Origin of the sequence: Paenibacillus qinlingensis (genome assembly GCF_013204845.1) — a bacterium.
Lineage (GTDB): Bacteria > Bacillota > Bacilli > Paenibacillales > NBRC-103111 > Paenibacillus_E > Paenibacillus_E qinlingensis.
The window spans coordinates 1-115343 of record NZ_JABMKY010000011.1 but is presented as its reverse complement, the minus strand read 5'-3'; the positions used below and the strand labels follow the sequence as shown (position 1 = coordinate 115343).

The following is a 115343-nucleotide window of genomic DNA, read 5'->3' as shown; positions in this document are numbered from 1 at the left end:
AATGAAATCGTCAACTGCTGTGTCGCTCGATCGGCAATATCGTCAACATATCTCGCCGTCACTTGGTCAGCTTCTTCCAATAACGTTATTTGAGGATGTACCCCCTCCAAGTCGCCAATGGATAGAGAGAAAAGAAATGCTGCTTTGTTCAAAGCCATAAAGTCTATTGTACGTTTCTCTCCACGATGAATGATCAAGTCTAACCCGTATATGTCACCTTCTTTGCTTATTTCCCAATCCCAACCTGCCAATGAGCTGAACAACTCTTCTTCACATGGTGATTGCGTTTCTTCCGACTCCTCAAAGACGGCATACACACTTTCGAATCGCAATACCATTCCATCAATTATCACATGCGCTTTAGTACCTTGTTTCTCTAGCCTTACTCGTTCCAAGCAACCGCCAAATTCCATGCGAATCCGGAAATCAGTCGCTGCTATCTTCCCTTGGATACGATCCAAATTGGGATGTGTATCCCCGCCATTCGTTAGAAAATTCACTCCGAGCAGTAGTTGACTGCTGCTTGCTGCCGTTTGGAGTACTGCTGAGCAGTAATCATATCCGTCATGCAAACAACGCATTTGCAGATAAGTGCTATGTTCCCCATTATCGAAATACGCCACCATCCCTCTTGTTTGATTCCACATAATTTCATGACGAAACACGCCGATTGTATACGTTGGAGTAAGAAAAGTGTCTGCCCACTTCACAAAGCCAGTCTCCTCATTTCGATAATACAATTGACTGAGATCACTTTTCTTATTCGCAGTAAATAGCCCCACATAAGCTTCTGGGCATTGAATTCCGCTGCCAAACCATTCTGAATCATATTCTAAATCCCATTGGTTTAAGAAAACAATTTGGTTGCTTGTAGCTATCTGCAAGAATGAAAGCGCTCTATTATTTAGCAATGTGCTATAACTGCGGCTATGTGGACCTGCCCATTGCCTAGAGCTTGGATGATAGTGCTCTGCAACCATTCGCCATACCAAATCCAATAATTCAGTGGCAATGGACTTTGCGCGAGAATGGGTAGAATATGTATGAATTTTTGACAGCTCTACAATGGCAATAATGGAATACGCTGGACTGTTGAATTCTTGAAATGTCCCTAACTTTGCTGTATAGCGTTGAAGCTTTTCCAATCGATCCAGCCCATAATCGGCATAATCCTTCCGTTCATACAACTCACCCGCGATTAAAGTCACAAATGCTCCCATGATGGCAATATTCGTATAATGAGGACCCACGTTCCGTTTGATAATGGCGTCAGAGGCACAACAGACCGCTTCATGGATTCGTCTCTTCAACGATTCAGGCAGCTTATGACCATGGCGCAGCATCGCTAACAGCAGTTCTTTTCCGCAAAAGTCAGCCCAATTCCAATCAGGCGGAGCCATCTGTGCCAGTGGTTCTTCGTAAAACCAAGGCCAGATTCCGTAGGTATCATGACTCTGCTCACGATCTTGTAAGGTTAACACGCGACCTATAATATCGCAGGCCCTCTCCTCGTATTCCGCTATTTCCGTATTTAACAAGCCAACCGCATAGAGCAATGAAGGATAAGTCGGATGAATCGTGGGGTAATCCTGAGCTGTTAATGAGGTATGATACCCTGGACTATGAAAGGGGCGACGAAGCATACATATCTGGGGATCATAATCACTTTCTTTTGCTCTAATGGCTTTTATTAATAACTCTTTATAATCAGAATTCTGTACATGTACGTTCATGTTGGGAAGTCCCTCCTTTAAAAGAATAATAATGGGAAGGTCAACCTGTATAAGCAGGCAGCCTTCCCAAAGATTCATTTTTACACGTGTATTATTTCAAAAACTCTTTGTTCTTCTCATACCATTCTTGGGCCAGCTTCTCCACATTTTCCCCGCCAAGTCGCTTCCATTCTTTGCGCACTTCTTCCATCGCAGTTTCTGGGGTTGAAGCACTGCCGCCTGTTACAGCTTTCACCTCAATTTGCGTTGCAATCGGATGGAAGGTTGCGATTAATTGACTGACTTCAGGAAGATCCGGATTAAAGGCAATGTCTCTGCGATATTTATTTTTGAGGGCCGTATTCAAAGATTGCGTTTTTATTTTGGCATATTCTTGGGATACAGCATCTTGTGCAGCCATAACCGGGAACCACTCAGGAACTAAGCTGAAATCGGATACGATTGCGTACTCATATGCATAAGATACTTCCTTACGGGATTTATCAGCGTTCAGAACTTGAGGAATCTTCCCATCCAACAGTTTGTAATGAACGTTTTCCTCGCCGTACTTCAGTGACATATCCCCTTTTTCCATCATCCAATCTAGGAATTTAACAGCTGTTTCAATTTTATCTTCCTTCATCTTGCTGTTAAACGCGACAAGAATATTCGCTGGCAGCTCCTGATACAAGCCATTTTTTCCATATTTACTAGTTACCGGTTCTAACGGAACCATCTTCGCATCCGGCACGTTTTTCTTTAGATCTATAAATTCATTTTGCATATTCCAAGAACTCATATAAATACCTGATTTGCCCGTCGTCCACAATTGGCGCGCTCGCTGAAAGTTGCTATCCGTAATATATTCTTTATCCAATAAACCTTGATCGAATAACGATTTCTGATATGCAATGGAATCCTTGTAGCGATCCAACGTTCTACCAAATTTCATTTTGCCGTCTTCCAAATACCATTGATTCTCATTCACCGAAAAGAACGCTCTGATAATTTGCACAGCATTACCATTGAACGCAATCGGTACGGTATCTGCTTTACCATTGCCGTCAGGGTCCTCATCTTTAAATTTTTTAGCCACTTCAATCAATTCTTCCGTTGTCGTTGGTGCCTTTAATCCGAGTTTATCCAACCAATCCTGACGAATCCACATGGCATGGTTGGCAATACCATCAATACTTCTGCTGCTGGTAATTGCATACATTTTACCATTAATCGTCATGGCAGATTTCAGCTCAGGATGTTCTTGCAGATACTTTTTCAATGTCGTACTGTACTTCTCAATATAGCTGTCAATGGGCTGAATGGCACCTTGGTTGGCTAATTGCGCAATATAGTTGCGATCATACTCCCAGATGAGATCTGGCGCACTGCCAGAAGCAACCAGGGTGCTTAACTTCTGTTGGGCCTGCGCTCGGGGAACTGGCACCCAATTCACTTTCGCAGGGGAATTTTCATTGATCCATTTCGTCCAGCGGTTATCCTCATAGCTGCCTTCTTCTGCGGCTACTGTACCTCGATCAAACGTGGAAATGCTGATTTCTTTCTTCGGTCCTGCCGGTGTTGCCGCAGCTGATGTACTGCCTTGTGGCGCAGTCGAGCTGCTTTCGGTCGTTCCCGTATTCGAACTACAGGCAGCCAGTACCGCCAAAGACAAGCTTGCAGCAAGAACTGGTTTCCAAACATGGTTAGACTTGTTCAATGAATTCATCCCCTTATAGTTTAGTATCTATACCAAGGGCTATTTGCCCCATGATATCAGCCTTTAACCGATCCAATCAAGACTCCTTTGACGAAATGTTTCTGAAGGAACGGATAGACTACCAGAATTGGCGTAACTGCGATGACGATGGCAGCCGCTTTGATGCCTTCTGGCGTCAGGACTACATTAGCCACACCCTCACTTCCAGAGGTATTGTCGAGCAAACTCTGATCCACCTGCAGAATCATTTGGTAGAGCTTGAGCGTCAGCGTCTGCATGGTCGTCTTGGTCACATAAAGCAATACGTTGAAATACGAGTTCCACCAGCCCACCGCATAGAACAGGGAAAGAGCAGCTAAAATCGGCTTGCATAATGGTACGATGATCCCCACCAAAATTCGCCAATCGCCTGCGCCGTCGATAGCTGCAGACTCCTCAAGTTCCTCTGGTAAGCCCTCCATGAACGTTTTCATCACGAACATGTTATACGTACTTATTAAAGCAGGCAGCCATAATGCCCAGTACGTATCCATAAGACCTAAGGATTTTACGAGTATAAAATTCGGAATTACACCCGAAACGAACAACATCGTAAATGTGATGAACATGAGGATGGACGTGCGTCCCATCAGTCTTCGTCTAGAAAGCGGATACGCGGCCAATAAAGTAAGTACCATATTGAGCGCTGTTCCCACAACAGTTACCAGTACGGTGTTGCGCATGGCTACGAAGAGCTGCCCATCCTGGAAAAGCCGCTGGTAGGCTTCCGTATTGAATTCTATTGGCCATAAGGACACCTCCCCCGCTGTAATGGCTCTACTACTGCTGAACGAAGCTGCGATCTCATACCAAAAAGGGTATAAAGCAATTAGTGAACACATAGCAAGCACTGTGTAATTCGCCACTGTTCCCAAACGAGTAAATAATGGTTGATTTCTTTTGTAGGTTTTCATGGATTACCAAAGCCCCCGTTCTCCAAAAACTCGGGTTAATCGATTCACGCCCACGACTAGTATCAAACCAACCGCGGACTGGAACAAGCCTAATGCTGTCGTATAGCTATAGTTCATATTTTGTAAGCCCACACGATACACGTAGGTGCTAATGACATCCGCTACATCCAATACAGACATATTCTGGAGAACCAGCGTCTGCTCGAGACCCACATCCATCATGTGCCCCATCCGAAGGACGAGCAAAATAGCAATTGTGCTGCGAATTCCTGGTAACGTAATGTGCCATATCTGGCGTAGTTTCGATGCACCGTCCATCTTCGCTGCTTCATACTGCTGAGGATCAATGGATGCCATAGCTGCTAGGTATAAAATAGTGCCCCAACCCGCTTCGCGCCAAATACCGGATAATGTATAAGCGATTGGCCACCAGCCGGAGCTAGCCATGAAGTAGATGGGCTCGATGCCAAACACTTTCGTCAGCACCAAATTCACAACCCCTGTGCTGGGGGAAAGCATCGCTATAAAGATACCCCCTAGAACAACCCATGAGATAAAATGAGGTAGATAAAGCAGATTCTGCACAGTCCGTTTATACCACTCTTTGCGTACTTCATTAAGGAGAAGCGCAAGGAGAATAGGTATTGGGAATCCTAAAACAAGACTGTAGACATTAAGCAGTAAAGTATTCCTGAGAACTCTCCAAAAATCAATACTTTGGAATAAGCTAGTGAAGTGTTTAAACCCCACCCAGTTACTCCCAAAAATACCATCTGCAAATCGATAATCCTTAAAGGCAATAATTTCACCAACCATCGGAGCGTACTTAAATAACAGATAAAATCCGATCACAGGCAGTAGCATCAGATACAGATGTCGATCCCGTATCAGTCGGTTTCTGAATGTGGATTGTTTTGGTTTGATCCATATTGGCTTCCGTTGGTTTCTACCTGTATGGAAACCGGTCGCTCTTTCCTCCATGTTGTGTTCACCCTTTCGAAATTGAGCCTGCTGTTGTGCTGGCAATTCGATCGTATCCTGCGGTGAAGAGATTGGAAATAGACATGTTTTGCCCAGTTGACCTTTCTTACAAAACATCCTGTCACCTTTCTTACACATTGTTCATTTTGTTAAGGTGACAATAGACATTCCCTGTCTCTATGGGGGTTCTCACTTGGTATACAAATAGCAGCCTCCCCAGAATGGAGAGACTGCTGATTATTCGATCTCGTTCACAGAGGACTAGCAAACCATGCTTTCTCATTGAAGAGAAGCGGCTTTTCGTTCATTTCTTATTTCGCGGCTTTCCAAGCATCGATTTGTTTCTGCATTTCCGCCAAAATGTTGTCCAAGCCTGCTTTTTTCAGCTTCGCATTCATAGCTGGCAGTGTTGTGTCTGGGTCAGCGATTCCCGTGATTAATCCCGCATAGAATTCATCCACGACGGATGCGGTTTGTGCCAATTCACTCTTCACGTTACTTGGGTCAAAAGAGAAGCCAAGAATCTTGGAAGGAATCGCTGCTGCATTCTTATCAGGACCTGCCGGGAACCATTTCGGCTGCGTTGCACTAGTTCGGAACGAATTAAACATGTTGCCGTACTCCCAACCGGAATCTACCCAGTAACCGGCATTGTCCATCTTTTTGATCAAACCATCTGAAACCTTCGTATAATGCTTACCTTCGATCCCATAGCTCATCAGATTAAACAGTTCCGCATTCGAGTACATCAAGTTGTAGAACATCATCGCTCTGGCAGGATCTTTGGATGTGCGAGAAATGGCTGTCATGGTAGCGATGATCGAGCCTGTGCTCATATATGGTTTAGAAAATTCAATCGCTGCTACATTCGCTGCGTCTCCACCACCAAAGCGTTGTGCTTGGTTCGCCGCCGTATCCGGATTGATAACTGTGAATGTGGAGGATACGTATTTGCCTGCTAATTCATCCGAGTTCGTATCTTTAATCGTTGCTGCGTCTTTACGTATGATTCCTTTGGAATACCATTCACGCATTTGCTTCAAAAAGGCCGTAAACTCCTTCGTCTCATACAAATTCACAACTTTGGAGGAAGCATCGTCGATGCGAACAACCCCTGGGTTCTTTTGTGAAAAGTACTCAAGACCAATGGCGCTGCCGTAGTTCCCCATGACATCCGTATCACCCTTCAGGCTGAATGGATATTTATCAGGCTCCGACGCTTTTACTTTTTCAAAAAATGGGGTCAAATCCGCCAATGTCTTGAACTGATCCGCTTTAAATCCATATTTGTCCAAAGAAGTTTTGTTAATGAGCACGCCTGGTGTACGAGCCAAAACTTGCGTGTTTATGATACCGTACAGCTTGCCTTTCACTTTCGCAGCATCCCAAGCAGCTGGAGGAACCTGCTTCAGAATATCTGGTCCGTATTTGGGCAACAGATCAGTGATATCCAAGAATGCCCCTTTGTTTACATTTTGCAGGTAATCATTGGTCCAATTGGATGTGAAAATAAGATCTGCTTTCTCGCCAGAAGCTGCAATCGCTTGCATTTTCTGATCGTACGTCCCCCAATCGACCAATTGAATGTTCAATGTTGCGTTGATTTTCTCTTTGGTAATTTTGCTCATCGCATCTTGAACCAACTTCGCATCAGGGAATACGCTCTGCGGCAAATACCAGGTAATCTCATATGGTTTTAACTCCGTTGTTGCTGGTACTGATGACGCAGTCGTTGCCGCTGGTGATGCAGGTGCTGCGCTGGTTGCTGGGGACGGAGAAGAGCTATTCGTGCTAGAACCGCAAGCGCTGAGCAGCATGGATAGGGACACACAGCTTACAATAACGGGAGATAACGCTTTGATTGATCTATTTTTCATATCATCGAACCCTCCTGATCTTATGGTCAAAATGGTACTAAGAAAGAGTACTTAGAAAGAGTACTTAGAAAGAGTACTTAGAAAGAGTACTTAGAAAGAGTACTTAGAAAGAGTACTAAGGAAGACATGTATTATCATCCGATCCGGATTCGGATTGACAAACGTTTTGAAGCCATACACTCAGTTAGCCTTTAACGGCACCAACTGTCAATCCTTTGATCAAGTATTTCTGAAAGAATGGGAAGGCGAATAACATCGGGCCTGCTGCCAGAATGGCAATCCCCATACGGGAAGATTCAGCTGGAATCGCGCTCATATCAATGCTGATGCCTGCTTGCATATTTTTCGTCAAAAACTCGATATTAGACATGATTCGCTGCAAGTAGTATTGAAGCGGAATCAGATTCTCATTTTGAATGTACAGCATCGCAAGCCACCAATCATTCCAGTAAGCCAGAGCATAGAACAAACCTACAGTAGCTAGTGCTGGTTTCGAAAGTGGAAGAACAATTCGCACGAAGGTGCTCAGTTCGGAAGATCCATCGATTTTGGCCGACTCAATAATTTCAAAAGGTAACCCATCCATAAAGCCTTTCATAAGCATCGTAAACCACGCGCTGACCCCATACGGAAGAATTAAGGCCCAAATCGTATCCTGCAGGTGCAATACACTAGTCATAACGATATACGAAGGAACTAATCCGGCATTGAAGAGCAACGTGAAGAAGACGAAGTAGCCTGTGATACGGCTATACCGGTAATCCTTCCGCGTCATGATATAGGCTAGGGAAGAAGTGAGTATCAAGCTTAACACGGTTCCTACGACTGTCACAAAAATCGTCACCATGTAGGATTGAAGCAGTGCCTTCGGCGTTTGAAAAATATACGAATACGCGACAAACGTAATGCGTTCCGGAATCAGCTGGTAGCCAAATTTGGCGATGTCCCCATCGAAGGAGAGTGAGACCGAAATAACGTACAGCATCGGATAGATGAACAGGATGGATAAAACCATAAAGAATAGAATGATCAGCCAGTTATTTTCCGGCTTTTTCTTGATAGATGAACGCACCGCCACCCTCCTCCCTAGAATAAAGCGTTTTCTTTATTAAATTTCCTTACGAGTACGTTCGTCGTTACGACTAGCACTAGACCAACAACCGCTTGGTACAAGCTAGCTGCGGAGGCCATGCCCAAGTCACCAACAACCCGTAATGAGCGAAACACATACGTATCTACGACATCTGTCGTTGGGTATAGCATCCCTGCATCTCGGGGCACGAAGTAGAATAATCCGAAGTCCGAGTAGAAAATACGGCCCACATTAAGCATGAACAACATCGTTATCAGTGGCAAAATGAGCGGGATCGAGATCTTCCGAATTTGCTGTAATCGTGAAGCGCCATCTATAGAAGCAGCCTCATAATAGCTATTGTCGATGGACAGCAATCCGGTGAAGAAGATGATGGCGGTGTAGCCGACATTTTTCCATAAATACGTTAGGGTTAAAATGAGGGGCCAATAGCCCGGCTTACTGTACCAGTCGATCGGGGCAACATGGAACTGTTCCAATACCTTATTGATCACCCCGAAGGATGGATTCAACAGAATGTAACTGACGAAACCGACGACAACCCACGAAAGAAAATACGGAAAGAACAAGATCGTCTGAAACAGCTTCACCCATCTCCGGCCTAATTCAGCCAGTAATAATCCAATGACTAAAGCGCAGGACATCCCCACTACGATAAACAATCCATTTAATAGCAGCGTGTTACGTGTAATCCTTAGTGCATCTTGTGAGTTGAAGAAGAACTTAAAGTTATGCAGCCCAACCCAATCGCTTCCCCAAATGCCTTTGGCGTAGTTGATATCTTTGAATGCGATCACGATACCGTACATAGGTAAGTAGTAAAAGATAAACACCACAATGACGGCCGGCAATCCGATCAAAAACAAACTTCTTGCCTTCCAAAAATGCTTCGATTCTTTGCGTATTGCTGAGAAGATTCCCAAGTATGCTGCCTCCTTCTGTCTGGGTTACCATGCGTCCTCTTTGCGATTTCATCATACGAAATTGGGTGAGAAATTGGATACTGCTCATTTTTGCTGTGGTTAAAATAGACTGTACGATTTGAAAATCGCAGGGATTTTCACTGTACTTTTTCGTGATGGGAGTGGATAAAACCCTTATATACTGCGGGTTTTCGCGGGATGAAGGTGGGGTATGAGGGAGAGTGAATGAGACGCACGACCGAGTGCAATATCGGTCTTGAGAACGATCATAAATAACTGAGTATGCAATACACTGTTTATATGATCCACAATTCAAAGAACGGGGAGATAACGAATGAATACGAATTCGATTGAAGTAAGCGGCTTGCGCAAAAGCTTTGGCAAACAAACCGTACTGGATGGCATTGATTTACAGGTGGGGAAAGGCACGATATTCGCACTGCTTGGTCCTAACGGTGCTGGAAAAACGACACTGATTAACATTCTGTCCTCGTTATCCGAGCCGGACGGCGGGGTTGCACGAATCGAGGGGTATGACGTAATCGTTGACCGCAAGATCGTGCGAGGATTGATCTCGCTCACAGGACAATTTGCTGCGGTGGATGAGGTGCTAACAGGCCTCGAAAATATCGTCATGATGTGCCGGCTAGCTGGCTTATCTGCGGGTGAATCTCGCGTCCGTGCAGCGGAGCTGCTGAAGCAATTTGATCTGGAAGCCGCGGCTGCCAAGCGCGTGAAATCCTACTCTGGCGGCATGCGGCGCAGATTGGATCTGGCGGTCAGCCTTGTCGTTAGTCGTCCGGTACTCTTCCTTGACGAACCAACGACAGGTCTGGATACGGTCAGCCGCCGATCCCTGTGGGAGACTATCCTCCAGTTAAAGCAGCAAGGCATGACGATCCTGTTGACGACGCAATATTTGGAAGAAGCGGATCAGCTTGCAGACGAAATCGCAGTGTTGAATCATGGGCGCATCGTTGCATCCGGTTCTGCGGAGTCCTTGAAAGCTCGTGTCGGCGGCGAAGTCATCGAGCTCCGGAATGCGTTGGACGAAGTCATTCTGTCCATTCCGACGAGCGGCACTGTTCATGATGTTAGCCAAACGTTGAACGAGATCGCGGGCTCGTGCCCGCCAGGTACACGCATCTTCATTCGCAAGCCAAGCATGGACGACGTCTTCTTAGCTTTGACGACACCTAATCACAAGGAGGCTTCCCTCGTATGAATGATTTCCAAGCGCTGAAGAACGTACAGCCGATGAATCCGAACAACCATCGACCAAACATGAATAATCTTGCTATGCCAAAGCCCCCTTCATTCGCAGCAACCAACGCCGTCTTCGTCGGACGCAGCATCCGTCACAGCTTGCGCAACATCGAGTCGCTGATGATGGCAATCATGCTCCCCATTATGCTGATGCTCCTGTTTACCTATATATTCGGAGGTGCGCTTGATCCGAGCGGCAATTATGTTAACTATGTCGTGCCAGGCATCATCCTCTTGTGCGCAGGATTCGGCTCATCCAGCACGGCAGTTGACGTGGCATCCGACATGACCAATGGCATTATTAACCGTTTCCGAACGATGCCGATTAGCAGCATCAGCGTCATTACGGGACATGTCGCCGCAAGCCTTGCTCGCAACTTACTTGCTACTTGTATGGTCATCGGCGTTGCCCTACTCGTTGGCTTCCGCCCGAACGCTACTTTCATCGAATGGCTTGGAGCCATTGGCGTCATCATCTTGTTCATTCTGACCTTTACCTGGCTATTCGCCGCGATTGGCCTCGTTACGGGCAGCCCTTCAGCTGCCAGCGGCTACGGCTTTGCCCTGCTGTTCCTCCCTTATCTGTCCAGCGCATTCGTCCCAACGAATACCATGCCTTCTTGGATGCAAGGTTTTGCGAATCATCAGCCAATTACGCCGGTTATCGAGACGATTCGCGGACTTTTGACTGGAACCCCAGTGCTTCATAACGGTTGGTGGGCTATTGGCTGGTGCTCGGCCTTGCTGGTGATTGCCATTGGTTGGTGTATTCTGGCGTTCCGTAGGAATGGCGGGAAGTAAGGTTTTCTACTGAAAAGTTGGAATAGCGTTATGCCATCATCCTATTTTTATCTAAAGTGATCTATTAACCCCAATAAAGGTTGCATGTTTGCATTATTAGCAGCGACACAAGCTGCTTATAGTACTCTCTCGACCTCTGATTGAGCGGCATTTTGCGCAATAATCCAAAATAACGAAGGGATACGATGCTCCGATGAAGAATGAGTATGTAAATCATTTGAAAATAAGGAGTATGATACCTTTACATGGTTATTCAGTCTAAGATTTTAGTCAAAACGGCATTAGCGTTAGGCTTAATGTTGAGTTTCGCCATTACGTCTTCTATTCCAAAGACCCACGCTGAAGAAACTCAAGTTGGTTGGAAGGATATCGCTGTTGGAGGGCGAGTTAGCCTAGGAATCAAAAACGATGGCAGTGTCTGGGCTTGGGGAGAAACAAACCGAAATGGTGTTTTTGGCAATGGAGAAAAGGGTCCAAGTGCTACGAATACGAAATTTCCTACTCAGGTGAAAGAATTGAATGATGTCATCTCCATCGCCGCTGGTTCCGAGCACGCTCTCGCCGTTAAAAAGGATGGTACAGTGTGGGTATGGGGTGATAATTTAGGCGGGCAAGTCGGTGACGGTATGCAGACGATACTTGAGACAGGTTCAGGAAAAATGGTTACAGATAATAACCGTGCTCTCCCACATCAGGTCGAAGGATTAACACATGTCGTTTCCGTTTGGGGAGCTTGGGGGAAAAGCTATGCAATTAAAGATGATGGAACACTATGGGCCTGGGGAGGCATCTACTATAAGAAACCCGATGGATCTACGGGTACCTACACGTACCCTGTCCAATTAAGATTTCAAAATGTGAGCAGCATATCTACGGGATTTGGCGACAACCTGTTAGTTCTGGATAAAGACGGAACGGTATGGACAATAGACCGAGGAGCCATCGTTAAAATTGGCGGACTCAGTGATATTACAGCTGTCGCGGCAGGTGGAGTCAACTCCTATGCCCTACAAAAGGACGGTACCGTCTGGGCATTTGGGTCAAATGGTCAAGGTGCTATCGATGGACAGAACCTCGCTACTAGTAAATCCGCTCCCCAGAAGATACAAGGCATCAAGGACATTGTCGATATCCGTGCTACCGCTGGCGGTCCCCTTTATTTGAAGAAAGATGGTACTGTTTGGGCTAGCGGTAATAACCACGGTGGTCAATTAGGGATTGGATCTTATGAGAATAGTGATGTTCCTGTACAAGTAAAAAACTTGATGAAAGTCACTAAAATCGGAGCACATGGGACTGGGTTTCGTTCCATGGCAGTTAGAGAAGATGGCACACTTTGGTCGTGGGGAAGCGGTTATTCAGGTGATGGTACGGAGTGGTATCGGACTGAACCGGTTTGGATTAAAAGTACTGATGATGAAGTAGCACCTCAAACTACGTTGATCTCTGTACGTCTAGATGGGACATTGCTCTCGTTCGACCAGCAGCCTACGATCATTAATGGCAGTACACTGGTTCCCTTACGTAAAATCTTTGAAACATTTGGAACCGTCGTTACCTGGGATGCTACTACCTCAACCATTTCAGCAACGAAGGGTAACAGCACCCTGACCTTGATCGTCGGAAACCCCACGGGCATCTTGAATGGGAAGTCGATTACGCTTGACGCTCCTCCTACCATTGTGAATGGGAGCACGCTAGTGCCTGTCCGTTTTATAACCGAGTCGTTAGGTACCAAGGTTGCTTGGGTTCCTGAAACGCAGACCGTTAACATCCTCACGAAATGAAAAAAGGCCATTCCTTCTTAAAGAAGGATGGCCTTTTTCGCGTACTCGCAAGGTTAGTCCAGTGTGATGAAATCGAAATCGATGTACCGATCCTGCTGCAGTTTCATTTTCTCTTCCGCCTTTAATGCTATCACCATAACCTCTTCATCATCATTCTCCACCACAGCGAACTGATATCCACTTGGCTTAATCATGTCATTTATTTCCTTGAGTAAACCATAGGTATTCAAATAACTACCCTCATGCTCAGGATGAATGACTCGCTCTTGACCATTCAACTTAAAGCTAACAGTAATTGGCCCTTCTTCTGCGTCCCAGATTTCCTTTATATCGGTTGGCTGAAATGCCCCACGGGAAATCTTGCTCCACTGTTCTAATGTAGTTAAGTAAGCATTTTTCCCCTTACTGACATCTAAATCCCAATCCTCTACCCAAACACGGTCTTCGTCTGCTATTAAAAGTGAGAGTTCTGCTAAATCATTGTAATACTTGCTAGAATCGAAAGGATTCCAATCTGTAAACTTCTTTTCTAATTCCAGCATTTTGTTATCAAACTCTTGACTTGTCAGTCCCTTAACACTTTCAAAAAAACCTAATTTCCGATAATAGCGCGCTGCTTCTAATAATCGTTCAGTAGGTTTAAGCTGACCAAACTTCTCCTTACTTAACTGATAGGGTGTTTTTATTTCTTCTAAAGTTTGTAAGATATTTTGATAGTCTTTGTTAATTTCCGAGTAAACGAGTTCTCCCGAGAAAAGAAACACATTAAAATAGCTGTATTTCCCGTCTATTATTGTATGGGTGACTGTAAGATCTTCACCATTCGTTCCATTGACTGAATAGGAAAATTGAACGGCATCCAAACCATTAATCCGTAACGATTTCCCTGCGGAAAACTTGGTAATTTTCTTTGGTTCCAATGATTTTTTTATAGCCACTTCATATTCCTCAAGGGTCAGAATTTTATCAAATAGTGACTTCGATTCTGAAGTAGATATCAAAGCGTTATTTCCGCTCGTAGCAAATATTTGGTAATTCAAGTTAGCCGGAGGCTCTTTACTCAGCCAATTACCTCCCAATGTCACTTTTAACTTTTCATCAGGAGTAACAATAGTTCGCGTAGATTGAAGATAAATCGTTTTCGAACTGCTTTCCCAAGTCACTACAAATTTGGACGCTTCTCCGACAAACCGGATGGGCACAAAAATACTGCCTTCGATATTTCTCGGCGCAACGGTTAGCGCATTGGAATCGCCGTTTAAGGTAGCTTTTGGATTATCCACCTGTAGAGTAATCTTCGCTCCTTGCTTCTCTGCTTGGATCGTTCGTGTTGTCTCATCCCACTGAATAACAAAACCTAACTTTTCAAAAAGAGGTCGGAACTGTACCAACGTCGTCCCCGCATCTACCAATGGAGCAAGATCAAACAGAACGCGGTCGTCGTTCACTAATACAGATATGCCTGAAACCTTGTCGGATGAAGCAGAAGCCCGATTTACCGCAACCCCTGATTGTTCCAACTGGTCCAACAGCGCGTTAGACTTTTCATTAAGAGAATCTTTGGTAACATAGATTTGGCGTAGTTTATTCATTACTCCGATCGATGAGATATCTGTAACCGGGTTATTTGAGACATCCAGCCATCCAAGCTTAAGTTTGGTAAGTGGTTGAATATCCTTAATTTTATTGTTACTTGCCAGTAAGTCTGTCAGACCAGTCAGACGAGAAAAACACCCAATTTCCTCAATTTGATTATTGGAAATGACTAACTTTCGTAAGTCAGACAGATTCGCGATCGGACAAGCATTTTGAATTTGATTATTATTAATAGCAAGAAACGTTAAATTATACAAACTACCTAGGGGACTGATATCGGTAATTTCTTGATTAGGCAAGTATAATTGTTCCAGATTACGTGCCATATTCAGACCTTTTACACTCTTAATTTTCTCTTTTCCCTTCGGATATAGGGACGTTAGTTTTTGTAAATTTGTATAATCCAGTACTGTACCCTCTTCTAATTTCAGCTCTGCCCGAATTTCTTTTTCGAGAACTGCATCCTCGATCTTCACTTCTGGCGAAGCACCATATGTGTGAGTTGGGACCAAGCCGCTCCATGATAATATTCCGATGAAAACAATGGCGAGAATTTTGTATTTCATTTTTCATACCTCCATTTCAATTTACTTGCTTACAATTACAACCGTTTGATTCATCTCATCCCACTCTACCTTAGCGCCGAGCGTTTCGCTGACAAATCGGACGGGCACAAACGTCGTTCCATTCTGTATCTTAGGTGTAATGTCTAACTGAATGACACTGCCATTCACGAATGCTTCTTTCGAATCAATCGTTAATTGGACCTCCTTATCTCCTTTCGTCGCTTTGACCGTACGCGTTTGCTCGTCCCACGTCACACTTGCGCCTAGAGCGTTGAAAATTCGACGCATCGGAAGTAAGACACTCCCCTCTTCACGCAGAGGTTTCTCATCATTAGAAAAGATTTGAATATCATTATTGATCTTCACTGTAAGCTCATTGCTATACGAAATGACTACACCGCTGTTCTTAGCAGTCTCTATAAATTCTAGCGATCTATCATCAAGTGGATTGTTCCCAACGTGAATCTCCCACAGTTTTGGATGGTCATTTAGTGCTTCAATATTGGTGATCTGATTGTTAGCCAGAATTACCTTTGTTAACTTCACAAGCGTAGTTAAAGCCGAAATATCCTTAATCTGATTGAAACTCACATCTAGATCCCATAAGGTTGAAAATCCCTTGATTCCCGAAATATCAGTGACATTACTATTGGATACACTTAAACTCACTAATCGACGAAGGTCTTTTATTGGAGTTAGATCCTGGATGTTATTTCCGTTAAGAGAAAGGTAATTTAATCGCTCCAGGTTAGATAAATATGAGATATCAGAGAGATCATTGTATCCCAATGTTAAAAAAGAAAGAGATGTCATTTGCCCAAGCCTTGTAAAGTCTTGCACCGGAACCCTATCCAGAAATAGCGTTGATAGTTTATGTAATTGCACTAATGGCGTAATATCGGTAATTGGATTATAGCTGAGTTGTAAATCGGACAAGTTCGTCATAAGTAACAACGGATTCAATTCAGTGATTTGGTTATTCATTACGTTCAGATGTTCTAAAGAAGTCAACTTCGTTAGCGGTCTAAGGTCTCGGATCTGATTTTTAGAAAGGTCGAGTCGAGTCAAACTATGCATGTCCTGCAAGAAAGTCAGATCTTCGATACCAAAGTTGGAAAGATCGAGCCAATACAGTTTTTTTAGTTTTTGAATAACTGAAAAGTCCTTAATTGGGTTGTCATCAAAACTTAGGATGGTAAGCCCCGGCATGTTTTGGATAACTTGGATATCTGAAATGTGATTGCGGTTGATTGACAGTGATGTTAGCTTCGTCAATTTGTTCAGCATGCTAATATCTTCGATTTCATTACTGCCTATGTATAGTGAGGTTAAATTAGTCAAGCTTGAGAGTGGGGAAACATCTTTAACATGATTAAAAGAAACTTGCAATGAAGTTAGGTTCACCAACCCATGTAACGGCGATATGTCGTAAATTTCGTTACCATAAAGAGTTAATACTTCGAGTTTAGTTAATCCACTTAGAGGCTCCAGATTTCGTATTTTATTATCGTACAAGCTTATATCTTTTAAATTAATCAATCTGCTTAAAGCGCTAATATCGGTTAATTCATTATGATTAAAATCAAGAGATACAAGATGTGTTAAATTAGCAATCGGCGTTAAATCAGATATTTTATTTTCCCCCATACGAATAGAGGTTAGATTTTTAGCATATTCCAGGCCTTGTAAGCTTTTAATTCCTAACCAGCTTGCTTCTGAAATTGACTGCAGTGTCAACATATCCTTCTCTGTTATCGGCGCATCTGAAAGTTTCAACTGTTTCCGAATTAACGCATCTAAAGCGGGATCTTCGATCGTCACCACAGTTGTCGATTCCGCATGGACTGTACGCGAACCCCCTATGAATTGCCCTATGGATAAAAGAAGTAGAACAACTGCAACAAGCCACATATATTTCTTAATTAATCTCAAGATCTTATCCTCCTATTAAAATTCACCTTAAAGCCTCTCCCCATTATAGTAGAGCGAAACCCCATGAGTATACTAAATATTACAAATTATCCTATCTATGAAATGTAGACACTTCAACAGCCGTTCCGGTAGATAACGTTATGCTATCACCTTATCTCGTAGCAAATAGCTAAATATACCCATTTAACGTTATCGCATAACGCTATTCGCAGGAACAGCCTTCACCCCAAAAAAACAGCGCTTCGGCTATGCCAAGGCGCTGCTTTTTTGTATCAAGGTACCTATTACCAAAGTCGCTAAAGACGGGGGCTGTTGGGTTGGGGGTGGTGCTGGTGTTCTCGTTCGTGTTGGTGCTGGTGTTGGTGTTGGTGGTGTTGGTGTTGGTGTTGGTGTTGGTGTTGGTGTTGGTGCTAGTGCTGGTGTTGGTGTTGGTGCTAGTGCTGGTGTTGGTGTTGGTGTTGGTGTTGGTGCTGGTGCTGGTGCTGGTGCTGGTGTTGGTGTTGGTGTTGGTGTTGGTGTTTAACTGGAAATTGTACAGCTATTTCAGAGCAATCCACCTGAAAAATCGTATTAGATGGAAAACATGCAGCTAATTCTACCCAAACAACGAGCATTAGCCAATTTTCATGAAATTAGCTGTACAAAATCCATCTATTCTTCATTTGTATCGATTTTACGAAGAATTAACTACAGGAAATACATCTATTCACATAAAAGAGCAACCAAACAGGCTTGGGGGTTGGGGCTGGATAGGGGTGGTGGGGTGGTGGGGTGGTGGTGAGGTGAGGGGTGAGGTGGGATGGGGGAGGCTCCAGGGTCGGGGACTATTCCCCCTGCCCCACACTTTTCTCCCGCAAATAACACTCAATCCCATCCAATATCCGCTCGAGTCCGAAGGCCAGATCGTTGCCGATCGGATTCTCTGCCTCATCCGTGTAAGCCCCCGCCATTAAAATCGGATGCAGATTCGGGAAACGGTCTGGCTTCACCAACTGTTTTAGTGCTGCCCCATAATTAACGCCGCTAAATGTCTCTGGGCTCGCACCATCGCGGATAGCCTTATCCATGTCCCGTGCGATCAGACCGCAGGCCCGCGAATAGCTGCTAACGAGCAATAGAAATGACATTTTCTCAAAATCATTCAGCGGAAAATCCCGCATGATTCTCAACATCCAGTCGATCACCTGCAGATTGTTTGGTGCGAGGGGAACGCTCGTAATATGAATATCGCCGTACCACGCATGTTGGCGGAACACATCTACGCATGCCCAGACGTATTCCCCCATTTCTTCGCGCCAAGGTTTGCCGGGCACCTCCGGTGGTATCGGAATGTCGCACACCGCATCCTGCATCAGCACGAGCAAGTCTTCTTTGCTTGTGATGTAGCGATAGAGCGACATCGTCGTGTACCCCAACGATTGTGCTACTCTGCTCATCGACACCGCCGCAAGTCCATCGTTGTCAGCAATGGCAATCGCCGCGTCTACGATTTTTTTGATGCTTAACTCGCCTTTTGGCCCTCTGCGGGAAGGTTTAATAATTCCCCAGCTAAGAGCTACACCTGACGGTAAGCTCTGTATAATTTCATCATCGATCTCGTCACCGATCTCCATGTTGTTCCATCCTCCATTATCCTTGCAATCCGAAAATGTATACATCGTATACAGTATATCACAATCGCATTTGGATAGATTAATCGAAGCAATCAAAGATGACAATCTGAAAATTTACAATTCCGTAATATTCAATTTACACGCCCTTTACATAGGTTTGGTATAAGTAAGAAGTCAAGAAAAATGCGGGTAATAGCGAGGGGAGAACGACTACTAATGAAACGTAAATGGATCGTGTTGACATCTTTACTGCTTGCTCTTCCTGTGGCTGTTTCGGGAACAGTAACGGCTCAGCAAGTAAGTGGGGAAACTTCCGAGAATGTCGTGTATTCAAGCAATGGACAGGTGATCAAACCAGCTGCACCAGCTGTAAATTTGGACGGAAGCTTGTACATGCCAGTTCGTGCGCTTTCCGAAGCTTTGGGTAAATATGTCGATTGGGATGAGTTCCGTAACAGTGTATCTTTAACGGACAAGCCTGTTTTGACTGGGAAATACGAGCTTAAGGCACCAAATCTTGCAGAAGGCATTAAAATGGGAGTTGGCTCATCCTTAACACACATTCCAGGAGACCCTGATAATGTATTCTATACAACAGCTGATCGCGGACCAAACGGTCAACCTACGATCAACGGAAAAACAGTGCGCACGTTCCCACTGCCAGACTATACACCAACGATTTATAAAATCGAAGTAAGTAAGGGCGAAATTAATATTTTGGACAAGTTCCCTTTGAAGCTGTCGGGTATAGACCCTGTGTCAGGCAAAGCAACGATTACCGGACTACCTAATATTAAAGGTCGCGATGAAGAGCCTTATGATGCAAAAGGCGAAAAAGTACTGGCTTACGACCCGTACGGACTTGATATCGAAGGCTTAGCTTACAATCCAAAGGATGATACTTTCTGGATTTCTGATGAATATGGTCCATCCATTGTCCATGTGAAGCGTGACGGTACGATCATTGAGCGTATTGTGCCTAAAGGTTGGGCAAGTCAAGCATCCGCTCCACTTGTGCCATCCCGTGAGACACTGCCAGAGGTGTACAACAAACTTCGCCAGAATCGCGGAGCTGAAGCTGTAGGCATTACGCCTGATGGCAAATATATGTTCATGGCTATGCAAAATGCACTTCGTAATCCAGATAAAGCGATGGACAATTCACGTCAGGTACGGATTATTAAATTTGATCTAGCGACGCTTAACCCTGTTGGCGAGTTTGTATACGTCCTTGAGGATGCGAAGCAATTCAAAGATCTTGTTCAAGGAGATATTGTTATCTCCGATATGGTTGTCGTAAACGAGAACACGCTGTTAATCGATGAGCGAGATAAATTCGCTGGCGATAAAGCACAATTGAAGCGCATTTATGCCATTGACCTTTCAACAGCTACCAACGTTAGTGGCAAATACGACAGTGCGACAGCGGCAGGCAAAACGCTTGAACAAATGACGATTGCAGATTTGAAAGCCAATGGTATCCTGCCTACGACGAAACGAACGGTACTGGATGCAGTTGCCTTCAAGTTCCCTTATGAGAAAATTGAAGGTGTTTCACTTATTAATGGCGATACACTTGCTATCACGAACGATAACGATTTCGGCATTGACAGCACGACACCTGAAAATGGAACACTTCTTTGGACATTTAAGCTGCCATACACAATTAAATAGGCATACGTAACGAATAGACCCGGAAGTCCATTGATGGACAACCGGGTCTGTTTGCTTTTTTCTATATCAACGAGTCCGCTTTGCCATGTACTCCCTGGGCGTCATCCCGAACTTAGCCTTGAATAGCTTATAGAAATAACTCTCGTTCTCTACGCCTACGCGTTGCATGATCTCCTGGATGCTCAGCTTGGAATTTTCCATCCATTCCACCGCTTTATGAAGCTTTACCTGATTCACATATTCAGGAATCGACATCCCGAGGTGAATCTTGGATATTTTGCTCAACTTATAAGCAGGCAGCCTCATCATTTCAGAAATACTTGCAGCAGAAAGGGATGAGTCGAAGTAGTTGGAATCGATGATTTCCTTAATCGTATCGGCGACAACTTGGTTGCCTTGGATGCCCTTTTCTTCGCCCTCACTATGAATGGCACGTACCGCTTCCAAAAGAAGTACCTCGAATTGCTCTATCGTTTCCTCCTCATACAGCTCGCGACTCATCAGCCTAGCGGGAACAGCAATTGGCTCCTTACTCGTACGGTTCATCTCAAAAATCGTCTTCTTCAAATGGTGCACCACCTGCATACTGACCAGCATGATACTGCCATAGTCCAGTTTGCGAATGTGACCGAATACGTCACGCAGTCTTTCTTCTGTTTTGATCGCATTGCCTTTGGGAACGGCATCGGTAAATTTGCTCACTAACGTCAATACTTGCTCTACATCTACACTCCCCATGTTGGAAGCGATACGTGCTTGCGTAATGACAGACTTCGTTCCAAACACATACCGATAAGAACTGTTAGCTAAGGTTTCGTTATAGGCGGCAGCAATCGCTGTATATTCCGTAATGATATTGCTCACCGTTGCCGAAAAAGTGATATGATAATATTTTTGAATGTAGGTTTGCGCTTCTTGCAGCGATTGTTCCACCTGTTCCACGGAATCGCGTTGACCGTCATCCGTGTTCAATAGAATCGTAAATAAGTCATCTTTCATATCAACGATTTGGGCAACACCTATCTGAGATACGGCATCTGCCGTTACATTCGCAATCGCGAAGCGCAGCAGCTCTCTTTCGGCCAAACTTTTGTGGCTTAGGAATTTTTTATACTCATCGATGCGCAAAACACAGATTAAGAACGGTTTATCTTTCGTTAGGGCATCATTCAACTGCCTCAATACATCCTCAAATTCAGCTGCATTCATACTGTAGCTATCTGACATCAGCTTTTTCAAAAAGTAAATCTTCATAATGCTCGTATTGTTGTTCTTCTCTAAGTTGTATTCATAGAGCTGTTCTCGCGACTTCCGATACACCTCGGTCAAATAGGAAAACTCGTCTTTCACACCAGGCTTCAGGAAACCCTCACTTCCCGTTCCACCGGTCGATGTCTGTTCCATGAGCCGTCTTACTGGCTTGTATATGCCTCGAGAAACCGATAGCGTCAATAGCAACGCCCCGACAAATACAGCTCCCGTGATGATCACAATCGTATCCATCAGCTGTTTCAGATTCGCGTACACTTCTTTGTACGGCTTCGCTTCCAATAGCGTCCATCCTGTTTTTTCCAAATATATGTATGACACAATGAACTTCTCACCATTTACTTCGGACTCATAAAATCCAGCCGGCTCTCCCGCATGCACCCGATCTTGAGAAACCGACGTTTCGAAAGCTTGCTTGATTGTTACTGACGAAGGATTTTCAGCGATCACATGGTTAGTATCGGTTTCAATGAACTGATTTTTGTTGTCTAAAATGTATAAATCGCTCTGCGTTCGCGCATCAAACTGGTTAATCGTTCGAATGTTATCGACGAGCCAGTCCAATTTCACATTCAGAATGATGGCGCCATCCATCACCCCTTTGGCATCCACATTTTCAAACATGACATAACTCAGTACAGTATCATAGGTAGGGTTAGCAGAAGTGCCTCCGGTTTGCATTTTCCGCACAATCGCCTTTAAAGGGGTAATAGGAGAGTTCTGCGCAAGAACCTTATCTAATTCGGCATCCTTATGGTACAACTCACCGAATGTGGAGTAGTAGATTTTCTTATGGTTGTTATAGACATATACAGATTGAACGAACGGATAGTTAGCGACCACCGTCGCATTCAATTTGTTAATCGTATTCATATGATCATACGTCTCTTCGTCATTCAAATACATAAGCGCTTTGACATCATTATTTCCGTATGTAGAAAAAGTAAGCTTGCTAATCATCGTGTCCAAATAATCGATATTGTACTTCATTTGGGACAAGAGCTTCTGGCTTCCCTCGTATTCGCTTTGGAACACATTTTTTTCCACATTCACATAGATTAGGCTGGAAAATGAAAGTAAGATGAGCAAGATTATGCAGTTAATCCATAGGAAAATACGAAGTAAATACCTCTTTTCCTGAACAATTCGCCAAAGTTTCATGCCAGTTCCCCCGTCTCTATACCTCAATAACTCTCTCACTCTGCACGAATACATCTACCTTATTATAACGCTTTCAACAAAAACAGTCCCTACTGATTTGCATTGTAGGGACGCTGCGCGTCAACCGAAACTGCAGAAGACAGAAAGCAAAAAACAAAAGACAGAGATCAGCTTTTGGGTTACGATGGCTTTCCTTCCCCTCCCACTTAGCTTAAACTTCACCATCTGCAACTTGCTGTGCACTTTAACACGTTTATCACGACAGTACTGGGGATCAGGGATCCCAGTCATGGGGCTTCTCAGCGGGACCCGCTGGTCAGATTAACTGGAAAAACTACAGCTATTTCCCAACTATTTCGTCGCATTTTCGATCTAACTGGAAAATATGTAGTTAATTTCTTGCAGAAATGTTAATTACACGTTATTGGCTGCAATTAACTGTAAAAAATCCATCTATTCCTCATAATTCCACTAAAACGGTGTGAATAACTACATAAAATCCATCTATTACTTGCTAGAAGGTGTGAACGCGGACGGGACATGGTACGGGGGATGGAATATGCAGGCTACGTTGGATTAGCGGGATACCAATGAAGGAGATCAGCTAGTTTGAGTTCGGCGTCCGAGGGTACGGGGTGCGGGGTTACTGGTTACTGGTTACCGGTTACGGGTTACGGGTTACGGGTTACGGGTTACGGGTTACGGGTTACGGGTTACCGGTTACGGGTTACCGGTTACGGGGGATTTGAGGGATGAACAAGACAAAATTAAGGGAGACAGGGCGCTAGCCCCGTCTCCCTCACTCAACCACTTACCCCATCTTACTCTTATACTGCGTTGGGGTAACCCCTGTATGACTCTTAAACAACTTACAGAAATAGCGATAGTCGGAGATGCCGACTGCGCCGGATACTTCGTATATTTTCATCGTGGTCCGCTCCAGCATCTCGCTTGCTTTCTCCATACGAACCCGGTTCACGTATTCCAAAAAGTTCTCGCCGATCTCTTGTTTGAACATCTGCCCAGCGTACGAGGGATGCATATGAACAAGCTTGGCGAGCTCTGCCAGCTGCAAATCCGTTTGATAGTGCTCGCGAATGTAGCGGCACATCCATTGAATCTCTTTGCGTACGGTTACCGGCGGTTGGGCTTGCTGATTCCACCATTCGCAGACAGCATCAATGGTTGTCAGCCACCACTCACAGTACGTGTTCCACGTCGTCAACCGATCGATGCCACTTAACTTCGCAATGACAGTGTCTGGCAGCTTCACAAGTTCAGGTTGCAACATTTGTCTCGTCAAACGGAGCAAGTCCCCCGGATGAATCGGTGGCACGCCGAGCGTGATCATCACGGTTACAGCCTCGCGGAACGCCTCTACATTTTCACGCTGCAAAGCCTTGATGACAGCAGCTGTCCACTCCCTCGTCTGCTGTGCATCGAGTCGCCGAAGCACGATGGAGGGTTTCTCACCCTCGGAATAGAAATACGCAGCCAGTCCATCCCTGCCTTTGCGTATAAGATCGGCTAGCAGTTTACCTGTCCACCTTTGTTTCCCTAGCTCTTCTACAGATCCGATATGAACGATGCTTTTCGCGGAAGCATAGCTATTTACCGTTTCTTGCGCCATTCTTGCCAATTGGTTCAAATGAAAGGCAGGCACCTCTCGCTTTGACCCGATTACCAGTAGTAATTGGCTATGTTGCAGGGGCAGGATGGCCAATCCGTTACCATCGCCTAACATCTGCGCATCCAGTTTGGCATCAAGCATTTCGGCTAGTTGGCTTTGCAGCTGCTCAAGCTCCTCAAGTAATGGATCAACTTGCCCGACAGCTATCTTCGTGTTCGTATCCATGCTTAACTCTGTGCTTGTCTTCGAACTCACATTCGAACTTACCTCCGAACTCCCCTTCACGCGCCAGCCTATCGTTATTCCCGTCACATAACTCGCAGCTTCCACACCTGCCAGCCACTCACCTGGCACGGTAAGCTCTTGCATACTTCCATCGCCATCCATCAGTCGCTCTGTCCATTGGCGCTTCTTCGCCCATTCTTTCTCCCGCTCGAGCTTCAGCCGCATCTCCAACTTGAGATCAATATCGAGCTCTTGCTCCAGGTCCTCAGCCACCTTGCGGCAAGCTTCAAGAATTTGCTCTGGGGTTTGCGCCAACTTAATTAAGTAGTTATCGACACCTAACTCAATTGCCTGCCTTGCATATTCGAATTCACCATAAGCGGTTAAAATAACAATTCGGACGCGCGGCCACCTTTTCCGCACATAGGCCGCTAACTCCAAACCATTCATATTCGGCATTGTAATATCCGTAAGCAACAGATTGGGTACTTCCCGCTCGATCATGCTGATTGCTTCTTTGGCACTTGAAGCCGCGCCCATGAACGTAAATCCCCCGTCTGACCAAGGAATACGCTGCGCAAAGCGCTCCCTTACCCATTTCTCATCATCCACCATCAGTATTTTCAGCATGATCGTCTCGTCCCCTCTCCCCAACGCTATCCTTGCTCTCTCGACTCTACGGTCGGCAAATGAATCGTCACCGTTAACCCCTCATCCGGCTCATTGGCAAAATGCAGACCATACGGATACCCGAAAGTCATTCGTAATCGCTCTTGAACATTCCGCATGCCCAAATTGTTTAACCCTTTGTTCGCATTGGCAGCATCTGATTCCTCTAACAATACCTTCAGCTTATCCGGTGGAATTCCTGGTCCCGTATCGGAGACCTCCAGCACCACGCCTGCTCCCTCATGCTCTTTGCCACAAACGATAATATGATTGACACCATCTTTACTGAGTCCATAAAAAATACTGTTCTCAACCAACGTAATCAACGTCAGTTTCGGGATCGGCGTCGCATTATAGATCTCCGGAACTGCAATATCCATAACGAATACGTCCCCATACCTCAGGTTCATAATCTGCACGTAATTGTCTAATTGCGCTAATTCATCCTCAACCGTTACAATGTCCCCTACCTTGTCTGTCGAGTACTGCAGCAAACCCATCAACGAGCGAATCATCTCGCACATCTCCTGCGTTTGCCCCGTTTCCCCCAAACAATAGATCGCATTCAGCGTATTATTCAGAAAATGGGGATGAATCTGCGATTGCAGCACCTTCAGTTCATGATGCCGCTTCTTTTCTTCCGCTACGCGCAAATCGTCAAACAAGGACTGGATGTCATCCATCATGCCGTTGAAACCATTAGCGATATGCGTAAACTCATCATTGCGTTTGAGCTTGATGCGAGCCTCTAACTCCCCGCGCGCCGCCGCTTTAAATTGTTTTGTTATCGCTGTCACTGGCTTGCGAATATAGTTCGTAATCCATACGGATAAGATGAAGGCAAGGAGGATCGCCACTAGCAAAACAAACACCAATTGCTGCTTCAACGAGTCAATAAGCGGAAAAGCTTGCGACTCCTCAATAACGGAGAAAACGAACCAATCCCAGCGATTTTGATTAGAACTAAGGACCATATAGTTGCCAAATGAGGTGTGAACGGTGTTAAAGGAAGTACCGCTTTGTTGTGTAAGTCCCTGTAACGCCGCTTTCATTTCCAAATGATTGAGATACGTCTTCGGGTACGCTAGGTACGTGTTCGTGGAGAGGTAATCGCCTTGGCCTGTAAACAGATAGATGCGCCGCTGATTATCCGGATCGTCTTGAATAATCTGTGGTCCGGTAAGCGCATTTAAGTTGACATCCATGGCCACCACTCGCCGGTTGTCGATTTGCTTAGAGACTGTGAGGACAAAGTGGTCGTTGATTGTATGAGGAGGGCTCCACCAGAAGCCCGTTTTACTCGTTTGATTGGTAATTTCAGCTATGCGTTCTTCCGGGACATAAACACGATAACCAAACGGAGAGGAGATTCGTACCGTGTTATCTTCGATGACATAAATACTAGCGATCTCCTCCTGATGGTAGGACAACACATTTTCCATGAGTTGGACGAAATCTTTTTCCCCCATATTATAGAGGACTGGCGTGGAGAGGAAAATCAATTGCGTTTGGATATTATTCATTAAGGTTTTAATATAATTTTCGACTTGTACAACGGAGCCTTGCAGCACTTTTTCGTTGTTTTGCTTGATGGGTTCGAATAGCCGTTGGTAGCTGAATACGCCGATCACCAGAAACAGCACGATAACCGACATAAAGGTAAGAATGAAAAGTTTGGTGGAGACGCTGGAAATGAAGTTAGTTCTTCTAAGTGGACGAAACATGCCAGAACCTCCTATACCCTACAATCCCTTATGAAAACTCCTCTATATAGTATAGAAAAATAATAGAAATTTAACTAGCATTCATTGCTAGAATCTCCATAACGGACAACGACGCCCAGCACTTGCTGTGGCGCTTTACGGTATAAGTCATAAGCTTCTCCAATACGGTCCAATGGCAAAATGTGCGAGATTAGCGGCGCGATGCTCAGCTTCCTCTCGGCCAATAAACGAATATATTCCGCCATATTGCGGCCTTCAGTCCAACGAACAAGTCCGATTGGATAGTCGATACCCTTCTTCTCGTAATCGCCTAGGTATCGTCCAGGTCCACCTGCACGGGAGATGAGGATTTGCGCTTCCTTTTGAAACATGAGCTCCCGATTGAACGTCATGTTCACATCACCAACGATAACTATCTTGCCCTTATCGCGGATCCAACCCAACGCCTTATCGATCATCTCGCTGTTGCCGCCACCGACACATAGAATGACTGCATCCACACCAGCTCCTCCGGTTATATCCGGGAGGTTACGTATCAAGTCACCTTCGTTAGTATAAACAAACCGTGTACCCGAGGCGGTTAGTTTCTCCGCACGCTCGGTTACACGATCGATTCCGATGACGATATTCGCCGAGGCTTGAGCTATTTGGCCTACCATCTGCCCCAGTATGCCTAAGCCAACAACGAGAACCGACTCGCCGAATCGCAGATCGGCCTGCCGTAAGGCATGAATAGCAATAGCGCCGAGCCCTACATGAGCCGCTTCTTGGGCATCCACTTGCTGGGGCAAGGGGACCACCAGATGCTTCGGGACTTTTAGAAGCTCGGCATGACGAACAAACGGCGAACCATAGCAGGCGACATGGTCCCCCTTTTTCACATGCGTAATACCTGTTCCGACTTCTTTAACCTGACCCATGGCACTATAGCCTAAGAAAATCGGTTCGTTAGATCGGATGTCCTTCAGCATCATTTCAGTGCCTGGACTGATCGCAGAATATACCGTTTCAACCAATACGTAGTTGGCTTCGACCGCCGGCTCCTCCGTGTCTATGACTTCTACGCTGCCTTCTCGTGCAATAACTGCTCTCATAGTTGTTACAATCCTCCATTACCCCTTAATTGAACCCAGCAATGCGCCTTTCACAAAATACTTTTGCAAGAAAGGATAAACAATTAATAACGGCAATGTTGCCACAACAACGACGGCCATCTTGATCGTTTCTGGCGGCAGGGCATCCAGTACGAGTGAATTAATTGACAGCTCTGTCGAGACATTCGGCGTTTGAATCATACTTCGAAGCACGACCTGCATCGGCATGAGTGATTTGTCAGAGAGATAGAATATCCCTTTGAAATATTCATTCCAATGGGTCACACCATAGAATAGACCAATCGTCGCCATAATGGGTGCAGACAGCGGGAGGACGATGCGGAACAAAGTTGCTAATTCGCCACATCCATCAACTCTCGCAGCTTCTTCTACTTCAGCAGGGAGATTCTCGAAGTAGGTTTTGACAATCAACAAATTAAAGGTAGACACCATACCGGGTATCACGAGTGCCCAGACCGAATCATATAAGCCAAGGCTGCGAACCAAAATATAAAGCGGGATTATTCCCCCACTGAAAATCATCGTAAACACCAGTGCCATCAGGATAAAGTTGCGGCCTGGCACCGACTTTTTGGATAAAGGATAGGCTAGTAGGGTCGTCACAATCAGATTCAGCGTCGTCCCTACCACCGTGATGAAAACGGTAATCTTCAAGGCTTGCGGGATTCGTGGTGAACCAAATATTTCTTTATAAGCTTGCAACGTAATATGCTCAGGCCAGATCACGAAACCACCGTTTTTCATGACTTCCACATAAGGCGTAATGGAGACGATAGCCACATAGTAGAGTGGGAATAACGTAATCAAGGCGAACAAGCCCAAGACTGCATAAATTACCACATCTACCGCATGATCCCCTTTGGTTTTATGACTCACAAATGACATGCGAATCGCCTCCTACTCCGTCTTTGTCGTATACCATTACCATATGCCAGAGCCTCCCATTTTCTTAGCAAGTCTGTTTGCGCCAATCACGAGCACCAGTCCAATGACCGATTTGAATACACCCATGGCTGCAGCCACACCAAACTCGAGACGCTCGAAACCGTAGCGATACACCCAGGTATCCACAATATCTCCAACATCATAGACTCGTGCATTTAAAAAGATGAAAACCTGATCGAAGCCTGCATCCAAGATGCCCCCAATACGAATAATCAGCAGGAGCACGAAAACATCACGGATACCCGGCAACGTAATATGCCAGAGCTGACGCCAACGTCCTGCACCATCCACGACGGCAGCTTCATAAAGTTCCTGGTTAATGGATGCCAAAGCTGCTAAGTAAATAATCGCTCCGAATCCAGTATTTTTCCATATTTCTGTAAGTACCAGCAAAGGCCTAAAAAAGTCCTTGTTCGTTAGTAAATCAATCGATCCCCAACCCATATCGCGTACGAAGGTACTGATCAAACCTGATCCTGGGGCGAGGAATGAAAAAGCTAAACCATACACAATGACCCACGACAGAAAATAGGGTCCGTACGTAATTGTTTGTACAACGCGCTTAAACCATCTGACCCGGACTTCATTCAGCATCAGTGCAAGGATCACATCCGGTACCATGCTGCCGACGATTTTGTAAATACTAATCAATAAGGTGTTTCTCATAATGCGTATAAATTCAGGATTGTCAAAAATGACACGAAAATTATCAAACCCCACCCAAGGGCTTCCCCAGATGCCCTTCATGAGATTGTAGTCTTGAAAAGCAATCAAAGCACCCATCATCGGAGCGTAGTGAAATAATGCATAGTAGACTAACCCAGGGATCATCATGAGGTAAAACCATCTGCTTAGATATATACTGCGTAGCTTGCCCTGCCTCATCGGGCGTGAAACGGTAGGTTTCTCTTGTCTTGCAGCTATGGTTTCCGCCATCGCCATCTCCTCCTAGTTGTCTAATCCATTTAGAAGGCAGAAGGAAACCCTTGAACTTTCCTCGGGTTCCCCTCGATGCCTGTTAAGCTTATTTGAAATCGTTCAGCTTTTTATCCTTCAGTGCCCCGTTAATTTGCTTCGTATACTCCGTGAAAATTTCTCTGCCTTTGAATTTCGTCATCAGCTCTTCACGGTATTGCGGCCAGTTTTTGCCGCTTTTGTCTTCCAGCACCGCTTTGATGTGGAATTTACTCATTTCTTTGCGGAAATCTCCGATATTAATGCCAGCAGGAGGAACTAAGCTCACAGGAGGCAAAGCGTTATGCTTCGGAAAGCTCTCAACTGTTTTCAAAATCGCACGGTCATGCTCAGAAATACGGGAATCGATTAGCTCAAATCCAAGAATATTCGGCTCTTCTGGTGTAAAGGCAGCGTACACGTTCAACCAGTTGCCAGCTTTTGCAATATCCGCTTCGAAGTTAGCTACGTTCAACGTAATCTTGTTGCCTGCTTTGGTATAATGTTTGCCTTCTTGACCATAGTGCGTCAGTAGGAAGCCTTCTTCACCTGTTAACCAGTTGAGAATTTCCAAGGAGCGCTTCACTTTATCAGGGGTTTTATCAGCAGTTGTTTTGCTTATAAGGATCGTATGTTCAGGCACGTTGTATTTCCAAAGAATCGGCTTATCCAATGGGAAAATAGGCTGCCAATTCGCTTTAGGATCAAGCGCCTTAGAACGGTTTTGTACACTAGTAGCTGAGCTGTCCAATGCAGTATTTTTATCGAGACTAAAGATCATACCAACTTTGCCTTGAGCCGCTTTATCAAAATGAGCAGGTGCCTTATTCAGGAACCAATCCGGATCTACAATCCCTGCATTGTTCCATTCCACGACTTGATCTAGGACACCTTGCACTTTAAGATCCGTGCGGTTGTCCACGTAGCTGTTATCCGTAATTTGGAAATCGGCAACAAAGCCGTTATTTAACCATTGCGGGAAATCAAAAGGTAACGTTACACCACTTCCTGCTGCTGAGAAGCCATACGTATCTTGCTTGCCGTTGCCATCTGGATCACCTTTGGTGAATTGCGTCATAACATTGGTCAATTCGGCGTAATTCTTCGGAGCTTTAAGCCCTAGCTTATCTAGCCAATCCTGACGGATATACCAAGACGCATAGGAGTTACGTTGGAAAGGATCAATCGCCCGCGTGAATTCCCCTTGCTTGAGCTGGAACGCGTCTACTTCATCTTTGGACACCCATTTGAAGTAGTTCGGTAAGGCTTCTTTGGTGAAGTAAGGAGTTAAATTAGCTGTGATACCATCCGTGATGTATTTCTGTGACTCTGCACCGCCTGCGATGAAAAGATCAGGAGCTGCTCCTCCCGCCAATGTGGCATTAAGCTTGTCATGGTACTCTTTGCCCATCACCATATAATCAATTTTCAAATCTACGTTGAATTTCTCTTCAATAGCTTTCTTCACGAAATCTTTGTCCCCAGAAGGCAAGGTCACATTCGCTAAGTATCCGCTGGCTACAGACCAGTTCAAAGAAAGTTTTGCTGGCTTCGCCGTTCCCGTCGCATTGGGTGATCCTGTTGCGGTTGATGGTGTTTCTGTGGCTTTGTTGTCCGAACATCCTGTAAGCGCAAACATGGTGGCGAGTCCTAATAGTGTCAATTTTTTCATTGTACAAACACCCCTCCTATTTATACTTTCGTGAGCTGTGGAGCAAACATTTAATTCTTACCTGCTTGGCTAGCTAATTGGTAACGTTTACTTGTTCTTAGTATAGGTCGGTTGCATAGTCGAAACTAGCAGACGATTTCAAGAAATAGTGGAGATAATGCAGAACTAACTTAAAAGTGTGTAATTATTATGATGTTGTGGACTTACTCTTCTTCACGTGGCTTTTTCACGTACACGAATGGGTCGATATAATCCTATTTCCTCCGATTTAGGCCCTCATTTTCAGCTGCGACTACTCCCCAGACGTCCAATAGTTCGAAATTATCGAATTAATCTCCCTGTCTATCTCATTAAATCTTTATTAGTCCTAATTAACCCAACTAAATTGCCCCAAACAACCTCATCGCGTGGAAAATAAGCAAATAGTTCGGCAGAATCTGATTATTCTTCCTTTTCCAAATGAAATCCTCGTTTTAATTCGGAAATATCGGACTACAACAAAAAACGCCGCAAGCTCCCACAAAAGGAGACTGCGACGTTTTTCATTTCTCAGCTAGCCGAGTCGTTTCTCGTTCTATAAAAATAAGAGGGACTTCAAATTCTCGATCCTCGCTAGCCTCTACCGTATGTCCAAACTTATGAAGCAATTTCTGGATGGCCATTTGCGCCTGAAGCTCATAAGGAATGTCCCAGCTGGAGATGCCAGGATAACTATGCTTAGCCATATAGTCGTTATTAATACTGATCATTTGTAGGCGGTTTGGGAAGTCGATCTTTTGCCTATTGGCAGCCGACAGCAGCTTTAGTGCAACATGATCATCAAAGGCGATGATCCCCGTTCGCTTCGCTGGCCCCGTCACCACATCTTGGAGAAATGAGTCCACGTCCAGCTCTTTCATTTCAACGATGCGATGAGTAATCTCCACAGTCAGTTCCCCTAAACCCTGATGGAATCCATTTCGCCGCTGTTCATCAATCACAGTCGAATGCTTGCTGCCCACATAGATGAGTTCATCGCAGCCGCGCGCCACAAGTAATTTCGTTGATTGTCTGCAAGCCTCGGCAAAGCCTAAATTTACTGCCCCAACGGCAATACCCTCGGGCCAACCCCAGCCATTAATAAGCACTAGAGGCGTTCCGCTATTGACGATGGCGCGCGTGGAATCTTTCCCCATCGCTAAGCCATGACAGATGAGTCCATCCACTCTGCGCTGAAGCAACACTTCTAAGTTCCTTCGTTCAATCGTCGGATCGAATCCTCCTGAAGAAAAAACGGATAAATGATAACCCGCATGGTGGGCTTCCATTTGTAAAACTTCCGCTAACCGTCCGTAATAGCTCGTCAACCCAGGAACAATGAGGCCAATTTCAAAGGTTTTGTTACGACTCAACCCTGCTGCCATCGTATTGCGTCGATACCCCAGTTGCTCTGCCGCCAATTCGACTTTGCGAATCGTCTCCTTGGACGAACGGATTCCACCTCTATTTAGCACATTGGAGACCGTGGCAATCGATACTCCTGCTGCTGCTGCCACTTCTACAATGGTGACTTGTTTGGGTCTGCTCATATATGTTTCAGCTCCATCGGTTAAACGTTTAACTAGCTCCTTTAGATTAAATTGAAGCATTTAACCTGTCAAGCGAAATCCAATGGAATCCCTTCACCTTTGCAAAAAAAGAATCGCCCCTAAGACATGAACTATGCCCTAGAAACGATTCCTATCATCCGTTAATCCTAATTAATGGGGATATACGGTCTCAAATTCATCGCCGCAAGGTCCGCCACTTGGGTTAATCTCCAAGGAAACAGCTTCTCCATTTGCTCGATACAAAGGTCGATAATGATTGCTAATATGCGTCGCAGAGGCATTGGCGTAATGGCAGATGAACGCGCGGCGGAAGCGATCTTTGGTCTTATTGCGATAAGAACCATGAATCAGATTGCCATTGAAAAAGAGGACATCGCCGCGGTCCATGATGACCGGCATGGCTTTCTCGTCCTTCGGCGGCTTCACGTAGTGAGTCGTAAAGGATTCCTTCGAATCTGCGATATCGGGACACGAGATTTCAAGAGCATTCGTTTTCGGTACAACGAGCAAGCCCCCATTTTCCTCATCAGCCGCGTCAATCGCTGTCCAAGCCGCAATACAATTGCCTGGCTCCACCTGCAGATAAAAGTTATCCTGATGAAGCGCCTGCCCCCGAGAGCCTGGCGGTTTGTAATAAAACATACTTTGCGCAGCGAGTGCTTCTTCCTCATACAAATCTGCTAGGACCTCTAACACCGGCTGATGCAGCATGTAGGTTTTCGCAGTCTCATTAAACCGATGCGGGTGCATGACACGCGGGTAGCGTTTCAAAGGATCTACAACTTCAGCCGTCAACTCAGGCTCAAAATGACCTGGAATCGCTTGCTGGCTAATCGCTTCAAACGTTTCATCAATTAGGGCCAAATCACCCTCTGAAAATAACCCCTTCACGATCACATAACCCTCCGTCTCAAAATGCTGTTTCTGTTCCTTCGTTAATTTAATAAGTGATTGGGTCATCCTTAATCCCTCCAATTGAAGCTTTATTTCTATGACTTTAGCATATCGAAATAACAGGTCACATTGAAGTAATAATCTTGCTAAACATTCCTACAATCCTGCTATTGCATGTTATACTTAATACCATCTTAATCACCTTTGGGAAGGAACTTTCTTTTATGATACTGGATGTGAATGCACTCCTTGCTGGTCACTTTATTGAGTCTGATACTTATGCCGTTAAACGCCCCCATGGTCACAAGGTTTGGCTAGTGATGTTCACACTGGAAGGGTCTGGCTTCGTAAAACAACACGGCATCGACCGTATCTGCAACAAAGGAGATATCATCTTACTCGCCCCTGGCATTCCTCATCATTATGGCACGGTGAAGAACCAAACCTGGCAATTCGTTTGGGCGCATTTTCCCGCTATCTTCACGGAAATCAACTTGCTTCCTCAGGAAGATCAAGTCTTCCTTACCCTAGAGAACGATTCTTTACAGGAACGCATTTATACAGCATTCGCCCGTATATTGGCAGATTCGCGGGAACGCGGCGAATACTGGTTCGAGCTCTGTTGCAGCTCATTGCGAGAAATCCTGCTGATCATGGCGCAAAAAAGCATACGCAAAATGGATCCCCGCATTGAAGAGGTTCTTCATCTCTTATCCCAGCAGATGCGCGAACAGATTCGGCTTGAGGATCTTGCCCAGACCGTCGGTCTTTCGCCGTCGAGATTATCTCACCTTTTCAAAGAGAGCACCGGCTACTCCATTATCGATACATTGAATCGCATGCGAATCCAGCAAGCAGTTATGATGCTAGCCCATACGGGACGCAGTGCGTCGGACGTTTGTTATGACGTTGGTTTTCAAAACTATAACCATTTCACGAATCAGTTTCGTAAATGGCAAGGCGTGACCCCGAGTATGTTTATGAAAAGTCCACATAAAAAATAATTTTATTTTATTCCTATCAGAATACTATGGATTAATGTATAATGAAGATAATAACTATTCATTGCGAATGGAGGATGACGATGACAACCCAATTTTGGCGTGGCGATTACGATTGTGTAGATGAGGTTCCCTTGCATCGCGTGCGGGGTAATCAACTAGGAATTCTGCTAAGTATCCTGGCCAGCGTTCTCAGTCAGCAGCTATGGATTCTCGTCCTTCCGTTAATTGTTCAGCTGATTAGTCGTACTTATGGTGTAAAATACAATGTATTTGTTCGGCTGTTCTCTCCTTTTTTTCCGGTTAGTACACGAACAGAGAGCCGCGAACTACTGCGTTTCAACAACTTGTTAGCTATCCTTTTTCTTATCATTACGATAACAGCTTTGCTTTTAAATATTCCGACGCTCGCGTACATCACACTAAGTATGTTAACTATTGCTGTCGTGCTGGCGTTAAGCGGATTTTGCTTCGGATGCTTCATCTATTTTCAATGGAAGCAGTACTGGGCACGAAGAAGAAATGCATAAGCTGTCAGCTGTTGCAGATGTGGAAAAGGAGCTGGTGCGTCTGCACCTAGCTGCTTTTTTAGATCTATACTGTGCGCTTGTTTCTGTCTTCAGGATTTGTGAGAACCGCTAATTGATCGCGCCTCTCTCATTTCCCCGCCTCCACTTCACTTTTGACTTATCTGAAACAGAACATGACTACTCAAGGGACTATCCAACTCCACCTTCGGGTGGTTGAACGTTTTGATAAACTGCATGCCGATTTTGCTCATAACTTTACTCGAAGGTTTATTGATGTCGGCTGTCCAACTATACACTTCACGAAAGCCCAGTTCCTTGAACCCATAATGCAAACAGGCCTCCGCCCCCTCGGTCGCATAGCCTTTCCCCCAGGCTTCTTTTTTCAGTCGCCATCCAATCTCGATACATGGGGTGAAATCAGACTCCCAGTTAGCTCGGTGAAATCCAATAAACCCGATAAACTCTTGGTTTTCTTTTACTTCTACAGCATATAACCCGAATCCACATTCTTGAAACTCTGATAAAATCGATCTATAGAACATATCTGTTTCGTCATTCGATAAGGTTTTAGGAAAATACGTCATCACTTCTTCATCCGCATTAAGTTCACGAAATGGCTCGAGGTCGGCTTCTTCCCAGTCACGTAATCGTAATCTCGCTGTTTCCAAGTAGATCATTGTACACCTCCCAATGACATAACAATTCGCCCCATGCTTTTCCCTTATTTTAACATGTCACAGAAGATTTTGTCTGATTCATCCCAATTAGTCCGTAAAAAGCACAAAAAAAGCTGGATCTACGATCACAGCTTCTTCATTCTTGCGTTTATCCGAAAGGAGAAATTAAACATATTGCAGGCAATACTTCAACAATTTTCATTCCAATATGGATACATTTATAATTCGAACATTATCCGGTAAACAGGTTTACTTCTAATTTCTTTTTTACGCAATATAGGATAGTGTTGCCCAAATCAATTCTTTATATACATAGAAAAAAATTTGGTAATCGTATGTATTTGACATACTACTTCACTGGCACTTTGATTGCACAGAATATGATAATTCACTTCAACTAACCTGCCCCATCCAACCATTTGGCGTAACAATGCCTAAGCTTGCCATTGTACATAAGGCGGGTAAATTGAAGGATGAACCCTGCCCCTTCTAAATTATGTTTGCTCACCACATTGTCGGGATGAACCGTTGAATAGAGGTATCGGCAGCCTTTTTCCCTTGCTCGTCCTTCACGTAATTCATGGAAGTAGCGTTGCAACCCCAAGCCACGAACGGTTTCATGAACGATCGTTGCATCGAGAATCGCTACGTATGCTAAATCTGACTCAGGCACACCAAACTCCCTGCCCAGATTGCTTTCACTCGAACCAGGGAACGCCAAAGCGGAGTAAGCTACAAGCTTGCCATTGAGAAAGGCGCCGTAGATTTCACCTTTTTCCTCGATATGAGCGTTCAAGTACTGTTCATCGTCCGTGGCAAAAAGTTCTTGTGAAGCGAGACGGGACACAACATCAACCATTAGCGCTCGAATCGCTGGAACATCCATATGCCCTAGACGGCGGATTTCCAAATCAGCTATGTTTTGAACCAACATGACCAAAGCTCCTTCATTCATGATGTTAATTACCTACTAGGTATAGGTCGTACTACTAGAAAAATAAGAAGGATCATTCCCATATACCCGAAGAGTGGGTATAGATACGTAAGAAGCGAAGTAAAACCGACCTGACTGATTAATAAACAAGCGAGCAAAATAGATAAAACTACCCAATTGCGTGGCAGCGTATATATGCGCCCAATATGTCGGGTAATTCCGAACACATTCCCAATTAACGTTGTTACAATCTCCCCGTAAATAACCAGAATGAATATAACGTGGAAGAACCGTCCAAAACCTCGTATAATTTCAGCCATCGGAATTTCAAAATTCAAAATCTCCGGCATCCGTGAATGTATCGCAAAATGGCTAATGAGCAGCATCACACCAAGCCCTATGCCTCCCCATAAGCCTCCCCATCTCAGTATGCTCTCATCCTTCACCTCACTGCCTAACGGCACCAAGACCGCTTGGGCAAAGGCAAAATTCAGAGCAACATACGTAAACGGACTTAGGATCCATTTTACATGGGTACCTGCTTGCAGCTCTTGCCAATTCGTAGCTTCCCCAATCCCGTCTATGCCAACAACACGGATGATCACAAGCACCATGAAAAAAAGCATCAACGGCATCACAAGAGAATTAACGGCTAGAATGCCATTCATTTCTTTGCTCATGACCAAGTAGCATAGTAACATACTTATGATAATCCCAAATTGATAAGGTAGTCTCAGCTGCTCTTCGAAAATAGAGCCAGTACCCGACATCATCACAGCGGTCACACCGAATAGGATGATAAACGTCAACGTATTCGCAACTTTTCCAAAGAAATTCCCAAATAAATAATCGTTCAACTCCTGATAAGAAGACGCCTTAAGTCGATGCGAGAGTACCATCATTTTCGTCCCGATCCATATAAAAAAGAACGATGCAATCCCTATGCCAATTCCGCCATACGCTCCGTAGATTGTAAAGAAATGCATAATGGACTGCCCAGAGGCAAATCCCGCCCCCACTACAGTCCCCATATAGGTTGCGGCGATTTGTAAAATCATGAGCGTTTTTGACTTCATAGCTCCCCCATAGTCAAGCAGTATCTTGTACATCTCCATTGTATGTAAGATAAGCTTGTATATGCCAATTAACAGGAGCTAACTGTTGATGTGACCTAACTCATGCATGAAACCAATTCGGAATACACTTCTCAAAGTTTTGATGGTCATCTAGCACAACTCGAATTCTATCTAACATGGATGGGAGCTGCTCTGGAATCACCTGCAACGTCCAAGTAACTGTCCCAAAAATAATCATAGCCGTATACAGGGCATACAATCGCCAGAACTCCTCCGGAACAATATCATTAAAATAACCTCGTATTTGCCCCCTGCAGAACGGGGTACTAACCTCGCGGCTAAAATAGGCGATCTTCAAAAAATCATGGTAAGGGTCTCCCCAGTCGTATCGGTTAAAATCAATAACCCCCGCGTAGCTGCGATTATGAATGAGCAAATTGCTTGTGTGAAAATCATCATGCTGGAAGCAATTGGGGCGATTGCGCATATAATTCGCATTTTGATTAATAAAAGCTATGATTTGATCTTCTTCGGGAAGCTTAACGCCGCATGTGCGATAGCTCTCATACTGACGAATATGTTTGGAGAATCTGTTCTCATACCAGTCTTCGGAGTGAGGAGCAGGTATGTCATGCATGATACGCAGCTCTCGTCCAGCTTGTAGACCAATTTGGTATTGTTCGTCATCCGATAAGGAAGGTAAAATATCAAAGGCATCCTCCCCTTCCACATAACTCAGCAGCATATAGCAAATATCGAGCGATTCGATGGCACCGAACTGAATTGGTTTCGAAGTTTTTACTCCACGATCGAATACGCTCGTAACAACGGCAAATTCTAGTTCCTTCTTGTGCAATTGCTTCAGAGGGGCCGTGCGTAATACATAGTGAGGCGTTTCGCTATTTTCATATAAGAAGTACTTGCTATCAAAGGAGAATCCTTTCGTAATCCGTGTAATCTCGGTCACGTTATGCAGGAATGGTAAGTGCTTCTGAAGATCAGATAAATTCATAAGGTACTCCTTTAGATGAGAAGATTTCACAATAAGACAATTTTATTCGGTTTCCAAAAATTACACAATCCGTGACGATTACACTAGTAAAAAACCACCTCATCAGAGAGTGGTTTCTTCAAATTATGCTTACAATCCTACTTTTTACCTTTTTCTTCTTTACCTTTACCTTCTTTTTCTTCCTTACCTTTGCCCTTTGCTTCTTTACCTTCTTTACCTTCTTTGCCTTCTTTGCCCTCTTTGCCTTCTTTGCCTTCTTTGCCTTCTTTGCCCTCTTTGCCTTCTTTGCCCTCTTTGCCCTCTTTGCCCTCTTTGCCTTCTTTGCCTTCTTTGCCTTCTTTGCCTTCTTTGCCCTCTTTACCCTCTTTGCCCTCTTTGCCTTTACCCTTTTCTTCTTTATGTTCCGGCCCTTTAGCTGCTTCCTTACCTTCCTTACCGCCTTTTTCCTCTTTTTGTTCTTTCCCCTTTGTTTCTTTCGTTTCTTTCGTTTCTTTCGTTTCTTTTGTTTCTTTTGTTTCTTTTGTTTCCTTCGTTTCTTTTACTTCTTGTTCTTTATTGCCATTCTCATTCTTGTGTTCACCGTGCTCATGGCCGTGTTTACCAGGACCTTTTCCTCCAGGCATACGCATTACCTCCTAATTTTATAGTTACATGGTTGGCGAATGGACGCTTTTAATATGTTGTATATTTGTATAAAAGGTCTTGCCTTCCGCTGTAATCATGTGGACGATATTGTTGTCAATTTCTTTAAGTAATCCTATCTTATTGGGGGTTCTCCCCAAGTCAAAAACGACTATTTTGCCTTCCAACTTTCTCAGTTGTTCCTCGAAGGAGCGTGATAGAGGCAAATCGGAAGGATTTACAGGAAAACATTTTTTATCTAGAAGGTAAGGTGTATGGTAGTCACTATACGGAATAAGCCATTTCAAATGGATTAATGGAATAAACATCGTTTTGTAAACGGGGGAATAGAATTCGAAGTAATTCGTCATGATATGGGTAATGTAACCATGTACAGGCTGAAACCCCGAAACAAAAATTTCTGTAAATACCCCCTTGGAATTCATTAACATTTTTCTATATGAGATTTTGTCACTATTGATTGGTTTTTCAGTAAGAGTGGAGAAGTCCGTTGAACTTTTTTTGGTATTCATACTGACATTGAGAATATGAAAAGAAGGAATATATATATATCGTTCTCCATTATATAAAACTAGGATATCTTGCCCCGCATCCACCAAAATGCCAGTGTGCCATTTATCACCGAGCAATTCAACATCAATTACCGCTCCTAGCTTCTTCTGAAAAAGGTCCATCAATGTCACCTCCTTTCACTTAAATAACCAGCCCGTCCATGCATATAAACATAGAAGACTTATAAAAAGACCAATAGGAATGATCATAATCGTCACTTTAATATATTGGCTCCAAGTAAGCCTTATCTGATGTTTTCTCAGAATATGCATCCATATCATTGAAGCTAGCGTCCCCATCGGTAATAATAATGAACCGATATCTGCACCAATGACTGTCGCTAAATAGGCAGTATGCATCGTAAACGTGTCTAAACCCATATTTTGCAAAGATAAGGTGCCAATCATAATTGAAGGTAGGTTATTAAACAGATTGGACATGACAGTAAGCAAAATACCCATAACAAAAATGGCATTAAAGTGATTTTCGGCAACCGTTCTGCCAAGCCATTGTACGAGAAAGTCCGTCAGTCCTGAATTATGGAGCCCGTATATGATGACATAAATACTGAAAGCGAAAATTAGAATGTGCCAAGGTGTTTTTACAAAAATGTCCTTGGGACCAATCCCTTTACGTATCCACCTAACTATAATTAGAACAATTGCACCAATAATTGCGGGCCATTCCGTTGCAACCCCAAAGGGGGTCAGCAAGAAAAAGCTGCAACGAATTAGAATAACAACTAGGATGCAAATACGAAACAGTCCCCAATCAATATCTCCTTTTTCCTCTGGATCTACCTTTAGGGGATGAAATGTCGAAGAATTATTGTGTACAATCGTGTTTATTGAATTGGACTGCAAGGTCATAATCTTCACGGGAATCTCGCGCTTAAAATATAAAAAAAGCAAATAGGTAATTGTAATAATCCCCGTCATGGCAGGAACGAACATCATTGTTGTATATGTGTTAAGATCTAAACCAACTGTTTTTAACGCAATCAGATTGGCTAGATTACTAACACCGATAGGTGCGCTTGCTCCAGTAGCAATTAATGCGCCAGATATGAGATAAGGAATTTTTTGCCTAGTTTTTAAGTTCAGTATAGATAAGGTTTGAATGATAATGGGGGTTGTAATTAGGATGCTTCCGTCATTATTAAAAAACATCGTCATTAGAAAGCATAATATATTAATGTACCAGAAGAGTGCTCGACCCGATCCCTTTGCTCGAACAGCCAAATTAATAGCTGCCCACCGAAAAACCCCAATGCTCTCCAAAACAATAGACATTACAATTGTTGATATAATGGTTATGCTAGCCCCACTGACAATGGAGGCGATGTGGTATACACCTGTAAGAGGAACAATTCCTAATGCCAGGAAAATCAAGGCACCAAGGGTTGTTGGAATAGATTCGTTAATACCGAATGGCCTCCAAATTATCAACAACGTAACGGTAAAAAAAACAATGGAGATTACCGCAGTTGTTAAATCAAACATGAGCTTGCACCTCACAAGGGCTGGCAGATGATGGTCCAAGATTCAAAACAATGACAGGGAGGGTGAGAATTTTATATAATGTCAATCCAGCTTGGATTACAATGGTTTGCAAATTTCCCCCTCCTCCCACCTACTATCAAGATTCAGAAATGGGTTATTTTTTTTCACTGCTATCTTGCTTTTGTTCCTTTTTTTCCTCTTGATTTTCTTTTTTAACACCATAAGACATGCTTTTAATATGAAAGTTAAAAATAGTGACCAATTCATGATTTACAATCATGGTAATATAATCATCACTTGCATCAGCCATAACGCCCTGAATACTCTCATGCCCTCCACGGTTAACTTGGCACCAAAGATTCTTCATACCTTTCAATAAGCTAACAAAATTGTCTGCTTCCATAATTTTTAAAGTTGCAGGACTCGTCGGTGTAGCCATCAAATACTCTACAGAGTCTTTCGTATTTACTGTAAGGCTCTTAAGATGACTTGTGTTGTAATAGATAAGTCCATCCTTCTCATTATAGATACCGACATAATCAAACCCCACTGCAACAATTTCACCTTGACGAGATTCAGGGCCCCCACGATCAAGTCTTACTTGTTTTCCCATCAATATTGAATAATCAAATGCCATGATAATCATTTCCTCCTTCAGGTGGTTGGTTAGTTGTTCTTGCATGATGTATATATACGTACCTAGCAATGGTTTGTACTAAACGAATGCCCTATCTCTGAAAAACTCCACGTTTATCTCTAGAGGGTATTTGTACGTGGATATAAACACAAACCCCCTCCAATCAATAGAGACACGTTTAACAACTTAAATAAACGCTTTCTCATAAGTGACTGCAGGGGATTATTATTTTCTATATATTTACATATTTTTTATATTAGACACATCGGAAATACTGCTTAAGGCAACAACATATACGGTATCTCGCGTGGACAATACGACGATTCCTTCGCTAAGTCCGATAACAGCCGCATTGGATACATCATTTAACTGTTCAGCTAACGTATTGAAATCAACTTTAGCCTTACCGACTAATGGCTTGAACAAGCCCATCATAGCTGAGCTTTCACTGTTATCGCTGTTTTCTTGATCATTCATTAACTTACTGTCGAAATCCCCCGTCCATATCTCTAGGCCTGCAATAAGATGAGTAGGTATGAAGTATTCTATTCCATTACTTGTGAAATTTAATAGTTGATTTTCGGCAGAAATAATCTTCGCATTCGAATATTTCCCATTAGAGTAGTCTAATGTGTGCAATTCTTTCAATTGTTTGTCTTTGAGTTGACTTAGAAGATTTTGCATGCCATCCGTACTATGACAGCATTTGCAACCCTCGTTGCTAGACCTGTCATCCTTTTTACCTGGTCCTGGCGGTTTAGGTTTTGGTGGTCCTGGCGGCTTTGGCGGTCCTGGCGGCCCTGAGGATCCTGGCGACCCTGCCGGCCCTTCTGGTCCTTTCGGTCCTTCTGGTCCCTCTGGTCCCTTCGGTCCTTCTGGTCCCTTTGGTCCTTCTGGTCCCTTCGGTCCTTTTGGCCCTTCTGGTCCCCTAGGTCCTTTTGGCCCTTCTGGTCCTGCTGGCCCGGCTGGTCCCGCTGGCCCTGCTGGTCCCGCTGGCCCTGCTGGTCCGGCTGGCCCTGCTGGCCCTGCTGGTCCGGCTGGCCCTGCTGGCCCGGCTGGTCCTGGCGGCCCTGCTGGCCCTGCTGCTCCCGGCGGCCCTGCTGGTCCGGCTGGCCCCCTTTCTCCCCTAGAGCATCGCTTACAATGATGTTTTTTGCATGTATGCCTTCTTTTTGCTTTGTGGCACGCTTTTTTCTTCTTTCTCTTATGCTTCATACAATTAGCTGGATCTTTTCGTTTGCCTATTATACAAAGCTCTTCTAAGCCACTATCTTGCAATTGGGAGATGTCTGCCTTTTCCTTAATTTTGTACGGACTTAGTTTAGCAACAACTTTTTCAATACGAAACGTTTTCGTACCAAAAGCTTTAGGATTAAAAAATACTTGCGATCGATTAATCATGACGTACCTCTCCTTCCAGAAAATTAGGCATTAGTTACTAGAGAACATATATCTATGTGGGTGTTTGCAATAACAGTGTATGAACCTATAAAATAGCCTGTTCTAGTGAAATAGCACATTTTGATACGATTAGAGAATTATAATAGCAATTTAGAAGAAATACGGGCTATACCCTAGATCGCTCACAATGACGTGACATATACATGCAGTATAAATATCGATTCATGTCATTTGTCAGGTAATATACGTGAAGTGTGATTAGTTACACTTCGACGAACAGGAGGTATCCCATGTTTATCGTCTGTATACTTATTCTTTCGGGAATTGGCTTGTATGGTATTTTAAAGCCACCGACGACGGCACTTTACGCTAGGTCGTTAAAAAATGATATATTTCCAGAACTTAATATGAATAGTGCCCAGCATCCTACCTATTTGAAGGCTCAGCCTCTTAGAGAGACGGGTACTAATGATTTTGACTAGATAATCTAACTCTTGTTGATTTGGCAATTGAAATAAAAAATCCCCTACATTGGGGATTTTTTATCAAATGTATTTAGTTAGTTTAACCAACGATTTACTCGAGTTTTGAAACTCTGAAACTCTTGATTGTCATGTTTCAAAATGATACTCCTTATGCATTACGTGATTCCTTTTGTCCTATGAAAGGACTACATAAGATTTACAAAAATTACACTCACGAGACCAAATATTATTAAAATATGGAAATTTATAATTTTTCTCAAATACACACGTAAAAGGCAGTTCCATTATTTCCAAAATAAGGATGAATAATTGACTGAATTGAAAAAAGAATCACAAACGCTAAACACGCTCGGCAAATCGATGCTGATAACCATTACAGGCGTAAGTATAATTGCTGCAAGTGCATTAGCCGCGGATATGGGGACGGTAACGCCAATCAAAGCAGTCTCAGACACAACAACTTTAAATCCTGCCGATGCAAATATTTCAAAAGATGAGGCCGTTGAACGGCGATCCCAACATATACCCTCCCCGAAATGAGAAAATCTGGACCATTCAGTGGCAATTCAAAACAGAAAATGGGAGTTTTGGTTTCAGCAGCAGTGTGGACGAAACCAGTGGGGATATCCTACAGACGTATATTCCTACGCTTACTGATCCGCGCAGCATAAGCCATTTCACTCCAAAAATAACTTGAGACAAAGCTCTAGTTTCATAAAGTCATCCAGCTTAGTAGTTACCCATCCACGGTACCGAAAATAACATTGGAAGAAGCAACAATGTATGCAAAGGAACATCAAACCGTAGAATTACAATACATACCACTTCAAAAATCCATCATTGACGATTGGGGAGACTCTAATCACAAAGCCTGGTCACTAATTTGGGGAGAGGAAGAAGCTAGGATGGGACCATTTGGAGCATATCGAGCTGTCGTGGATGCCAAAACACTGGAGACAACGTAACTTTGACGTTGGATTTACAAGGAATGTGACTAAATATTATACCACCAAAACGGTTCTGGACGACAAGGTGATGGCTGCTCTGAAACCGCATGTAACGAAGGAACAAGCGCTATCAAATTTGTAAATCTACGAAACTCGAGTTACAGTTCATTACTTTGGGTGGATCCTTGATCAAATAATAGGGCTCGTTGCGGATACTAAGGGGTATTTAAAAGCAGATCAAGAATTAACACGGGAAGCTTTGGCAACCTCATTGATTCATATTCTTAAATACAATTAATTATCGAGCGTCTTGACTCCTACATTTCAAGCACTGCCTTTCACAGACAGCAATTTATCGGACAATAAAGAATGTACTTGTAAAATGTAAATGTAATAAAATTGAGCTGATCCTCAAGTCATTTTATGACAAAGATCAGCTCAAACCAGAAATCTCATTCATTACAGCACTTGCGCAATCTCCCACACATGCCCATCTGGATCGGCAAAACAAGCCGTCCGCCGCCCCCAAGGCCGCGTTATCGGTCCATTCAATAACTTAACGCCACACACCTTCAGCTCATCACATACCTGGTCAACGTCTGGCACTTGGATCGTAAACTGAAACCTCGCGCCATCTCCGCCTCGTCCAACCTGCGCCGGCTCAATCAACTCACGGGCATTCGATTGATTTAACAGATTGATGCTTGTATTGCCATAATCGAACACCGCGCAGTTTTCATCTTCATATATGATCGCAAGTTTGAACGTCTCTTGGTAAAATGCCTTCGATCGATGCAAGTCTTCTACAAACAATGTAATCTCAGTAATTTTATTTGCCCAGCTAGCTGTCATATGTGCGCCTCTTCTTCCTAATTAATTTTTTTGATCCAACTTTTCATGTAACGTCAGAGGGCTTTCGGCCACGGTTTGATGAGCAGTCTCAATAATAATGTGATCTCGGTCCCAAACATCGTAGTGGCGAGTCTTGACCTCATCCCACGCAGGTAAAATAAAACCGGGAATATCGGTTAAACGCGTAGCGATTCTATGCTTGTGTTCACTTTCATCCGAGCAGACTACTTCGATTTCCACGAACGGTATTCCGAGAGACTGCGCAACATCGCGCCAGGATTGGCGAGTTTCATGAATGGGATTGACTGTGTCAGCTATCACGTCAAGGCCTAACCGGAGATTATGCGAAGCAATCTCGTAACACACGATGTAACCTGCAGGCCCGTTAACCCAGGTCCCTGCATCCCGCATAGCTTGCTCCACGACATCTACCCGGAGATATGTGGCCCGTATCTCTCTGGCCAAAGCTGCTGATAACGTAGACTTCCCGGCGCCTGGCAAGCCGCTAAAGATATAGAGCATAACAAAACGCCTCCTTCAAAGCACATACCTGCTCGCTTCCTCAGTATCAATCCTACTCCTAGTCGCTAATCACAGTCACCTTATTCCACTTGCCTTTAAAATTCTTTTCTACAATTCGTTTTTCGTATATAGCAGCAAGGTGCTTATTCTCTGAGAAATAGGGAGTTGGCCTAATTATTATTTGAAGTACATCGTCAATACCGCATGGGGCAGCTAATTGTATATGATCCTGATCATCTAATGTTACGCCTAAAGCAGTTGCAGTCTCAGGGAACTTGGACATGGCATCCGTAGAAGACGAATAGGGAGGATTGTCATTGACTACATGCATTCTTGCCTGATTTTTTACGGACCAAGGTATGTTTGGCATGATTTGTAGTAACTGTTCTTCCAATCGTTTTTCAATATCCTCATTTACATTTGAAGCATCAAAATAGATGACATCTATATCGGAGAGTGGTGTTCGTTCTTCATATTCATGAAGGGTATCCCAAATCTTCGAACGAACGAAACCCGCACATACCCACCAATCAGGGAGTTGTAAGGATTGAGCCGCCCTAAGGACGTCCATCATCCATTCATCCGCACGTATAAGGGCAATAATATCCGTTTCATTCTTTATCAACTCAAAAGCCCCCTAAGTAAGAACATATATTCTTATATTATAGAAGGTGAAGTTATTTTTGTAAAGTTATCCCATTTTCTAAACGCTGGTTAGTTGGGTTAAAAAAGAACTACCAACACTATGCGATAATCGCGATACTGTTGGCAGTCTTTATTAGTTGACTACTCTAGTTTCATGTAGTAAAGATTTGTAACATCCTCTTTTACAATGATATGTGCGCCAGGCGCAAGTGAAACACTGACAATGCCATTCGTCATTGCATAACTTGTTCCATCTATCTTAACTTTGAGTCCATTTGCTGGATTAAACACTAACGTTAATGTTTTAGCTGTTGTTGTGGTAAACCCTACACTGGTTGAGCTCTCCATTTTTAAACATTGCGTTAGGGTCATACCATCATATACCACTGTTCCCTTACTAGTTGAAAGGTTCCCTACAATTGTGAAGAAGTTGCTTGTTTTGCCATTTGTCGTAAAGTTATGAATAATGGAAGTCCCTGGTGTGGCTGTTGGCGAAGGTGTGGTTGTTGGGACTGGTGTCGTCGTTGGCGTAGTCGTTGGTGCTGGTGTAGTCGTTGGTGCTGGTGTAGTTGTTGGAGCCGGAGTGCCCGTTGGCGGTGTTGAATTACCACCTACAGATACAAGTTGAGATGTGTAACTTAGTATCTTTGACATAAGTGCTGAATTGAGGTCAGATGATGTGTCATCAACGGAATCATTGAATGCCCATGTAAAATCCCCATTACCTAAACGTCCAGCCTCTGCCGTAACAACTTGTTCAACCGTGCTTACACTATCAATGTCAGCCGCATTTACGCCCGTATCGATCGTTGTATCAAAATTATTATAAGATGTGCCACCTACTAATGCTTTGTATGAACTTGGAACTGTTTCGTTTCTTGACGAAGCTAAGTACGCATCAAATGATGTGGCATTAGCGGGACCTGTTCCGATATTGGAGTTGGCATAAATAAGACCTCCAATAGGATCTACAATACGATTATCGTATGCTTTAATCATACCGCCATTTTCACTGGAAAATGTACCTACCGCCCCACCTGCAATATCAGTACCTTGCAAGGAAATCAACATTGGATTTTTAGAATGTCTATAATAATTTGATTCTACAAAAGCCGAACCTGCTGTTGTCATACCAGTACCATATTTGGAGACGCCATCAAAGAAGTTATTATAAATATGAATAGTTCCTTTTCTTATACGTGGATGACGTGAGTCCGAATGGTCAAACCAGTTATGGTGGAAGGTTACAAAGAATTCAGATGATTCGCTCAAACCGATGAGAGCAGCTTTTCCGGAATCCCAGTAGTGATTGTAAGATATTGTCGTATACGTTGATGCGCCTTTAAGGTCTGTTGAACCATCGCCTTTTGCTTGGTCAGCATCTCCGCCTGCTTTTCCATACGTAATATCATTATTATGCACCCAAATATTCACATTGCCTGTATCCATTGAAACGGCATCGTCTTGGAATAACAAAATACCAAGGTTTCTTACTTCTACATTACCGACATTTCTAAGCAAAAATCCCCATCCATAAACAGTAGCATCATTACCGATACCTTCAATTGTCGTATTCATTCGCGTATAAGCTGAAGCACCTTTTACTTGAAGAAATCCGCTGCTGTTAATGGATGAACCCATGTTAGCATCAGTCACTTTTCCAATGAATCGGATTGCAAGAGGTGTTTGATCATAGCCTTTTTGTCTAAGTGCCAGAATTGCACCTAAACCAACACCTGTTTGCTTCGTACCTGAGCTACTGGTTATCACATCAAGAGTTACTGTTTGTGCAGTCGCAGAAGTTACATAAATAACTTGAGCACCCTTGCTAAGTGTACCATCTTCATTATAAGCACCTGAACCTGTGCCAAAGGTGGATTGATTTGCAAAAGCGAATCCAGATCTGTCGTGTGCCATTACTGGTAACGTACTGGAAACAATACTTTGTTTTGAACCATCGGACAGAACGGCTTCAACTTTCATTACATAATTTCCAGCTGCAAGCCCTACAGCATCAGCTCTCCATTTGGAAGCATATTGTCGGATTAATTGCGTATCAATTTGTTTATATTGCGTATCTGCAGCATTTGCAGGTTTCACATATACATTATAGCCCTGCGCATTGCTTACGGGTGACCATTCTACAAAGGCCGTCTCATTCCAGCCTCCGCTGCCCGTAATCGTAACACCGAGAGCATGTACAGACCTGCTGGCCACTCCACTTGCGATAATTGATAGCGCTAAAGCAAATAATAAAACGTAACTCGTTACCTTTGTAACACCTTTTTTCAAAGTAATTCCTCCCACGTATAATTATTGTAACGTATCAGAAACCGCTTACAAGTTTATGTATCCCCCCTCGCCTCATCCAAGCTCAGACTCAGCTTATCAGTTTGGAAAGAGGTTCCGAAACAATCATTTGCTCATATTTTCCATTTTTCTGAGCTAATGATTATTGTGGAGAAATATGATACTCCCGACAAATATTCAAAATACTGGGATGTGTCACGAATGCGTAATAAGGCGCTAGCCCGCTACAGCCGACGAGGCTGCTGCTCTTGCGCACTTTATTTGTGCGCTAGCCCGCTACAGCCGACGAGGCTGCTGCTCTTGCGCACTTTATTTGTGCGCTAGCCCGCTACAGCCGACGGAGCTGCTTCCCTTGCGCACATTATTTGTGCGCTAGCCCTCTACAGCCGACGGAGCTGCTGCTCTTGCGCACTTTATTTGTGCGCTAGCCCGCTACGGGCGCAGAGTCTGCAAAATCGTAAAACAGACCGCCAGCAAGCTGGTGGCCTGTTTTACAATAAGATCTCATTTATACTAACTGCGCAATAACAATAAGATCGAAGAGATCAACTTGATTGTCATCATTTGAGTTTTTAGTTCCCCGCAAGCGTTGCGATATCCGTACCCGTCAATGCGTTGCCAAAAACGTATACTTCGTCAATCTTGCCGTTAAAGGCATTCGAGAAATCCGGCCGTCTTCCTATAAAGACATGGCTGGTGTTATTGTATTGTGTCGATGGAATTGAGCTGATGTTTGAGTTGCTTAATGTGCCGTTGACGTAGAGCCTTAATGCGACGCCCGGCTCGAAAACGCCCGCCAGATGCACCCATTGGCCAACCGGCAGCGTACTTGCTGACTCCACGGTTATGGAAGAATTCGAACCCGTTGCGATCTGGAAGACGCCTTTGCCTCCGGATTTCACATTGAGGCTCCATGACCTGGAGTTGGAACCGTACTCCTTTGAAATAATTCTGCCATCGCCCGAGAAGCTGTCAACATAGATCCAGGCGGCAGCAGACATGGCACCGGTGAATTGCAGTGCAGTGGGCGTTCCCAGATCGATTTCATCGTTCACGCCATCGAAATCCAGACTGTTTCCAATCTTGCCCGCTGTCCATACAGGACCGTTGATCAGGGTTCCGTTTAATAGATTGCCCGAGGAATCCGATGCAACGGTTCCCGAGGTCTCATCAAGGTTCCAGTGCCCTACAACGGATATTGAAGATGCTACTGTAAACTGAATCGTGTACGTACTACTCGTCGTTCCATCAGAAGATGTCACCGTCACAACAGCCGTGCCCGGTATACTCGTCGGCAACGTATATGCGACTGTAGAAGGCACGGCCGATCCGGCATCCAGCGATGTCGCTGTCACCGTCGGTACGGGTGAGCCGGCAGGCAGGGCGACAACGTAGCTATACGTATTCGAATCGAACCCTGCAACGGACTGTCCATTCACCTGCAGACCGCCAAGCATCGCCGGCACTCGCACTCTATACTCAGCTTGGTTCACCCCATTAACCGAGCTATTTGCCGTAATCGTTGCACTACCCGCGTAAGCCCCAGTAATCTGTACAGAAGCTACATCACTGATGGTTGTAGAAGTTATTGGAGCAGCCGCACTGCTCGATTTCCAGTTTGCACTCAAATTAGAGGTGTTCGGGAAAGCTTTGGTCGAATTGATTTGCACAGTTTGCCCAACGGGAACCGTAGTAACCGAATTATCTGCTTTGATTGTAATCGGCACTGAGAATCCATTCGCCAGCCTTACAAACAAAGTAGAATATTCCGCAGCTCTATTAAATGAAGCTTTCGTTCTATCCACTTGGATGGTGAAGGTTACCTGGCTATTGCTTGCAAAAGTCCCCGAAACAGGTGTAGCCGTGTACCAGTCCTCTTCCGCATTGCGGCGAATCGTATAGTTGCCTGAACCGGTCAAAGCACCTGTAGAGATTGTAAAGCTAGCCGAGTTATCCGTAGCAGGGATCGCGACCAAATATTTATCCGATTGGAATGGAATAGGTCGTTTAGGAAACAGACTGCTTCCCCCTGCTTCAAACGCACCGATATCCGGAGCGCTGCCAGAGTAAGACTCCGCGAAGTTCTTCACAACGGTTCCCTTATCAATAACATTCACTTCTCTTGCAGCATCGACACCGGAAGCGGTTGGCGTGAAAACACCAGCGCCAGGATTGGTCATCTTACCAATCTTGAACAGCCCGTGTGCCTCAGCACCAGGGTTAGCTACGATTTGACCTGCTCCATCAGCAGCCGTAGTACGCCCCAGCGCATCGTAATCAAAATTCGTTCCAGGATTGATAGATGGACTATTATCTTCGATATTATAGAAATTAGATGATCCGCTGGTGAGATTTCTCATGACGACGATCAGGTTATTTCTTGTTCCGCCGTGCCAGTTCTTTGGCGTACTACTGCCTACAATCGCTTTCGGAACGGCATAAATCGTATTATTAAAAAACCACGTCTCACCATCATACACCGTGCTGCTATTCCCGCCTAATTTGATAACTGATCCTGTTCCCACACGTCTGAAATCATTCATATTGTACAGGACATTATTAAAGGCATAGCTCGGACCCACCATATTCGGCGCAAAACTCAACCCGGCATAGCTCATCTCAACTCGGTTATCGAATACCCTGATATTCGACTGTCCACCATCTAACTCAACACTATCATCATTGGCATAACCGAAGAAGTTTCCATAAATATCCGCATCTTTATAGAAACCGCCGCTTTCCTGGCTATTATAATAGCCGCTGATGACATCATTTAAACGGTGGTATTCATCCGTACCACTAAAGTCGTTATACCGAACTACAATGCCGCCTGCACTTCGAAGATACATGGCCTCAGGACCCTGTGGGTGAGAATTGCTGAATGCTTGGCCATCCGAGGTGATCCCGGTCCAAGGATTCGCGTATCCTCTTGGCTCGTGGACGTAACTTCTTTCCACGACAATGTTCTTGGCATCTTCAATACGGAAGCCGGCATCTCCTTCCAGCATATTCCCCTGATCGTCGATAGGCGTTCCATACCCTACATCACTCTTGTTAATAAAAGCGAGCTGCTGCGGCGTATGCACGGTATCAACGGCCACCCGTCCCCAGCCGGAGATGTCGGCATTGGTGATTCGGACATTATGATCTGTACTGTTCAAGAAGAACCCATTTTTCTTGCCGCCTTTGACAATAAAGCCTTCTAGTATCGTATAAGACGAATTCGTCACGGTTACAGCATGATCCGTTGCAAACCCAGCATCAATCGTCAGCCCTGTGTCATTGACAATCTTGATCCAGCCATTATTGGTTCCCGTTATCCCATTAATAGTCAAACCACCGCTAGTGTATATACTGGATAAGGAAATGGTCTGTGCAATCGTCGGTGTCGACGTCCATGTGCGAACCGTACCTGTCTCCGATTTGAGCAGCGTACTTCCATAATAGATATCTGATTTCACATCATAGGAGGTATCTTCATCCAGCCTTACAATGCTGCCAGAAAAAATCCCTTTATCCGGAATCATAATAGGCTCCAATGCTTCCCTCCATATCGTATCCGTCGTCTTCTTGTAGTACAGATGGCGAATTAAATCATCCCGTCCTCCAGCGATATAGACACTGATTGAATTGAACGAAGGAGTCAACGTTAAACCATACACGGGATTAGGCATCCCAGCCACAACGTTAACCTGAGTTGAAGCTGTATAAACCGCATTGGTTACACTAGGCGGAGTTATTGTCGTCGATGTCGCTGTGATCGTGGCCGTACCTGTATTCACTGCTGTTACTAACCCTGTGTTAATATCCACGGTTGCTACGTTCGTATTGCTGCTAAACCACTTCACTGCCTGTGGAGCACCAGCAGGACTCACCGTTGCTATTAGTGTTTCTGTTCCTGCCATCTCTATCGCTGTAGATGTCTTATTCATACTTACGCCGGTAACAGTAACAGGTGTCGAACCTCCAGTTTGAACGATGCTAATATCATCGACATAAGCAATCATGCTGGCGCTAGTTGCGTTTATTGAATAGACATATACGCGCATATATTTAGCGTTAGCCGGAACTGTAAAGCTTTTCTGAATTTGGGTGTATCCCGATGTCGCCACGCCCGTTATACCACCAACACTCACATCACTACCGACTTGTGCCGCACCCGTGTTGCTAAAGTTATCTGGGTTTACCTTGTTGTCGTAGAAACGGATCGTCATGCCAGTAGCAGATCCGCCACTGGCACACGCAGCCGTACAAGTAGGTACGTCAATATAAAAGGACGCATCGTACGTCTGTCCGGGAATAACCGAAACATATTGCTGCGCAGGCGTTTTTTGCGTACCTGAACCCGCAGAAACCTTCAAAGCATTATTCCCCGTACGAGCATAGGTGGATCCTGCTGGACTGCCATTCGTAGCCTTAGCCCCGGTAGAATCGATCTTCCACCCATCAAAAATCGTTACTCCAGAACCTGTTGCACTCTCAAATCCACCGTTAAGTAGTGTTCCATTTCCATAAGCTGCTGCTGGAGCTGCCATACCTAGCGGGATAAATGCGAGCATTAAGCAAAATACGACGATCCTAGACAAATGATTTTTAAACGTTTCATTCATTAACACGTTCCTCCTTTGATTCGCTTTCTTACAAGCCCGTCTTCGAAACTCAGTCCGTGGATTCTTGATGCAAATTCCCATTGCAATCGCTTTCAAGTAGCTGTGTTCGATCCATCAAACCTTGCCATCCCTTCACCTGTCTACTCATCCCCTCCTTCCCATTGGCGGGAGGTCCACTTAGTAACATCGCTTTCACTTCTAAGGGACTATTTCCACGTGCTCAGTATGTGTTCGAGCGCAAATGACAGTCAACATTCATTTGTTCAGCAGCAGTTTTTCCCTTACTTGTCGCAGATCCATCACATACACATGCCGTCTTCCTTCATGAGTGGAGTCGAACGAAATATGCGTCCCTGCCCGATTCCAGCGCGGATGCAGATCACAGCGGATGTCGCCTTCGATATCTGGCAGAGAGTAATACGAACCGAGCGTCATGCCGCGCTTTTTTTCCAAAGAATAGACATACAAATGCCGATAGCTATCCGCATCAGGATAACTGTCATAAAGCAAGTACTGTCGATCTGGTGAGTAACTGCAATGACCGTCCTTCAAGAAAAATGTGTTATCGATCATCTCGGCCTCATGCGTTAGATCTCTTAGCTCATATAATTGATCGCCTGCATCGCCGCTTTCTGCTCCGCGTGAATGAAAAATAATGGTTTCCCTGTCACGCCAATGATAATGAGACGCATACGAATAATCGGACAAGAGGAATAGGTCCGAACCATCACGGTTGACCGTCAGGATAGCCGTTTCCCAGACTTCGCCAGGCTCAGGAAAATAACGAACAAGGAAAACGAGACGAGAACCGTCCGTGTTAAAAGTGATATGGTTAATCAGTAGCTTCTTGTCTTGATCCCCAAAGCGGGATTTGGTGAAATCCCATATTTGTTGAAGTGACAATACGAGTCGGGATTCCCCTGTTGCCAAGTCGATCAGAAAAATCCCGTCATCCGTAGAATGACGAGCTTCTTTAAACAGGTCCTCTCTCCCCGCATACCCATAGCCAGGCCGGAAATCGAACATCCGGTCGAAATTAATACTTACTGCATACGTACCTGTAGGATCGACATTGGCCACCGGAAGCGCTAGTTGCCGGGAAGTTCCAGTATGAATATTGTGCACAATTCCTCTGTAAGATTCACCATCCCTCGTGTTGTAGATGATCTCTTTCTCTGGAAAAGCAGGGTGCCACTGCAGCATGCTCCCCTGCTGGAAATTCCAAGCAGTCGTTTCCGCCAAGGGATGAAAGGAATGGTCCAGCATATCGATGTACCCCATAATGGCGTTGTCCCTCGAATGCGGAAGTCGATCCATGAAATCGACTTTATGACATAGATGGTATCGGTCACTTTGGCTCCACGCAGGTGTATCGTAATAACCAAAGAAATAATGCGCATCTTCCTGCGTCAGTCGTTCTGCTTTCACTAGCTCGTTCTTGATAGCAATCATGAGAACCTCTCCTCCCTATCTTTCTATCCGCTTATCACTCTTTATCGTTTTGTCCCAATCTGCCCTGGCCAAATATACATTTGATCTGCCGCCCAAGTCGGAGGAGAATAGGATATGCTGGTCATCACGTGTAAAAAGAGGATGCGGATGCGACATCTGGCTGCGCCAGGAAGTGCCATGTGCACAAAGAAGACCGACTTCTATGGCATCCCCTTGGTATCTCAATAAGGACATATAGTTTCCCTTATCCTCCATCACTTCGCGAATAGGCGCACGATCGCCGACACCCATCGTTTCCCCGTAGTTCATCTGTACATGGGAGGGGCGTGTATATGGGTAATAATATCTTCTCTCGTTAGAGCCATCCACGTTGATGAAAATATCGCCATGCAGTAAAAATTCATCCCCGATCCGCTCCCTAGACGAATATTGGGCACCAATCCTGCCGCTGGCCGTAAAAAATTCATGTCCGATCCGTTCCAAATTGACCTTCTGATCCACGAGCGGATACACTTTGTCATGGTCGACACGCGCCGTCCACATTCTCTGAACTTGAAGCCATGGACCTTCATGGCAAAACACAATAATATTCGGGTCGATCGGACTAATATTCACATGGGAAATATATTGCCCTTCTCCCCATACCACATAAGGAGCTCTTTTTTCGATGTCATAACGGATGACCACGCTCGTTGGTCTGCGGAAGTGCTTTTCCCTATGCGTGGAATAAGTACCCCCTGTTTCCGTACAAAGTTCCATATGTTCCACATACGAAAAAGCAAGGAATTTCCCAGAATTATCGATAGATAAATCACTGGGCTTGAAGCCGATTGGAATTTGCATGAGCTCCTCGACTTCCAGATTATCAAGGCGAACCCGCATCAGTGTACGATCGGCAAAATAATAAACAATATGATGCCAAGCATCGAGTACGGAACTGAAAGGACTAACTCCGTCTTGATCGGTAACTTGCACCATTTGTCCATCTTTGAACCGTAAAGTGTACAATTGCATCGAACCTGTGCGGTTAGAAGCCAGCAAGACGTAATTATTTTCTGAATCAATCAATGTTTTGGTGAAATAGGGATGATACGTATCGCCGGAATTGTCCGTGAGCTGTATCACCTCGACACCCGTTAACTCGTCTTGCTTTCTGGTGATCGTTGAGTAATATACATCGCCTTTCATATCCATCCACTCCTCATCAATTATTCTGCTGTCTATAACGTTGCTAACATCCTATCCATCGCATCGGCTTCAATTCCAGCAAGCAGGACGATGCCAATGCCGTGAGGATCATTCGTAACCACCTTAAGCTCATATTTGTAATACTCAGGGGAAAAGGAATATTTGGATCCACAGCATACACCATGGACGGATCCATTTCCTTCAAAAGCATGGCATATCAATCCGCTCCACGCTTTGCGTACCGCATTTGCATACAATCGGGGCTTATCCAGCCAGCCAAAGCGCACTCCTCTCGCAAAAGCATAAATAAACATCGATGTGCAGGACGTTTCCTCGAATGAACTTTCATCTGTCAATACTTGATGCCACAAGCCATTCTTCCCTTGCCGGGCAAGTAACCCCTCGGAGAACTCTTGGAAGAAGGCAAGTAGATCTCCTCTGTCCGGGTGGTTCTCCGGCATGATCTCCAGCAGCTCCGATAAAGAGAAGAGTACCCAACCATTTCCGCGTCCCCAAGGTATCCCATTCGCCATTGGGAATTTAAAGTCATAGACATGAGACATCAAATTTTTATCTGAAAGATACAAGTATTTCTTAAAAAGAAGAAACTGTCTGGCAGCATCATCCAGCCATTTGCGCTCACCTGTTAACATGTAGTAACGGCACAGGAAAGGGGTACTCATATATAAGTCGTCTGCCCACAACGTGTTTTCCATGTAATAACCTTTGGATTCCCGATAAAACGCACCGTCGTCCTGCCGCTCTTGCGTATTAGCCATATAGTCGGCAATGATATGGGCCAACCTGACAAAGCCTTCCTCTTGCGCTTCTTTATTCGCCTCGAGCATCGCACTGCCGATGGAACCGCAATCGTCCAGCATCTTCATATCAACCAGCTTCGTGTTCATCGCTGGATACCCATATTGTTCGCGATCCCACAGCGCATAGCTGTACATGGACGTACACGCTTTCAGATGTTGAAGTACGTATCGGACGATATCATATCTCGCGAGTTTTCTGCCCGTCTGGAGAAGGCCGTACAAGGTGACGCCGATTGGATAGTTCCATCTTGCGTAACGGGCATTGTGAAGGTAGGGCCTAACCCATACACCTGGCCTGTCTACCCGCCAAAACGTGTGGTTACCCTCTTCCATTTCGAACAAACGAGTCATCGTTTGCAGCTGCTCCGGGAGGATACTTTCAGATCGTTCAAGCGGCCCTACATACAGCCAGCATTCATCCGTACCTTTCACCGGATGCGGCAGACTGAACGAATACGGCTCATCGTTAGCGGACACTTCCAGTGAGAAACCCCAGTCTCTCTCCCCGTAGCAAGCCGACTCGACTAACCAATTATGTGCTCCGTATGGGAGATCGACCTCAACCTCAAATGATCCTTCCGTCTCGGTTAGAGCGACTTGTTCATTATTAACCCATATACGCAGCGGGCCGGTTGCCCATCCTTTCAGGGCGAATGGATTCCTATCGGGGAGGACGGATTCCCCTTTCGACCACGCATAGGCCACTTTATCCGGCTTAATCCCGAATAGGCGAGCGCAGTTCATCAGCGACGCTTGATCATTCGTCCACTCTCGAGAAGGTAACCACCGGACTGGCGATTCCGATTCGGCTCCTTTCACATCAGGAAAGTTAGTTTCCCCGAACCTTTCATCGTCTTGTGGCTCCGAATATACCCAGCCACCACAGTCATATCGTTCATGGAACGGGTTCATGAAATCCAGCGGATTCGAATGGCTCCGGTTTGAGCCAAATACACAACCGAAACCAGAGGCTACCTTACGGAAGATGAGTAGGAAAGCATTCCAGCCTTTTTGCAGCTGTACGTCCACGATCTTGCGTGTCTCTACGTTTACCTCTTCGGCTACACTTGATTTATAAAGCAGCTTGCCATTCAGCAGCAGCTTGGTCGGACCATAACAATTGAGAGCTGTTTCGACAGTCCTGACATTGTCACTCCACAGCATGCCAAGGGCGAAAGCATATTGACCAAAGGAAGCATCCGGATGCTTATTCTGCATATTAAAATCAAATCTGCCATCCTGCAGCTGAGGAATCGAAAGCCTGCTATAGCACCGAAATACGAACGGATGCGGGGGATTGTTCGCTATATAAGCACCGGCAATCGTCTCAAGAATCGTATCTGTGTTCTGATCTGCCAGCTTATAGGCCATGCCGGCTTCTACTTCGAAATACCGTTTCATACGCTCTCCTCCTTTCGCCTTTAAATATAGGTTCCATGCTGGATATCAGTCTATATTCATTTGTTCAGATATGAAAAAAGGCAGCGTGCAACGGCCGGCCGGGACGCTTACCCTGCGCACAGTTTTTGTGCGCTAGCGTGCGACAGCCGACCGGGACGCTTTCCTTGCGCACAATATTTGTGCGCTAGCGCGCGACGGCCGACGGAGACGCTTACCTTGCGCACAATATTTTTGCGCTAGCGCGCGACAGCCGGCGGAGACGCTTACCTTGCGCACAGTTTTTGTGCGCTAGCGCGCGACAGCCGACGGGGACGCTCCACTTGCGCACAGTTTTTGTGCGCTAGCGCGCGACAGCCGGCGGAGACGCTCCACTTGCGTACAGTTTTTGTGCGCTAGCGCACGACAGCCGGCAGGCCCGCTTACCTAGCGCACATTATTTGTACGCTAGCGCGCGACAGCCGACGGAGACTCTTCACTTGCGCACATTATTTGTGCGCTAGCGCGCGACGGCCGACGGAGACGCTTACCTTGCGCACAATATTTGTGCGCTAGCGCGCGACAGCCGACGGGGACGCTCCACTTGCGCACAGTTTTTGTGCGCTAGTGCGCGACAGCCGGTGGAGACTCTTACCCTGCGCACAGTTTTTGTGCGCTAGCGTGCGACAGCCGACGGTGATGCTTCACTTGCGCACAATATTTGTGCGCTAGCGCGCGACAGCCGACAGCGCCACTTACCTTGCGCACAGTTTTTGTGCGCTAGCGCGCGACAGCTGGCAGGCCCGCTTACCTTGCGCACAATATTTGTGCGCTAGCGTCTGACAACCGACGGCGCCGCTTCCTTTGCACGGAGCCTGCACAAAAAACGCCCTTCTTCCGGTATTTCCCCGGTTTGAAGGACGCTTCGTTGCTCGCTTATTTCATTGGGCTTCCTGCAGCAGGAATCTCTTGCATCCGTTCGCGGTACTGACCAGGTGTTTCCCCCTCAACCTTGCGGAAAGAACGGATAAAATTCGTTGAATTTGTATATTTCAACTTTTCGGAAATGTCGGAGATCTTCATATTCGTCTCTACGAGCATCTTCTTGGCGATCGTCAACCGGTATTGTAACAAATAATCACCGAAATTAACGCCGGCTTCCTGTCGAAATACTTTACTGACATAATGGGGATGGTACTCGATACGGTCGGCACACAGCTCTAACGTTAAGTCTGTATCATATTCATCATGAATGATCTGGATGACCGCTTCCGAAATTTTGCGGAATTGATGGCTGCGTCTTTCCTCTAAAAGCAGCAATACTGGACCTACAACGACTTCCTTAAACCAAGCCTCGACCTCTTCCGTCGTTCTCAGATTGAACAAGCTTTCCACGATCGATTCATCGTCTTTCATAAGCGTGCGAATGGAAATCCCTTGATCCTGAAGAAGACTTCCCAGTTCGGATAAGAACCGCATAAGTGAAAACTGGTAGTCATGAAAATGAAACGGCTGTACAACCAGTTCCCGGACCATTTGATGCAGAAGAAAGGTCGCTTGTTCCAAGTCGGAGGCATGAACGGCCTGCCTAAGTTCATCCGAAATTTTAACGGGATACGAAGTCTCAGCAGGGGAATCCGCAAAAATATCACGTATGGAAATAATCGTCTCGTGTCCGAGCTTGACCCTGTATCTGAGAGCATCAATGGCTTCCTTATACGCTTTAGGTACTTTCGTCCATTCCTCGAATGCGTAACTAAGCCCAACGCTTACAGAGATTCCTAAATAAGTACGAACTGCTCGCTGAATCTCTTCAGCCAGCTTAAATACGTCCTCTTCCCAACTCGGATCGCTGCTATCCGTACCCAGAATCGTCAACTGAGATTCGTGCAGCACGATTGGATTTAGGAAGGCTCGTCGTGGAGCAAGCTCCCCTGCAATATTGTTTACGGCAAACAATAGCAGATCCAGATCCTTCCCCTCGTACCGGCTTCCTTCCAGCGTGTCGATTTCGACAGCCATGACATACATCCTCTGCCAACTCTGAGGGAATTGAAGATCGGATAGCTTCTCCTTTATTTCCCGCGGTCCAACCTCGCCAAAAAAGAGCTTTTGCACAAAAAATTGATTTAACTGAACAACCTGCCCCTGTATTTGACCGGACATCTCCTGTTGGCGATTCAACAAGGAATGAAACCGCGTGCCGATCTGCTGCAGCTCATCCTCTCGTTTGAGATTATGGAGCGGTTGTTGTTGCACATCCTGGCCGACTACTGTTGCATACAGCTTGCGTATCGGGCTATAAAAGCGATTAGAACCCATGACCGAAAAGATAAGAACTGCAAACGTAATAATCAAGCAGATCCAAATGGTAAACTGCCCGATCGCTTTCGATTCTTGCGTAATCATATCAATTGAAACCGCCGATACATACATCCATCCCGTGAGACTGGAACGAATAAAAGTAACAGAATACTCCTGCTTGCCGTAGTGGACATTGACTTTGCCCCCATCGCCATCCAGCCTTTTCAGTTGATTGGCTAGCTCCGTTTCACCGAGAAAGGCACGCGTAAAGCTTTCATCTTGATAACCAAGCAGTTTCATCTCACTATCTAACATAAAAACGCTTCCAAGCGGGCTTGTGTCTAACAAGAGCTTACGCAGGTGTGAAAAGGGTATATCTGCCGTGATGATCACATCGGGATCTGGATCATAAGCTGGCTTTTTACTGATCATGCGAATCCCGTTTTTATTCGATTCCCATATTGTCTTTTGCGGAATATCCAAAGTGGGATGGCTTTCATCTTGGTTAAAAGGATAAATCCCCTTATTTCCAATCTGCCATTTGCCGTGCATGTTGTAGAATTCAATATCACTAACACCTAGCTCAAACACCTGCAATTGACGAATCGTTCCTGTCAGTTGTTCAAATTCGTTATAATATTTACCCTCAAGCGGCAAGGAGAGCACACTCTCCACAAATGGGGAGTGCAGCATCGTTGTGGCGGAAGCTTCCACCGTCTTCAAGTTCTGCTCGATACGTGACTGGCTTAACTTTAATATTTGAAAGTTGCCTTCCTCCACATACTCTTGAATCGTACCCGAAGTACGAAAATAAGAAAAAAATCCCAATGCCAGCAGCGGTACGACACCAAGTAGAAACCCGTATAGCACTAATTTATTTAAATATGTGAGACCTCGAGTTTTCATGAATATACCTCCGCTGCTGGATGCTTGATCTTTCAGTTCTTATTTTAGCATATAACCAATGATAGCTAGTCGATTCCCCGTTAGTAAGCGGAAAAAGACGGAAGAGATCTCCCATCTTTTAATGCCGATTATTTACCGCCTTGCTTCTTGTAGTCCTCTGTAAATTCCTTGATGATTTGATCTCCGCCTGCTTTACTCCACTGTTCAAGCGCTTTTTTGTAGCCAGCCTCGTCGATTTCGCCCATGATGAACTTAATCTGCGCGTCACGGCTAATTTTATCTAATTCTGGCCCTTTCTCTGTTTTGGTTTTGGAATCCAGTGGTGTCGTTACATCGTAAATGGCAATCTTCGCATTGTCAGCCACCAGCTTCTTACCCTTAATGACTAGCGGGTCTGTTGATCTAAGCGGTAACTCATTACTTGGATTTGCGACGCCAAAAGAAAGATAGTTCGCGTCTGCTTTTCGATCTTCGGCGCGGGGATTCACAGGTTCAACGAATCCGTCTACGACTTTGTAATCAATATCTTTAATACCTTTCCCCAACAATGTTAACATTTCTGGCGTCGACATTTTATCATAGAAAGTTAGTATTTTCTTTAAATCTGCTTCTGTTTTAATGCTGCTCTTAGAAAATACAATGGCTCCATTGTATCCTGAAGTAGCTGATACGATCAGCCCTTTTGGTCCCGTCACACCTTGAATCAAATCGAATTCAGCTTTCGGATTCACCTTTACCGCTTCTTTCTGAATAACCGGAGCGTCGGATTCTACGGCGATCATGATCCCAGCTTTGCCTTGTGCCATCATATCCCGGCGTTGCTGCGTATTGATGATAGGAAAGTCGGGATTCATCAACTTCTCGGCAAACAGCTTCTTGTAATATTTAAGACCTTCCAAATACTCTGGCGTCAAGAAGTTGGGAACTACTTGCCCGTTCTGCACGCCATAATTCATCGGAGCCCCATGATAAACGGCAATGCTGCGAACCATTGCATTTAACCCGTCTTCCACCAGTCCGACCGTATCTTTCTTGCCGTTCCCGTCCGGATCATTTTCTGTAAATGCTTTCGATACTTTGTATAGATCATCCAACGTCTTCGGCATCGCCAGGCCCAATTTATCCAGCCAATCCTTGCGGATCGTAATAACGTGGCGGGCTGCATCCCTATGACGAGGAAGCATGTAATATTTACCATCAATTGCAATTCCTTTTAATACCTCTGGGTCCATTTGTTTGCTCAAATTCGGATAGTCCTTCAGATAAGGACCGACTTCCCAGAATGCTCCTGAACGGGCTGCATTGATGATATTAGCAGATTTCGTTTCATTCGTGTACATGACTTGTGGCAGCGTTCCGGAAGCCAATGTTGCATTCAGCTTCTCTTTATATGCCGTTTCAGGTACCCACGTAATATTCAACTTCGTATTCGTAAGTTTCTCCAGCTCTTTTTGTACATCACTTGTTTCTTTCGGTGCTACGCCAGCCAATGTACTCATAATTTCAATTGTCGTAGGCGTTGCGTCTTTCGCTTTTTCCGTTTGCTGTGCAGATGTTGGCTGCTCGGATGTTTGCTTCTCAGCGGAACAAGCCGTCATCAGCAAACCAACCATGCTAACCGCCACCACTGCTTTTACTCCCATGTTTTTACGCATATCCATGTGATCAAGACCTCCATTTTTATAATTGATAGGAATGCTATGGTTAAATGGGCTCTAGATTATTCATCCTTTGATAGAACCCATCATAACACCTTTCGCGAAATGCTTTTGTAAAAAAGGATAAACGCATAGGATTGGTAGCGTAGCGACCGTAATAACAGCCATTTTCACCGTTTCTGGCGGCAATTGGATATCCCCGTCTAGGTTCGCAGCATCATCTATCCGGCCTTCGGATAACAGAACAAAAGATCGAAGCAGCACTTGAATCGGCCATTTGTCGGTATCTCGGATATACAAGATGGCAGACATGAACGTATTCCAGTGGCCAACTGCGTAGAATAAACCGAATGTTGCAAGCGCCGGCAGCGAGAGCGGAAGGATGATGCGTATAAGGATACTAAGATCATTCGCACCGTCGATTTTAGCTGATTCCTCAATGCCGTCCGGCATCTGCTGGAAGAAGTTTTTAAGAATAATGAGGTTAAAGGTACTAATTGCACTCGGAATAATGAGCGCCCACATGGAATCCAGTAGTCCCAAAGCTTTCACGATCAGAAACGTGGGGATCATGCCTCCACTAAACAGGAGTGTGAAAATCACCATCATCATAATCGGTCTACGTCCGATCAAATCTCTTCTGGAAAGTGGATAAGCCATCAAGCAAGTCATGACCAGGTTAACGATGGTTCCGCCCACTGTTATCAGAACAGTTACCAGAAGACTGTTCAGAATACGGTCCGTTGAGAATATAAAACGGTACGCATCCAGCGTGAAATGTGTTGGAAAGAGTACGAAATCTTTCGTTAACTTCTCCGTCGGGCTAGCGAATGAAGAACTAACAATATGAATAAAGGGAAGCAGTGTACTTAGCGCAAACAGAATCAGAATTGTTGAATTGATAATGTCAAATAAACGAGAACCCCAACTTCGATCGTGAATCATGTGTATCACCCTTCCTTAGAAAATTCCCTCTTCACCGAATTTTTTGGATAACCGATTGGCAATTACGACTAGAATAAGGCCAACCGCTGATTTGAACACACCTATGGCCGTTGAATAACTGTACATTCCGTTCAGGATGCCGGCTGTATAGACATACGTATCAAATATTTCAGCTACTTCTCGGTTGAGCGAATTAAGAAGCAAGTAGACATGCTCGAATCCGAGCTCAAGAATATTCCCAAGATGCAAAATAAACATGATCAATATAGTGCTTCGTATCGACGGCAGCGTGATATGCCACATTTGACGTAACCGACCTGCGCCGTCCATTCGTGCCGCTTCATATAGATGGGTATCCACTCCTGCCAGAGCTGCAAGGAAGATGATGGTCCCCCATCCTGTATCGCGCCATATATTTTGCAAGATATACATCGGGATAAATTTATCAGGGTCCATCATAAGCGTGAAAGGTTCGAAACCAAGTGAAACGATCCACTTTTGAAATACGCCGTCCTGCGACTCAAATAGGACATAGAACATGCCGATAATGATCACCCAAGACATGAAATGAGGGATGTAGATCAGCGTTTGTATCGCTTTCTTGAACTTTTCTTTCCTCAGTTCATTGAGCATAAGCGCTACAATAATCGGCATCGGAAAAACAACAACCAGATTAACGAGCGATAAGACCAACGTGTTCTTCAGTATCGTAAAAAATGTTGGTTCGGTGAACAACCTGATATAGTGCTTCAAACCAACCCATTTACTCCCGGACATCCCCTGGAATGGAGAGTAATCCTGAAAACCAATTACAATTCCCCACATGGGACCGTATTTGAATAGTAAGAAGTAGACAATCCCCGGCAACAGCATCAGATATAGCCACCGATCCTTAAGCAGCTTCCCCGTCAGGCGATTCAATCTTCTCCTTTTCGCTTGTGTGTCAGCCTGTTTATGTGCTGAATAATCGATTGCAGCCATTATGTCGTTCACTCCTTCTCTCTAATGAATCATGCCCGCCGCATCCTTCCGGAGCGACGTTTACAACTTAATACTAGTAAGCGGAGGAAATATCCGTCTATATTCATTTGTTCAGAAAGGGTGGTCATCCGTTGTCCCCGTAGTAACTCACCCCTTTTGATCATTTGTTCGACTGGTCCTTTATGAATGATTGCTGACGAAAAAAGCCCCAGTGACTGTACTAGCTCACCGGGACTATTTATGTCTATCCTTGTATCTACCGTCATCCTTCCGCGGCAGTTTCATTTCCGATCTTTATGATAATCTTCCCATAGGGGGCGATGAATTTTTCTAACGTGTTCACGACTTCCTCTCTTCGGCCCTCTTCGACATTTACAGTGTCATTTGAAATATCATTTCTAATGCGTATGAGCACAAATAAAGGGGGCAATGCAGCTTCACGAAGAGCTTTAATCATGTTTTCTTCTTGTGGTGTAATATTCATTACGTATCACACTTCCTTTCTGGTACATTTCTGCTCGAGATAATCTCAGTATAAACGTTGACACCAGTGTTAGAGTCAAGGGGAGACATGTATGTTAAAGCAGCAGGTGTGTTACACTGTTGAAAAATAGAAATTGAGGTGATTCGTATGCGAAAAATCGCAGTCATTACTGGCGGAGGTCAAGGTATAGGACGAGCCATTGCGCTTTCTTTTGCCCAAGAAGGTTATGGCATTTCCATAGCAGATGTTCATCAAGATAGAGGGTTGGAGACAATTGAGCTTCTACGCCCCTTTACAGACGATGCACTCTTCATGAAGGTCGACGTCTCCAAAAAGGAGGAAGTTGAACAATGGTTGGAACGTACGTCTTCCGTTTTGGGCAGCATCGATGTGTTGGTGAATAATGCTGGTATTATGCATAATACCGATGTGTTGGAGCTTAGCGCAGAGCAATTTCAGCGGGTCATTTCCGTAAATCTGGGAGGTACTTTTCACTGCTCGCAGGCTGCAGCCCGCATCATGAAAGCACAAGCAAGGGGAGGCGCCATCATTAATCTCTCGTCAACCAGAGCCGTGATGTCGGAGCCTAATACCGAAGCATATTCAGCCTCCAAAGGAGGCATCTCTGCACTGACCCATGCGATGGCCATTAGTTTAGGTGGTTATGGAATTCGCGTCAACGCGATATCTCCAGGGTGGATTGAAGTAAGGGACGAGGGCAGCTTTACCCACACGGAAACGGATAAAAGTCAGCATCCAGTAGGCAGAGTTGGCATGCCAGAAGATGTTGCAGCGGCTTGTCTTTATTTAGCTAGCGAGAAGGCAGGATTCATTACTGGTCAGAATCTTACGGTAGATGGCGGTATGACCGTTAAAATGATGTATGTAGAGGAATAAATGCCTATAGCATTCGTTAGCCTCTCCATGACACGGCGTGGATAACAAATCGGTTATAGGAAATCCTAATTCCTAATAAAGGAAGGGGTGGGCAATTTGAAGGATGAAACAACAATTCCTCAAGAGCATGAAACGTCACACATGTCGGAGCTCCCGTTTAATCACGATTACGATCTGATGCGTGCCTATGCCGAACAATTAAATGGCGAAGTCGAAGCCAGAGAAGTTAGAGTAGTTAGAGAAAACAGACTTGACTAACATTCTCCAGCTTGCTTCTCTAGGTACGCGCGAATGGAAGGATCCATACAGAGTCCGATTGAACGGCTATATGCGTTACGGGCTTCTTCGAACCTCTGCATCCGCTTGAACAAATGGGCGCTCAGTGCCCAATAAGGTTGATAGTTCTTGACTGCTTCGGCCGGAACTTCTTCCAGTAGCACCATCCCCATTTCGGCCCCGCGCGCCTCAGCAACGGCTGCCGCCCGGCCGACGATAGCGCCGATAGTTGGAGCGATACGTACGAGCCCCTCGTACAGCAACGCGATTGCTTTCCATTCCGTTCGGCCCGTCCAGGCACGCTGGGCATGCACGGATTGAATCGCCGCTTCCAGCCCAGCTTTCAGCATATGCCTCCTTGTGAATCGGATCGTTTCGTTTGGCAAAATCCTCTGTCGTTTCATACATAAGCAGTGTGTAGTTCATGGTTATTGCTCCTCTCAACATTCATAATGGGGCGTTTCATGTCTTCACTATAATGACGATCCAGACCTATGAATTTCTACATCATGCGAAAATATTTTTTGATGTTGGCTGCTTTTCCATGTTACTAGTTAACTATTGTTGCCAATCAACCATTTCACTGCATCTAACAGGTCCTTCGCTACATAATCTGGTGATGCTTGCTCATACCATTTGTGCCGGTATTTTTCCAATGACTGTTTCCCCCAGCCTGTCTCCACAAGAATCCTTATAGATCCCACTGCGGCAGCTGCAAGCATATCTGTCGAACCTACATCACCAATAACAGCGCAATGACGAAGATTCAATTCATGCTCTGTCGCAGCTTTTTGAAGCATGCCAGGTCGTGGTTTATGACACTCACAGCCTTCTTCAGGCTCATGAGGACATACATATGCGGCATCAAATCCATAACTAATGAATTCTTCTTGGAATTCTTGTTCCGTCACTAGTCCCTTAGATATGTTGTGTTGATTCGTTAAGGCAAATATTTTAATGTCATGTTCTTTTAATAACTGCAATGCGACTAAAGAAAAAGGGAATAACGCAAAATCTCGAGGATGAATGAAGTGACCATTCCCGCCTAATGTTCCATCACGATCAATAAAAACAGCTTGAATCTCCAGTCAAATCCCCCCTCATGATCTACTTAATAAGTTTGGTAATTCTCTAAATACTTGGAATAATCCTTCCCTTTCGTTTAAAAGAAAAAAGAGACCCACAGCAACGGGCCGCGGGTCTAAAGGTTTATATTTTAAAAGGGGGTCGTCTTTTATTATAGTCCTGAATGATTAATAGCAGATGAAAATAAGATTTCAATCATGTAACAAATATTTACTTTTATGCGGATTTGAATCGGCTAGCGTCTTTTTAAAATGTCTTCTACTTTGGCTTGCATAGATTGCACCGTTGTTTTCCTGTATTGCATACCAAGCCGAATGACCTTCAATTGCTGTCTGCGGGATAGCGTTCTGAAACGTGGTTCCTGCTTTAAAAATTTACGAATGATCGTCCAACTGTTAATTTCAAACCGGTTTGGTTTTAGGTAAGGAACTTCATAAGGCAGTTGTCGTTTTCGAAATCGATTAACAAGATTGCCAAAGTTAGTTGAAATCTTGCTTTCATCTACGAGACACACAGCCCGATTTTTATTTGTGTGCTTTTTGAGGAAAGCGAAATGATGGTGTCCGTCTTGGATAATATAGCCACCATCTTTCTTGCTTTTTTGCACAATTAGTAATTGCATAAGGTCCTGTGCCACTTTTTTTAACTCCTTCTTACGTGGCGAGGCCTTCGTATCGGTACTTTCCTGCTTAATCTTACTTAGAGGTATATATTGCACTGTATATCTCAACGCTACCCCTCCTCAACACCGCTGATTAATGTAATGTATTCCAACTTATTACAGTGTATGTATCTTAGTGTATGGGAGGTTCTTGCTTTCACTGGGAAAGTCTGATCCTATGGCTATTAATGGCTAGGCCTTCATGCTAGAGGTTTCATTAACAAGAAAGCAATGTACGCCGGTCTGTTTGAGTGCGCAGGCTGTTTGCCGACATAGCTTTTCAATGCAAAGAAGCCACTCCATTGGCTGGAGTGGCTTTGTCTTTATTGGCTGTTATAGCCCTTTGAATAACATAGCGTTCGTTACGGACCGACCAACACGCCATGAAAGAATTTCTCCAATACGTCGACATCCGTTATGTTCTTGTTGCAAACCTCGCTATGCACACACAAATAATTACCTATAGCCCTGTAATAATCTGGCGATACACCTTCCGGTTTCCACTTCGTCACAGCAGTAAAAAGCGCGACCTCCGCATGCCGATTGCACACAAAGCAAACGCCTTTCTTATTAGTCGGCGTATACTTCCCTTCAATGCCGTTTAGCCTTCCGTTCAGATCATAAACAATAAATAACTTATTCGTTGCAATATCGGTCCAGCCCAGGTATGTCGCGAATCTATTAGTGATACCGTTAAGATCAGGTATTTTCAGTTTCTTTTGCTTAGGGAAAAGTTTCTTTATTTGATTCTCCGTCACATCCGCATATTCCACTGCTACATAAGGCTCCAAGGCATGCAGATATCGCTGAAAGTCCGCAGTGGTTTGTAGCTGTTTCAGGTTCACAAGCAATTGTTTTTGAAAATCAGTTAAGTCCGAAAACAATCCGCTTATCTTCGCTTCTGTATCATTGCGAACCGCTTCGACCACTTTCAAATTGGAAACGGAGTTACAGGCACTTTGTAACTGACCGATCAGCTTCTTAATCTCGTTGTATTGATGGTTTCTAATGAATGGTTGACTCATAGCTTTCAGCCCCTTATTTTTGATAAAAATAAAATAAGCTGCAAAGCCCCATGATTAGAAACGATTTTTTCTCGGGCGATCACCATAAACGAATCACCCCATGCAAAGATCGCCCTAATGAAAGGCTCTGCATGAGTCGCTTCTTATTCCGGCAAAATGATTTGCCATATTTACCGCCTCCCTTATAGATCTAAATTATAAGGGAGGTCCTACTCTACCCGCAAGTGTTGAGCCCAATGGAATAAATCCCAATATATCTACACTCTTATAATACGGTTTTTTGCAGTATGTATATCAAGCAATTTATAGAAATGAGATCTAATTCTTGTCAAAATTGGGTAATTGTACGGTTTAATGCAGAAGTGTACCTATCAATGCTCAGAATTTATCTTATATAATCGGTCGTGTGCAAGTGCGGTAACGCTTACATATAGAAATTAGTTCAACTACAAAGGAGACAAGTGAAGATGAAAAGCAGATTGCAACGCCGAAGAAAGCTCTGGCTGGGATTGCTGCTCGCCATCGTTGTCATCGCTCAGATTGGCTACGTCCCGTCTAGCGGTGGCGTGGTCAAGGCAGCCGACAATGGCTTAGCACAGAAGCCGTATATGGGCTGGAGCAGTTACAGTATGCAGGTCTACGATGGTCCATCTGGTAATTGGATTTCCGAAGCCAAGATCAAGAAGATGTCCGACGCCATGCACGAGAAACTTCAGGCACATGGATACAACTATATTAATATCGATGCAGGCTGGAACGGCAGCATGGATGAATACGGCAGACCCGTGCCAAGCACGACGCTTTATCCGGGAGGTTTCAAGAATCTCGTCAATTACATTCACGGTAATGGGCAGAAAATAGGCCTATATCTCATCCCCGGTGTCTCGCCTGACGCGGTAACCCAGAACTTGCCTATTTATAACGCACCTGGTTGTACGATCGGTGACATTGTTGTAAAACCTTACAAGTTCGCTGATTACTGGAACATCGGCTACAAAATTGATTTCAGCAATCCGTGTGCACAAAAATATATTGATTCCGTTGCGGATGAGATCGCCTCTTGGGGTGTAGATTTTGTCAAATTCGATAGTGTAACTCCTGGCTCCGGTCACAACGATGTCAGTATCGATGCACGCGATGATGTTAAAGCCTGGTCAACGGCGCTTAGTAGACACAATATTTGGTTTGAGTTGTCCTGGGCACTTGACCATAACTATGTGGATTATTGGAAAAAGTATGCTAATGGCTGGCGGGTCAATTGGGATGTGGAATCCTACGACCGCGAGGTTGGCATGACGCAATGGGCTAATATTGCGCGTTTATTCCCCGACGCTGCACTCTGGTGGCGAGATGCTGGACCGGGAGGCTGGAACGACTTCGACTCCCTGAATGTCGGCAACGGGTCTACCTCCGGTTTGACCAAAGACGAAAGACAAACGGCGGCAACGTTGTGGGCGGCTTCATCCGCTCAGTTCTATACAGGTGATGACCTGTCAAACCTCGATGCCTATGGTCTGGACTTACTTACGAACGACGAAGTCATCGCTGTCAATCAAGCTGGAAGACCCGTACACCCGGTATCTACCTCGACCAACCAACAAGTGTGGTATGCCAATAACGGTGATGGCACTTATACGGTAGCTCTTTTCAATCTTGGTAATAAAGCAGCGCCTGTTACCGTTAACTGGAGCGACATCGGTCTGAGTGGCTCTGCCTCCGTTCGCGACTTATGGAGCCATACCGAACTTGGTACCTATGCCTCTGGTTATGGTCCAGTTTCCTTGGAGCCGCACGCCTCGCGTTTATTCAAAGTAAAGGCGTTGGGAGGTAAATCCATCGTCAATGACGATGACACTGGCTTACGATACACAGGTACATGGACCCGCAATGGGGGTAAAGAACTGGCACGCGACGCCCAAGACTTGTCCATTGCCGTAACGGACTCCTCCCCCGCTCCTACTGCTCAGAGCGAAAATATATATTCAACGCAAGTAAATACCAATGTGGCCTCGGTCACTCATACCGTCTATCTTAACGACACGGACCCCTTGATCCAATATACGAATAAGTGGGGACATAACGGCGGAAGATCGGTGGGGAATTATCAAGCTGACGTTCATTATGGAGAATCCGACAATGGCACGCAGCCAGAGTTCAGCTATTCCTTCACGGGTACCGGTATTGATGTGCTCTCAGAACAAGGTCCATCTAATGGACGGATGGACGTTTACATCGATGGACAGCCGAAAGGAACTGTGGACACAGAAAGTACGCAGCAGTCGGGGCAATATTCAGTCTATCGTATCGCCGATCTTCCGCAGGGTACGCACACGTTGAGAGTAGTAAGAAACGGAAGCGGTCAGCATTATCTAATCCTGGACGCTTTGAAAGTGACTACCGAAACGTTATTAGGCCAACCTTCCGCGAACAATTTTAACAAAGATCAACCTGCTGACATCACCACTAGTCTTCTCTTTGGCGATAGCTCGCTGACAGGCATTAAGAATGGCTCAACCACGCTGCAGCTAAACACAGACTACACGATAACTGGTCACAATCTTATAACGATTAGAAAAGAATACCTACTCCAGCAGCCTTCGGGGAGCGCGGTCCAACTAGACTTCTTTTTTGCAGGCGGTGACTCGCAATCTCTCACAATCGAAGTTACTGGAACGTCGCTCTATCCTTCAACCGCCGTCTTTGACAAGAAAACATCCGCACAAGCGGACGTCTCTGCCACGCTAACACTTGGCGGCAGTAACACTTTGACAGGTATTATGAACGGCCCAGCCACCTTAACGTCTGGACAGGACTATACGGTTACTAATGGTGTGGTGAAAATTATGAAATCCTATTTGACCGGACAGCCTGTTGGACTAACGAATTTGACTTTCATGTTCAGTTCGGGTATACCGCAAACGCTGGCTATAACCGTCAGCAACTCGGCATCCCCTGGAAGATTCACCTACATCAACGACGACAACCCGGATATTCACTTCACTGGGGCTTGGAACCGCAGTACAAACCGTCCTTTTAACGATTACGGCAAGGACGTTCATTATGTAGAGCAAAATAACGACTTTTTTACCTATACATTTAATGGCACTGGCATTACCTATATAACTGAAATCGATCAGGGCCAGGGCGATGTGGATATCTTTATCGATGGTCAATTACACGGAACTGCTCATACGTACGGAGCGAATTCGCATAACGATGCTCAAAAGGAAGTCTACACCGTTATGAACTTGACACCTGGCATTCATACGCTGAAGGCCGTCAAAAAGTCTGGACAGTTCATGCTGCTTGATGCGCTTAAAGTACAGCAATCTGACCTCATTGACATCTCTGCCGCTGACTTCAACAAACAAACAGCCGCAGATGTGAGCGTTAACATCATCGGCAACGTTCAGAGTTTGCGCAGCATTTCCAACGGCACCACTGCACTCGTTACTCCAACCGATTATGAAATTAACGGCCATACAGTGACGATTAAAAAAGAGTACCTTGCTGTTCAAACTGTCGGTAACTTGAAGCTTACTTTTGCTTTTCAAGGTGATTATGCGGATGATGTTCATGTAACGTCCGTGAATGGAGACTCCTTCCTCTATACATTCACAGGAAGCGGAATTGAGATCCTCTCACCAACAGGTCCGGAATTGGGTGACATTGATATCTATATCGATAATCAATTGATGGATACCATCAATGCCCATTCGACCACTCGAAGTGCCGGAAATAGTCTTTACCATATCTCTTCACTTTCCAAAGGCTTTCACACCCTGAAAGCGGTCAAAAAGTCAGGCAGCTATATGCTTGTAGATGCGTTCAAATTCGATATTGCTACGGTTGAGAGTTCACCATCTGCACCGCAATCTGGCGGTGGCTTTGTAGGTGGCGGTACTGACACCAGCGCAGTAAATATCGTACGCACGACACAAGCTGATGGCTCAAGCAAAGAGGAAGTCAAGCTTTCGAGTGACAATACGAAAATGTTAATAAAAAAATCCCATACTTCTGGCGCCAAATCTGCTGTCATTTCCCTTCCCGCTAACAAAGATGACGTGGCCTTAACCAATATTGTAGTGAATAAAGATTCGCTCAGTTTGTTAAGTGACAGCGGACTTGGCCTAGACCTGGATACAGCTAATGTCAAAATTCAAATTCCGAACGACTCGCTGAAGAGTTTGAAGGATGACATTTATTTCAACCTTGTTCCCGTAAAATCCTCGAATGCAGGTAAAGCTTTGGAACAACGTGCCAATGCGGCGACTGTCGTGCTGAGCGTTGTTGGCGGCAAAAAAGCCGTGCTGGTTGGCCGTCCAGTAGACATTGTGACTAACCTGCAGAATCGTGAGGTTACCCTCATCCTCCCGCTCCCAGGAGATTTGAGTGATGCCGATATTCAGCAAATCGGTGTGTACATCGAACATAGCGATGGTACTATGGAGTTTAAAAAAGGTATCGTCACAACGTTCGAAGGCGGTCGCGGCATTCAATTTACGACAAGTAAATTCAGTACGTATGCGCTTCTGAAGGTTGATGGCAAGACATTATCCTTCTCGCATGAACCGTACATCCAAGGCTACGAAAACAACTTGTTCCATCCGGACAATCACATTACTCGCGCAGAAATGGCTATGATTCTCTCGCGTATAGCGACCAAGCAGGAATCAGGCAGCAGCAGCGAATATGTTGACATGGCAACAGATTATTGGGCTTACAACGCCATCGCCCAAGTATCACGAATGGGATTCATGCAAGGTTATGCAGACGGGACATTCAAACCAGAACAACCGATCACCAGGGCCGAAATGGCAGCTCTTGCTGCACGATTCGAGGTGAGCCTTACAGAGGCTGGGGCTGGCTTTACTGATACGGCCGGACTTTGGGCAGAAGATGCTATTAAAGCTGCTCAAGGTGCAGGCTTCTTGAAAGGCTACGAAGATGGCACGTTCAGCCCTGCCAAATCGCTCACGCGTGCAGAAGCTGTCGCCGTAATCAATCGTGTACTCGGTAGAGGACCTCTTTACGGTGTGAAGCACTCTCCTTGGGCAGATGTCCCGGACGATCATTGGGCAGCTTATGACATTGAGGAAGCTTCCGTCAGCCATGCGTTTGAGCCGTCAGCGGCAGGCGGAGAGAAATTTGTAAAATAATCCCAATCGCAATACAAACATCAGAAAGGGGCAGCCGATCAACTCCATCCGGTTGCCTTTTTCTGATACCCAATACAGTCAACAAACATGGGAATGATTTACAAAATCAGGACTCCATTTTCAAAACATATCTTCCTCGTCAATATTCAACTATCCTGTTCAAATTAATCATTCAATCTATACAACTCTCTCTACTATTCAAAATACAAAAAGCCCATGAGTGTATTAGACTCATGGGCTTTCGTGTTTACAACTTATTAATGACTAGGTACCACATATACACTGCCATCAGACAACACTTGTACGGTGCCGGAGGCTGATTCAATTTCACGCAGTGCCCAATGCTCCTGCGGTACATCCGGCCAGCTTGATGACTTAACGTCGGCTGTCGGTCGCCCGAACAATCGGTTTAATATCGTCACTGCTTCCGCACGATTCAATTGATTATCCGGCAGGAAGGTGCCGTCGGAATAGCCCTGCAAAATACCTGCTTGCGAAGCTTGCTTAATCGCTTCGAAAGCCCAGTGTGCTTGCGTATCGCTGTAACCTGCATTAGCAGTGTTTCCAGCTGCTCCAACTGGAAGCAGCCTAGCAGCGATGCTGGCAATCTCGCCGCGGGTAATCGCATCATTAGGGCGGAATCCGGTGTCATCGCCGAGCATAACACCTGCGCGCTGCATATTGGCAATGGCTTCTGCAGCCCAATGACCTTTGGCAACATCCGGATAACCACTAGGTTGTGCCGAAGCCAATGCATTATTGGACTTAGCAGCGCCAATACGATTCAAAATTGTCGCCAATTCCGCACGCGTAATGGCTTGCGAAGGGTGGAATGTGCCGTCTGGATAACCGGACAAATAAGGTTTCAGCGCTCCCGCTCCATTTTTCTGAATAATGGTAAACGTACTGAATTTACTTATCTCAATAGCAATACCGATTGGTTTGCCATCCGCATCATAACGGATTTCTCCTTGCTTGAGCACCTTTTCGCCGTCGCTATGTTCAATGTACACAGCTAGCCCATCCAGTACTTGTTTGGCCGCCGCTGCGTTTGCCGGCAAACTCAAGTTATTCAGCGGGAACACGACTTCCGTCTTGTATCCCGAATAGTTGGTCTCAATCTTAACAGGTTGACCGATTATGGTGACCGATCGACCTTCTGCATCTTTGAGTACAAGCTCAGCGGATTGCACGCGTGTTGCTACTTCGCTGCGCTCAGCCTCAGCACGGACTGGAACAATTCGGAAGTAAGCATCTTTTCCGTCTTTGCCCATTTGCTGTAATGACTCTGCAGATACGGTGATCTGTCCATCAGGCAGCACCAACTGTAGCGCCATCCCACCATCCGCGAGCAAGCTTACCGTTTCAGCATTTAAGCTGACAATTCGCTCATCTGCAGGACTATTTGGTAAGTCCGTTACATAGATGCGAGCAACATGATCCTTATTCTCTGCAGCTTTTTCCAAGATCTTATTTGCATCTGTGACACTCAACTTCACCGTATCCAGCGCTTTGCGATCTACCGATTGGGTTCGCACGATGTTGGTTTGGAATGTCCAACCTCCCGAACTTCCTGCAACAGTCGTTTGGCGGATACTAGTATCACTAGATTCCTGTACACGTTTTACGTCGACGGAATATGTCTGAGAGGACTTCAGATCAGCTGATTCCACATTGACGATAATGGTATTGTTTCCAATTTCAATAGCAGGAGTAAAAGTACCGCCGCCTTTACGTTTTACATTCCGCACCGTTACAGTCGCCTCTGGATCATTGGTAACTGCCTTAATAGACGCGTTGTAGCTTTCAGTTACTGAAAGCGTTCCGTATTTAAGCTTGTATGGCGTGAAAGCACCTTCCAACAATGTATCTGCCTCTAAACTCGCCAGTAATGGCGGCTGACCAGGCACTGTCTGCTTACGCAATACAGAAACTGCATAGGAGAGCGCGGTACCATCTTGAGCTTCCACCTTAATAGTAAAGGTTTGTGCCTCCTTCGTAAATGGAAGCGACAAGACTGTTCCGTTCGTTACCTTTTGACCATTGATATAGATGACTGCATCCGATTGAGCAGCAACTGGCAGAAGCTTAAACTCACCAGCTGTATAAGGTACAAGAACCTCATAATTGGATACGGCTGGGTTGAAGTCAGCTAACACCTGAGCTCCGTCAGTAGCAAGTCCCAAGCTTTGCAATTGCGCATTACCGCTTTCTTTTCGAACTACAGTTACTTGGTAGTTACGTGTTTGCGATCCGTCTGGTGAGGTCACAACCACTGGGACTTGATTCTCGCCAACTTGCAGCTGAATCGCCTGAGAAGCTTGCCCGCCCTGAACGGATTGACCTTTGACTTTAATGCCTGAACCGGCTTTGATTGCACCAGGTGTCAAGGTTACCGTGTCCACGGTATTATCCACATAAACGGCATAGTTTTCTTCCGTCCCTGTGAAGGCTTTCGCCGGAAGTACATCTCCCGGTTGCGATGCCGTCGCATTATTCAACTTCAATGTTGTCAATAATGCTTCTTTGGAACCTGTTCCATCAAGAGTTAGTGTGTAGAACTTATCACCTGCGCTAGCAGAATGAACTTTGATGGATACCGATTTTCCAGCAGCAGGTACTTCAACATCAACATAACCGCTCTCTGGAACTGTTGTGCCGTCGATCGTCACGACCGAAGTAGCAGCCATCGGAACTGCATACACACGAACATTGTCTGAATAAGCTACTGCTTGATATGCGGTTGTACCGAATTGATACGGCGCACTCATCTGCGCATTGCCTGTTGTCAGTGCCGCAAGATCGCTAGGAGTTGCCGGAATCGCCTCAGGTATACCTCGAATGATCTCAAATCCATACTCGGTTTTGTTGCCAACCCCGTCCGTAGCCGTCATCTTAAACTGTACGCGATCCGTCGATGCTCCCCACGCTAATGGTGCGTAGTAATAGAATTTGCCTTTTTCATCCAAGGGAACATTCGTACCATTCACCACAAGCTTAGCTCCCGCATCCGTTTGACCAGTTATATACATTCTGCTCATATCTGTGATAATACCATTCAGGGAAATGGGCTTGCCTTGCGCGTCATTGCCACCGGAAGCGATCAACATCGGTCCAGTACGGTCAACGAACACTTTGCGGTATGCCGTAGAGCGGTCACCGCGCTCATTCGCAGATTCAACCAACACGTTATATTCCCGTTCTTTCAATACCGCAACTCCAAGCAGATCTTGCAGAACAAATGTGGCAGTTCCTCCTGCTGTTACTTGTTCATTGCTGCCAAGCTGCTGTCCGTTTACGAACAAAGTCACAGTAGCGTCTTGATCAGCCTTCACCTTCAAGGAGGCTTGTTCGGCTGCAGTAAGCATCAACTTCTCTTTATTTCCGTCGTATGATGTGTACGCTTGTTCTACGACTGCTTTTGCGCCAGCATCAATCGCAACTGATAACGTTGGCGGTTGTGGAACTGGCAAATCTGCCAATACACTTGAAGACGTCGGGCTGAGCACAATATGTCCTTGCTCATTACCAATAGCTGAGACAGAGATATCGTATTTTTTACCAGAAGTTAACTCGGTAATAACAGCATTCTGTTCACTTCCCGCTTGAGGCGGCAGATCCATGATTGGAACTGCAGCTTTGCCACTCGTGCTTTCACTAGCCCAAATGCGATAAGCTGTCACATCACCTGCAATGGAAGCCCAACGCAAGGATATTTCTCCATTTCCAGTAGAAAGCACCTCAGGCTGCTCAGGTGTACTTAGCGAAATAGGAGCAGTCACCTCTACAGTTGCTTCCGTAATAACATGGATAGGTGCTTTATCTGCACTTTCGCCTACAACAGAAAGAGAATAAGTTCCAGGCATCAAGGAAGTCGGAAGATCAATAGCTTTACTGCCGGATGATGGCAACCCGCTTTGAATAACTTCTCCAACCCATTGATCAGCACTGTCTGTTAGCATCATGGTTACTTGCGCATCAGACGATGCATTCTCCATAGACCACGATACTTGAATACGATTTTCCACGCCAGCCACAGCGTTCACTGAAGCTTTAATTTCAGGCAGAGGAATTAATTTTTGAATTTGCAGATCAACTTTTGTAGCGTTTTGAATTATCCATTTACCAGCTGACGCATTCAGGAGCGACACATATAGTGTATCCCTGCCATCATTCACTGGATTTGGTGTGGAGATCTTCGTCTGTTGGAGCGGATCTCCGCTTGAGTTTGAACTTGAAACTCGGTCTGATGCCGGCTGTAAATAGGCGTTACCATCAGGAGCATCGAAGTTCAGTGTGTACGGCGAACCGTCAGGTGCTGTAATGACAGTATCAGCATTGCCGCCGCTCACCGTTAGCATATAATTGCCATTCTCAGCAATTTCAAGATATTTGCTGAATCGACCTTCCATCGCCAATGGTTTAATTGACTTGAACTTTCTAGTTGACTTGTAGGCAATAACACTTGTATAAGAGTTGCTTACAACTTTCCACTGTCCCTTCAAATCAACATCGTCTAGGAAAATTGTTTTCTTTTGCTGCGATTCATCATACAGAACATTCATTCCTGGCAAACTCTTATTAGGTTGAAGCGTGTAAAGATCACCTTTTGGCGTGTACAGTTTGGTCTGTTCATTTGCGCCATAAATCTCTACGATCGCTTGGCCATTATCTGTCTGAGTCATGTCAAACACGGTAGGATAAACTTGATCTTGCACCCACTGCTGAACATCCTCTATTTTCGTTTTGGACGGTACGCTGTTTAATACGGCGCTTGGACTTGTGCCTGCGCTGATCATCCAAGTTCCTGCCTCAACCGCATCCACCAAAGTGTACACGTAACCCTTATCTTCAAAAGCATTCCAATCTGGTTCGTTCTGTGATGTCTGTAAACTATAAGGCCGTCCATCTGGCTTATAGACAATAATATCACCTTGAGCTTCACCAACTTTAAGGACGTAGCTTCCACGCTCTGTCACTGTAAGAGAAGTAACCGAGCGATCTGGTGTTAGCGACCACAGCTTCGCCAATTCATCCAACTTCAGCGCCTCGCTGGCAAATAACAGTTCATTCACTTGGATATGACTATTACCGCTTGTTGTCAGACTCCATTTGCCTGCAAACAACGCTACACGCATATAAGTCATTTGGCTGTCAGCATCATAGCTGATTTCTGGATACACGGTCTGCTCATAACTTTGCTTAGATGCGGTACTTTTTAGTGCAGCAGTTCGTTGATCTCCTTTTAAGGCAATAAGTGCCGTGTAGGAACGATCTACCGTAAAAGTAGCTGTCGACTTCCCGCTTGATGCATTCGTTTCTGTTGTGATCAGAGGCGTTTGACCCACTGACGTGAGCTGTCCATTCACAATGCGCGCTTTCGCATCGATATGAACTGACTCATCCGGTTGGAAAGACAAACTAACCGGTGTTAGATCAAAGACTCGTTTCAGCGGATTGGCAGAAGCAATTCTAACATCATTCAACGTTTTGCCCGAATCTGTATTCCTTAGGAACAATTCTTCCGCAATGTCCAGCCATGGTTCTGCTGCGTCCATAAAATCAGAAACATTGTTCACGAAATCCAGACCTTTTTCCCACCAAGACTTCTTAGGCGGCTCTGCTTCCACTTCGAACAGAATCGTATTGTTATTGAATGTATACTTCAGATTAGCGCCTACTCCGTTATGTCTGAAAGTACCATTAATGCCTTTTTCATTTACACTAAGCGCAACGTTACTCACGGTTGCTCCGCCAATACGCGGAATCCCTTTTGGAACATACACTGTTCCTTTAATAGCACCGTTGAATCCCTTTTGATTAAAAGAGTACGTGCCAATTGCTCCTTTGACGACTTCAAAAAGGTTGATGTCGCCTTTCGTTGCAAAGCCCGGTGCAGAAAATCCTTTGATTCCAGCGGTTGCTGGATTCACTACCGTTTGCATGTCCATGTTCTTCACTGGCAGCCAATAGTAGTATTCAATTCCACTGCCATTAAAGCCGTAGTTCGATAGATTCATATCAATAGAATCGGTACCGATTAGATTAAACTTGTAATTGGCCTGCGGATGCTTCATTTCAGGAACAATAAGATCGTTCACAGATCCAGTGACACTGAACTTCTGAGGAATCTGCGATTTCTCTGCAAGTTTGTCCACATTGCCGAATAGATAATTGACTTGTAGACCTGTCGAAGCAAGCTTCACTTTTTTGTACATGCCAAAACTTACGGCATCCAAGCGTCCTTGTTTGGTTTTCATATTTAAGTCGAAACTTAAGTTCGTATCTGGTAAGCTGCCTGTTCCCTGAACACCTACATAAGGAATGCGGCTTTCCACAACGAATTTCGTATCACTTGCTTTGATTGGGCCCACCTGAAAGCTATTCTTCATCGTGTAGGTACCCGACAAATCAAAGCGGTTGTTACGGAATTGCAGGCCATCAAACGGCACCGTTTCCTTAACCTTTTGAGTTCCTACTTGCAAACCGATTTCCAGATCACCAGTTAAACGCAGACCGTCCTTTGTAAAAATAAACGAGCTTGCTTTGACCGGCATATCCATGTTCAAGTAGTCCGTCGCTTGCGAGCCGCTCAAATCCAAAGCGAACTTGTCTGACGTGATGGTAAACGGCCCCTCATGAATCGTGTAAGACACATTCGAACCGAGTGCTCCACCGCCGTTGACATATAAGCGGCCATCGCCAGTTATTGTCGCTGGTTGTTTTGTTTTGTCCACCTTAAGGCTCGTTCCCTTGAACATCACCGAGTCGTTAATGATTACCGGTTCAGTAGTGTCATTAAGTGTATAGAGACCAGGCTCTTCTGGAGTCTCCGTGAACGGCCCCTGCAGACCAAGACTGTCTGCCTCATTGCTAGCAGACGAGCTAGGCACATCTACTCTAGCAAAGTTTCTTGGTTTGTAGAAGTCTAGTGCGGTTATCATCAAACCTTCAGTAAATACATAATCTTCATAGAAATCATGCTCCAGGTGTATATCATATTTGCCCGGCGGCAATTCATCCTTCCATGTCAATTCCAACTGGCGTTCATTAATAATATTGTAAATAAGGGGATATTGCGTGCCGTCCTTACCTTGCAAATAGTAATGAATATCTGCTAGCGGTTTACGAAGTAAATTAGGTATACCTACACCGATTGCGACCAATCGCATCTTATCTTTCACATGCAGAACTGAAGCTCCTACGCGGTCAATATCGACATCCGGTTTTACCATACTCGGATCATCTTTCATAATAAATCGTTTTATTTCCGTGTAGCTCTTACCAATTTCATTCGTTGCATAGCCACGCGTTTCATATTCTTGATGCCACGTAAGGCCTTTTAATTCTACCGTAAAGGAGCTCGTCCCTTCTTCTGTACCCGTATACGGTACTTTAACCCAATCGCCGAATTTCTCTGCTGTAGTTCCATCACTTGGAAAATACTCTCGGTACTCTACCCCTCGTGCTGTAATGTCTTTCGTTCCATCATCATAAACATTCGTAATTACACTGACGATATCATTCGTATGCTTTGGATCAAACTGAAGGATCGGATCCACCGTAAGCTTAACACCTGGCGCTGTCGGAGGCGTATATCCGTACAGCCAAGTTTCGTTCATAATAGCTGCAGGCTCAGCACCGACTTTAGCGCCGAAAACCATATCCATGATCATAATTTCATCGCGATTTCCACCGAACATGATGAAATTTTTGCCGTCAAACGCCATGTTGGCATTGGTTAACGGGAATGGCACTTGATTGGGTTTCCCCTGGACCTCATAAACCTTTCCCTTATCGTCCATATTACTTTTATACATAACTCCGGTGGAGAATTTCAACGGAGCAGTTTCCCACTTAGTTCCATTCCAGCCATAAGCCATACTCCCCCTCGTAGGTGGATACGTGCTCGATGGCAGCTTTAATCTCGAAACCAATTCGTTAGTATACGTATGAACATAATCACGTTCTCCGCCAAAAAAGACAACACGCCGTCCATCGTAGGCCATCGCCTGCCCCCAACGTCCGTACCCCTCTGGACCAGCTATTGAAGTCCAGTTATTTGCTTCCCGATCCCATTTCCATAATAATGGAGAGCTGTCATCGTGCGTGATCGTTTTCGTTGTTTTCGTACCTTCACTCGTATACTCTTTCGTAATAGAGCCTGAGTTCCCACCGTAAAGCACAGCAGTTTTGCCGTCAAAAGCCATCTGCCCGCCATACTCAGCAGGCGGCTTATCTGCAGGCGTAGCCTGAGTCCAGCCAGTTCCATCCCACAGCCAAGTATCATCCTGAAGATGCTTGGAACTTCCGCTGCCTGAATATCCGCCGAACAGAATCAACTGATCGCCGTTATAGGCAAGCTGAGCGCCTCCGCGAGCTATCGGAGAGTCAGTAAGCCCTTGAACTTGCTCCCACTTGGCATCTATACCATCCCAAAGCCAAGTATCACCTAGCAGCGTGCCGGACTGACCCTCGCCTCCGAATAAAAGAACTTTCCCCGTGGCTGGATCATAAGCCATGGCTGCGCCCTTTCGTTTTGATGGAGAAGGAGTTAGATGTTGAAGTTCCTGCCATGTTTTCTCATAGCCATTCCAAATCCAGGTCTCATCGAAAAGGCCGCTATTCCCCTGACCTCCGAACATGACTACATTCTCAACCATCTCGTCAAAGACCATGGCTGCACCCTGTCTTGCACCAGGTGAAAGATTCGTTGTTACTCTCTGCCACGTATAATCCGTAATTTTTGTTGCAGGACCGTATGTATTCTGCAGCACTGTGTTAGTCCCGGGAGCCACATCTTTAGCTTGAGCTACACTCGAACCGCCGTGCAAGAACGGTATGAACTGCAATAGCAATGCAGCAATTAATAGTTTGGCCAATCCGGCTTTCCGACGTCTATTCAACGTTTATTCCTCTTTTCCTAGTTTTTCATCAACAGTTGCACAAAGGTAGTTCTAAAACACCCCTCCTCAATACCTATAAATTGTTGGTATTTGTCGATATTTATTATTTTATATCGGTATATTATCATATATTTTTTAGAAAAGTATTAAAATAGTACTAGATTTTGTCGAATCCACCTCATTTATATGTCACATTAGATGGTCTCTGATATGTTAAAACTAATTTTATACTCTACTCATTACAACGAGAAAAAGGAGCAGTTGCCACGGCAATCTGCTCCCTTTTCTCGTTTATTTCACCCTGAAAGTGCGATGACCGAATCGGCGTACGAGTAAAAACGCAGCGGCCAAGTAAACGAGTGTGACAACCACGACTCCTACAGTGAAAGGTAGCGCCGGTGCTTTTACTCCTATACTGATCCCGCTTGCCGACGACACGAGCAAGTTCAAGATATAAAAAATAGGATTTTTCACATTCAGTTCAGTCGAGTAGGGCTGAAAGATATAGTACATCAACAGATGATGGACGGAGAAGAAAATGGCCAGCACCAGCAGGCACACCCACAGCAGAAGCAACTCCAGATTTACCGCCGCACCTGCTGCCAGCGCGAACAACGTCAGAGCGACTCCAAGAGCGGAGGCAATGGTCAAATTCAGCCCCATGATTCGGTACAGCCTGATGCGAAAATGTTGGTTCGCGGCATTCCGATAGAAGCTGTAACGCAGCAGACTGAGATCGCAGTTGTAAAATATAGCCCGGCATACCCTTTCCCCTACAGTCAGAAAGTTCAAAATCAAAACCAGGAAAGGAAGAATAATTCCCAGGTTTGAACTCAGAAGAGCGCCCCATTGACTGTCCAACGCTACAAAAACAGTACCTACAACGCCAAAACCGCCAATGATGGCTAGTCTTTTGTAGACCGGTTGCGTTATCAGACTGCGATGCCGTGCGAAGAAAAGCGCATTCAGATAAGCATAACCTTCCTTGGTTTTGAACATGTCGGCCTGCATCGTCGTCAAATCGTAATCGCTGTCTTTGGATCGGACACTCGTTTTCTTGGCATCCGTCATCATGCGCCCGATATCCAACAGCGGATCGTCCCGTTTCGTAGCGACTTCAACCGCAGTTCGGTAATCGGGATACCGGGCTAGCCGCACCGCAGCGAAAATACCTAATGCCGCAATGACGAGAACAGAAGGCAAACCAATTAGCATTGAACTGCTATTTGGTGTCCAGTTAAGGAATAGCGGTATATAAGCGGCCGCACATCCAAGTCCGATCATCAACCAGACAAACAAGGTTTTTCGGATCAGCTCAATGCCCGTTTTCTCAAACAGCTTAAGATGCATATATTCGCAGAATACTCGCCAAAACGTGACCACAATCGCCAACGCCAGCCCTTGCATAATGGAAGCACCCAGCAAGGAAGTAAATAGCAGCAGAGCAGGAATATAATAAACAAAGTATGTGCAGTAACGATAACTGAGCGAAGTCCGCATATAGGTGGCCGGCGAAAGCCGCATCAGCTTCACGGCGATGTATTTCTCACGTTTCGGCTCCAAAACAGAGGCAGTGGTGCCACCAGCGACCACGAAGCTAAGCAGCAAAAAAATGTGCAAAAACAGCTGCAATTGGTCTTCCTGAGGCAGCGACCGATCCAGTGCAGCGGCAGGCAAATAAATGAAAAGCCCCGTATAGGCTAGCTTGGAAAAGAGTCCCCAAAGCACATTCAGAATGAGTGCGATGACGGTAACGGTTTTTTTAATAGGCAGATTGGCATAGACGGTGTCCGGTATCTGTCTGCCGATAAGTGGAAGCATCTGCGCGTAATAAATAAACCGATTGGCTGCTGAGGAAGTCCGGATGGCGAGCAGCGTATTAATTGTTCTCAGCATGGCCTTCATCCTTTAACAAATGAATAACGTGCTGTTCGAAATCCGGACTGTGCAATAGTTCTGCTGGAACAGTGGACAGCCGGCCATTGTTCAGCACAACAAGCTCATCGCATAGATCGGAAGCTAACTGTAAAATGTGGGTCGAGAAAATGAGGATATGATCGCGCTTCATCTCACGCAACATATTTTTCATCTCCAACGCCACGATGACGTCGAAGGAGGTGAGCGGCTCGTCAAGCAGAATGATCGGCGGTTTCGTAATGAGAAAGAGCAGCATCTGAATTTTGTTTTTCATCCCGTGGGAGTAGCTTTTGATCAGCCTGTGCCGATCTTCTTTGGACATGCTCATGATGTCGAAGTAAGCGTCGATGCTTAGGTCCGGCCGCAGGTTGTCCCGGTTAATATCCATGAAGAACTTAACGAATTCATAGCCGGTCAGAAACTCGGGCAGAATCGGCAGCGAGTACACATACCCGACATCCTCTTCACGTAGCTCCCGCACAACGCCATTATCCTCAAGGAGCGCTTGTCCCCCGTCCATTTTTGTCTCGCCGCTCAAACAATTGAACAGCGTCGTCTTCCCAGCTCCGTTGCGGCCGAGCAGTCCATAAATTTTTCCTTTCTGGAATCTGAATCCAACATCTTGAAGCACCTTTTTATCGCCGAATTTCTTGACGATATTGTCCAGAGTCAATTGCAAGTGTAACGCCTCCGTTCGCTTCATATGTTGAGCTCTGTTTTTAACTTATTGGTAATAATCGGGCTATGTTAGAGCCTCGCGAACGTGATGTAATCGACTTGGGCAGGCTCTGCCGATTCGATTCGAAGTGCCCGGTTGATCTGTCCCCGGTGATATTGCCCATGTAAAAGGACCTGCAACAGGATATCCCGGACGGATGTTCGGAACGGAACCTTACTCTGGTTCGCATAGTCGATCATCTCGTCCAACTCAGATTCCTCTAGCCCTTCGATATAGACGCGATATCGCTCGGCGTTTTCTTCGAACATCGTCCGAATTGCCGTAAAGTCTTCCGTTTCCTCCCACAACGTATATTGTGCGCTGCCCTTGCCCTGCAATCGGGAAAGCCAGACTCGTTCCGCGACCGCGACGTGCCGAACCAGCTTCAGAAGGTCCTTGTTCTTCGTCTCACTTTCTTCGAGCGCATCCAAGATGCGTCCGTCTGCCCAGTACAGGTGGTCCATCATGCACTTGATCGTCTTCATTTCGGTTTCCCCCTTTTCTTCTCATCAATTACTTAAACCTATAGCTATCCGTTAAATTAACAACAAATTTATTCAAAATGATCTTCTACTAGTTCTATTAGCTCTAAGTAGTCGTATTGCTCTTTGATTTTTTCAGAAAGGGACCTCACGCCAAAGATCTCTGTGAATGTGTGACTTCCAACAATCAGGTTCATTTTAATGAACTTTGCATATTGAACTGTATATAAGATTTTCTCGCCAGTAATATAGACATCACATTCTGAATAATGGGCATCACGAAGACTTTGGGTAGAATTTCCTGCCCCAGTAATAATCCCCACTCTTTTTATTCGCTTATCTGAGTTTTTCCACGATTTCACATTTTCACTTAGGACCTCACTAACCCGCTCACTTAATTCTTGAAAGCTTATAGGGATTTGGAATTCTCCAATGCCAGGTTGGCTTCTACCCTCAATTTCAATTGATTGTTGGATAACACTATTTATTCCAAGTGCATTGAATAATGAAGTACATGTGCCAAATTCAGCATAATCCAGTGGCAAATGTACGAAAAAATGGCTTCTTTCATTCCAAAGACAAAATCCCACGCATCATGGTGGGTAACTATAAGATCAACTTTCTTTTGCGCGGCTTGTTCAATAAGTTCGGGGGTAATATTTGTTGCATACCCAATTCGACGGATTAAATCAGGACCATAGTGGTAAAATGCAAATTCCTCTCCAGAATTAAATTGATTTAGAAGTCCACCAAATAGTTTTCCAATTAACTCATTAAATTGTTCTTTGTTCACTCGTCTCCCCCAATAATTAACATTTAATAGTTAATACTTCTATTCGGCGAATAACTCAACAAACCTGCCGTTTCGTTGAGAAAAGGCTGCCGGTATACTCGGCAGCCTGTGACTTTAAGATTTATTAGGATGCCTCTTACATCCTTCTAATTCTCATATACATAAGCAACATATTTTTCCCCAAGCTTTACAAGAAGCAATTCAGATTGCATTTTACCTTGAATTGTAAATATCTTTGTCCCAACTTGGAGTTTAGTTGCCATGTAATCTTCGAAAATATACCCATTTTTGTACTCTTTTCTTACCTCGCCTAACTCATGATTTTTTTTCAAATCCACTTGTCTATATTTTTCCTGATCTTCGGCGCGTTTATAAAAACGTGCACCATAGACACATAGAATGTCGGCGTCTTTATTCTGTTTCAATATTTTCTCTGATATGGAGGTTCTCTCCATTTGACTAATCTTAATGGCCCCATCAAGTTTTGGGTCTTTATTGCATCCAATTATTATTAATAGCAAAGTACATACGCAGATAATCTTGAAGAAGACGTTCATTCTTGTTTCATCCTTTTAAATTTGAATCTTGGAAATAATCCTGTTAAGAGAATACTAGCTGAAAATAATACTCCAAGAAAATATAAACTTAAATTATCAAATATGACTGCATATCCGACCCCAGAGGATTGTATCAACGGAAAATAATCCATATTATCCAAGTACAGATGAATTACAAATAGCGAAAAAAGAGAAAACAGAGCACCATTTACTAGGGATATAATAAGTATGTTTCCAATCTTCCCTGTCTTTAATCTTTGATAAAACACAGAGGGCATAATCAAAACGATTGGGAGAGCACACCAAAAGTAATAAAGAACTGCACCTATGTATGGTTTGCCAAATTTAGTAGAAAATATCGTGATTCCCATAAAAAATGATAGCATGAACGATATTAATACGGAGAAAAAGTTTAAAAGTAACACAGTAATTGTAAGTTGAATGCATTTACTTTTTTCAAAACCCATTCATTTTCAACTCCTGCTAAGTTATATATAGGTTCGGAGGCACGTTGATAATTTTCCGTTTTACTGATATTTACTTTCAATTTTCCATATGAACAAAAAAGCATCATCCTATTAACGATGCTCTTTTCCACTATATACTTTACTGCGTTAGTACGAGCTCACCATAAGCCACTACTAGCCAGAAGCTTCCATCGTAATCCTTACGATTCACCAAATGAATCTTGTAAACGAAGCCGTCCTTTGTAATAACCCCAATCCATTGGTGACCGTCTTGATCACTTAACGTCATTATGGACCCTACTTCTTTCTGTAACGTCATCTTAACGAAAGATTGTAAAACCTCTCTGTAATCCTCTTGCGTTTTTTTGGCCCAAATCTCTTTAATTTGAGCCTGCGTGTACGAAATAGCGATTAGATCATCGACGTTCTGGAGCACTTCCCGAAGCGCATCCCAATCATCCAAGAGTTGCGCAGGGACTTTCTGACGTAATATTTCACCTTTGGCAACAAAGACCGTATAGCTTTCCTGCTCCCACTCTACAGGCTTTCCAAGCAACTCGGATAGCTGGCGAATGCTGACATAGGTTCGCCCATATTCCTGGATCGTCCTCATTTCAATCTGTGGATTGTCTTGATTAATCGTGAGTATCCGATCCGGCAGCTCGAGCTTGATTTGTCTCTGCTCCTCGATGTAGCCAATCCTGTATCCCATCGCTTCAGTCATTGCACGCAGCGGCACCCACACACGCCCTTCTTCGACGTCTAGATACGCAGGAACGTCAGTCAGCAGTTGTTCTCCAAAAAAATTAATTCTTACGGAATCATATTGTTTCAATATAATAAAGGACTGATCCTTCACATATAGGTACTGCGTTGCATTCACTGGCAACCATCTTTCAAATCCAGGGCAATTTGGACACTCAATCGGAAGAGTACCTTGGCGAGGACTTTGTGACAACACCTTGGAAAAGCCTGAATTCAAAGTGAACCAACGGTCACCCTGTTCCAAGACGTATCCGTCACCGCCACTGATTGGTGTAAATATGATGGGTTCCAATCCTGTCAAAAGCGGGGACAACTCGGATAGTCGAATGCTTTTTTCTTCCTTCCCTTTTGCTGCATATACGGTTAACTTCCCCTGATCTTGCAAGGCTAACTTTCCGTCCTTCATTGGAATGACGTTGACATTATTATTTACCGGCAGCGTATATAGGATCTTATTAGAACTTGGGTCAACCGCCGCCACTTGTACCTTCCCGCCTGAAAGCGAGTTTAAAGTCACATACAAGACTCCACCGCCAAACTGAACGTCGGACACATACTGATTCGGATTTCCCTCCTGTCCGAGAGCCTCCGCCAAATCGATCGTCAACGGACCGTTCGTCTCATGCCAACCAAATCGAAGAAGCTGGAGAGAACGCTCCCTATTAATCTTCTCACCGCGTGGTGTGGTGATGGGGTCGTTGATCACGCCTTTTTTTATAGTCCAATACCGTTCCTTCTCATCCTTGGCCACCGCGGACAGTCCTCTTCCCCGACGCTCCGCTTCGGCCGGAACCGGTACATTGGCAGATCCATTCGAACTATTTTGCAGTACCATGATCAGAAATTCGACCAAATCTCCATTAGCATTATTGGAAATTACCGACGTTGTTGGGTCTTGGTTATTAACGAATATCGCTTTACTGCCATCCCAGAACGAATGTATGGATCTCATATAAAAGCCGGACTGATACCCCAACTCCTTCACCGTCTTTGTTTTGCCAAATAAGAAACGCTCTCCTTGCTCCTTAATCGATAATATCGGGGAGTCTGATGGGGCATTAACCGATGCTTGGTCCGCATGAACACTTGAAAGAGGCATTGAAATAAGTATTCCTGTGATTACAATCAAAACTGTGATGAATTTCTTAAGTCGTTTCATTGTTCATCCCCAATTTCCTTTTTTTGTATTCTTATCCATTAGACATATCTTCAAGCTAAAAGTTGCGAGCCACTCTCTGTAACACAAACATGCGTCTACAATAGTCAAAACCTCGTTTACACAGCCACATAACATATAACAAAGAACCCTCTCGATTGAGAAGGCTCTTTGTACAATTGTTAGAAAGTTGTCCTGTTCATGCATTAGCCTCTACTGCCGATGGCTTGTCCTTCACGAATGGCATACGCTCAAAGCACTTCCGATGCCTCTCCGCCGGCATGCTTCAGACGTAGCTAGTTATTGGCACATTAGCTGGAGAAAATATTTATGGTCAGTTCTTCTTTAAATCCAACTTTTGGATAAACGCTTCGTCCCATTGGGGTTGCATGAATAACGGCCAATTTCACACCTTTTTGCTGCACAATGTGCAATACATGAGCAAGCATAGTTCGGGCTAGTCCCCTTGAACGATAAGCTTCTAATGTTGCAATACTATAAAAGCCTGCAACATCACCTTCAATAAAGGTCGTAAGCGTAGTTACTGGTACTCCATCCACATAAGCAAGATAATGTTGAACCGTAGTCGGATCTTGATTTGGGCCATCCACAAACACTTTGCAAAAAATATCGGCCATTGGCTCTGGAACATTATACCCTGCCAGCATGACCTTTCGAAACTCTTCAATCTCTTGTGGTTCCCGTATAGCCCGAACTTCCAATCCCGGCATTTCCGGCAAATCCGAACGCCATCCTTTCAGAGAGAGCCCCATACCCGAAATGACGCCAACCTGATTAAAATGATTAGTCGCAAGCGCTTGGTTAATGACTTCGTCCTGCTGATGAGAGGTGGTTACCCATGCTAATTTTTGGCCGCGATTATGGTAAAGAGACTTGATGGATTCCATCTCATCCGCGGGATTGATCTCCTCAGAACGCTTGTACGTAAAAACGCTATTGAACAGTCCATATGGGATTTCGGATTCAAATCGTTGCGTGCGATCCGTCTCCACGAATGTGAATACCTGGCTAAGCTGACTCAATTTCTCGTAAGCGCGGATCATGTTTTCAAGAATTAGATTCTGAATCGTTGACAATTTAGATCTCCTCCAGTTTTCTACTTACAGTGTTGGAAAGTACTTGACTCTCATAAACCTGTGCGCAATAATTGCTTACATGGAAAACAGAAAATCGCAAATCATAGATCTTGCATCATCACTCATTCGAAAAAAAGGTTACCCAACTTTTTCTATTGATGAAATTTCAAAACATTTTGGCGTTACAAAAGCAAGTATTTTCTATCATTTCGAGAAAAAGGAAGACCTCGGCCTTGCCGTAATGGAGCAACTTCATCAAAGGCTGGTCAACTTTACGTCTATTATTCAACTTTCATCGCAGTCGGTTGAAGAGAAGCTAATTCAATATTGTGATTACCATTCTAGACAGTTTGTAGAGTATGACATATGTCCGACCTCTTCTTTACAGTCCGATTATGAAATGCTACCAGAATCGATGAGACAAAAACTGCAAGAGATAGGCGAGTTGGAACTTGCGATTATCAATGAAATTGTTGCTGAAGGATTAGTTGATCCTGCAATTAATACGCGTGCCTTGGCGATCACTATCTTATCTGCAATCAAGGGAGCACTGCAGTACAACCGCGCAATGCGTGACAATTTCATTCCGGATATCATGTATGGAATTAATCGTCTTTTAAAAACTTAGCAAGATCAGCATATAATCAAATCAATTGGCAACTCCCCTGCCTACCGCTTAACCCGACTACTGAAAAATCATCGGCCTGTAGCCTATTATTTCACTAAGGAACCAATAGCCTCACAGGCCGATTACATTTGTATTTACGGTTAAAGGCCGAAAAACTGCCTTTATTTCGGGGTGTTATCTCTTAAGTTAAAGACCGGGATAAGTAATATGATACTTTTTGGAAACTGATAACAGTTTTTGCATAGCCTCAGGAGTAGGTGGCTCTGTATGAGCCTCCATCCCTTCTACATAAGGAACGCCTAGTTCCTTCACAAAAGAATCAAATCCTGCAGGGTACGCAGTCACCAGAAACTTAGCTGTGTCTGATTTCACTTTGAAAGTGTGTGGAATGCCGCGCGGTGCGAACACATACTCTCCATTTTTCACCAAAATAGTCTCCGTACCTAGCGTCATCTCTATTTCTCCATCCAGAACGTAAAAAGATTCATCTTCTTTTTCATGCAAATGCAGTGGAGGGCCATCATCTTTCTTGACGGCACAATGCACGACGCAAAACTCTCCGTTCGTATCGTCCCCGCTTACCAATATTGAATTTATATCACTAAGAAATAGGAATGTATTTTCTTTGTTATTATTTCTGTACATCACATCTGCTTTGCTTTGATTACTCATTTTTTACAGGCTCCTTCTTGGTGAGAATTCTTGATGAATTATACTTACTAACCGGCCGGTAAGTGAATTATAGCTACACCCTATTTAAAATTCAATATTTCTAACACTAATCATATAAAATCTTCATAATTTTCTTACCACCTCCTTACTTCAAATATTTTCAAAAACACAAAAGCCCATCTCAAGTTTGGATGGGCTTCTTGTTTTATAAAAAGCAAATCTATTGGATTTTACATCTGGAATACGATCGTTGGAGTTATTGTTAAATTATTTACACTCTCTTTCGTAGCTCCTCCACAAGTCATTCTGAAGGTATAGGTAGTGTTAGATTAGGATGCGTGATCATATCCAGCGAGAGCACGACCACGCTTTTTGCCGGCATTAGGTATGAGGTAAACGGAGCAGTCCCCGTTAATTCAGACGTATTTACCTGGATTTCCTGACTTGTTCCCGTATTATGCGAATCTAGCGAATCGGCAGTCAATTTCGTTTCTTTGACAGCCGTGTAACCGTTCAACCCGTTGAACAAAATCTGCCGCTTTAATTCCGGCTCACGGTTTACAATGACGAGGTTGATCCCGGTAGCGGTTTTCATCGCATTTACCGTAAGACTGGCATACTGATTTCCAACTTCTGTAGATTCACCTGTCAGCGTTACGTGCACCACCTCACTGCCAAGGCTTTCATTCAGCAACTTCATTAGATCTGCCATACCCGTCAAATAAAGCTGGCCAGTATCTGGTGATTTGTACACCAAGCCCCAAGGTCCAGAACTAAAGGAGTGATAGGTTGCGGAAGCAATTTCCTCGCGCTGGAACATCCGGTTCAGAAACTGGGCCGTGCCCAAAACGCCTTTTAACGCGTGCGTCTGGTACCAGCTTTCCTTCCATGTCTTTCCTGGCAACTCCTCAGGCCATACAGCATGCTCGGAAAGAAACACTTTGATTCGGTCAGAGCCGGTAATCTGTACAATATCGTCACGAATCGCGTCCAAATATTGCTCCATCTTGCTGATCGGGTAACCCAAATAATACGGATGAAACGTAATGTAATCGATCTCGTCACCTAGCTCTTCCAGGATAGCTTGGTGCCATTCACGCCAAACTACATTATCGTTATAGTCGCTCCACGGCGACGTTTTGGCTAATACGGCAATCTTCGCGTTTGGGATCAGATTACGAACTTCAAGGATCGTCTCCCTGCACGCCTCAATATACGCTTCGACACCGTCGGGTCCGAACTTGTCGCTATATTTGGCAAAATCCAGCTCGTTCCCAAGCTCCCATACGGCTACATTCACCGGGGCGACAATGCCTGCATCGATTCGCTTCTGTGCCCAGTCGATGCCGCCGTTCGGATTGACACCGCCACCGGCTCCAGTCAAATATTCGACGGCATCGGCATGCTCCTCTGGCGTGTCTAGCATCATATTGAAATTCCAGACAAATTCAGCATTAGGATCGACCGCAAGGACGGAGTGAAGCCACTCCGCAGGCCCAAAACGGTAGACAGCGGCAGGTTCGCCCCAGGTACTTTGCGGCGTTCTTTGTGCAAGATTGCCAACTGCCTGCTGCCATCGGAATACCTGAGAATCGCTGCCCGCCATCCGGTTCAGCGGCATGGGCAAGCCGAAATTCTGAAGCAGATTCGTATATTCGCTTTTGATGTTTAGACTCGCCGGATTATCCTCCATAATGGCAATCTGGCTTTGATACCAGTCGTGATTATACCCGAGCATGTGCTTGCTCGCCTGCTTTACAACATCGTTCGTATCAATCGAAGCTGCTGCAGACGCTACATCACTCTTCGTTGTTACCGTCAACGTCTGACTCGCTTCGGATAGAAGTCCAGCCCCATCTTTTGCTATCACCTTGAACACATAAGCCGAGTTCGGCGTCAGCCCTTCTGGTGCATACACGTTTCCAGTAACTGATGCGGTCAAAACATTATTCATGTACACATCGTACCCGGTAACCATGATGTTATCACTCGCCGCGTCCCAGAGGAGCTTAACCTTGGAAATACCAATTACCTCAGCTCTCAAGTTTTCCGGTGTTGTCGGAGGCTCATTGTCCAGAACGAAATCGAATGTCGCGGATGACGACGTGCCCATATACGACGCTTGCAGCGTAACTGTGCCACCTCCAGGACTGCCAGTAAAATAGAGTCGGTTGTTCAGCACATACGCCGCTCCAGTGCTTACCGACCACCGAATCGCTGGAGCAACTTCGATCGATGACGAACCATAATAGGCTGATACAGGGAGCATGCCTAAGTCGACGCTGCCACCGATGGAAAACTGCCGGTAATTCGGTGTAACAGCAAGCGAATCTGGTTTTTTGGCCAGCACAACGTCATCCGCATACAACGTTCCTGTGATACCCCCTCCACCAGCTACTCTGCGGATCAGCAATCTTACTTTATTTTCATCCGTATTCATTACAATGGTTCCCTCGTATTTCGTCCAGTCCTGATTCGGACTTGTTTCAACTGTCGACTGAATTACTCTTTTGAACGTGTTTCCATTGTAGCCCATCAACGTAATTTGCGGCTTGTGTCCACTGCTTGTGATATTGTCCGTCTTCAGCCACAGCTCATAATAATAAGCCGTGCCGCCCTCAACAGCAGAAAACCGATCGATTTCTAACGTCTTATCACTTCCGTCAAAAACAATTTTTGCCGCTTTGGCCTCGCTTCTAACCACGCCTCCCTGAATCGTGACAGCAGCGCCAGATACAGCGCCTTTCCCCCATCCGGTATAATCAGGTGTCAGTTCGAATCCGCTGTTGTAAGCAAATAAATTGTCGTTTGCAGCCGCACTGACAACGCTTTCATAAATAAATAATTGCAAGATGGTTATCGCCATCATAATGACCACAAGCATGGTACTGATTTTCTTTTTCATAAGTCACAACCTTCCTTAGTTTCATATTTCATTGTTTTAGGACGAAGCATACAGCCAATGAGAGAACGCGTGGTACGCTGCCATCAGCGTACCAACGTCCAACAAGGCTATTCTTCGCTCAAGTTGTTGTCACTCTATTGCCTACCACCTTACCTTACTGTTTGTATATATCTGTTACACCGACAGTCCGAGTTGCGCCCCCTGCCCTGTCAAAGCCTCTTGCACACTTCGGATATTCATCTCTCTCGGTGCCATATTCCCCCGTGCACAGAGAGCGGCAGCAGCTCCCGACGCCTGGCCGATCGCCATGGCAATCGGCTGAATACGTATGGCCGAATGCGCTTCGTGCGTGGCGGATATCGGTCGGCCTCCCACCAACAAATTATCAATCTTTTTCGGAACAAGACAGCGGAACGGAATTTCATACCATTTCCCCGGTTCCAAATGTTGAATGACCGTGCCTTCGCCGTTCGGATTGTGAATGTCCACCGGATACGTGCCACGCGCGATGCAATCGTCGAATTTGCACGCTGACAATAGCTCCTCTGCGGTCAGCATATAGTCGCCGACAACTCTTCGCGACTCGCGTACACCGATTTGCGGAGCTGTCGTTTGCAAATAAGCCTGTTCAAACCCTTCGACATGCCTTTGCAAAAATACAACGAGTTCTTGTACTTGACGCCTGCCTTCGATTTCCGCTTCCGTCAACTGCCACGGACACGTCGCGTCTTTCAGAATGATTCGTGTCGTGTTGAAATGAATGACTCCCGGCTGGTTCGCGTAAAACCAGAGCACATCCTCGCGCGGACAATCGATCTCCTTGCGCGCTTTCGCTTCAAGGAAGCGGCGCGTGATTTCCAACTTATCGGGCATGCGATCCGTGTCGACATTCGCCATACGGAAATTGAGCGTCATCGGCTGCATCAAGCTATCTACGCTGCGGCCTTTTTCCACATCAGCTCCCGCGAAACCAGCTAAATCGGCATCTCCTGTGCAATCTACAAACATGCGAGCACGCAGCTCTGTCAGTCCCGCTTTGTTCGCCACAATGACCGAACGGATGCCGCTTCCGGCCTCATCCATCCGCACGCCACCCAGAAAGGTGTGGTACAGCAACTCGACTCCCGCTTCTAGACATAATCGCTCGGCAACCACCTTTAGCGCCTCCGGATCGAAAGCTGCCCTTTGTTTCGGATGTCCGTACATGCCGAGCTCCGTCATTCCCTCAATCAGTTCCTGCAGTACCCCAAAAATAACTTGTACCTCTTTGCCGTCCGCCGAACTAGCCCAATAAGGCATCCATGGATTAACCATCATAGCCGTCCCAGCGCCGCCAAGAAAGCCGTATCTTTCAATCAAAAGCGTTCTCGCCCCAAGACGGGCAGAGGAGACTGCGGCGGCGATCCCGCCTGGACCACCACCCGTCACGATGACGTCATATTCCAATTCCAGCATGTTCTCAACTCCTCTGCAGATTATTTAATTAAGCCCTGCTCCTTGATTTGCTTCTCTGCTGCGTCCGTGTACAGCTTGTACTTGAATGTACCCTCCAACGTTTTCAGAAAATCGCTGTATTCCGAGATCGGACGTTTGCCATACACGAATTTGACCAACTCTTCCGCTGCATAGCGATCAGCATCCGCTTTATTGAACCCGGCAGGGGGCACAACAGAGCTGTCAAACAGCCGAATGCGCTGCGCTTTTGCCGCAAATTCAATAATCGCTTTCTGATTAGGAAACTTCGTGCTTAAATATTGATCGTTCGGACGCCCCGTTAGTTGATACATATAGAAGTGATTCCCTTCCTTAGCTAACAGTTCAGTCATCGATACTTTACCGTCTTTCAAGTTGTAATGCTTACCCTCGATGCCGTACATGACCTGATTGTTACCTTCCTGCGAAGAGACATAATTGATAAATTCGAATACTTTATTCAATTTAACTGGGTCCTTCTCAAGTGATTTAGGAATAGCCATCAGCCGGGATGGTTTGTCGAAATCGAACGCGCCGTCATATTGACCCGCTGGTCCTTTCGGGGCAGGAAGCTGAACCCATTCAGCGTTCGGATTGACCGTTTTGTATTGATTGACCATTTCGTCCTTAGCAATCTCGGTCCAAGCCATGTTGACAATACCAGCTTTTCCTTGAAACGCTTTTTGCTGCACGTTGCTGCCTTTATTCGTCATAAACTCCGGATCGACGACGTTCGCATCGATCATCTTCTGAATGAAAGCAAGTGCTTGCGGCATTGCGGGGTCATTGAAAGCGTTCATTAATTTGCCGTCTTTGCCGTAAAAGACACCAGAGCTGAACATGTCGCTGACACCGAACGCACCTAGCACTGGAGCAAATGCATTGAACTCAAGTCCCGTCAGTCCGTAAGTGTCTTTCTTCGAGTTGCCATCTGGATCCCTCTCCGTAAATGCTTTAGCCACCTCCAACAGCTCGTCGATCGTCGTCGGCATTTTCAATTGGAGCTTATCCAACCAGTCCTTCCGTATCCAGAACGAGTTGAAAGGCAAGTCGCCATTACGCGGAATTGCATAAATTTTACCGTTAACCGTCGATTTCTTTAGTAGATCGCTGCCAAGTGACGTAATGAACGTTTTGGCAGGCTTCAGCTCCTTATCGAGGTACGGCGTTAAATCGAGCAGCAACCCTTTGTCTGCATACTCCTTCATATCGATGTTTGAAACTTGGAACAAGTCAGGGGAATTGCCGCCCGACATACGGACCCGCAATTGATTGTTGTAATCCTCATTCGTCTGAATCGCGGTCAGCATCAGATTCGTACCAAGCTTAGCGTCCAACTCCTTCTTAAGCACATCCGCCTCCGGCAAAGGCAATCCCGTACCTGTCAACGAGATGTTCAACGTTACGGGAGCAGCAGGTTTGGCACTCTCGCCTTGATTCGATGTGGTAGGACTAGCGGAAGATTGTTTTTTCTCTGCATCTCCTGTAGCGCACCCCGCTAGCAAGCTGCCTCCCAGCGCCAATACAGCCGAAACTGCCGTTACCCGTTTCCATGATTTTTTCATACACGAACCCCTTCTTTCTTCGTCTTTGTGTTAGACACGTCCTAATTCAACCTTTAATCGAACCGAGCAGCATACCTTTTGTAAAATGCTTTTGCAAAAACGGATATACAACAATGATGGGCAAGCTCGCGAGCACCACAGCGCTCATTTGCATCGTCACCGTCGGAACCATGTTTTCGGCGCTTTCCAGCGGCTGCTGCGTCATCATCAAGATTTCACGGACAACCACTTGAAGTGGATACAATCTACGATCCGTCACATACATGATTGCGGCGAAAAACTGATTCCAATGACCGACCGCATAAAACAGCCCGATCGTGATCAAGGATGGCTTCGACAGCGGGACGACGATCTGCCTTAGAATGCGAAATTCCTTAGCCCCATCGATTCGCGCCGATTCGAGCAGCTCCTCCGGCAAGTTTTCGAAAAAACTTTTCATAATTAACACATTAAAGCTCCATATGGCATTGGGCAGAATCATTGACCATATTGAATCGATCAGTCCCGTTGCCTTCACAACCAAGTAAGTCGGAATGATCCCGCCACCGAACAGCATGGTAAGGACCACCATCCCAAGAAAAAAACTGCGCCATGGCATATTTTTCCTACTTAACGGATAAGCCATGAGTGTGGTCAACACGAGGTTAATTAGCGTGCCGACTACCGTGATTAGAACCGTTACCTGCAACGAGCGGAAAATGTTCGACGTCTCTAGCAGTTTACTGTAAGCGCTTAAGGTCAAGTGCTTCGGTATAAGCACGTAACCTCCGTTTTTCAGCACTTCCCCGTAAGGCGTCAGCGACACAGAAACAACGTATAAGAGTGGCAAGACAGCTGCCAGTCCAACTAATGCAAGCAAGGTGTAGGCAATGCCATTAAACACTCGTTCCCCCGGCATCCTTACCATATGCTCTCCCCCCATCTTCTCGCTAACCGATTAGAGCCAAGCACAAGCACAAGTCCAATCAGCGATTTGAACAGTCCGACGGCGGAAGCCAAGCTAAAGTTCCATTGTTCTAACCCAGTGCGGAACACCCAAGTATCCAAAATGTCAGCGACTGGATAAACGTGCACATTGTACATGATGTAAATTTGATCGAACCCCGCATCCAGCATTTGTCCTAGGCGCAAAATGAGCAGCAACACGATAACGTTCCGGATCCCCGGCAGCGTTATATGCCAAATCATTCTCATTCGACTCGCCCCGTCAACACGAGCAGCTTCATAAAGTGTGGGATCAATTCCCGCCATCGCAGCCAAGTAAATAATGGCTCCCCAGCCCATGTTCTGCCAAATGTCAGAACCGACCAGAACGGTCCGAAACCATTCGGTTGAACTGAGAAATGGAATCGATTGGCCACCTGCCTCCACGATCCAGCGGTTCACAATGCCTGAATTCTCGGATAGCAACACGACCAAAATTCCGTAAATGATGACCCATGACAAAAAATGCGGCATGTAGCTGAGTGTTTGGACGATGCTTTTCAACCATTTATACCGGCATTCATTCAGTAAAATAGCAAGGGCAATTGGCGGAATCATCCCGAAGATTATTTTGTATAAACTGATTAGAACCGTATTGCCAAGCAACTGCGAAAAATAAGGGGATTCATAAAACTCTTGAAAATGTTTGTACCACGGGTCAGCCCAAGGACTTTTAACAATACCTTCGAGAATGTCATAATCCTTGAAAGCAATGATCAAGCCGTAAATTGGAACATATTTGTAAATGATGTAATAGACAACTCCCGGCAACAGCATCAGGTAAAATGCCCTAAAGCTCCATACCCTTCTCCAATAAGCATGTTCCAATCGGCAAACCTCCTCTCCTCACGTTATGAACTTATCGTAACAGGTACCGGAGGCGCGAATAAGGAACGGAATTGCCTACATCATAGAACGGATTTAACTTGTATGCTGCGGTTCATCCTGTGACTCCATTCGTTTTCGATATACGCTTGGCGTTATTCCCGTCACACGCTTGAATATTTTGATGAAATAATTGTCATTGCTGAAGCCAACGTTGCAGCCTACATCGCTAACGGATAAATCCGACTCAGCCAAAAATACCTTCGCCTTTTCGACGCGATAGTGCTGTACATAGTTGATCAGATTTTCCCCCACCTTTGACTTGAACAACCGACTGACATAATGCTCCTCCATCGCAACATATCGGGCCATCGATTTGAGCGTAATGTTCTCATCGTAATTTTGCCGGATAAACCGGATGATTTTATTTATCTCTTCGTGGTCTGTCAGTTCTTCCTCAGACGCCGCCTTATGCTGCAAATACCTTTCGATTCGCTGCCAAAACAGCTCTTTCAGCTGCTGGGAAAAAGCAACCCCCGTCAATTCTCCAGAAGGCAGTCCAGGATGATTGACAATCCGCGCAAAAAGGCGGTCCAACCTTACCGTTGTTTCTTTAACAAACGTAACCGGTATCGTTAGCTCCATCATCTCGTTCCATAGCAAATCAAGTATCGTCTTGCAAGCTTCCACCTTACTCTGTTCGAAGATGAGCAATAGCTCCCTCTCGTGTGACCATGACAAAGCGGAGAAAGGTTGCCTGGTTAGGGAGGAAACCTCCTGTTCGAATACAGCAGATGAGGTCTTTGATTGCCCAAAGCGAGCGTCAACGCTTACGAGGCCTATCCGCCCGTCGTGCCAGCATCTGTCCAGCATGAGCAGCGCCTCGAACCAGACCTTGCCCAGCTCGGATGCCGGGAACGGTTTGGCATAAATTGCGGCGTACATAATGCCGGGTTCACCTGCTGAAGGAGCTTTCCAGGCGAATGTACGGTCGCTCCAGCAGAAGACGGTCGTAATTCCGTCCTGCGTAAACGATGACCACTCGGACCGGACACTCATCTCATCTGAGCCAAGGTAACCGATTTTCCGTGCTTGCTCCATGCAATATTCCACGTTGTCGTGTAAAAAAGCACAAAAAAATACATGTTGCAAAGAGAATGAAGGCATCGCCACCATCTCATCTTCCAAACCCTGAAGCCTGCCCTCCCTAAGGTAAAAACGATCCCACAGCGATCGATACATGTCGCGGTACCTGTACAAGCTCTGTTTCGCTTGCAGCTCGCGAACTTCTGCTCGGCTTTCTAGTTCCCGCTTGATTTTATGCAGTGCCCTCTCCAAGGATTTCACATCCATGGAAAGCTTGAGCAAATACCCGGAAGCCCCATATTCGAGCGCCTGCCTCGCAAATTCGAATTCGTTCATACAGGTCAGCATCAGAAATCGGCAGTCCCATCCCCCCGTACGGGTCTCCTTTAGAAGCTCGATGCCATCCATCAGAGGCATGACGATATCCGTTATGACGAGATCAGGGTTGCACGAGTGGATCAGCTCAAGAGCCTCCTGGCCATTCCCTGCTTCGCCTACAAGCTGGAACCCGTGCTCCTGCCAATTGATTCTGCCGACAATCGTTCTTCTCACTAATGGCTCATCCTCAACGATGATCAGTTTCCACATGATGATCCCCTCCCTTGCTATATGGAACCGACATCAGCATAGGAAATCGCAGCCGTACCAATGCACCTTCCTCTAGCTCCATCAACTGCAGCTCTGCATTTTTTTTAAACAGGAGCTCCAGCCGTTCCTTTACGTTTGTTAATCCGATACCCTTGCGCACCCGTTTCTGCCTCACCCGCTCCGCCTCCTGCAAGCCTTGTCCGTTATCCTGCACCTCCACCACAACCGAGTCATGCTGTTCATAGATGCGAACGACAATTAAACCACCGCGACTCATTCTCGCGAATCCGTGTACAATTGCATTTTCCACAAGAGGCTGCAAGCTGAGTTTTGGGACGAGCACATATTGAAGCTTCTCTTCGTATTCGTAACGAAAGTCGAACAGATGGTCGAACCTAACGTTTTGAATGTACAAATACGCATTAATCAGCTCAATTTCTTCTTTTAGATGGATTAGCTCCACTTCCGCATTAAGACTCGTTTCTAGCAGCTTCCCTAGTTGAATGCAGATTTCCGATGTAACCTTGTCTTCCCGGTCGATCGCGTGCCATTTCAACGTATTCAGCGTGTTCAGCAAAAAATGAGGCTTCATCTGGGCTAGCAGCATTTGAAACCGTACGGCTTCCTTCTGCCGTTCCTCCTGTTTCAACTGATGCACCAGTAAGTTGGTATCAGTGACCATTTGATTGAAAGATTGTGCCAGCGCAAGTATTTCACCACGGTAATTCGTCTCAGGTAAAAACGTTTTCAGCCTCATTTTCACCATGTTCTCCATTTTTTTCTTGAGTTGGTGAAGCGGTCTTGTGATCGTCGATGAGACAAACAGTGTCAAGCCAATAAATGCAACGGTCAGCAGCAAAAAGGTGATTACCATGCGCCTTTCCAGTAACTTCAGGTCGCCGAAATAAAAGCGAAGCGGAAATTCACCTATGATCTGCCATTTCTGCGGAGTCAACGTTATCGAGTTATACAGCATAGAATAACGTTCATCAATATATGACAAGAGTTGCTGATCGGGGCTTTGCAGCAGCTTACGACCAACTTCTGAGCTCATCCCGCTCATTTTCTCCGTTTGAGCAAGCAAGTTGCCCGCTTCATCGGCCAAATAATAGTTTTGTTGTACTGGAAAATCCTTAGCAATCCCTTTCATCCATGCCTCATAATCGAAACGGATGCGCACGACACCCACAAGCTTCCCCTGCTCTTTGAGGGAACCTGTCAGCGTCAGCATGTGAGCGCTTTCGCTAAGTCCCACTGGCAAATCGTTTCGATCTGCGGATAGCCAGCGATAGCTTTCTTTACTGTTTTCCAACTCACGAATAGCTTTGGCATTCCAATCAGGCAGTCTTTCCCCTTGTGGCACATCGAACGAATCGTATTGACTGCCAGTCACATCTGCCACCGAGACATACAAAAACCGGCTTTGAGATAAATTGCGGTTACGCATTTTCTCGAGTACTTCGCGAATTTGCCTAGCGTTATCGCTGGGCGAATTATTGTCTCCCGCTTGCAGTGCTTCCATAACGGCAGGTTCTTTTTCCAATTGAACCAGGTGCAGAAACATAGCTTTCACCGTGTCGTTATAGTCCGTTTTCATAATGTTCAGCTGCGCGCCGAATTGCTCGCTGATTTTGTTAACGATCAGGTCCTCTGTCTGCCGGTAATAATAGAGTTGCAAAATAAACAGTGGAATCAGAATTACGAGTACAAAGCCGAAAAACAACCGGAATTTAATTTTTTGCGGCAGCAGCCTGCGAAGAAGTCCCCTCATTTTCAACATACCCTCTCCATAAAATGACATAATCCGCCTATGATACAGTTCATGTTACAGCACTTTATTTATCGTGAACAGGAACAGTTTTGTCTTGCGGATTGAACATATTTAACGTAAATTGATGGGTTCATACGTAAATAGTTGCTTTCATGCAGCCCATCAGCAATTTGAAATGAACGGACAATATGGCTCTTCTTCAAATCTCCGGGCTGACACTCCCACATTCCTTCATTCAACCTGTCCATGAGCGGTGCAACAGTTCAGTTTGAGATATAACATCCAATTTGACACTTAGGAAGAGAAAAACCGTTTGTACCTGTTACATGCAGGGTGCAGATGGTTTTTTCTATTCATTTTATACACACAAAATCCGATAAATTTAGTATAATTACAAGAATTACGCAGGGCGGAGGAATGATAGTGAAACGCGAAAATAGCAATAAGCTGCGATGGATTGGCGCAGTTCTTTTGGTTGCCCTCTTAGTTAACTCCTATCTGCCGGCAGCTTATGCACTTACGACAGTTGGACAAGTAATTACAGGCCAGACATCGTCCACTTATGGCGAGTCGGTGCAACTTACTACTGTTGTGACAGATGGTACATTAGGCGGGGCAACACCAACTGGGAGCATCACGTTCTATGATGGGGGCACAGTGATTGGAGAACCACAGGAGCTCGTTGCTTCAGAACCAGAGGTTGTTTTTAAGAGCTCAGGGCTTGCTCCGATGCCTGCTGGGAAAAAACTCACTTGCTCGAACTGTCCTGTTATTCAGTGGGGAGGACTCAGTTATTGGGCATTCAGCGATACGGACAATAATACCATTACTTATTTGTACGGGTATGATGCGAGTAACACGTTGGTAAAAGCTTGGGAATTTCCAGGGAATCGTTACGTTACGGATATCACTGTAAATAACATCGCTAAGACAGTTACACTTGTCGGACAGAGCAATGCGCAAACAATACGTACTTGGGAGCAGCTTGAAAATTACAATGCTCACGCCTCTATGTCCTTCCCCAGCCTAGCTGTAGGTACACATACGATAACAGCTAGTTATTCAGCCGAAGATGGTATACATAGTCCACAGTCGTCTACTTTTGTGCATACGGTTCATGCCATTCAAACCAATACCACGCTTACCTCAAATGCTGGGCTCATATATGTTGGCGAGCCAATTACATTCACAGCAACAGTAGCCAATACGGATGGCAGTCAGGTCATGCCGGGGGGAATGGTCACCTTTCGAGAAGGTAACAATGTATTGGACGCTACGAGTGTTAACGGAAGCGGAGTCGCAACCTTTACGACGTCGTCGCTGCCAGTAAGTGGTTACTCCGTAACTGCGACTTATGATGGCGATGCTCAGCATCTAGCCAGTACGTCTAGTAGTTTATCGCAATCCGTTCTAGGAATTCCGACAGTCGTGGCGGTCAGCGCTAGTCCCGAAAGCACGACAGTCGGGAACTCCGTGACGTTGACAGCAACTGTGACCAATGGCATGACGAGTATCCTGGAACCGGCAGGAACCGTGACGTTCAAGGAGGGCTCAACTGTACTTGGCACAGGAACGTTGAGTTCAGGGACAGCAACTTGGACGGCGCCTACTCTCGAATTGGGAACCCATTCAATCACAGCACATTACGGTGGAAGTCTTACACATGTTGCCAATAGCTCAAGCTCTATTCCCGTGGTCGTCAATCTGATCCCTACTTCATCAACTTTGATGGTTAAAGGAGCGATAGACGCAGCTTCTACCTACGGAACTTCATTGACGTTACGTGCATCTGTAGCAAATACGATTGGCAACTCAATTCCACCAGATGGTATCGTAACTTTCAAAGATGGTTCAACCACACTAGGGACTGCCCCTCTTATTTCAGGTAGCGCTGAATGGTCGATGCCCGATAGTATATCAGCCGGAGCCTACTCTTTTAAAGCGGTGTACAGCGGAGACAGCAACCATGCGGCAAGTCCATCAACTGCAGTCGGGCATACCGTAAACAAAGCAAGTACATCGACAACCCTATCATCATCGGGTGAGGTTACTGTCGGTGAAACGACGACTTTAACAGCACAAGTAACACATATACTGAATCCTAGCATCAAGCCAACAGGCACAGTTACTTTCAAAAATAACGGTGTCGCCTTGCAAGCACCAATCTCACTAGATAACAATGGCACTGCGGTGCTTGCCACTCACGATCTTCCGGTCGGCGATCTCGTCATTACGGCGGAATATAGCGGTGATGGCAATCATAACACGAGTGCTTCGCAGCCAATTACCCAGCCTGTATCCAAAGCACCGGTTAGTGTTCATCTGTCTATAACACCACAATCCGGGGAAAGCATATACGGACACACAGTAAGCGTCATGGTGCAGGTAGTTAACACAGGCAGTGGTGGGTCAGTTCCTACAGGGACGGTAACACTTTCAGGTACAGGCGGCTTCAGTAATTGGCCGGGTGCTTTGACACTGACGAACGGGACAGCAACTTGGGAGACAGAGCAGCTTGCTGTTGGCACGCATACGGTCGTCGCAAGTTACTTAGGGGATGACGAGCATCTTAATGGGGAATCAACCAGCAGCAGTCTGAAGATTAAACCAATTCCTGTTACTGTAGTGGTTACCGCTTCTGTTACGGAGGCTGTTTATTATGGAACTCCCCTTACATTTACCGCACATGTGACCAATACGAATGGAGAGTCAAAGATTCCTGCTGGCCATGTTGTTTTTAGTGGCGGCAACTTACTAGACACTCCAATACAACTTGACTCGACAGGAACTGCTTCTATCACTTCGGCAGCGCTGCTACCTGGAACTTACCCTATTCAGGTCGCTTACGTTCCTGACCTGCTGCATGAAGCACAGACGTCAGCTTCAATCACTCAAGTCATCAAACCGAATACGCAGGGGACTGTACTTATTTTGAATCATCCGAGTGGAACTTTCCAGCTCGGAGAGCCTATCCAATTCTCCGTATCCGTAGGCGACTTAATCGGTGACTTGACGCAGCCTGGCTACATTTCATTGAAAGAGAATGGCGTTGAAAGAGCAAGGGTAACGACCGATGTGTACGGAAATGCGGAAATCAACTTAACAGGCGTTAGCTCTGGCACGCACCAATATACCGCGCTGTACGAAAGAGCCGGCCTCACAGATAGCACGGAGTCCCCATCGGTGACAGTTGTTGTGCAGCCTGCTTTCGCGCAACTTGTGCTCACAAGTGATGACTATGGCAAAATACTGCCAACATCCACTCCGTGGATCGCGGCAATTGTTCATGGCGCTAAATCAACATTCTCTTTTCAAACAGCTTCAATGGAAGCCGATACTATCACCGAGTTGAAGCAAATGGATCCGCAGAGCGGCCAGCTAGGCGCAGCTATCGAGGTGACGAACGGACAGAGTGAACCTATTTCGTTCGTGGAAGGCTTGAACCGATTCCAAGTAAAAGTGGTGAGCCTGGATGGTACAGCTTCAACCGTACATATCGTGTCCCTCTTTTATCAAAAAGAGGAGAAGCTGTGGGACATCACCAACGTTCTCGCGGTAACGCCATTAGGGTATGATATGGATGGAAATGGTACGTTTGATAAATCCGATATTATTGAATTATTGAAGTTAATTGAGCCGCTTTCCGCGGAAGCGCTGCGACCTTAACTAAACAGTGCGGGTATGTGAAAAAGGCATTTCCTCTGTAGCTAACTACTACAGGGAATGCCTTTTTTGTCGTTAGCCTAGCGACTATTGCCATAGGGAACGGGAGTCATTTTAGTAAATCGACATAAACCGTTGTGTCTGCGGAACTACAGTGTCTTATTTGTCCGTACCGCAAATTCAATATAAGTGATCCAGGTAATTTCTTAATAACATTAAATGTCCAAGTTTCCGGCATTTCCACACGGCCTTTCATCGCCACATGCATGCGTCACCTCATTAGAAGCATTCATCCAAGTGAGTGAACTTTGCTAATGTTGGGAAACATTAAATTTCTAAAGTGCAAGAAGCCAGCAAACATAAGGCTTTTCTGGCTTCTTCATGAAAATAAGAAAATGGTTGTTGCGATCGAAAAAGCCTAAGAAACGATTAAGTCATGAAGTACATCTGACACTTAGCAGACAGTTCATTTACAACTTTTCTTTTCTAAAAGACAGAATTCTAAGTTGGTCATCATCCTTGTAATTTTTACATTTTGATAATTCAACATCAATAAAATCACTATCTCTTTCGTGTATTCGAATAAATTTACAGACATATTCGGTCTTGCCTTTGTCTGTACTCCATGCATCTCGTGAGTTATCAACTATCCAATTTATTTCTTTACCATTTGAAATTACGTCATGAATGGCTGGCCCGCTATCCATTCCTGGTTCTATAATCATTAGATTGTCTCCTTGCCCCTCATTAAATCTTGTTACCATTTTATCAACTCGTTCAAGGTCAGCTCTGTCAAGATGGAAAATTACTGAGTTGGTAGCAGTATCGTTCACTTTATTTGATTGATTTACAAACACAAAAATGAAGACAATCAAAGCAATAATTATGAATGTCTGAGTTATAATTAAAGTTTTTTTGTATTTAATATTTTTACCTCCTTTAAAGTTTTATTTACATTCTTTTACGAAAACGGCGAGAATATGTTGCGTTAAACTCCCCGTTAGTTTAACGCCTGCTTGCTGAAAATCGATTGAGTCTTTAACCAGTCTAGAGGTCGGTGTCTAGAATGTTGGGAGATTTGTGTCACACGACTACAATGTAGGCAAATTTGTGCATTTTTCTATGACACAAATTCACCTACATAAAAAAATAAAAACTTTATTTCTCAAGCTTTTTCTCTCAGGTTTATGTAGGCACATTTGTGTCATTGGACACGGAAGATCTGTCCCTTCCGTTTTCCCGACGTACTTTACATGCATTTAAATAGAAGAAACACAACCAACCTGGGGGGAAATGGTTGTTGCGTTCTGTATGTATTTCGTAAAACGATAGCTTGTACCTTGTCCAATTTATTAGAAATGAAGAGAAGAGATATAGAAGAAAAGGGTTGAAGAGCATGCATTACAGCACCGTTGCCCAGCGGACGCCGCCGGCGGGCTTCGACTATCCGGTGACGAAAAGCAACCTGATTCAAGAGGTATTATTCATACAAGAACCAAAGGTACCGACTTAATTAACTATAAAAAATTCATAGAGCTCGGATACGACAAGGTTCTAACTCCATTATGGAGCTGTTAGCTTCACAAAAACCAATGCTTTAATCCCTCATATCAACGGGGGGACTCGTAATGGCCAACTAGTGAATGCAAAATATTTTAAAAACGACGGTTTTGCTGATTTATTGCTTGAGAATCATATGACGATGGAGAATTTTGAGGAAGCAATAAAGCAACTGTATGAGAGCCGAACGAAGTACATCGAGAAAATGAAGATTTATCAAGAAGGCGAAGGTGGCGATAAGGTAATGACCTTAATCAGGGAAACAGCAGAAATTGGATTAAGACGAAACGCATAAGGATAAAATTAAAAAACTCACCCAAAAAATGATTAAACATGTAAAAAAGAATTTATTTAACTCCTTCTTCGATGAATTAAAAAATTAAATAGAAAAATTTAGAAATTATAATTTACAATATGTGTAATCTGGGTTAAGATTCTAATAAAAGAACATTTAATTTTGGGTCTTTTTTACTATTTATTTTTTGATCTAGATAAGTTTAGATCTGGAGGAATTATGAGTCAAAAGATTTACAAGAATGCACCGATAGTAGAGGCTGTTTGTGAATTGGTTTTTGATCAAGCTTCTCAAATGAACGCAGATTACGAGGAACAAATTTACGAGTTGTTAAAGGATCAATACCCGCAAAAAAAATTAGTTACTAACTATCAGCCAATAATTGAAACAAAAAGTCTTAGAATTGAGAAGCGTATTGCACCACAAGAAAGAATTCAATTTTTTAATGAAAGTGACACAATACACATTAAAATAAGTCAAAACACTCTTTCAGTTAGCCAGCTTGCCCCATATCCTTCTTGGAATGAATATCTGGGAAACATTCAAAATATCACCGAAAAGTATAAGAGTGTGGTAAATCCGGAGAGCATTCTTAGGGTGACATTAAAGTATACTAATAAAATTGATTTTTCAAAGATAATAGAAGAAAGTGAAGAATTAATTTCAATTGAGTCTTATTTTAACGTATATCCACATATAAGTGACGAGCTCCCACAACAAGTAAGTTCTTTTTTCTTGAATCTTGAATTTCCAGTAGCAGGTGATAATTCACTAAATATTCATATCACTAATTTGGGAACTCAGATACTTTTTGAATTAAAATTTAACAATGGAAATGATGATGTGAATTTCGAGAATTTTGTTGAATGGCTAAATACAGCTCATGATCAAATTGAAAGTTTTTTTGAGGGTAGTATTACCGATAAGACAAGAAAATTGATTGGTGAGGAGGATTAAGAATGTTTACTTACTCAATAGCAGATAAAAAGAGCTCATTTATTAAGGGAGTATTTGATTTAACTGCTAGTACTTTTGAGGACTCCCCAGTACAATTAATAAAAAGTCTTGATGAGATGGCACATTTTCGAGACTATAATGCAGTTATTAATTTTCTTAAAGAACATTATTATCTTGTCGAAATAATTTATGCTGCAATGGATAGAGTACATCACTTCTTTCCCTCCGAATCAACTTTTTGTGAAGTTGATATAATATCTGATGAGGAATTAGAAAGTAACAAAAAATTATTCTTATACATAAAGTCTACCCTTGAACCGGAAGAAGCAATGGAAAAACTGGATGCGTTTGACGATGCTTGGTGGATTGATATAGTTCCTGAAACAAACTGCAAAATGATTATAGATTTGGAGTTTTTATAATGTCTTTTAATTGGAATAAATATCATACACTCGCACAAGAGTTGTCACAAAAGCCAGGAGAAGAAAATAAAAGGTCTGCAATTAGTCGAGCATATTACAGTGTTTATTGTATTGCTCATAAGTACTATAAAGACAATTTAACTAAAGGACTTTCTACGAAGTTTAAGGATGCTAGCATGCATACTATAGTGTGGGATACCTTTCAAAAAAATGGAAATAAAGATAAAAAAACAATTCAAAAGCTTGGAATTCTTGGAGAACGTTTAAAAGTAGCGAGGAAAAAAGCTGATTACGAAGAAGTAATAAAAGAAGATATCTCAAAAGTTACTCAAAAAGCAATGAAAGAGGCTGCTGAAGCTCACACTTTATTTCAACAATTATTAGGAAGTTAATTTTTATCAAAATAAGCCCCTGAGGAGAGCCTTAGGGGCATTTAATTTACCTTGTTTTTTATTGGGGTGTAATTATTTGCTCAATTCATAGAGCATATACAGATTCAATGATATACCTTCTTCAACAGCTTTACTCGTAAGGTGCGAATCCTGCTGTGGCTCTGGGATACTTAAAGCCGTAAACATTAAAGTTATGCAGGCATACGGTTAAATTTTAAGTAATACATACAGAATCGACGGATTATTTCATAGGAATTATGATCAGCAAGGTGAGGTTATCTTTTCCGCAGTCGTCAGGATATATATTAAACGCGCCAAGTGTATTTTATACATATGTCTTTAATACGGTTAAATCCCTTGTAACTATTGATGATATGATGTCGGATGACAAGAACTTTATCCCATTCCCGGCCGGAATATGCAGAATTTTCATCAACGCAAGGTAGCAATTGCGCGTAAAAAAAGATCGCTAAACAACCACACTGGCTTGTAACTAATGAGCAATACGGACGTTTGTCAAAAAACAAAGTGCATTGTTCTTGTCCGCTTTGCAGTGATAAAACTGCTTTAATTGGGTTTCCAAAATCCTAAATTAGTCAACTGCAATGCCAAGCCACACAATTACGGGATTGTCAAAAGGGAGAGCATTAGTGCTCTCCCCTTTTTGTGTAAAAAGTTCTGGAGTACCGTTTCATATCAAATACCGTTCTTCGTTAGCTTAAAGAATCATTGGTAAATCGTCGGATCCGATCAAAACATTTTGCTTTTAGAATATGACAATTAACTGTTGTAATTTTACTTAATAGTTCCTTTGTTTTTGCTTTTAGTTCTGTTTCAAAGTCATTCCATAGTAACATCTCATTGATAATTCCCTCTTTCTTGGCATTACCGAATAATTCGATATTGGTTTGAAGAGGGCTGTCGCTGTTCACTGAGGTATCATTGTTCAGCTTACTAACGAGTAGTTCATTTTCATTTCTAATGAACTCAAGCCATGTCCAAGGATTTTCAATATACTTTAGTGCAACATAGTTGTTCATTTGAAGCTCTGAATAGGCGTCGATAAGAAACTCAAAATGTGTGAGTATTAATTCAGAATAGATACGTTTCGTCTCCAACCTCATCTCAGGAGACGGGTATGGCAAGTACTCAATTCCATTAATGATCAAAGTAAAACAACCATAAATTTGATTGTACTCATCTATAAAAGTATGAATATCCATTCCTTGAATTTCAGCAATATCATCTTCGAAAATTTCATATTTAATCTCAAACACTCAGAATTCCTCCGGACATTAATGATTATCGCCATAGCTGGCTTAAGGATACTTATATGTTAACACATATTGGAACCATCCTCCCCATTAGCTCAATCGCCTGCCGATCTTTCTATCTGCTGTATTGCGTAGTATTAAGGCCATAGTACTCTTACATAAGATGTATTCGATCGGGTATCTGTCGGGAATGAGATCAAGTTCTTATCATTGGTTTTTGACAAGAACCTAATTCCATAAAAAAAAATCCACGAATTACGCGGATATTAATTAGATAATGTGCTTGTCATCTGACAGTTTCGTTTTGTAATAATTGATAAATTTGATAAGAAAACGAATGGAGGCCGAAGAATAAATAATTGGCAAGAAGGCGAGGAGGTTCACAAGGAGACCGAGGGAAATAACCATGCCTAATGTCTTTTCTACGACCGTTCCTATTAAGGAAAGATTTACGTATTTCGGCTTCTTCCTCTTCTTCAAAAAATGCGTCCATATCAACCTCGATTCCAGCCTTATGATCCTCTTGCCATGCTCCCCCTCCTTCTTTTTACATCGACTTTCTCACGCACCAAGTACTCATACAACGCTGCCCGGCCACATTCACCGTTTTAATAGGCTCAAATAGTATCCCTTTCAACTCTTCCGTAGTTTTCTGTAATTTTTCCTCATCCACAAGAAAACGGATGCTCCCGTCTGGAAGTTTATAACGTTCATCCCCGAGTGGCTTTACCTTTGTTTCAATTCCAATTGATGATGCAAGTCGTACAAACATCAGCCCGTCAGGCTTAAGTACACGCCATAATTCATGCACTATTTGCTGGAAATGGGCCTCATTCTCAGCAAAATGCAGAACGGCGTTACTAATAATAAAATCAAAATAATGATCATCAAAGCTCATCTTATCAACAGCTTCAACCCGTGTGCGCTCGTTCGACCAGTCAGGTGCTATCTTCATGGCAAGCCTCTGAACAGCGTCAATCGCTTCCTCAGATCGATCCACTGCATACACGTCATACCCGTTACGCAGCAAATAGATAAGATTGCGACCAGAGCCGCATCCGGCATCGAGAATTCGCATTCCCGTCGTAATACGACCTTTTAATAGCTGATCAAATAAATAAATATCAATATCGCCAAACTGCTCTTTTAGATTCATATGCTTCACCTGTTTACCTTCAAAATATCAACATAAGAGACGTTATCCTGAATCGAAATAATCCCAATATCCGTAATTATACCATCAATTCTCGTAGTTGAAGATTTATAGACAAAGAATCACTCTGGATGAGCAGCCCTTTGCTCCCCATATATTTTCCGGACAATAAGACAGTATCCTTGCGAGGTTTCATTCATCCATTGTTGGCCGATTGGCTCTTTATGCCCGCTACTTCAAAAAGACTGCCGATAGAAATGAACTGACCCCCAAAAGTTAGACATTTATGTTATGCAGCCTGTGAGGCATGAGTTCGGTACTGTACCGGGCTCATGCCTTTTAGTTTTTTCTTGATGCGCTCGTGATTGTAATAGTTCAT

The 115343-nt window shown here is 44.7% G+C and carries 84 protein-coding genes and 1 pseudogene (1 of these 85 running past the window's edge); 20 read left to right on the top strand and 65 right to left on the bottom strand.

Annotated elements, in window-relative coordinates; translation table 11 throughout:
* From HQN88_RS20100 to HQN88_RS20070, 7 genes are all read right to left on the bottom strand, one after another.
* Positions 1 to 1733 carry the 5' portion of a hypothetical protein gene (locus tag HQN88_RS20100; RefSeq protein ID WP_173115840.1) on the bottom strand. The gene continues 28 nt to the left of window position 1, outside the view, so only the first 1733 of its 1761 coding nucleotides appear in the window; the start codon lies at positions 1731 to 1733; the stop codon falls past the left edge of the window.
* 91 nt (positions 1734 to 1824) lie between these two features.
* Positions 1825 to 3429 carry an extracellular solute-binding protein gene (locus tag HQN88_RS20095; RefSeq protein ID WP_246320351.1) on the bottom strand — a complete coding sequence of 535 codons (1605 nt, stop codon included), beginning with the start codon at positions 3427 to 3429 and terminating at the stop codon, positions 1825 to 1827.
* 56 nt (positions 3430 to 3485) lie between these two features.
* Entirely contained in the window at positions 3486 to 4382 is an 897-nt protein-coding gene (locus HQN88_RS20090; protein WP_173115836.1) for a carbohydrate ABC transporter permease, read from the bottom strand.
* A gap of 3 nt (positions 4383 to 4385) precedes the next feature.
* Complete coding sequence (locus HQN88_RS20085) at positions 4386 to 5480, bottom strand: ABC transporter permease (RefSeq protein WP_246320350.1); 1095 nt, start codon at positions 5478 to 5480, stop codon at positions 4386 to 4388.
* A 194-nt stretch (positions 5481 to 5674) separates the two neighbouring features.
* Entirely contained in the window at positions 5675 to 7240 is a 1566-nt protein-coding gene (locus tag HQN88_RS20080; RefSeq protein ID WP_173115834.1) for a DUF3502 domain-containing protein, read from the bottom strand.
* 184 nt (positions 7241 to 7424) lie between these two features.
* Positions 7425 to 8312, bottom strand: a complete 888-nt coding sequence (locus HQN88_RS20075) for a carbohydrate ABC transporter permease (protein WP_274319271.1) — start codon at positions 8310 to 8312, stop codon at positions 7425 to 7427.
* A gap of 14 nt (positions 8313 to 8326) precedes the next feature.
* Positions 8327 to 9256, bottom strand: coding sequence for an ABC transporter permease (locus tag HQN88_RS20070; protein ID WP_246320349.1), 930 nt, complete (start codon positions 9254 to 9256; stop codon positions 8327 to 8329).
* Positions 9257 to 9590: 334 nt separating this feature from the next.
* On the opposite strand from HQN88_RS20070, the gene HQN88_RS20065 reads away from it, so the two are divergent.
* From HQN88_RS20065 to HQN88_RS20055, 3 genes are all read left to right on the top strand, one after another.
* Positions 9591 to 10481, top strand: a complete 891-nt coding sequence (locus HQN88_RS20065) for an ATP-binding cassette domain-containing protein (RefSeq protein ID WP_173115832.1) — start codon at positions 9591 to 9593, stop codon at positions 10479 to 10481.
* Between the two features lie 59 nt (positions 10482 to 10540).
* Positions 10541 to 11323, top strand: a complete 783-nt coding sequence (locus tag HQN88_RS20060) for an ABC transporter permease (protein ID WP_173116001.1) — start codon at positions 10541 to 10543, stop codon at positions 11321 to 11323.
* A gap of 245 nt (positions 11324 to 11568) precedes the next feature.
* Complete coding sequence (locus HQN88_RS20055; protein WP_173115830.1) at positions 11569 to 13110, top strand: stalk domain-containing protein; 1542 nt, start codon at positions 11569 to 11571, stop codon at positions 13108 to 13110.
* Positions 13111 to 13163: 53 nt separating this feature from the next.
* On the opposite strand, the gene HQN88_RS20050 is transcribed toward HQN88_RS20055, so the two are convergent.
* Positions 13164 to 15272 carry a stalk domain-containing protein gene (locus HQN88_RS20050; protein ID WP_173115828.1) on the bottom strand — a complete coding sequence of 703 codons (2109 nt, stop codon included), beginning with the start codon at positions 15270 to 15272 and terminating at the stop codon, positions 13164 to 13166.
* Positions 15273 to 15293: 21 nt separating this feature from the next.
* Positions 15294 to 17204, bottom strand: a complete 1911-nt coding sequence (locus HQN88_RS20045; RefSeq protein ID WP_173115826.1) for a leucine-rich repeat domain-containing protein — start codon at positions 17202 to 17204, stop codon at positions 15294 to 15296.
* A 317-nt stretch (positions 17205 to 17521) separates the two neighbouring features.
* Here HQN88_RS20045 and HQN88_RS37365 point away from each other — a divergent pair, with 317 nt between their 5' ends.
* Positions 17522 to 17797 (top strand): hypothetical protein, encoded by a 276-nt coding sequence (locus HQN88_RS37365; protein WP_216855769.1) that lies wholly within the window; start codon positions 17522 to 17524, stop codon positions 17795 to 17797.
* A 231-nt stretch (positions 17798 to 18028) separates the two neighbouring features.
* On the opposite strand, the gene HQN88_RS20035 is transcribed toward HQN88_RS37365, so the two are convergent.
* Positions 18029 to 18817 (bottom strand): TetR/AcrR family transcriptional regulator, encoded by a 789-nt coding sequence (locus HQN88_RS20035; protein ID WP_173115823.1) that lies wholly within the window; start codon positions 18815 to 18817, stop codon positions 18029 to 18031.
* A 216-nt stretch (positions 18818 to 19033) separates the two neighbouring features.
* Between HQN88_RS20035 and HQN88_RS20030 the strand changes: the two genes are divergently transcribed.
* A complete protein-coding gene (locus tag HQN88_RS20030; protein ID WP_173115821.1) occupies positions 19034 to 20491 on the top strand; it encodes an esterase-like activity of phytase family protein in 1458 nt (485 codons plus the stop codon).
* A 66-nt stretch (positions 20492 to 20557) separates the two neighbouring features.
* Here HQN88_RS20030 and HQN88_RS20025 read toward each other — a convergent pair whose 3' ends face one another.
* Entirely contained in the window at positions 20558 to 22921 is a 2364-nt protein-coding gene (locus tag HQN88_RS20025) for an AraC family transcriptional regulator (protein ID WP_173115819.1), read from the bottom strand.
* 609 nt (positions 22922 to 23530) lie between these two features.
* Here HQN88_RS20025 and HQN88_RS20020 point away from each other — a divergent pair.
* Positions 23531 to 23677 carry a hypothetical protein gene (locus tag HQN88_RS20020; protein WP_173115817.1) on the top strand — a complete coding sequence of 49 codons (147 nt, stop codon included), beginning with the start codon at positions 23531 to 23533 and terminating at the stop codon, positions 23675 to 23677.
* 55 nt (positions 23678 to 23732) lie between these two features.
* Here HQN88_RS20020 and HQN88_RS20015 read toward each other — a convergent pair whose 3' ends face one another.
* The 8 genes from HQN88_RS20015 to HQN88_RS19980 all read right to left on the bottom strand — a co-directional run bounded on the left by HQN88_RS20015 (position 23733) and on the right by HQN88_RS19980 (position 34404).
* Positions 23733 to 25406 (bottom strand): response regulator transcription factor, encoded by a 1674-nt coding sequence (locus tag HQN88_RS20015; RefSeq protein WP_173115815.1) that lies wholly within the window; start codon positions 25404 to 25406, stop codon positions 23733 to 23735.
* 26 nt (positions 25407 to 25432) lie between these two features.
* Positions 25433 to 27169, bottom strand: coding sequence for a sensor histidine kinase (locus HQN88_RS20010; protein ID WP_173115814.1), 1737 nt, complete (start codon positions 27167 to 27169; stop codon positions 25433 to 25435).
* Between the two features lie 74 nt (positions 27170 to 27243).
* Positions 27244 to 28263 (bottom strand): zinc-dependent alcohol dehydrogenase, encoded by a 1020-nt coding sequence (locus tag HQN88_RS20005; RefSeq protein WP_173115812.1) that lies wholly within the window; start codon positions 28261 to 28263, stop codon positions 27244 to 27246.
* Positions 28264 to 28281: 18 nt separating this feature from the next.
* Positions 28282 to 29169, bottom strand: a complete 888-nt coding sequence (locus HQN88_RS20000) for a carbohydrate ABC transporter permease (RefSeq protein WP_173115810.1) — start codon at positions 29167 to 29169, stop codon at positions 28282 to 28284.
* A gap of 36 nt (positions 29170 to 29205) precedes the next feature.
* A complete protein-coding gene (locus HQN88_RS19995; RefSeq protein WP_246320348.1) occupies positions 29206 to 30165 on the bottom strand; it encodes an ABC transporter permease in 960 nt (319 codons plus the stop codon).
* 88 nt (positions 30166 to 30253) lie between these two features.
* On the bottom strand, positions 30254 to 31855 hold the full coding sequence (locus tag HQN88_RS19990) for a type 2 periplasmic-binding domain-containing protein (RefSeq protein ID WP_173115808.1): 1602 nt from the start codon (positions 31853 to 31855) through the stop codon (positions 30254 to 30256).
* A 542-nt stretch (positions 31856 to 32397) separates the two neighbouring features.
* A complete protein-coding gene (locus HQN88_RS19985; RefSeq protein WP_173115806.1) occupies positions 32398 to 33423 on the bottom strand; it encodes a LacI family DNA-binding transcriptional regulator in 1026 nt (341 codons plus the stop codon).
* 171 nt (positions 33424 to 33594) lie between these two features.
* Complete coding sequence (locus tag HQN88_RS19980) at positions 33595 to 34404, bottom strand: phytanoyl-CoA dioxygenase family protein (RefSeq protein WP_173115804.1); 810 nt, start codon at positions 34402 to 34404, stop codon at positions 33595 to 33597.
* Between the two features lie 158 nt (positions 34405 to 34562).
* Between HQN88_RS19980 and HQN88_RS19975 the strand changes: the two genes are divergently transcribed.
* Together HQN88_RS19975 and HQN88_RS19970 are read left to right on the top strand one after the other, a co-directional pair.
* Complete coding sequence (locus HQN88_RS19975) at positions 34563 to 35342, top strand: helix-turn-helix domain-containing protein (protein WP_173115802.1); 780 nt, start codon at positions 34563 to 34565, stop codon at positions 35340 to 35342.
* 80 nt (positions 35343 to 35422) lie between these two features.
* Positions 35423 to 35869: a DUF4395 domain-containing protein gene (locus HQN88_RS19970; protein ID WP_173115800.1), complete on the top strand. Its 447-nt coding sequence runs from the start codon at positions 35423 to 35425 to the stop codon at positions 35867 to 35869.
* A 146-nt stretch (positions 35870 to 36015) separates the two neighbouring features.
* Here the strand turns inward: HQN88_RS19970 and HQN88_RS19965 are convergent, their stop codons facing one another.
* From HQN88_RS19965 to HQN88_RS19925, 9 genes are all read right to left on the bottom strand, one after another.
* Positions 36016 to 36546 carry a GNAT family N-acetyltransferase gene (locus tag HQN88_RS19965; RefSeq protein ID WP_173115798.1) on the bottom strand — a complete coding sequence of 177 codons (531 nt, stop codon included), beginning with the start codon at positions 36544 to 36546 and terminating at the stop codon, positions 36016 to 36018.
* Positions 36547 to 36943: 397 nt separating this feature from the next.
* Complete coding sequence (locus HQN88_RS19960) at positions 36944 to 37480, bottom strand: GNAT family N-acetyltransferase (RefSeq protein ID WP_246320347.1); 537 nt, start codon at positions 37478 to 37480, stop codon at positions 36944 to 36946.
* Between the two features lie 29 nt (positions 37481 to 37509).
* A complete protein-coding gene (locus HQN88_RS19955; protein WP_173115796.1) occupies positions 37510 to 38556 on the bottom strand; it encodes a YkvI family membrane protein in 1047 nt (348 codons plus the stop codon).
* 100 nt (positions 38557 to 38656) lie between these two features.
* The gene (locus HQN88_RS19950) at positions 38657 to 39568 is read right to left on the bottom strand and encodes a phosphotransferase family protein (RefSeq protein ID WP_173115794.1); all 912 of its coding nucleotides are present in this window, start codon (positions 39566 to 39568) and stop codon (positions 38657 to 38659) included.
* Positions 39569 to 39705: 137 nt separating this feature from the next.
* Entirely contained in the window at positions 39706 to 40191 is a 486-nt protein-coding gene (locus tag HQN88_RS19945) for a hypothetical protein (RefSeq protein WP_173115792.1), read from the bottom strand.
* Between the two features lie 24 nt (positions 40192 to 40215).
* The gene (locus tag HQN88_RS19940) at positions 40216 to 40884 is read right to left on the bottom strand and encodes a DUF2642 domain-containing protein (protein WP_173115790.1); all 669 of its coding nucleotides are present in this window, start codon (positions 40882 to 40884) and stop codon (positions 40216 to 40218) included.
* A gap of 15 nt (positions 40885 to 40899) precedes the next feature.
* Complete coding sequence (locus HQN88_RS19935) at positions 40900 to 42264, bottom strand: arsenic transporter (RefSeq protein ID WP_173115788.1); 1365 nt, start codon at positions 42262 to 42264, stop codon at positions 40900 to 40902.
* A gap of 154 nt (positions 42265 to 42418) precedes the next feature.
* Positions 42419 to 42901 carry a spore coat protein gene (locus tag HQN88_RS19930; RefSeq protein WP_173115786.1) on the bottom strand — a complete coding sequence of 161 codons (483 nt, stop codon included), beginning with the start codon at positions 42899 to 42901 and terminating at the stop codon, positions 42419 to 42421.
* A gap of 240 nt (positions 42902 to 43141) precedes the next feature.
* Positions 43142 to 44302 carry a collagen-like triple helix repeat-containing protein gene (locus tag HQN88_RS19925; RefSeq protein WP_173115784.1) on the bottom strand — a complete coding sequence of 387 codons (1161 nt, stop codon included), beginning with the start codon at positions 44300 to 44302 and terminating at the stop codon, positions 43142 to 43144.
* Between the two features lie 794 nt (positions 44303 to 45096).
* Here HQN88_RS19925 and HQN88_RS19920 point away from each other — a divergent pair.
* Positions 45097 to 45327, top strand: a complete 231-nt coding sequence (locus HQN88_RS19920; RefSeq protein ID WP_173115782.1) for a hypothetical protein — start codon at positions 45097 to 45099, stop codon at positions 45325 to 45327.
* A gap of 239 nt (positions 45328 to 45566) precedes the next feature.
* The gene (locus HQN88_RS19915; protein ID WP_173115780.1) at positions 45567 to 45752 is read left to right on the top strand and encodes a hypothetical protein; all 186 of its coding nucleotides are present in this window, start codon (positions 45567 to 45569) and stop codon (positions 45750 to 45752) included.
* A 441-nt stretch (positions 45753 to 46193) separates the two neighbouring features.
* Here HQN88_RS19915 and HQN88_RS19910 read toward each other — a convergent pair whose 3' ends face one another.
* The 13 genes from HQN88_RS19910 to HQN88_RS19850 form a co-directional block, all read right to left on the bottom strand.
* Entirely contained in the window at positions 46194 to 46586 is a 393-nt protein-coding gene (locus tag HQN88_RS19910) for a VOC family protein (RefSeq protein WP_173115778.1), read from the bottom strand.
* 21 nt (positions 46587 to 46607) lie between these two features.
* Positions 46608 to 47108 (bottom strand): P-loop nucleotide/nucleoside kinase family protein, encoded by a 501-nt coding sequence (locus tag HQN88_RS19905; protein WP_173115776.1) that lies wholly within the window; start codon positions 47106 to 47108, stop codon positions 46608 to 46610.
* 58 nt (positions 47109 to 47166) lie between these two features.
* Positions 47167 to 47682, bottom strand: a complete 516-nt coding sequence (locus tag HQN88_RS19900) for a nucleotidyltransferase family protein (RefSeq protein WP_173115994.1) — start codon at positions 47680 to 47682, stop codon at positions 47167 to 47169.
* 212 nt (positions 47683 to 47894) lie between these two features.
* Positions 47895 to 50045, bottom strand: coding sequence for a pectate lyase family protein (locus HQN88_RS19895; RefSeq protein ID WP_173115774.1), 2151 nt, complete (start codon positions 50043 to 50045; stop codon positions 47895 to 47897).
* A 590-nt stretch (positions 50046 to 50635) separates the two neighbouring features.
* Positions 50636 to 54673, bottom strand: coding sequence for a LamG-like jellyroll fold domain-containing protein (locus HQN88_RS19890; RefSeq protein ID WP_216855768.1), 4038 nt, complete (start codon positions 54671 to 54673; stop codon positions 50636 to 50638).
* Positions 54674 to 54928: 255 nt separating this feature from the next.
* On the bottom strand, positions 54929 to 56125 hold the full coding sequence (locus HQN88_RS19885) for a TolB-like translocation protein (RefSeq protein ID WP_173115770.1): 1197 nt from the start codon (positions 56123 to 56125) through the stop codon (positions 54929 to 54931).
* A gap of 15 nt (positions 56126 to 56140) precedes the next feature.
* Entirely contained in the window at positions 56141 to 57313 is a 1173-nt protein-coding gene (locus tag HQN88_RS19880; RefSeq protein WP_173115768.1) for an oligogalacturonate lyase family protein, read from the bottom strand.
* Between the two features lie 32 nt (positions 57314 to 57345).
* Entirely contained in the window at positions 57346 to 59535 is a 2190-nt protein-coding gene (locus HQN88_RS19875) for a glycoside hydrolase family 88/105 protein (RefSeq protein WP_173115766.1), read from the bottom strand.
* 912 nt (positions 59536 to 60447) lie between these two features.
* On the bottom strand, positions 60448 to 62721 hold the full coding sequence (locus HQN88_RS19870) for a helix-turn-helix domain-containing protein (RefSeq protein WP_173115764.1): 2274 nt from the start codon (positions 62719 to 62721) through the stop codon (positions 60448 to 60450).
* A 128-nt stretch (positions 62722 to 62849) separates the two neighbouring features.
* On the bottom strand, positions 62850 to 64382 hold the full coding sequence (locus HQN88_RS19865) for an extracellular solute-binding protein (protein ID WP_173115762.1): 1533 nt from the start codon (positions 64380 to 64382) through the stop codon (positions 62850 to 62852).
* Between the two features lie 63 nt (positions 64383 to 64445).
* Positions 64446 to 65324, bottom strand: coding sequence for a carbohydrate ABC transporter permease (locus HQN88_RS19860; protein ID WP_173115760.1), 879 nt, complete (start codon positions 65322 to 65324; stop codon positions 64446 to 64448).
* A gap of 15 nt (positions 65325 to 65339) precedes the next feature.
* On the bottom strand, positions 65340 to 66305 hold the full coding sequence (locus tag HQN88_RS19855; protein WP_173115758.1) for an ABC transporter permease: 966 nt from the start codon (positions 66303 to 66305) through the stop codon (positions 65340 to 65342).
* A gap of 262 nt (positions 66306 to 66567) precedes the next feature.
* Positions 66568 to 66789: a hypothetical protein gene (locus HQN88_RS19850; protein WP_246320346.1), complete on the bottom strand. Its 222-nt coding sequence runs from the start codon at positions 66787 to 66789 to the stop codon at positions 66568 to 66570.
* A 147-nt stretch (positions 66790 to 66936) separates the two neighbouring features.
* On the opposite strand from HQN88_RS19850, the gene HQN88_RS19845 reads away from it, so the two are divergent.
* A complete protein-coding gene (locus HQN88_RS19845; RefSeq protein WP_173115756.1) occupies positions 66937 to 67686 on the top strand; it encodes an SDR family NAD(P)-dependent oxidoreductase in 750 nt (249 codons plus the stop codon).
* Between the two features lie 96 nt (positions 67687 to 67782).
* Positions 67783 to 67944 (top strand): hypothetical protein, encoded by a 162-nt coding sequence (locus HQN88_RS19840; protein WP_173115754.1) that lies wholly within the window; start codon positions 67783 to 67785, stop codon positions 67942 to 67944.
* On the opposite strand, the gene HQN88_RS19835 is transcribed toward HQN88_RS19840, so the two are convergent.
* The 4 genes from HQN88_RS19835 to HQN88_RS19820 form a co-directional block, all read right to left on the bottom strand.
* Complete coding sequence (locus HQN88_RS19835) at positions 67941 to 68312, bottom strand: RNA polymerase sigma factor (protein ID WP_173115752.1); 372 nt, start codon at positions 68310 to 68312, stop codon at positions 67941 to 67943. The two genes, HQN88_RS19840 and HQN88_RS19835, sit on opposite strands and share 4 nt — an antisense overlap.
* A gap of 204 nt (positions 68313 to 68516) precedes the next feature.
* On the bottom strand, positions 68517 to 69044 hold the full coding sequence (locus HQN88_RS19830; protein WP_274319287.1) for an HAD-IIIA family hydrolase: 528 nt from the start codon (positions 69042 to 69044) through the stop codon (positions 68517 to 68519).
* Between the two features lie 239 nt (positions 69045 to 69283).
* A complete protein-coding gene (locus HQN88_RS19825) occupies positions 69284 to 69778 on the bottom strand; it encodes a hypothetical protein (RefSeq protein WP_173115750.1) in 495 nt (164 codons plus the stop codon).
* A gap of 293 nt (positions 69779 to 70071) precedes the next feature.
* A complete protein-coding gene (locus tag HQN88_RS19820; RefSeq protein ID WP_173115748.1) occupies positions 70072 to 70734 on the bottom strand; it encodes a FusB/FusC family EF-G-binding protein in 663 nt (220 codons plus the stop codon).
* A gap of 467 nt (positions 70735 to 71201) precedes the next feature.
* Here HQN88_RS19820 and HQN88_RS19815 point away from each other — a divergent pair, with 467 nt between their 5' ends.
* Positions 71202 to 75893 (top strand): X2-like carbohydrate binding domain-containing protein, encoded by a 4692-nt coding sequence (locus HQN88_RS19815; protein WP_173115746.1) that lies wholly within the window; start codon positions 71202 to 71204, stop codon positions 75891 to 75893.
* Between the two features lie 257 nt (positions 75894 to 76150).
* Here the strand turns inward: HQN88_RS19815 and HQN88_RS19810 are convergent, their stop codons facing one another.
* The 8 genes and pseudogenes from HQN88_RS19810 to HQN88_RS19775 all read right to left on the bottom strand — a co-directional run bounded on the left by HQN88_RS19810 (position 76151) and on the right by HQN88_RS19775 (position 92751).
* On the bottom strand, positions 76151 to 84799 hold the full coding sequence (locus tag HQN88_RS19810) for a cadherin-like beta sandwich domain-containing protein (RefSeq protein WP_173115744.1): 8649 nt from the start codon (positions 84797 to 84799) through the stop codon (positions 76151 to 76153).
* Between the two features lie 291 nt (positions 84800 to 85090).
* The gene (locus tag HQN88_RS19805; RefSeq protein WP_173115742.1) at positions 85091 to 86695 is read right to left on the bottom strand and encodes a hypothetical protein; all 1605 of its coding nucleotides are present in this window, start codon (positions 86693 to 86695) and stop codon (positions 85091 to 85093) included.
* Positions 86679 to 87395, bottom strand: coding sequence for an ABC transporter ATP-binding protein (locus HQN88_RS19800; protein WP_173115740.1), 717 nt, complete (start codon positions 87393 to 87395; stop codon positions 86679 to 86681). Before HQN88_RS19800 ends, HQN88_RS19805 begins: the two co-directional genes overlap by 17 nt.
* Before the next feature lie 68 nt (positions 87396 to 87463).
* On the bottom strand, positions 87464 to 87919 hold the full coding sequence (locus HQN88_RS19795; RefSeq protein ID WP_173115738.1) for a DinB family protein: 456 nt from the start codon (positions 87917 to 87919) through the stop codon (positions 87464 to 87466).
* 68 nt (positions 87920 to 87987) lie between these two features.
* A pseudogene (locus HQN88_RS19790) lies at positions 87988 to 88709 on the bottom strand (Nif3-like dinuclear metal center hexameric protein).
* Between the two features lie 146 nt (positions 88710 to 88855).
* The gene (locus HQN88_RS19785; RefSeq protein ID WP_173115735.1) at positions 88856 to 89266 is read right to left on the bottom strand and encodes a hypothetical protein; all 411 of its coding nucleotides are present in this window, start codon (positions 89264 to 89266) and stop codon (positions 88856 to 88858) included.
* Positions 89267 to 89872: 606 nt separating this feature from the next.
* Positions 89873 to 91657: a copper amine oxidase N-terminal domain-containing protein gene (locus HQN88_RS19780; protein ID WP_173115733.1), complete on the bottom strand. Its 1785-nt coding sequence runs from the start codon at positions 91655 to 91657 to the stop codon at positions 89873 to 89875.
* A gap of 308 nt (positions 91658 to 91965) precedes the next feature.
* Positions 91966 to 92751 (bottom strand): GNAT family N-acetyltransferase, encoded by a 786-nt coding sequence (locus HQN88_RS19775; protein ID WP_173115731.1) that lies wholly within the window; start codon positions 92749 to 92751, stop codon positions 91966 to 91968.
* A gap of 79 nt (positions 92752 to 92830) precedes the next feature.
* Between HQN88_RS19775 and HQN88_RS19770 the strand changes: the two genes are divergently transcribed.
* The gene (locus HQN88_RS19770) at positions 92831 to 93379 is read left to right on the top strand and encodes a TetR/AcrR family transcriptional regulator (protein ID WP_173115729.1); all 549 of its coding nucleotides are present in this window, start codon (positions 92831 to 92833) and stop codon (positions 93377 to 93379) included.
* 186 nt (positions 93380 to 93565) lie between these two features.
* On the opposite strand, the gene HQN88_RS19765 is transcribed toward HQN88_RS19770, so the two are convergent.
* The 8 genes from HQN88_RS19765 to HQN88_RS19725 form a co-directional block, all read right to left on the bottom strand.
* The gene (locus HQN88_RS19765; RefSeq protein ID WP_173115727.1) at positions 93566 to 94051 is read right to left on the bottom strand and encodes a quercetin 2,3-dioxygenase; all 486 of its coding nucleotides are present in this window, start codon (positions 94049 to 94051) and stop codon (positions 93566 to 93568) included.
* 301 nt (positions 94052 to 94352) lie between these two features.
* On the bottom strand, positions 94353 to 96956 hold the full coding sequence (locus HQN88_RS19760) for a fibronectin type III domain-containing protein (RefSeq protein WP_173115725.1): 2604 nt from the start codon (positions 96954 to 96956) through the stop codon (positions 94353 to 94355).
* A gap of 174 nt (positions 96957 to 97130) precedes the next feature.
* The gene (locus HQN88_RS19755) at positions 97131 to 98411 is read right to left on the bottom strand and encodes an FAD-dependent oxidoreductase (protein WP_173115724.1); all 1281 of its coding nucleotides are present in this window, start codon (positions 98409 to 98411) and stop codon (positions 97131 to 97133) included.
* A 20-nt stretch (positions 98412 to 98431) separates the two neighbouring features.
* Entirely contained in the window at positions 98432 to 99994 is a 1563-nt protein-coding gene (locus HQN88_RS19750; protein WP_173115722.1) for an extracellular solute-binding protein, read from the bottom strand.
* Between the two features lie 46 nt (positions 99995 to 100040).
* Positions 100041 to 100901 carry a carbohydrate ABC transporter permease gene (locus HQN88_RS19745; protein WP_173115721.1) on the bottom strand — a complete coding sequence of 287 codons (861 nt, stop codon included), beginning with the start codon at positions 100899 to 100901 and terminating at the stop codon, positions 100041 to 100043.
* A complete protein-coding gene (locus HQN88_RS19740; RefSeq protein WP_173115990.1) occupies positions 100895 to 101755 on the bottom strand; it encodes an ABC transporter permease in 861 nt (286 codons plus the stop codon). Before HQN88_RS19740 ends, HQN88_RS19745 begins: the two co-directional genes overlap by 7 nt.
* A 144-nt stretch (positions 101756 to 101899) precedes the next feature.
* On the bottom strand, positions 101900 to 103477 hold the full coding sequence (locus HQN88_RS37745; protein WP_246320345.1) for a helix-turn-helix domain-containing protein: 1578 nt from the start codon (positions 103475 to 103477) through the stop codon (positions 101900 to 101902).
* Positions 103455 to 105257 carry a sensor histidine kinase gene (locus HQN88_RS19725; protein WP_173115719.1) on the bottom strand — a complete coding sequence of 601 codons (1803 nt, stop codon included), beginning with the start codon at positions 105255 to 105257 and terminating at the stop codon, positions 103455 to 103457. The genes HQN88_RS37745 and HQN88_RS19725 overlap by 23 nt, the downstream gene beginning before the upstream one ends.
* A 414-nt stretch (positions 105258 to 105671) precedes the next feature.
* On the opposite strand from HQN88_RS19725, the gene HQN88_RS19720 reads away from it, so the two are divergent.
* The gene (locus HQN88_RS19720) at positions 105672 to 108914 is read left to right on the top strand and encodes an Ig-like domain-containing protein (protein WP_173115717.1); all 3243 of its coding nucleotides are present in this window, start codon (positions 105672 to 105674) and stop codon (positions 108912 to 108914) included.
* A gap of 467 nt (positions 108915 to 109381) precedes the next feature.
* On the opposite strand, the gene HQN88_RS19715 is transcribed toward HQN88_RS19720, so the two are convergent.
* Positions 109382 to 109744 carry a DUF4362 domain-containing protein gene (locus HQN88_RS19715; protein ID WP_274319288.1) on the bottom strand — a complete coding sequence of 121 codons (363 nt, stop codon included), beginning with the start codon at positions 109742 to 109744 and terminating at the stop codon, positions 109382 to 109384.
* Between the two features lie 554 nt (positions 109745 to 110298).
* Between HQN88_RS19715 and HQN88_RS38135 the strand changes: the two genes are divergently transcribed.
* From HQN88_RS38135 to HQN88_RS19695, 5 genes are all read left to right on the top strand, one after another.
* Entirely contained in the window at positions 110299 to 110424 is a 126-nt protein-coding gene (locus HQN88_RS38135; protein ID WP_274319284.1) for a hypothetical protein, read from the top strand.
* 189 nt (positions 110425 to 110613) lie between these two features.
* Positions 110614 to 110766, top strand: coding sequence for a hypothetical protein (locus HQN88_RS19710; RefSeq protein WP_173115713.1), 153 nt, complete (start codon positions 110614 to 110616; stop codon positions 110764 to 110766).
* A 219-nt stretch (positions 110767 to 110985) separates the two neighbouring features.
* Positions 110986 to 111723, top strand: a complete 738-nt coding sequence (locus HQN88_RS19705) for a TIGR04255 family protein (RefSeq protein ID WP_173115711.1) — start codon at positions 110986 to 110988, stop codon at positions 111721 to 111723.
* Between the two features lie 2 nt (positions 111724 to 111725).
* Positions 111726 to 112145: a hypothetical protein gene (locus HQN88_RS19700; RefSeq protein ID WP_173115709.1), complete on the top strand. Its 420-nt coding sequence runs from the start codon at positions 111726 to 111728 to the stop codon at positions 112143 to 112145.
* Positions 112145 to 112537 (top strand): DNA-binding protein, encoded by a 393-nt coding sequence (locus HQN88_RS19695; protein WP_173115707.1) that lies wholly within the window; start codon positions 112145 to 112147, stop codon positions 112535 to 112537. The genes HQN88_RS19700 and HQN88_RS19695 overlap by 1 nt, the downstream gene beginning before the upstream one ends.
* A gap of 713 nt (positions 112538 to 113250) precedes the next feature.
* Here HQN88_RS19695 and HQN88_RS19690 read toward each other — a convergent pair.
* The 3 genes from HQN88_RS19690 to HQN88_RS19680 form a co-directional block, all read right to left on the bottom strand.
* Complete coding sequence (locus HQN88_RS19690; RefSeq protein ID WP_173115705.1) at positions 113251 to 113814, bottom strand: hypothetical protein; 564 nt, start codon at positions 113812 to 113814, stop codon at positions 113251 to 113253.
* A gap of 544 nt (positions 113815 to 114358) precedes the next feature.
* On the bottom strand, positions 114359 to 114967 hold the full coding sequence (locus HQN88_RS19685) for a class I SAM-dependent methyltransferase (RefSeq protein WP_173115703.1): 609 nt from the start codon (positions 114965 to 114967) through the stop codon (positions 114359 to 114361).
* A gap of 286 nt (positions 114968 to 115253) precedes the next feature.
* A partial coding sequence (locus HQN88_RS19680; protein WP_173115701.1) for an IS3 family transposase occupies positions 115254 to 115343 on the bottom strand: 90 nt, incomplete at its 5' end.

Excerpts from the sequence above, each read along its gene's own strand:
- HQN88_RS19700 (WP_173115709.1), top strand. The coding sequence starts at position 111,726 with ATGTTTACTTACTCAATAGCAGATAAAAAGAGCTCATTTATTAAGGGA.
- HQN88_RS20000 (WP_173115810.1), bottom strand. The coding sequence starts at position 29,169 with ATGTCATTTGTGAGTCATAAAACCAAAGGGGATCATGCGGTAGATGTG.
- HQN88_RS19905 (WP_173115776.1), bottom strand. The coding sequence starts at position 47,108 with ATGCTCTATATCTTTAGCGGCTTGCCAGGCGCCGGGAAGTCTACGTTA.
- HQN88_RS20080 (WP_173115834.1), bottom strand. The coding sequence starts at position 7,240 with ATGAAAAATAGATCAATCAAAGCGTTATCTCCCGTTATTGTAAGCTGT.
- HQN88_RS19960 (WP_246320347.1), bottom strand. The coding sequence starts at position 37,480 with ATGTTGGTTCAAAACATAGCTGATTTGGAAATCCGCCGTCTAGGGCAT.
- HQN88_RS19885 (WP_173115770.1), bottom strand. The coding sequence starts at position 56,125 with ATGATTGCTATCAAGAACGAGCTAGTGAAAGCAGAACGACTGACGCAG.
- HQN88_RS19685 (WP_173115703.1), bottom strand. The coding sequence starts at position 114,967 with ATGAATCTAAAAGAGCAGTTTGGCGATATTGATATTTATTTATTTGAT.
- HQN88_RS19865 (WP_173115762.1), bottom strand. The coding sequence starts at position 64,382 with ATGGATATGCGTAAAAACATGGGAGTAAAAGCAGTGGTGGCGGTTAGC.
- HQN88_RS19850 (WP_246320346.1), bottom strand. The coding sequence starts at position 66,789 with ATGAATATTACACCACAAGAAGAAAACATGATTAAAGCTCTTCGTGAA.
- HQN88_RS20025 (WP_173115819.1), bottom strand. The coding sequence starts at position 22,921 with ATGAAACTTTGGCGAATTGTTCAGGAAAAGAGGTATTTACTTCGTATT.
- HQN88_RS19870 (WP_173115764.1), bottom strand. The coding sequence starts at position 62,721 with ATGAAAACTCGAGGTCTCACATATTTAAATAAATTAGTGCTATACGGG.
- HQN88_RS19995 (WP_246320348.1), bottom strand. The coding sequence starts at position 30,165 with ATGGCGGAAACCATAGCTGCAAGACAAGAGAAACCTACCGTTTCACGC.
- HQN88_RS19845 (WP_173115756.1), top strand. The coding sequence starts at position 66,937 with ATGCGAAAAATCGCAGTCATTACTGGCGGAGGTCAAGGTATAGGACGA.
- HQN88_RS20050 (WP_173115828.1), bottom strand. The coding sequence starts at position 15,272 with ATGAAATACAAAATTCTCGCCATTGTTTTCATCGGAATATTATCATGG.
- HQN88_RS19935 (WP_173115788.1), bottom strand. The coding sequence starts at position 42,264 with ATGTTTGATTTAACAACTGCGGTAATCTCCATTGTTTTTTTTACCGTT.
- HQN88_RS19890 (WP_216855768.1), bottom strand. The coding sequence starts at position 54,673 with ATGAATGAAACGTTTAAAAATCATTTGTCTAGGATCGTCGTATTTTGC.
- HQN88_RS19815 (WP_173115746.1), top strand. The coding sequence starts at position 71,202 with ATGAAAAGCAGATTGCAACGCCGAAGAAAGCTCTGGCTGGGATTGCTG.
- HQN88_RS20065 (WP_173115832.1), top strand. The coding sequence starts at position 9,591 with ATGAATACGAATTCGATTGAAGTAAGCGGCTTGCGCAAAAGCTTTGGC.
- HQN88_RS20030 (WP_173115821.1), top strand. The coding sequence starts at position 19,034 with ATGAAACGTAAATGGATCGTGTTGACATCTTTACTGCTTGCTCTTCCT.
- HQN88_RS19725 (WP_173115719.1), bottom strand. The coding sequence starts at position 105,257 with ATGTTGAAAATGAGGGGACTTCTTCGCAGGCTGCTGCCGCAAAAAATT.
- HQN88_RS19750 (WP_173115722.1), bottom strand. The coding sequence starts at position 99,994 with ATGAAAAAATCATGGAAACGGGTAACGGCAGTTTCGGCTGTATTGGCG.
- HQN88_RS19785 (WP_173115735.1), bottom strand. The coding sequence starts at position 89,266 with ATGAACGTCTTCTTCAAGATTATCTGCGTATGTACTTTGCTATTAATA.
- HQN88_RS19950 (WP_173115794.1), bottom strand. The coding sequence starts at position 39,568 with ATGAATTTATCTGATCTTCAGAAGCACTTACCATTCCTGCATAACGTG.
- HQN88_RS19855 (WP_173115758.1), bottom strand. The coding sequence starts at position 66,305 with ATGGCTGCAATCGATTATTCAGCACATAAACAGGCTGACACACAAGCG.
- HQN88_RS19880 (WP_173115768.1), bottom strand. The coding sequence starts at position 57,313 with ATGAAAGGCGATGTATATTACTCAACGATCACCAGAAAGCAAGACGAG.
- HQN88_RS20090 (WP_173115836.1), bottom strand. The coding sequence starts at position 4,382 with ATGAAAACCTACAAAAGAAATCAACCATTATTTACTCGTTTGGGAACA.
- HQN88_RS19970 (WP_173115800.1), top strand. The coding sequence starts at position 35,423 with ATGACAACCCAATTTTGGCGTGGCGATTACGATTGTGTAGATGAGGTT.
- HQN88_RS19930 (WP_173115786.1), bottom strand. The coding sequence starts at position 42,901 with ATGGCATTTGATTATTCAATATTGATGGGAAAACAAGTAAGACTTGAT.
- HQN88_RS20085 (WP_246320350.1), bottom strand. The coding sequence starts at position 5,480 with ATGTTTTGTAAGAAAGGTCAACTGGGCAAAACATGTCTATTTCCAATC.
- HQN88_RS19985 (WP_173115806.1), bottom strand. The coding sequence starts at position 33,423 with ATGAGCAGACCCAAACAAGTCACCATTGTAGAAGTGGCAGCAGCAGCA.
- HQN88_RS19875 (WP_173115766.1), bottom strand. The coding sequence starts at position 59,535 with ATGAAACGGTATTTCGAAGTAGAAGCCGGCATGGCCTATAAGCTGGCA.
- HQN88_RS19990 (WP_173115808.1), bottom strand. The coding sequence starts at position 31,855 with ATGAAAAAATTGACACTATTAGGACTCGCCACCATGTTTGCGCTTACA.
- HQN88_RS19900 (WP_173115994.1), bottom strand. The coding sequence starts at position 47,682 with ATGATGGACGTCCTTAGGGCGGCTCAATCCTTACAACTCCCTGATTGG.
- HQN88_RS19975 (WP_173115802.1), top strand. The coding sequence starts at position 34,563 with ATGATACTGGATGTGAATGCACTCCTTGCTGGTCACTTTATTGAGTCT.
- HQN88_RS37745 (WP_246320345.1), bottom strand. The coding sequence starts at position 103,477 with ATGTGGAAACTGATCATCGTTGAGGATGAGCCATTAGTGAGAAGAACG.
- HQN88_RS19780 (WP_173115733.1), bottom strand. The coding sequence starts at position 91,657 with ATGAAACGACTTAAGAAATTCATCACAGTTTTGATTGTAATCACAGGA.
- HQN88_RS20005 (WP_173115812.1), bottom strand. The coding sequence starts at position 28,263 with ATGAGAGCAGTTATTGCACGAGAAGGCAGCGTAGAAGTCATAGACACG.
- HQN88_RS19805 (WP_173115742.1), bottom strand. The coding sequence starts at position 86,695 with ATGCTGAGAACAATTAATACGCTGCTCGCCATCCGGACTTCCTCAGCA.
- HQN88_RS20035 (WP_173115823.1), bottom strand. The coding sequence starts at position 18,817 with ATGGAGATCGGTGACGAGATCGATGATGAAATTATACAGAGCTTACCG.
- HQN88_RS19705 (WP_173115711.1), top strand. The coding sequence starts at position 110,986 with ATGAGTCAAAAGATTTACAAGAATGCACCGATAGTAGAGGCTGTTTGT.
- HQN88_RS20010 (WP_173115814.1), bottom strand. The coding sequence starts at position 27,169 with ATGTTTCGTCCACTTAGAAGAACTAACTTCATTTCCAGCGTCTCCACC.
- HQN88_RS19755 (WP_173115724.1), bottom strand. The coding sequence starts at position 98,411 with ATGCTGGAATTGGAATATGACGTCATCGTGACGGGTGGTGGTCCAGGC.
- HQN88_RS19770 (WP_173115729.1), top strand. The coding sequence starts at position 92,831 with ATGGAAAACAGAAAATCGCAAATCATAGATCTTGCATCATCACTCATT.
- HQN88_RS19910 (WP_173115778.1), bottom strand. The coding sequence starts at position 46,586 with ATGACAGCTAGCTGGGCAAATAAAATTACTGAGATTACATTGTTTGTA.
- HQN88_RS19835 (WP_173115752.1), bottom strand. The coding sequence starts at position 68,312 with ATGCTGAAAGCTGGGCTGGAAGCGGCGATTCAATCCGTGCATGCCCAG.
- HQN88_RS19760 (WP_173115725.1), bottom strand. The coding sequence starts at position 96,956 with ATGAAAAAGAAAATCAGTACCATGCTTGTGGTCATTATGATGGCGATA.
- HQN88_RS20055 (WP_173115830.1), top strand. The coding sequence starts at position 11,569 with ATGGTTATTCAGTCTAAGATTTTAGTCAAAACGGCATTAGCGTTAGGC.
- HQN88_RS19955 (WP_173115796.1), bottom strand. The coding sequence starts at position 38,556 with ATGAAGTCAAAAACGCTCATGATTTTACAAATCGCCGCAACCTATATG.
- HQN88_RS19940 (WP_173115790.1), bottom strand. The coding sequence starts at position 40,884 with ATGGACCTTTTTCAGAAGAAGCTAGGAGCGGTAATTGATGTTGAATTG.
- HQN88_RS19915 (WP_173115780.1), top strand. The coding sequence starts at position 45,567 with ATGTATGCAAAGGAACATCAAACCGTAGAATTACAATACATACCACTT.
- HQN88_RS19945 (WP_173115792.1), bottom strand. The coding sequence starts at position 40,191 with ATGCCTGGAGGAAAAGGTCCTGGTAAACACGGCCATGAGCACGGTGAA.
- HQN88_RS19820 (WP_173115748.1), bottom strand. The coding sequence starts at position 70,734 with ATGAGTCAACCATTCATTAGAAACCATCAATACAACGAGATTAAGAAG.
- HQN88_RS19740 (WP_173115990.1), bottom strand. The coding sequence starts at position 101,755 with ATGCTGTTGCCGGGAGTTGTCTATTACATCATTTACAAATATGTTCCA.
- HQN88_RS19980 (WP_173115804.1), bottom strand. The coding sequence starts at position 34,404 with ATGACCCAATCACTTATTAAATTAACGAAGGAACAGAAACAGCATTTT.
- HQN88_RS19710 (WP_173115713.1), top strand. The coding sequence starts at position 110,614 with ATGGAGAATTTTGAGGAAGCAATAAAGCAACTGTATGAGAGCCGAACG.
- HQN88_RS19765 (WP_173115727.1), bottom strand. The coding sequence starts at position 94,051 with ATGAGTAATCAAAGCAAAGCAGATGTGATGTACAGAAATAATAACAAA.
- HQN88_RS19795 (WP_173115738.1), bottom strand. The coding sequence starts at position 87,919 with ATGAAGACGATCAAGTGCATGATGGACCACCTGTACTGGGCAGACGGA.
- HQN88_RS19695 (WP_173115707.1), top strand. The coding sequence starts at position 112,145 with ATGTCTTTTAATTGGAATAAATATCATACACTCGCACAAGAGTTGTCA.
- HQN88_RS19860 (WP_173115760.1), bottom strand. The coding sequence starts at position 65,324 with ATGATTCACGATCGAAGTTGGGGTTCTCGTTTATTTGACATTATCAAT.
- HQN88_RS19925 (WP_173115784.1), bottom strand. The coding sequence starts at position 44,302 with ATGATTAATCGATCGCAAGTATTTTTTAATCCTAAAGCTTTTGGTACG.
- HQN88_RS20015 (WP_173115815.1), bottom strand. The coding sequence starts at position 25,406 with ATGCTGAAAATACTGATGGTGGATGATGAGAAATGGGTAAGGGAGCGC.
- HQN88_RS19965 (WP_173115798.1), bottom strand. The coding sequence starts at position 36,546 with ATGATCTACTTGGAAACAGCGAGATTACGATTACGTGACTGGGAAGAA.
- HQN88_RS19745 (WP_173115721.1), bottom strand. The coding sequence starts at position 100,901 with ATGGTAAGGATGCCGGGGGAACGAGTGTTTAATGGCATTGCCTACACC.
- HQN88_RS20060 (WP_173116001.1), top strand. The coding sequence starts at position 10,541 with ATGAATAATCTTGCTATGCCAAAGCCCCCTTCATTCGCAGCAACCAAC.